74 protein-coding genes and 2 tRNA genes are annotated in these 93,536 nt (G+C 55.6%); 17 read left to right on the forward strand and 59 right to left on the reverse strand.

Annotated features, from left to right (window positions below; translation table 11 throughout):
• Positions 1-855: 855 nt before the first annotated feature.
• From cysH to cysJ, 3 genes are read right to left on the reverse strand one after another with little or no spacing between them, the layout of a single operon-like run.
• Positions 856-1,587 carry a phosphoadenosine phosphosulfate reductase gene (gene cysH, locus GS12_RS10550; protein ID WP_034946663.1) on the reverse strand — a complete coding sequence of 244 codons (732 nt, stop codon included), beginning with the start codon at positions 1,585-1,587 and terminating at the stop codon, positions 856-858.
• Between the two features lie 12 nt (positions 1,588-1,599).
• Positions 1,600-3,312: an assimilatory sulfite reductase (NADPH) hemoprotein subunit gene (gene cysI, locus GS12_RS10555; RefSeq protein WP_034946667.1), complete on the reverse strand. Its 1,713-nt coding sequence runs from the start codon at positions 3,310-3,312 to the stop codon at positions 1,600-1,602.
• Positions 3,312-5,117, reverse strand: a complete 1,806-nt coding sequence (cysJ, locus tag GS12_RS10560; protein ID WP_034946669.1) for an NADPH-dependent assimilatory sulfite reductase flavoprotein subunit — start codon at positions 5,115-5,117, stop codon at positions 3,312-3,314. Before cysJ ends, cysI begins: the two co-directional genes overlap by 1 nt.
• 301 nt (positions 5,118-5,418) lie before the next feature.
• Between cysJ and queD the strand changes: the two genes are divergently transcribed.
• A complete protein-coding gene (gene queD / locus GS12_RS10565) occupies positions 5,419-5,778 on the forward strand; it encodes a 6-carboxytetrahydropterin synthase QueD (protein ID WP_034946672.1) in 360 nt (119 codons plus the stop codon).
• 30 nt (positions 5,779-5,808) lie between these two features.
• On the opposite strand, the gene GS12_RS10570 is transcribed toward queD, so the two are convergent.
• From GS12_RS10570 to GS12_RS10635, 13 genes are all read right to left on the reverse strand, one after another.
• A complete protein-coding gene (locus tag GS12_RS10570) occupies positions 5,809-7,320 on the reverse strand; it encodes a hypothetical protein (RefSeq protein WP_235421129.1) in 1,512 nt (503 codons plus the stop codon).
• A gap of 505 nt (positions 7,321-7,825) precedes the next feature.
• Positions 7,826-8,395, reverse strand: coding sequence for a tight adherence pilus pseudopilin TadF (gene tadF, locus GS12_RS10580; RefSeq protein ID WP_034946680.1), 570 nt, complete (start codon positions 8,393-8,395; stop codon positions 7,826-7,828).
• Positions 8,379-8,912 carry a TadE/TadG family type IV pilus assembly protein gene (locus GS12_RS10585; RefSeq protein WP_084089663.1) on the reverse strand — a complete coding sequence of 178 codons (534 nt, stop codon included), beginning with the start codon at positions 8,910-8,912 and terminating at the stop codon, positions 8,379-8,381. The genes tadF and GS12_RS10585 overlap by 17 nt, the downstream gene beginning before the upstream one ends.
• A gap of 26 nt (positions 8,913-8,938) precedes the next feature.
• Entirely contained in the window at positions 8,939-9,694 is a 756-nt protein-coding gene (locus GS12_RS10590) for a tetratricopeptide repeat protein (RefSeq protein ID WP_034946686.1), read from the reverse strand.
• Positions 9,687-10,532 carry a type II secretion system F family protein gene (locus GS12_RS10595; protein ID WP_052118425.1) on the reverse strand — a complete coding sequence of 282 codons (846 nt, stop codon included), beginning with the start codon at positions 10,530-10,532 and terminating at the stop codon, positions 9,687-9,689. The genes GS12_RS10590 and GS12_RS10595 overlap by 8 nt, the downstream gene beginning before the upstream one ends.
• A gap of 3 nt (positions 10,533-10,535) precedes the next feature.
• Positions 10,536-11,465, reverse strand: a complete 930-nt coding sequence (locus GS12_RS22995; RefSeq protein WP_052118426.1) for a type II secretion system F family protein — start codon at positions 11,463-11,465, stop codon at positions 10,536-10,538.
• 6 nt (positions 11,466-11,471) lie between these two features.
• Positions 11,472-12,749, reverse strand: a complete 1,278-nt coding sequence (locus GS12_RS10605) for a CpaF family protein (protein ID WP_034946689.1) — start codon at positions 12,747-12,749, stop codon at positions 11,472-11,474.
• Positions 12,750-12,752: 3 nt separating this feature from the next.
• Positions 12,753-13,877, reverse strand: a complete 1,125-nt coding sequence (locus GS12_RS10610) for a hypothetical protein (protein WP_034946692.1) — start codon at positions 13,875-13,877, stop codon at positions 12,753-12,755.
• Positions 13,878-13,895: 18 nt separating this feature from the next.
• Positions 13,896-14,342, reverse strand: a complete 447-nt coding sequence (locus tag GS12_RS10615; protein WP_034946695.1) for a hypothetical protein — start codon at positions 14,340-14,342, stop codon at positions 13,896-13,898.
• A 12-nt stretch (positions 14,343-14,354) separates the two neighbouring features.
• Positions 14,355-15,686 carry a type II and III secretion system protein family protein gene (locus GS12_RS10620; RefSeq protein WP_034946698.1) on the reverse strand — a complete coding sequence of 444 codons (1,332 nt, stop codon included), beginning with the start codon at positions 15,684-15,686 and terminating at the stop codon, positions 14,355-14,357.
• Positions 15,683-16,435, reverse strand: a complete 753-nt coding sequence (locus tag GS12_RS10625) for an SAF domain-containing protein (RefSeq protein ID WP_152601395.1) — start codon at positions 16,433-16,435, stop codon at positions 15,683-15,685. The genes GS12_RS10620 and GS12_RS10625 overlap by 4 nt, the downstream gene beginning before the upstream one ends.
• Complete coding sequence (locus tag GS12_RS10630) at positions 16,432-16,878, reverse strand: A24 family peptidase (protein ID WP_034946704.1); 447 nt, start codon at positions 16,876-16,878, stop codon at positions 16,432-16,434. Before GS12_RS10630 ends, GS12_RS10625 begins: the two co-directional genes overlap by 4 nt.
• A gap of 35 nt (positions 16,879-16,913) precedes the next feature.
• On the reverse strand, positions 16,914-17,159 hold the full coding sequence (locus GS12_RS10635; RefSeq protein WP_052118428.1) for a Flp family type IVb pilin: 246 nt from the start codon (positions 17,157-17,159) through the stop codon (positions 16,914-16,916).
• Positions 17,160-17,466: 307 nt separating this feature from the next.
• Here GS12_RS10635 and GS12_RS10640 point away from each other — a divergent pair, with 307 nt between their 5' ends.
• Positions 17,467-18,837 (forward strand): GntR family transcriptional regulator, encoded by a 1,371-nt coding sequence (locus tag GS12_RS10640; protein ID WP_034946706.1) that lies wholly within the window; start codon positions 17,467-17,469, stop codon positions 18,835-18,837.
• Here the strand turns inward: GS12_RS10640 and queE are convergent.
• From queE to rlmD, 6 genes are all read right to left on the reverse strand, one after another.
• A complete protein-coding gene (gene queE / locus GS12_RS10645; RefSeq protein ID WP_034946709.1) occupies positions 18,824-19,495 on the reverse strand; it encodes a 7-carboxy-7-deazaguanine synthase QueE in 672 nt (223 codons plus the stop codon). The two genes, GS12_RS10640 and queE, sit on opposite strands and share 14 nt — an antisense overlap.
• Before the next feature lie 178 nt (positions 19,496-19,673).
• Complete coding sequence (eno, locus tag GS12_RS10650; protein WP_034946712.1) at positions 19,674-20,969, reverse strand: phosphopyruvate hydratase; 1,296 nt, start codon at positions 20,967-20,969, stop codon at positions 19,674-19,676.
• Positions 20,970-21,050: 81 nt separating this feature from the next.
• The gene (gene pyrG, locus GS12_RS10655) at positions 21,051-22,688 is read right to left on the reverse strand and encodes a glutamine hydrolyzing CTP synthase (RefSeq protein ID WP_034946715.1); all 1,638 of its coding nucleotides are present in this window, start codon (positions 22,686-22,688) and stop codon (positions 21,051-21,053) included.
• A gap of 195 nt (positions 22,689-22,883) precedes the next feature.
• Positions 22,884-23,666, reverse strand: coding sequence for a nucleoside triphosphate pyrophosphohydrolase (gene mazG / locus GS12_RS10660; protein WP_034946718.1), 783 nt, complete (start codon positions 23,664-23,666; stop codon positions 22,884-22,886).
• 20 nt (positions 23,667-23,686) lie between these two features.
• A complete protein-coding gene (gene relA / locus GS12_RS10665; protein WP_034946721.1) occupies positions 23,687-25,915 on the reverse strand; it encodes a GTP diphosphokinase in 2,229 nt (742 codons plus the stop codon).
• A 31-nt stretch (positions 25,916-25,946) separates the two neighbouring features.
• Positions 25,947-27,245 carry a 23S rRNA (uracil(1939)-C(5))-methyltransferase RlmD gene (gene rlmD, locus GS12_RS10670; protein ID WP_034946724.1) on the reverse strand — a complete coding sequence of 433 codons (1,299 nt, stop codon included), beginning with the start codon at positions 27,243-27,245 and terminating at the stop codon, positions 25,947-25,949.
• Positions 27,246-27,352: 107 nt separating this feature from the next.
• Between rlmD and barA the strand changes: the two genes are divergently transcribed.
• Positions 27,353-30,079: a two-component sensor histidine kinase BarA gene (gene barA, locus GS12_RS10675; RefSeq protein ID WP_034946727.1), complete on the forward strand. Its 2,727-nt coding sequence runs from the start codon at positions 27,353-27,355 to the stop codon at positions 30,077-30,079.
• Between the two features lie 24 nt (positions 30,080-30,103).
• Here barA and GS12_RS10680 read toward each other — a convergent pair whose 3' ends face one another.
• From GS12_RS10680 to GS12_RS10705, 6 genes are all read right to left on the reverse strand, one after another.
• The gene (locus GS12_RS10680) at positions 30,104-31,246 is read right to left on the reverse strand and encodes a glycerate kinase (protein ID WP_034946730.1); all 1,143 of its coding nucleotides are present in this window, start codon (positions 31,244-31,246) and stop codon (positions 30,104-30,106) included.
• 73 nt (positions 31,247-31,319) lie between these two features.
• Positions 31,320-32,204 (reverse strand): 2-hydroxy-3-oxopropionate reductase, encoded by an 885-nt coding sequence (gene garR / locus GS12_RS10685; RefSeq protein ID WP_034946733.1) that lies wholly within the window; start codon positions 32,202-32,204, stop codon positions 31,320-31,322.
• 26 nt (positions 32,205-32,230) lie between these two features.
• Complete coding sequence (gene garL / locus GS12_RS10690; RefSeq protein ID WP_034916641.1) at positions 32,231-33,001, reverse strand: 2-dehydro-3-deoxyglucarate aldolase; 771 nt, start codon at positions 32,999-33,001, stop codon at positions 32,231-32,233.
• Between the two features lie 17 nt (positions 33,002-33,018).
• On the reverse strand, positions 33,019-34,365 hold the full coding sequence (gene gudD / locus GS12_RS10695; RefSeq protein ID WP_034946736.1) for a glucarate dehydratase: 1,347 nt from the start codon (positions 34,363-34,365) through the stop codon (positions 33,019-33,021).
• Between the two features lie 24 nt (positions 34,366-34,389).
• Positions 34,390-35,727, reverse strand: a complete 1,338-nt coding sequence (locus tag GS12_RS10700) for an enolase C-terminal domain-like protein (protein ID WP_034946739.1) — start codon at positions 35,725-35,727, stop codon at positions 34,390-34,392.
• Between the two features lie 9 nt (positions 35,728-35,736).
• Positions 35,737-37,083, reverse strand: coding sequence for an MFS transporter (locus GS12_RS10705; protein WP_034946742.1), 1,347 nt, complete (start codon positions 37,081-37,083; stop codon positions 35,737-35,739).
• Positions 37,084-37,603: 520 nt separating this feature from the next.
• Between GS12_RS10705 and garD the strand changes: the two genes are divergently transcribed.
• Positions 37,604-39,163, forward strand: a complete 1,560-nt coding sequence (gene garD / locus GS12_RS10710; protein ID WP_034946745.1) for a galactarate dehydratase — start codon at positions 37,604-37,606, stop codon at positions 39,161-39,163.
• A gap of 39 nt (positions 39,164-39,202) precedes the next feature.
• On the opposite strand, the gene GS12_RS10715 is transcribed toward garD, so the two are convergent.
• The 4 genes from GS12_RS10715 to syd all read right to left on the reverse strand — a co-directional run bounded on the left by GS12_RS10715 (position 39,203) and on the right by syd (position 41,913).
• On the reverse strand, positions 39,203-39,652 hold the full coding sequence (locus GS12_RS10715; RefSeq protein ID WP_034946748.1) for a flavodoxin: 450 nt from the start codon (positions 39,650-39,652) through the stop codon (positions 39,203-39,205).
• Entirely contained in the window at positions 39,652-40,455 is an 804-nt protein-coding gene (gene truC, locus GS12_RS10720) for a tRNA pseudouridine(65) synthase TruC (RefSeq protein WP_034946751.1), read from the reverse strand. The genes GS12_RS10715 and truC overlap by 1 nt, the downstream gene beginning before the upstream one ends.
• Complete coding sequence (locus GS12_RS10725; RefSeq protein WP_034916651.1) at positions 40,455-40,781, reverse strand: YqcC family protein; 327 nt, start codon at positions 40,779-40,781, stop codon at positions 40,455-40,457. Before GS12_RS10725 ends, truC begins: the two co-directional genes overlap by 1 nt.
• Positions 40,782-41,352: 571 nt before the next feature.
• A complete protein-coding gene (syd, locus tag GS12_RS10730; protein WP_034946754.1) occupies positions 41,353-41,913 on the reverse strand; it encodes a SecY-interacting protein in 561 nt (186 codons plus the stop codon).
• 111 nt (positions 41,914-42,024) lie between these two features.
• Between syd and queF the strand changes: the two genes are divergently transcribed.
• The 3 genes from queF (at position 42,025) to xni (ending at position 45,232) form a co-directional block, all read left to right on the forward strand.
• Positions 42,025-42,870, forward strand: coding sequence for an NADPH-dependent 7-cyano-7-deazaguanine reductase QueF (queF, locus tag GS12_RS10735; protein ID WP_034916655.1), 846 nt, complete (start codon positions 42,025-42,027; stop codon positions 42,868-42,870).
• 170 nt (positions 42,871-43,040) lie between these two features.
• Positions 43,041-44,405 (forward strand): nucleotide 5'-monophosphate nucleosidase PpnN, encoded by a 1,365-nt coding sequence (gene ppnN / locus GS12_RS10740; protein ID WP_034916656.1) that lies wholly within the window; start codon positions 43,041-43,043, stop codon positions 44,403-44,405.
• Positions 44,406-44,446: 41 nt separating this feature from the next.
• Complete coding sequence (xni, locus tag GS12_RS10745; RefSeq protein WP_034946757.1) at positions 44,447-45,232, forward strand: flap endonuclease Xni; 786 nt, start codon at positions 44,447-44,449, stop codon at positions 45,230-45,232.
• Here the strand turns inward: xni and rlmM are convergent.
• The 4 genes from rlmM to GS12_RS10765 all read right to left on the reverse strand — a co-directional run bounded on the left by rlmM (position 45,229) and on the right by GS12_RS10765 (position 48,252).
• Entirely contained in the window at positions 45,229-46,323 is a 1,095-nt protein-coding gene (rlmM, locus tag GS12_RS10750) for a 23S rRNA (cytidine(2498)-2'-O)-methyltransferase RlmM (RefSeq protein ID WP_034946760.1), read from the reverse strand. The genes xni and rlmM overlap by 4 nt on opposite strands.
• Complete coding sequence (locus tag GS12_RS10755) at positions 46,316-46,711, reverse strand: DUF423 domain-containing protein (protein ID WP_034916662.1); 396 nt, start codon at positions 46,709-46,711, stop codon at positions 46,316-46,318. The genes rlmM and GS12_RS10755 overlap by 8 nt, the downstream gene beginning before the upstream one ends.
• A gap of 58 nt (positions 46,712-46,769) precedes the next feature.
• The gene (locus tag GS12_RS10760; protein ID WP_034916664.1) at positions 46,770-47,687 is read right to left on the reverse strand and encodes a transcriptional regulator GcvA; all 918 of its coding nucleotides are present in this window, start codon (positions 47,685-47,687) and stop codon (positions 46,770-46,772) included.
• A 340-nt stretch (positions 47,688-48,027) separates the two neighbouring features.
• Entirely contained in the window at positions 48,028-48,252 is a 225-nt protein-coding gene (locus GS12_RS10765; protein WP_034916665.1) for a YgdI/YgdR family lipoprotein, read from the reverse strand.
• 219 nt (positions 48,253-48,471) lie between these two features.
• On the opposite strand from GS12_RS10765, the gene csdA reads away from it, so the two are divergent.
• Both csdA and csdE read left to right on the forward strand, forming a co-directional pair.
• Positions 48,472-49,680 (forward strand): cysteine desulfurase CsdA, encoded by a 1,209-nt coding sequence (csdA, locus tag GS12_RS10770; protein WP_034946763.1) that lies wholly within the window; start codon positions 48,472-48,474, stop codon positions 49,678-49,680.
• Entirely contained in the window at positions 49,680-50,120 is a 441-nt protein-coding gene (csdE, locus tag GS12_RS10775) for a cysteine desulfurase sulfur acceptor subunit CsdE (RefSeq protein ID WP_034946837.1), read from the forward strand. The genes csdA and csdE overlap by 1 nt, the downstream gene beginning before the upstream one ends.
• Here csdE and tcdA read toward each other — a convergent pair.
• Both tcdA and mltA read right to left on the reverse strand, forming a co-directional pair.
• On the reverse strand, positions 50,115-50,915 hold the full coding sequence (gene tcdA / locus GS12_RS10780; protein WP_034946766.1) for a tRNA cyclic N6-threonylcarbamoyladenosine(37) synthase TcdA: 801 nt from the start codon (positions 50,913-50,915) through the stop codon (positions 50,115-50,117). The two genes, csdE and tcdA, sit on opposite strands and share 6 nt — an antisense overlap.
• A 46-nt stretch (positions 50,916-50,961) precedes the next feature.
• Complete coding sequence (gene mltA / locus GS12_RS10785; RefSeq protein ID WP_034946767.1) at positions 50,962-52,095, reverse strand: murein transglycosylase A; 1,134 nt, start codon at positions 52,093-52,095, stop codon at positions 50,962-50,964.
• Between the two features lie 205 nt (positions 52,096-52,300).
• Between mltA and GS12_RS10790 the strand changes: the two genes are divergently transcribed.
• Together GS12_RS10790 and GS12_RS10795 are read left to right on the forward strand one after the other, a co-directional pair.
• Positions 52,301-52,377 (forward strand) — tRNA-Met (locus GS12_RS10790).
• A 66-nt stretch (positions 52,378-52,443) separates the two neighbouring features.
• Positions 52,444-52,520 (forward strand) — tRNA-Met (locus tag GS12_RS10795).
• Between the two features lie 73 nt (positions 52,521-52,593).
• Here the strand turns inward: GS12_RS10795 and amiC are convergent.
• The gene (gene amiC / locus GS12_RS10800; RefSeq protein ID WP_034946769.1) at positions 52,594-53,844 is read right to left on the reverse strand and encodes an N-acetylmuramoyl-L-alanine amidase AmiC; all 1,251 of its coding nucleotides are present in this window, start codon (positions 53,842-53,844) and stop codon (positions 52,594-52,596) included.
• A 220-nt stretch (positions 53,845-54,064) separates the two neighbouring features.
• Between amiC and argA the strand changes: the two genes are divergently transcribed.
• Positions 54,065-55,408: an amino-acid N-acetyltransferase gene (gene argA, locus GS12_RS10805; RefSeq protein ID WP_034916674.1), complete on the forward strand. Its 1,344-nt coding sequence runs from the start codon at positions 54,065-54,067 to the stop codon at positions 55,406-55,408.
• Here argA and recD read toward each other — a convergent pair.
• The 12 genes from recD to rppH all read right to left on the reverse strand — a co-directional run bounded on the left by recD (position 55,385) and on the right by rppH (position 73,893).
• Positions 55,385-57,244, reverse strand: coding sequence for an exodeoxyribonuclease V subunit alpha (recD, locus tag GS12_RS10810; protein ID WP_034946771.1), 1,860 nt, complete (start codon positions 57,242-57,244; stop codon positions 55,385-55,387). The genes argA and recD overlap by 24 nt on opposite strands.
• Positions 57,241-60,756: an exodeoxyribonuclease V subunit beta gene (gene recB, locus GS12_RS10815; protein ID WP_034946774.1), complete on the reverse strand. Its 3,516-nt coding sequence runs from the start codon at positions 60,754-60,756 to the stop codon at positions 57,241-57,243. The genes recD and recB overlap by 4 nt, the downstream gene beginning before the upstream one ends.
• Positions 60,753-63,641: a pitrilysin gene (gene ptrA / locus GS12_RS10820; protein ID WP_034946777.1), complete on the reverse strand. Its 2,889-nt coding sequence runs from the start codon at positions 63,639-63,641 to the stop codon at positions 60,753-60,755. Before ptrA ends, recB begins: the two co-directional genes overlap by 4 nt.
• 193 nt (positions 63,642-63,834) lie before the next feature.
• Positions 63,835-67,212: an exodeoxyribonuclease V subunit gamma gene (gene recC, locus GS12_RS10825; protein WP_034946780.1), complete on the reverse strand. Its 3,378-nt coding sequence runs from the start codon at positions 67,210-67,212 to the stop codon at positions 63,835-63,837.
• A 93-nt stretch (positions 67,213-67,305) separates the two neighbouring features.
• Positions 67,306-67,602 (reverse strand): prepilin-type N-terminal cleavage/methylation domain-containing protein, encoded by a 297-nt coding sequence (locus tag GS12_RS10830; protein ID WP_034946783.1) that lies wholly within the window; start codon positions 67,600-67,602, stop codon positions 67,306-67,308.
• On the reverse strand, positions 67,595-68,020 hold the full coding sequence (locus GS12_RS10835; RefSeq protein ID WP_034946786.1) for a DUF2509 family protein: 426 nt from the start codon (positions 68,018-68,020) through the stop codon (positions 67,595-67,597). Before GS12_RS10835 ends, GS12_RS10830 begins: the two co-directional genes overlap by 8 nt.
• Positions 68,017-68,568, reverse strand: coding sequence for a prepilin peptidase-dependent protein (locus GS12_RS10840; protein ID WP_034946788.1), 552 nt, complete (start codon positions 68,566-68,568; stop codon positions 68,017-68,019). The genes GS12_RS10835 and GS12_RS10840 overlap by 4 nt, the downstream gene beginning before the upstream one ends.
• On the reverse strand, positions 68,559-69,020 hold the full coding sequence (locus GS12_RS10845) for a prepilin-type N-terminal cleavage/methylation domain-containing protein (protein ID WP_034946790.1): 462 nt from the start codon (positions 69,018-69,020) through the stop codon (positions 68,559-68,561). The genes GS12_RS10840 and GS12_RS10845 overlap by 10 nt, the downstream gene beginning before the upstream one ends.
• Before the next feature lie 276 nt (positions 69,021-69,296).
• A complete protein-coding gene (gene thyA / locus GS12_RS10850) occupies positions 69,297-70,091 on the reverse strand; it encodes a thymidylate synthase (protein WP_034946792.1) in 795 nt (264 codons plus the stop codon).
• Positions 70,088-70,969 (reverse strand): prolipoprotein diacylglyceryl transferase, encoded by an 882-nt coding sequence (gene lgt, locus GS12_RS10855; RefSeq protein WP_034946795.1) that lies wholly within the window; start codon positions 70,967-70,969, stop codon positions 70,088-70,090. Before lgt ends, thyA begins: the two co-directional genes overlap by 4 nt.
• A gap of 140 nt (positions 70,970-71,109) precedes the next feature.
• The gene (gene ptsP / locus GS12_RS10860; protein WP_034916691.1) at positions 71,110-73,356 is read right to left on the reverse strand and encodes a phosphoenolpyruvate--protein phosphotransferase; all 2,247 of its coding nucleotides are present in this window, start codon (positions 73,354-73,356) and stop codon (positions 71,110-71,112) included.
• Positions 73,357-73,368: 12 nt separating this feature from the next.
• Complete coding sequence (rppH, locus tag GS12_RS10865; RefSeq protein ID WP_034916693.1) at positions 73,369-73,893, reverse strand: RNA pyrophosphohydrolase; 525 nt, start codon at positions 73,891-73,893, stop codon at positions 73,369-73,371.
• Between the two features lie 686 nt (positions 73,894-74,579).
• On the opposite strand from rppH, the gene mutH reads away from it, so the two are divergent.
• The 5 genes from mutH (at position 74,580) to GS12_RS10890 (ending at position 78,769) form a co-directional block, all read left to right on the forward strand.
• Positions 74,580-75,266 (forward strand): DNA mismatch repair endonuclease MutH, encoded by a 687-nt coding sequence (gene mutH, locus GS12_RS10870; protein ID WP_034916695.1) that lies wholly within the window; start codon positions 74,580-74,582, stop codon positions 75,264-75,266.
• Positions 75,267-75,324: 58 nt separating this feature from the next.
• Positions 75,325-76,035 (forward strand): TerC family protein, encoded by a 711-nt coding sequence (locus tag GS12_RS10875; protein ID WP_034946798.1) that lies wholly within the window; start codon positions 75,325-75,327, stop codon positions 76,033-76,035.
• 166 nt (positions 76,036-76,201) lie between these two features.
• Complete coding sequence (locus GS12_RS10880; protein WP_034916698.1) at positions 76,202-76,417, forward strand: YgdI/YgdR family lipoprotein; 216 nt, start codon at positions 76,202-76,204, stop codon at positions 76,415-76,417.
• Between the two features lie 147 nt (positions 76,418-76,564).
• Positions 76,565-77,605, forward strand: a complete 1,041-nt coding sequence (locus GS12_RS10885) for an NADP(H)-dependent aldo-keto reductase (protein ID WP_034946800.1) — start codon at positions 76,565-76,567, stop codon at positions 77,603-77,605.
• A 282-nt stretch (positions 77,606-77,887) separates the two neighbouring features.
• Positions 77,888-78,769, forward strand: a complete 882-nt coding sequence (locus GS12_RS10890) for an ROK family protein (RefSeq protein WP_034946803.1) — start codon at positions 77,888-77,890, stop codon at positions 78,767-78,769.
• An 81-nt stretch (positions 78,770-78,850) separates the two neighbouring features.
• On the opposite strand, the gene lplT is transcribed toward GS12_RS10890, so the two are convergent.
• The 8 genes from lplT to GS12_RS10930 form a co-directional block, all read right to left on the reverse strand.
• Complete coding sequence (gene lplT, locus GS12_RS10895; RefSeq protein ID WP_034946806.1) at positions 78,851-80,056, reverse strand: lysophospholipid transporter LplT; 1,206 nt, start codon at positions 80,054-80,056, stop codon at positions 78,851-78,853.
• Complete coding sequence (gene aas, locus GS12_RS10900) at positions 80,049-82,208, reverse strand: bifunctional acyl-ACP--phospholipid O-acyltransferase/long-chain-fatty-acid--ACP ligase (protein WP_034946809.1); 2,160 nt, start codon at positions 82,206-82,208, stop codon at positions 80,049-80,051. The genes lplT and aas overlap by 8 nt, the downstream gene beginning before the upstream one ends.
• 148 nt (positions 82,209-82,356) lie before the next feature.
• Positions 82,357-83,736 carry an efflux transporter outer membrane subunit gene (locus tag GS12_RS10905; RefSeq protein ID WP_034946811.1) on the reverse strand — a complete coding sequence of 460 codons (1,380 nt, stop codon included), beginning with the start codon at positions 83,734-83,736 and terminating at the stop codon, positions 82,357-82,359.
• Between the two features lie 3 nt (positions 83,737-83,739).
• The gene (locus GS12_RS10910) at positions 83,740-86,835 is read right to left on the reverse strand and encodes a multidrug efflux RND transporter permease subunit (protein ID WP_034946814.1); all 3,096 of its coding nucleotides are present in this window, start codon (positions 86,833-86,835) and stop codon (positions 83,740-83,742) included.
• A complete protein-coding gene (locus GS12_RS10915; RefSeq protein WP_034946817.1) occupies positions 86,832-89,951 on the reverse strand; it encodes a multidrug efflux RND transporter permease subunit in 3,120 nt (1,039 codons plus the stop codon). Before GS12_RS10915 ends, GS12_RS10910 begins: the two co-directional genes overlap by 4 nt.
• Entirely contained in the window at positions 89,948-91,120 is a 1,173-nt protein-coding gene (locus GS12_RS10920) for an MdtA/MuxA family multidrug efflux RND transporter periplasmic adaptor subunit (protein ID WP_052118430.1), read from the reverse strand. The genes GS12_RS10915 and GS12_RS10920 overlap by 4 nt, the downstream gene beginning before the upstream one ends.
• Before the next feature lie 186 nt (positions 91,121-91,306).
• Positions 91,307-93,025: a penicillin-binding transpeptidase domain-containing protein gene (locus GS12_RS10925; protein ID WP_034946822.1), complete on the reverse strand. Its 1,719-nt coding sequence runs from the start codon at positions 93,023-93,025 to the stop codon at positions 91,307-91,309.
• Between the two features lie 231 nt (positions 93,026-93,256).
• On the reverse strand, positions 93,257-93,536 hold a 280-nt coding region (locus GS12_RS10930), incomplete at its 5' end, for a molybdopterin dinucleotide binding domain-containing protein (RefSeq protein ID WP_034946825.1).

Below are 93,536 nucleotides of genomic sequence, written 5' to 3' on the forward strand. Positions count from 1 at the left end.
GCCCGGAAGCCACCGTACCCAGCGCGCCCGTTACGGCGCCGCCGACCGCGCCGGCGATCGCGCCGTCAGTTGCGCCATTAGTGACGGCAGAACTACATCCGCCTTCATAACCAGAATTGGCGTTACCGCCGGAAACGAATTCAATTTCTGATGCCGTTAATTCTCGCATTTTACCCTCTCAGGTTGATTAATGATGAGTCTGTCGAACTAAAATACGGGATATAAGTAATCTGTCGGTCAAAACAATAAAAATGACGATGCCGATGACGATATGATCGAACGATAAAGACAGGTGAAAATAATCGGACAGTTTACCCACGATTACCCCCAATGCGGCTCCGGCAATAAGGGCAAATAGCGCGCGCAATAAAAAGTTCCTGATCATAGATAATCTCCTCAGGGTGCCGCTGGGGCGCTTAATTTTCCAACTGCAATTTAAGTTTTGTTTTTTTGATAAATTTAATAAACCCATCAAATGTAATTTTTTGTAAGTTGCGGGTAAAAAATATTAAAGGTAAAAAATAATATTGACTAAAATCAATAATTTAAGAGGAATACGACGCGAACTTATTTTTACTAACGTATTATCTCTTCCCACGTGATTAATTTATATTCCTAACCTTTTTTTAAGAACATTCTTCTTCACTTCGCCTGTATATATTTACTACCTGCATTAAAAACAAGGAAATTGCACCGGTTTATCTGACAGGCAAGCTGGCGTAATAGTGTCTGACTTAAGAGATAGTCGAGGAGGGGCGAGGTGAAAATGCAGAGAGAATTATATTACATAACAACCAGCATCTGCCGCCTTAGACAGTGGCGGCAAATGCCTGATAGCGACAGTGCAGCGAATACCTACTCGTGCAGGCCGCACTCGCGCTTGAGTCCGAAGAAACGCGTCTCCTCTTCGGCCATACCCGGCTCCCATTTGCGGGTCGTATGGGTGTCGCCCACTGACAGATAGCCCTGATCCCACAGAGGATGGTAACCGAGGTCATTGTCCTTCAGGTATTGATAGACCTGACGGTTGTCCCAGTCGATAATCGGCAGGATCTTGAAGACGCCGCGCTGGATAGCCAGTACAGGAAGGCTCGCACGGCTGCCGGACTGCTCGCGGCGTAAACCAGCGAACCAGCTCTGCACGTTCAGCTCTTGCAGCGCGCGATTCATTGGCTCAACTTTGTTGATGTCGTTGTAGCGCTCAATGCCTTCCACACCCTGCTCCCACAGCTTGCCGTAGCGCGCCTCCTGCCAGGCAGGGCTTTGCGCGGCGCGGTAGACCTGCAAATTGAGATCCAGTTTTTCCGTCAGCGTATCGATAAACTGGTAGGTTTCAGGAAACAGATAGCCTGTGTCGGTGAGGATCACCGGGATGCCCGGCTTCGCCTGATTCACCAGATGCAGGCTCACCGCCGCCTGGATACCAAAACTGGAGGAGAGCGCCGCCTCGCCGGGCAGGTTTTCCAGCGCCCACAGCACCCGCTCCTGGGCCGACAACTTCTCCAGTTTTGTGTTGATCTCAGCCAGCGCCATGATGCGCTCAACTTTAGGCAGGCCGTTCAGAGCAGAGAGATCGAGTACAGACATATCACGCCTCCGTTATTCCCAAAAATCGCGGGCCGGGTCAAGCACCGGTTTGATAATGCCGGCGCGAATAGTAAAGTCGCCGAAGCCTTCATCTGCCTCGCGCTCTTTCGCCCAGCGGCCCGTCAGTTCATCAAGGGTAGACAAAATTTCGTCTTCGGTAATGTTCTCCCGGTACATGCGGGGAATACGCGTACCGATACGGTTACCGCCCAGGTGCAGGTTGTAACGCCCCGGCGCCTTGCCCACCAGGCCTATCTCGGCCAGCAGCGCCCGTCCGCAGCCGTTCGGACAGCCGGTGACGCGCAGCACGATGTGCTCATCACCGACGCCGTTGCGGGTCATGATCTCCTCAACGCGCGTAACAAACTGCGGCAGGAAACGTTCGGCTTCCGCCATCGCCAATGGGCAGGTGGGAAATGACACGCAGGCCATTGAGTTCTCACGCTGCACGGTGACGCTTTCCATCAGGCCGTGCTCGCGCGCCAGCGCCTCAATGGCCGGTTTTTCGGCTTCGGACACGCCCGCCACGATCAGGTTCTGATTGGCGGTAAGGCGGAAATCACCCTGATGCACTTTCGCAATTTCGGCGATGCCGGTTTTCAGCGGGCGCCCCGGATAGTCAAGCAGGCGGCCATTTTCAATAAACAGCGTCAGATGCCATTTATTATCAATGCCTTTCACCCAGCCGATACGGTCGCCGCGCGTGGTAAATTCATAAGGGCGAATCGGCTCAAAGGTCAGCCCGGCGCGGCGTTCCACTTCCGCTTTAAAGGTTTCCACGCCCACCCGTTCCAGGGTGTATTTGGTTTTGGCGTTTTTACGATCGGTACGATTACCCCAGTCGCGCTGCGTGGTGACCACCGCCTCCGCCACGGCCAGCGTTTTATCCAGCGGCAGATAGCCAAACTCGCTGGCGGCGCGTGCATAGGTGGCTTTGTTGCCGTGATCGATGGACAGCCCGCCGCCGACCAGCAGGTTAAAGCCCACTAATTTGCCGTTTTCGGCAATGGCAACAAAGTTGAGATCGTTAGCATGCAGATCGACATCGTTATGCGGCGGCACCACCACGGTGGTTTTGAATTTACGCGGCAGATAGGTTTCACCGAGGATCGGTTCTTTATCCGTGGTCGCGACTATTTCTTTATCCAGCCAGATCTCCGCATAGGCGCGGGTCTGCGGCAGCAGATGCTCGGAGAGTTTTTTTGCCCACTCATACGCTTCCTGATGCAGTTCAGACTCCACCGGATTGGACGAACAGAGCACGTTACGGTTTACGTCGTTGGCGGTCGCCAGCGAATCAAGCCCCACTTCATGCAGCATCTGATGCGCAGGCTTCACGTTTCCTTTCAGAATGCCGTGAAACTGAAAGGTCTGGCGATTGGTCAGGCGAATACTGCCGTAAATCGTATTGTCAGCGGCAAACTTATCGATGCCAAGCCACTGTTTCGGCGTGATGATGCCGCCAGGCAACCGACAGCGCAGCATCATCGCATGACGCGGCTCCAGCTTCTGCTCGGCGCGCTCGGCGCGAATATCGCGGTCGTCCTGCTGATACATGCCGTGAAAGCGGATCAGCAGGAAGTTGTCGCCGGTAAAGCCGCCGGTCAGGCCGTCCTGCAAATCGTCAGCAATGGTGCCGCGCAGAAAGTTGCTCTCTTTCTTCAGGCGTTCAGCATCGGTCAGCTTGCCTTCAACCACCCGCGGTCCAGGATGTTTTTCAGTCATTAGTACACGTCTCGCTGATAACGGCGCTCAATGCGCAGCTCACTTAAAAATTCGTCGGCGGTTTCAAGGTCCATGCCGCCGTGCCCGGCCACGATCTCAAGCAGCGCCTGCTCAACATCTCTAGCCATTCGGTTTGCATCGCCGCAGACATAAATATGCGCGCCCTGCTCAATCCAGCGCCACACCTCTTCGCCGCGCTCGCGAAGCTTATCCTGCACGTAGACCTTATGTTGCTGGTCGCGTGACCAGGCCAGATCGATGTTGGTCAGCAGGCCATCTTTCACATAGCGTTGCCACTCGACCTGATAGAGAAAATCTTCCGTGAAGTGCGGATTGCCGAAGAACAGCCAGTTCTTACCGGATGCGCCGTCGTTGTCGCGCTGCTGCATAAAGGCACGGAATGGTGCAATGCCGGTGCCCGGCCCGATCATAATCACCGGCGCATCAGGATTAGCAGGCAGGCGGAAATTATCGTTGTGCTCGATAAAGATGCGCAGTTCGCCGTCTTCTTCAAGCCGGTCGGCGAGATAGCTGGAAGCGCCGCCCGCGCGCTGGCGTCCGTCAATCTCATAGCGCACCGCGCCGACGGTAATGTGCACTTCGCTTTCGCTTTCCGCCTGCGAAGTGGCAATGGAATAGAGACGCGGCGTCAGCGGACGCAGCAGCGCGACCAGCTGTTCTGCATTCAGTTCAACCGGCGCCTGCCGCACCATATCCACAATCGGCGTGGTCTGCGCATAGTGCTGCAACGTCGCCTTTTCACCAATCAGCGACAGCAGTGTTTCATCGCGGCACAGCTTGCCATACGCTTCAACAATCTGCGGGGTATTGACCGTCAGCTCAAAGTGCTGTTGCAGCGCAGCGGCGAGCGGCAGCGTTTGGCCATTAACCTCTACGCTCTCGTCGCCCTTCAGCCACAGCAGCTCAAGCAGTTCGGCCACCAGTACAGGATCGTTTTCATACCACACGCCCAGCGCGTCGCCGGGCTGGTAGCGCAGGCCGGACTCGCCGAGGTCAATTTCGATGTGGCGTACGTCTTTGTCTGAGTTGCGGCCGGTTATTTTCTGGTTCAGCGCAAAGCTGGCGGTCAGCGGCTCCTCTTTCGTGTAAGGACTGCTGAAGACTTCGTTCACGCTTCCCGCCGCCGTTACCACCGCCTGCACCGGCGCTTCAGCAGGCACGCGCGCCTTCAGAATATCGGTTATCTGCTTGCGCCAGCGTTCGGCGTCGGCGGCATACTCCACGTCGGCATCCACCCTGGCGAGCAGGCGCTCGCCGCCCAGCTCGCCCAGCCTGCCGTCAAAATCTTTTCCGGCCTTGCTGAAGAATTCGTAAGAGGTGTCACCCAGACCGAAAACCGCAAACGCCGTGCTGTCCAGCTTCGGCGCTTTTTTCGACAACAGAAATTTGTGCAGCGCAACGGCCTCTTCCGGCGGATCGCCTTCGCCCTGCGTCGAGGCGACCACGATCAGCAGCTTTTCCTGGGCGATCTGCTTGAACTTGTAGTCTCCGGCATTCACCAGGTTGACGTTCAGCTTCGCCGCCAGCAGGTCATCGCGTAGCTGTTCAGCCAGGCGGCGTGCGTTGCCGGTCTGAGAAGCAGAAAGTACGGTGATAGTAGAAACGGCTGCCGGTGCGGGCGTGCTTGCCGCCGCCGTGCCAGGGTGCTGATTAACCACGCCCCAAAAGTAGCCGGAAAGCCAGGCCAGTTGGGTGGTTGAAAAATCGCCGGTCGCCGCCTGTAACCGGGCGAGCTGTTCCGGACTGAGCGGAAGCAGTGAGCCTGAAGGTGCCTGAGTTGTCATTATGTCGGAAGTTCCATTATCGGGCCGGGCCGTAAAAACAGCATGTTGAGCACAGGGTAACGACAACGATAATAACCATTAAATAAGGGTTGGTAATAATAAATAACTAAAATGACTTAACGATTTTATGGATAATATCTAGTGACAAAAACGGTTAATTAAATCTTCAACTTTCAACAGGTTATAAAAATCGCTTTGTCGACAGCTTCCTGAAAGCACCCGCAGCGGAGAAAACCGTGTGTGTGAAAGGATTTTCCTGTAAACTTCGCCGGTTTTTTTGTGATGAAATTGAGACTGTTTTATGGCCACCACGCTGTTTAAAGATTTCCAGTTCGAAGCGGCTCACCATCTGCCAAACGTCCCTGCTGGCCACAAGTGTGGCCGTCTGCACGGCCACTCGTTTCTGGTGCGGCTTGAGATTACCGGCGAAGTGGATGCGCACACCGGCTGGATTATAGATTTTGCTGAGCTGAAAGCGGCATTCAGGCCGATTTATGACCGACTGGATCACTACTATCTGAATGAGATCCCAGGGCTTGAAAACCCCACCAGCGAAGTGCTGGCGAAGTGGATTTGGGATCGGGTGAAACCTGCGCTGCCGCTGCTCAGTGCGGTGATGGTGAAAGAGACCTGCACGGCAGGATGCGTTTATAAAGGCTAAGTCAGCAAGGTCGCTCTGGCGACCACGCTGTTAGCTCGCAAAGTGCCCCGTTTCATCTGAAATAATACCTCTCAGGATATCGATCAACGCCTTTTCTGACGTTGCCGTCGTGGCGCGCTCTTTCCCCACACACTGCCTTCCCCATATCGCCACATTTTCTCCGCTAAAACTGGTGGAAATGTAGTACATATCAACCGTAGTATCTTTTGTTTGCGCGCGTGCGATCAGCCCTTCTTTAATTTTCCCACAAACGTTCTTCTCCTTCAGTAACTCCTGAGTGACGCCATCCCAGCCGCCATGCTGCCCGTCATGCAGAAGAATAAAAACTTTCCGTCTGTTTTTACCTTTTGCCATCACCGGCACCGAGCGGAGCAGGCCGCTGGAAATTTGCGCTTTACCCGCCTGCGTCATCGTCTGTAAGCTTTCAAGGCGCTGCAAATCATTGGTCAATTCAATCATCCATGATTTTGGCTGTGCATGGGCCATATCGCCTGAATTCATACTCCAGCCGCCGCTTTGACACATATTGTCAAAGGTACGGTAATAATAACGAAGTGGCGTCCATGGAAGGGGGAGATTGATTATCGCTTCATCGGTAAACATCTTTTCAAGCATTGCGTCAAGGTCGGCAGATGCCTGATGCATGATCGTCATAAGGGCATTGTGTCGGGACCATGCATGAAACGCTTTTTGATACTCCTCTTTGATAATTTTCGATGAATCCTCAGAAAAGATATCGCTGTAAGGTTCGTTGGCTGTTTTACAGGAATGATGATATTGGCCAACCGCTCTGCCGCTTTCGCTATTAGCTTTACACCAACGCTGCTGCATTTGCGTTTCCGGTATAACCGGCGTGGCCATTCTGACAACCTCATTGTAATACTGATAACGATAACGGTCCATTTCATACATTCTGGCATTCCAGTCAGGGCTGGTGATCAGGTTTTTATCAGCCCAGAATGCATAATTAATGGCGTATTCAGGGGTCGGGACAAACAAAATTGAACAGGCAATTTTTCTCCCGCCCCGCTCATTGGTTTCTTTCAACAGCACAGGTACACCTACGCTGAAGGGAATATAGGCTATTCTGGAGTCGGTATTATTTTCGATAACTTCATGGCTAATTTGCTTTACCACTCGTTTCAGCCCATCCATTTGTAAACCGCTTTGTTTGTCAGAAAAGTCCATAACAAACACATAATCCGTGGCGATTGAACTGAATTTTCTGACTTTAAGTTCGCTGATACCCAACGTAACCTCCCGATTTAAACCGGGAATAGCGCGAAACAGTAACGGGACATTAACCTGTACAGCGAAATGGTAATTCAGCGCGCTCAAATCATACTCATTTTCCGCATCGCTACTCGTCACTATTTTTATTTCTGGCTTACCGATCATCGCCGGTATGTAATAGCGCAGATAGTGGTCGATCAGCGCGTTGGTTTCCCGACTCTCCTCTGCCGTCATTGCCGTTTTACCGGCGGCGGCAACCCCCATCGACGCTTCCGCCATCGCAGTGGAAAGGCGTGCGCGCTGCGACATCGCGTTGGAACCGTCAATGCCTAACGACAGCATGCCGAGCAGCACCGGTAGTAAAACCGCAAAAGCGGGTGCCAGTGCGCCCGTGGTGCCGTAAATAACGTTGCGTAAGTGCCGTTTGCTCACAAACACGATCTTATCTCCCTGGCCGAGGCCATTTTTATATAAACCGCTTTTTTCCCCTTCAGACAAAAAAGAGAGGGGGTCTCTGCCGGGCGATATTTCTCTGCCCAGATCCCCTGTCTGTCTTTTATATATCCAGCCGGGCCTGACAGGTTTTCTCCCTGCGTGTTGATATCGATTATGGTTACGCTTAACCTGCGCTGAAGCTGCTGACTGAAATAGAGCTGATGCTGGATTTCCCGCACCAGTTTATTATGCTCCGGCTGGATTGAGTTAATAAAAACAAGAATGCTCACCGGTGTCGTCGCCTGCGCCTGGGTAATAAATAACGCACTAAGAAATATAAGAACAGAACTGAGTGGATAACCCATAACAATCCTTGAAGTTAACGGCGTATAACGATACTGGCAGCCTTAATGTCATCAGGGAGCAGACTAAGCGTTTGCAGGCTACTTTTTCGGGTCGGTACAATAAGGGTGAGTTGATAGATCGGAATCCAACGCTGCCGGTTACTCCAGACTGACAGGTCGGTTAAATCGGAAAGCAGGGCTGCCGGACGCGTGTTGTTGCACTGTGCCATGCCACCATTATAACGACGATAATTCTCCACAACTTTGTCTTCACCAGGCCGAAACGTCACTGATTCCACGCTGAGACAGAAGTTTGCCGCTTCCGGATGATCCAGAAGCGTTGCCGTCAGGGCCGCCAGCCGATCGACATCTTCCTGGATAATCATTTCCCGATCGTCAAAGAGATGTTTACGTTCGCGTAAGACCGAGGCCAGGGAGTAGCTAACGCTTTCTATACGCCCCCTTTGCGCGATAAAACCGCCATAATCAATGGCGCCGACACAGAGCGATACCAGTACCGTGAATATAAAAGCCGCTTCAGTAAGAATCGATCCCGCTACTGCGTCTGAAAAGTCGCGAACTGCCGTTTTAAGATTGATCATCATCCCTGAAAATCTCCTCTCTTTCGTACTCCTGAACGAATACCAACCGCCGGGTTAATGATTTTTTTAATGCGCTAATTAATTTTTCCGAACCCGGTACAGCGCCGTTAAAAAGCAGCGGTTGATAATCGTATTGAACCTCATAAATTGCCAGGGCCTTACCGGCAGCCTCGTTTTGATTACATTGTCCATTGATTGCCTGGCCGATTGAGTGGCAATACAAAATAGTAACGTGATAATTTCCTCCATCAATAAACGTTGACCAGAGACGGCTTTGTTCTGCAACGGTATCGTGAAAAATGGCCGCATAGTCCGTTTTTTTCTGTAACCGCGATGACGTTATTCTGGCCGATTCAGCCAGCGTCAAATCTATCGCCGAAGAGACAAACATATAACGGCTGATTTCAAAAATAAAAAAGGCGAAAAATATAAAAACGATAATAACCATTGAAAACTCTATTGCGGCTATACCCTTTTTATCACGATAAAAATGCGTTAATCGTTGACAAATTGATCTCATTTGCGCTTCTCACTTCAGATGTCGCGCTACAGCGGCGCCATATTACTTTCCACTTCAAACAGTGCGGACACCAGCGTATCGGGATAGCGTGAAAGATTTTCCCGCTTAATGATCTCCTTCGCATAGCGCAGGTCGCCATCCTTAACCAGCGCAAAAATCAGGTTATGGGTAAAGTGGCTATCACGATAGCCGCGCAGGTAAACGGGCAGTAGCATCTGAATAGCCTGCGAATAGCGACGTTCGACTATATGCACCAGTGCCATGTTATTCATGACCTTTTCTTCTGGATAGAAAGCATTACGCGCCTGCTCAAACGCGCCCATGGCCGTTTTCAACTCTCCTTTATTTGCCAGAATAACGCCGCGCAGATTCAGTGCTTCCGCATTACCCGGCTCGCGCTGAGCAGCCATATTGATAAACTTCAGCGCGCTGTCATAATTTCGCTGCGCGATCAGGTTTTTTCCCTGAAGAAGATAGACCCGCGCGGCGGGCGATTTAAGTAGCGACTCTTTTAAATAATGCAGCGAGGAATTGTAATTACCGGCCAGATAGTAGTATTCCGCCAGGCGGAAGCGGACGTCAGGATCTTCTTTCTTTTTAAGCAGTTCGCGATTCTGTTGAATGAGCGCTTCGTAATTCTGCGTTTTAAGCAAAATTCGCTCTTTTTCGGCAATTTTTCTTGCCTCCCCACCGCTACTGCCGTCGGTGCGATAATGTGTTTGCGAACAGCCCGTAAGCATTAATAACAGCACAGCGAGAACAGGCAGCACTTTTTTATCCATTTGACAGTACCCTCATAACGCCCGGAACGGCGACAACCACCACCACCGGAAACATAAAAAACAGAATAAGCGGCACGCTCATTTTTGCGCCCAGCTTGCCAATCTTTTCCTCGACGGCGAGGAGCTGAACTTCACGGATATCGCGCGACAGCGTGATCAACTGTTCATAGAGCGATGAGCCGTATTGCAGGCTTTGTTCAAGCGTGGCGCACAGCATGCGGTTTTCCTGTGAGGGCAGCTCCAGGTAGAAACGCTTCAAAGCATCACTCATGCCGCTGACCTCGGTTCTTTTGACCAGACGCTCAAGAAACGGCGTGAAGTCCGGGTTGATCCCGGCCATTTTTTCACTGAGAAAACGGAAAGACGCCTCCGGACTCATGCCGCACTGCACGCAGACTGCCAGCAGATCCACCAGCCAGGGTATTTCACTGCTCATTTTTTTCACCCGGCGATTCACAATCATGCCGCGTATTTTGCCCGGCAGAACAATGGCAATGACCATCACGATAACGGCGCTTAATACCAGGCTGGAATCATCCAGTTCAAGCGACAGCAGTAAATTGGCAAGACAGATAACCGTAATGCAGACCGCAGTTAATCCGGCTTTCCAGGACATATTACTGTCGAATCTACGCGCAATGCCGAGCAAAATATTCTTTTTCTCCAGAATCATTTCGGCTTCATGATTATTTTTTAGCTGCTGTATTTTTTTCTCTTTGTTCTCTTCGGCAACAAAATTGATCAGGGCGGAAAGTCGCTTTATTCTTTGTTGCCGATAAAACATGACCGCCAGCAGCACGGTGCTGATGAATATCAACAGAGCCAGTACAATTTTCATTGCTCAAATCCCCCTCATCAGGAATTTAAGGATGGCTGCGCCGGTCAGTACGCTACCGAGCAGATAATAGAGAATCACTTTGCCGTCTTCGTGATAAATAACGTACTCGAAGTCCTGCGGGTTGATAAATTTCAGTATTAACAGAAAAATAAACGGGATTGCCCCGGTGATTTTCGACGCCATGCGCATTTCTGAAGTCATCGACAGCATCTTTTTCTCCATTGCCACGCCGGTGGCAACGGATCGCTGTAGTTTGAGCAGCACCTCTTTTAAGCGTCCGCCGCCGCGCACGTTGAGCAGAATGGCCACAATGAAAAAGTAATATTCGCGATAGGGATAGTTCTGCCAGGAGTCGTGAAACACCTGATCGGCATTTTCCCCCATATTCAGCCGTCGGCTGATCACGCCAAACTCATGGGCAAGCTTGCTGTCGCTGACCAGTGCGTAATCCGCCATCGCCTGGAGAAACGTTCGGCCCGACGAGATCGCGCCGTTGAGCGTGGTTAACGCCTCGGAAAAATTGACGTTGAACTCTTTACGCCTGCGTTTGCTGAGAATAGCGAAGAACACCATATAAGCCGTGACGGCGCCCGCCGGTGCCACCCACATAAGCGGTAAGCCGACAAATTTGCTGTTAACCATGGTCACGCCGACCGCGCCAGCCGCAGGAATAAGGAGGTTGCGAACAAACAACTTTTTATCTTTGAAGTCCAGCACGTTAAGTAGCGTGTAGAGCCGGTCGGCCATCGCACGGCGCAGCCTGTCCAGCGCCACGTCAGACCGTTCCTGCTGCTGGTGGCTGAGCATCATATTTAACGATCTGACGCGCCTGCCCTGCCATGACGTTGCCTTCTGCGTCAGGTGGCGACGCTGAAAAAGCACAAAAATGCAGAGAAAACCAAAAATGAGGATAAGAACAAAGAGGTTTCTCATAATGGCTCAGCCAAATATCGTTTTAAGATAACCTTCACAACCATGCTCTACCGCCTTGCGGTAGACGGCCGATCGGCTTGAAAGGCCGGGCGTCACGAACTTACCGGACACCTTGCCGCCGGACCCGGTGCTGTGATCCACCTCATAAGTGAAAATGTCCTGAAGCACGATGGTTTCTCCTTCCTGGCCCATAATTTCACTGATATGGGTAATTTTTCGTGAGCCGTCATGCAGGCGCGACGCCTGCACAATCAGGTTCACCGCCGAACTGATATTGCGGCGGATCGCTTCTATCGGCAGGCTGAGATTCGCCATCATCACCATGTTTTCCATACGCGACAGCGCGTCACGCGGCGTATTGGCATGCAGCGTGGTCATTGAGCCGTCGTGACCGGTGTTCATCGCCTGAAGCATTTCAAAAGTCTCGCCGCCGCGGCACTCACCAACGATGATCCTGTCGGGGCGCATACGCAGGGTGTTGATCATCAGCTCGCGCATGCTCACCATGCCGCTGTTTTCCACCCCCGCCATGCGCGTTTCCAGTCGTACCACGTGCGGCTGCTGTAGCTTGAGTTCTGCCGCATCTTCCAGAGTGATAATGCGTTCGTCGTTGCCGATATGCTGGGAAAGCGCGTTAAGCAGCGTGGTTTTGCCCGAACCGGTGCCGCCAGAGATAACAATATTCACCTGACAGCGCGCCGCAACGGAGAGGAAGTTGGCCATCCGCTCATCCATTGAGCCCCACGCCACCAGGTCATGAAAGGTGCGCGACACTTTGCTGAATTTACGAATTGAAATTGAGGTGCCATCCAGTGCGATAGGACCGATCACCACGTTCAGACGGCTGCCGTCGGTCATACGTGCATCAACCAGCGGCTGGGATTCGTCAATGCGCCGCCCGACGCGCGCTACCAGCCGTTTGGCGATCTCAGTAAGCTGATCGTTGTCGATAAAACGTTTGTTGGTTTTTACCAGCTTGCCGCCGGTTTCCACAAAAATATTGTCCGGCCCGTTAACCAGCACGTCGCTGATGCTGCTGTCTTCCATCAGTTCACGCAGCGGCCCCACGCCAGTGATTTCATCAGCGATAGCCGTTGCGAGTATCTGCATCTCTTCTGACGGCAGATAGCGGTTGGTTTCCAGACCGACCTGTTGGATTACGCCAGCCACCTCTTTTACCAGCGCGGTACGATCCGTAAGCAGACGATCGATCATATCCAAATCGAGGCGCGGCAGTACCGAAGCGCGCATTCCGCGCATTAACTCATCATACTGACTTTTCATCGATTATCGCTTCCTGCGAATCAGACTGAATAAACTGCGGGCGCTGCCCGCCTGAGGACTATTTTCCCGGCGCCCCAGGGCGAGATGGGTTAACTGCGCGATCAGCTCGTTGTTTTTGCCGCTGAATTCCAGCGGACTGGCCGGATCGCCGGTTTTTTTAATCCACGGGATGGCGATATCCACCGGTTGTCCAATCAGGCTGCCGGCTTCCTGAGAGGTGATCGCGCCTGCAATACGCGGTTGCGCTTCGTTAAAGCAGACAAAAATTTTCTTCACGCCGCTCCCGCTGTTCTGCAAATGCTGGTTGTAATCGACAACCTTTTTCGCGTTACGGACAGAGGCCAGATCGTGATTGCAGACCAGGATCACGCAGTGCGTGTGGTTCAGCGCGTGCTCTATTTCATTCACTTCCGCATTGTGAACTGGGTGGTCAAAAAGTACGAAATCATAGGTTTCGTACAAAGGCAGCGTGAAATCCCAGCGATGCTCGCGCTGCTCGTAAAGCGCAAAGAGATTCTCCTGAAGCTTGATGACGTCGCTGGTGATGTCGCCGCGGGCGATAAGGTCGAGATTGCGCGTGCCGCCCGCGCCCTGCACCAACAGCAGCGAACTTTGTCGTACCTGCACCAGCTTTTTTGCCAGATGGTAGCTCAGCGTCGAATTACCCACGCCGCCTTTACAGCCCAGCATGCTGATTTTCAACGACGAACGGTTCATCTGTATGCGATCGATTTGCCTGTCGAGAATTTGTCCCAGCTTCGGCATCTGATCGGGATGGTAAAAAATGTAGTAAATGCCTTTCGCCTGTAGCGTGGACGCCAGCAGCAGCGAATCGATATTGCCTATCGCAATGCAGCTGGTCTCTTTGGATAACAGCAGCTCAATTCTGTCGAGAAACCGCTCGCACTCCTCTACACTCTGCACATCAAAAATAAAATAGCTGATTTCACCGCTGAGCTTTTTCGTATCAAATGCGTCAGGGCTGACCTGATGCTTATCCAGTCGGCCCGCGCCACGCATCTCAAACTGCGTAGTTACGCTGTTGATCACCTCGGTACGGGGAGAGATCAGAACAGAGATCGGCTCTTCCTTTTCGCTCTTATCTTTTGCCGTTTGAAAAAGCAGCATGGCGTCGTTCCCTCAACGTTAAAAAACAACTTTCTGCCTGTCGCGAAGTGACATAAAAAGATTATTTTCACTGGCGCAGCCCACTGTTTCATCCGTATTAAAGGCGTAATACTGACGGTGATAGTCACAGGTATAAGGAAATCTGGCCCGCTCCAGTGAGACAACGAGCAATGCGCCAGCCTCTTTTTTTCCGCCCGGATACTGTTTATCCATAATAATATCGCTGGCCGCGACGCCTGCTTTAATCAACGCTTGTTTAAGCTGACTGGCTAAACTATCCGCCTCGTTACGCAGCCATGAAACGCGTACGGTTCCACTGAGAAACTGATACTGGCTCACCACCTCGGCGGAAAGTATTTCCCGATCGATATCGTTGCGGCTGTAGAGCGTAAACTCGCTGACATTACTGGCGCTCGCCATAACCGTCCACAGCAGCGTGGTAATAAAAATAAGTATTTTTTGCATGGTGGTTATTCCTTAATAAATGAACCCACTCTCTTCCATGAACTGAACCACCTCACGGTGCCCTTTATTTTTAACCAGTGCGTTAATATTAAAGAAGCGCTCAAGCATGGTGCTGCGCACATAGCCCGGCAGCATCACGTTGCGCGGAGAAACCGGCCTGACCAGATTTACCGTAGCAATCATCACCAGTTCAGTGCGCTCGCGCTGCGATTCGGTGTGGCGAAAGAGTGCGCCGAGAATTGGCACATCGCCAATAAAAGGTATTTTCGACAACGACTCTCTTTCCGATTCGCTGAGCAGTCCGCCCAAAACAAAGCTTTCGCCATCGGCCAGTTCAATTGTGGTGCGCGCCTTGCGCGATCTGAGCGTCGGTACACTTAAGATTTGCCCGTCAACAGAGCTGACTTCCTGTGCCAGCGTAAGCTTCACCTTTTGGCTGCTCTCAACCTTTGCGGCGACAAACATTTTCACACCGAACTCTTTATAGGTGACTTCGGTGCCGTTATCGGTGCGCGTAATAATTGGCAGCTCGCCGCCTACCAGAAAATCTGCCGTTTCGCCGGATAAAACCGAGAGATTAGGTTCTGCCAGTACGCGCGCCAGCGATTCATTGCCGATAGCATGAATAACGCTTACCAGGCTGTTGGCATCAAACTTAAATCTGCTGAGCAAAAACTCCCCCACCTGCGAGGTCGCTTTCCAGTCAATACCGAGGTTGTCCGCATAGGATTTATTTATTTCAACCAGGGTGATTTTGACATTAACCTGATTCGCAACCGGCAGCCTCATGCGATTTTGCAGCTTCTTAAAGCTGATATAGTCGACGTATTTCAAATCGACATCGATATTAAAACCAGAAGGATCGTTGTTTTTAAGCTGTGTCTTCAGCGCTTCACGTTCCAGGTCGAGCGCTTCGCCCACCATCAGATGAATGGCATCACGGATCTCTTCGTCGGCTGCCGTCCCGCCCAAGATATAGTTATTGCCCACCTTTTTTAATTCAATCTGGCTGCCGGGAAATTCATCCTGTACCTGTTGAGCAAGGCGGCCGATTAATGGATCAACCAGAATCGTGATGCTACGGCTTTTACCCGACTGAATGAGCAACAGTTCTCCGCGTCCGTTGGACACGCCGTAAACCACCACTTCGCGATCGCCAATCACCTGATAATCGACCACGTCCGGGTTAGAGGTAAATACGGTATCAATACTCTCGCTGACCTTAACCGTTCTCGCCCCGCCCTTTTCAAGATAAATGGTTTCGGCATGAACCAACCCGCTGGAAACGATTATCAGCAGCCCGGTCAGGAACAATAATCCATTGAGCTTAAAGCACCTTCTCATCCTGCATTTCTCCCGCGGATTTCCGTAATCGTTTCAGGAATAGAGACGCGGCCGCTTACGGCCGTGACCGGCGCGTTTGCCGGATAAGCCAGCAGTTCGCCCATATGGCTGAGCGTTTGTAAGGTGGATTTGTCTTCACTGTTCAGCTCGATAGAAATCTGGGCACGGGCGCCGCCTTTGCCGTTGAGCACGTCGCCAATGTCGCTTTGTGTGAGGGCGTTAAAGCGCTTATTGCTTAACAGCTTAATGACTTTTACCACGGATTTTGCGATGGGCTTCCCTTCGCGATCGACAAGGCTTTTACTCTGTCCCCGGCCGTCTTTGAGAATGTAATAGCGCAAATAGATATCAATCAGCTCACCCTTTTTCAGTTCGGCTACCGGCAGGCTGTCTTCCTGATTGAGGACGATCTGATAAAGAAAATGATCCTGCTTTTTTTCAAATTTAACCGGCATCGGAAGCGTAATAGCGTTCAGCGTTATCACTGCACCCTGAGCAATATCCTCAGCGGCAACGTAGCCCTCCAGGCTTTCCGGCATTTTTTCCGACGTTTCATTACTGTCTGGCGTTTTAGTGGTGCGCGTCCAGTTTTCCGTGGTCAGCGCCTCGCCTTTTTTCAGCGCCTTGCTGGCGGTATAAACGGTCACGGTTTGCGCTTCCTGTATCTCATCGCCCGAAAAGAGCAGCAGTCCGCATACGCCCACAACCAGCAGCAAAACGGCGATAATCATTAATAATCTCTGGTTCATGCTGGTACCCTGAGCAGAAGAGACGTTGCCAGGTATCCGCTTACGATAGCGATCCCATATGGGAGGTTTTTCTTATTTTTTCTGCCGTAAAAGCGTGATGAAAAAAAGTTGAGGATAAAAATAATAAAAATAAGCGGCAGTCCGGCCAGCGCTGTGGAAAACAAAAAAGCCAGCGTGGTTTCAGCATCGAAAGAGAGCGCAAGCGCAGCCATCAGCTTAATATCTCCGGCTCCGATAATATTAAACAAACTCAGAAAAAACCCTCCCAATAATATGCACAGTGCGGGTAGCCAGAAACAACCGGCGGGAGAAAAAAAACTGCCTCCGGCACAGAGAAATGCAACAAGCAGCGTGGTGTGATTTCTGATTATTCTGTAACGCGCATCGGTATAACAGACATCAATAAATAACGGAACCAGTAAGATGAACAGCCATCCTGCCATACAAAACCCACCACGCTTATAGAATTAATTACTGATTATTTTTGCGAGCCAGTACCGTTCAGAGCGTCAGTCAGAGAATCAAACTTAGACTTAAGCGCGGAGGTAAAATTGCCCTCATCACCAAAGATTGACATCAGCGCAGCGGTAACCGCAACGGCGATAACAGCATATTCAATTGCCGTCACGCCATCCTGCTTATTAATAAATTTCACTATGCTCTGGCGCGCGTCGGAGACGATATTTGACGTTTTCATACATGACAGAAGGATCATGTCTTTCATAATAATTTCCTTATCAGATTGTTATAAATAAATGCTACCTGTTCAATGAGGAACAAACCCTGTTCGCAGCTTTGTCGTGTCAGATAGTACCCAGGAACAGAGGCAGGGCAAAGATACAGTACAGAAAAATATTTCAGACACAATAAAACGCCAGACGTGACAGCGATAACATCTCTGCCGATTGCAGCAGAGAGTTCATTGCATAATTACGTTACGTGCAACCCTAATTAAAAAAACGAGGAAATAAGAATGTATTGCCATTGGTAATTTTAAAAGACAAAATCCATAAAAACGGGAGGAATAATAAATGATTATTGAAACAACTAATACGACCGGCGTCAGGAACAGCATCGTCGAAAATATTACCAGCATGATCATTAACGGGCAATTAAGTAAACAAGACATTCTTCCGTCAATTCGTATTATGAGCCAGCGTTACGGCGTTTCTCGCAGCACGGTGGTATTGGCCTATAAAGAATTGGAAAGTCTCGGTTATATCGAAGGCAGAGAGCGAAGCTGCTATGTTGTGCTGCGTAGCGGGATGACGGGGCACAGCAGCAACGCTCCAGCACAACTTACCGTTGACTTACCCTTATCAGCCGACGATGCCAACCTGCTCACGATTGCCGGGCGACTTTCCCGACACGATAACGCCATGCTGCCTCCGCACTTCATCAGAAAATGGTGCAAAGATCTCAGCTACGTGAAAGACACTTACTGGAGCGGAAGAGAGGAACATAAGAACGCCGCCGCGTTGAAACATAATTTTGTTCGCTACCTTAAAATTACCCGCGGCATCGACGCCCGGCACGAAAATATGCTGTTCATGCAGGGGCCGCAGGAGGCGCTGGCCGCTATCGCCTGGTACGGTAAAATGCGTAATCCCTGCCCAACCGTCGTTCTGGAAGATCCCTGTTCACCCCAGATTTACCAGCTTTTTAGCGCCCTGAATTATGAGATTATTTTTGTCAGGAGCGGTAAGGATGGCCTTGAGGCAGGCTCTTTGCCGACGCATCCTGTTGATTTTGTCTGTGTCTCACCGACAAACCATTTCCCCTCGGGCGCGCGTATGAGCATGAGCAATCGTGCGGCCTTGCTGGCGTGGAGCCGTCGCTATAATGCTCTGATTATTGAGAGCGATGCCAGCTTTACCTTTGGTTTTACGCAAGAGGCGATCCCGCCGCTCTGCACCCACTACCCCGCTGAAAATGTAATTTACCTCCACAGCCTCACCGAACTGACGGGTTACAGCACCAGCCTGAGTCTGGTGCTTGCACCAACGCATTTACTGCATCCGCTTGAGGAGGTAAAGGCGCTGCTGAGCAGCGATGCGCCCTGGCTGGGCATCAATATGATTGGCGCGTTCTCAGGTTCGCCCCATCTGATGAAGTACCTGGCCTCAACGCTTCAGTTAAGAAAGGAAAAGTATACGTTGGCGCTGGATGGGCTGACGCAGTTGATACCGCGCCCCGATCCCTGGGGCTTGATACACGCAGGCTACTTCAGTTTCACGGCAGAAAGTGGCACAGAACCGCTGCTGAACACGTTTTGCTACCCGCTGGCGCTGTTTTGTCGGCAGCAACCACAGCCGGGTGAACCGCTGCGCTACGTCTATCCGGTCGGCACGCTCACGGTGCAGGAAATTGAAAAAATGAATACGCGACTCAGGCAATATTGAGATACTTGTGCGTCTGCATGGAGAGACGCCAGTTGCGCGCGATACAGGTTTCAATGCACAGCCGCGTCGCATCATCTTTCTGGCTGATCGGCTGTAGCGCGATAATGCGTTTTTTAGCATCCTGGAGCGTTGCCAGCAGCGCATCAAGCGCCTCCACGTCACGCTGTCGGGCCACAGGATGTTTGACCTCATCGGCCCGCACCAGCGCCTGATTAAGAACGTCGTAGCCGCCGCGCATGTTTACCTTCGGCGAGACCGTCACCCAGGTGCTATCGCTGCAAAGTACGTCGTGCGTGCCGCTGGTTTCAATCTGGCAGCCGTAGCCGTTCTGTTCAAGCTTCTGCGTTAATGCCGTCAGATCGTGAATGCACGGTTCGCCACCGGTAATCACCACATGCTTTGCCGTCCAGCCCTGCTGCACAATAATCGTCAGCAGCGCTTCTGCATCCGCCGCGCCCCAGAAATCACTCTCTGCGGTCTTGACTAAAATATCCCCCAGCGAGGTTTCCCGATCGGCCAGCTTATCCCAGGTGTGTTTGGTATCACACCAGCTACAGCCTACCGGACAGCCTTGCAGGCGGATAAAGATTGCCGGTACGCCGGTGTAAAAACCTTCGCCCTGCAACGTCTGGAACATTTCATTTATCGGGTACTGCATCACTTCTCTCTGGGTGGTTGAATTTAAGGGCGCAGATTATCGCAGATCGGCGACGCTTCGCCTAATCGCATTGTGCTGGAAATCTGTCATCATTGGGACAAAAAAAATCAGGCCCGGACTGGCCGGGCCTGATCGTATTTATCGCTTACCGGACGCAGTCGTCCGGCAAAAAGCCAGATTACTGACCTTTAACTTCTTTCAGACCATTGAATGGTGCACGGCTGCCCAGCGCTTCTTCGATACGGATCAGCTGGTTATATTTCGCCACGCGGTCAGAACGGCTCATTGAACCGGTTTTGATCTGACCCGCTGCCGTACCAACCGCCAGGTCAGCGATGGTCGCGTCTTCGGTTTCGCCTGAACGGTGAGAGATCACGGCAGTGTAGCCCGCGTCTTTCGCCATTTTGATTGCAGCCAGCGTTTCGGTCAGAGAACCGATCTGGTTGAATTTAATCAGAATGGAGTTAGCGATACCTTTATCGATGCCTTCCTTCAGGATTTTGGTATTGGTGACAAACAGATCGTCGCCAACCAGCTGAATTTTATCGCCCAGCACTTTAGTCTGGTAAGCAAAGCCTTCCCAGTCAGATTCGTCCAGACCATCTTCGATGGAAACGATTGGATACTGTTTGGTCAGGTCTTCCAGGAAATGGGTGAACTCTTCAGAGGTGAACGCTTTGTTGCCTTCGCCGGCCAGAACGTATTTACCGTCTTTGTAGAATTCAGACGCCGCGCAGTCCATCGCCAGGGTGATGTCTTTGCCCAGCTCATAGCCTGCTGCTTTTACCGCTTCAGCGATAACTGCCAGCGCTTCGGCGTTGGAGCCGAGGTTAGGCGCGTAGCCGCCTTCGTCACCAACGGCGGTACCCATGCCTTTAGACTTCAGCACTTTCGCCAGGGTGTGAAACACTTCAGAACCCATACGAATGGCTTCTTTCAGGGTTTTCGCGCCAACCGGCTGGATCATGAATTCCTGAATGTCGACGTTGTTGTCGGCGTGCTCACCACCGTTAATGATATTCATCATAGGCAGTGGCATAGAGAATTTGCCTGGGGTACCGTTCAGTTCAGCGATGTGCTCATACAGCGGCATGCCTTTCGCAGCGGCGGCAGCTTTAGCCGCTGCCAGAGAAACGGCCAGAATAGCATTTGCGCCGAATTTAGATTTGTTCTCAGTACCGTCAAGATCGATCATGATCTTGTCGATGTTTGCCTGATCTTTGGCGTCTTTACCGGTTACTGCGTCGGCAATTGGGCCATTAACAGCCGCAACGGCTTTAGTAACGCCTTTGCCAAGGAAACGTGATTTGTCACCGTCACGCAGTTCCAGTGCTTCGCGAGAACCGGTAGATGCGCCTGATGGTGCCGCAGCCATACCAACGAAACCGCCTTCCAGATGCACTTCTGCTTCAACGGTCGGGTTTCCGCGTGAGTCGATGATTTCACGACCGATGACTTTAACGATTTTAGACATTAGTTTTTCCTCAGTACAAGTTATCAAAACTATAAACTCAGACAAACAACGCGCGAAAAGTTCGCGCGTTGTTATAAAACACTATTTTGCCAAACGCTTTTGATACTCGCTGGCCGCTTTCACAAATCCGGCGAACAGCGGATGACCATCACGCGGCGTCGAGGTGAATTCCGGGTGGAACTGACACGCGACAAACCATGGATGCTCCGGGTTTTCGATAATTTCTACCAGCTGATCGTCGCCGGAACGACCCGCTACGCGCAGGCCCGCGGCTTCAATCTGCTTAAGCAGCATATTGTTCACTTCATAGCGGTGGCGATGACGCTCAACAATGGTATCTGAAGCGTACATCTGCTGAACCAGGCTGTTATTGGTCAGCTGGCACTGCTGGCTGCCGAGGCGCATGGTGCCGCCAAGATCGCTATGCGCTGAGCGAACTTCTACGTTGCCTTCTTCATCGCGCCATTCGGTGATTAACGCCACCACCGGATATTTACAGTCTGGCACAAATTCGGTGGAGTTGGCGTCCTGCATTCCGGCCGCGTTGCGGGCAAACTCAATCAGCGCGACCTGCATTCCCAGGCAGATGCCGAGGTAAGGAATATGATTTTCACGCGCATAGCGGGCGGTCATGATCATCCCTTCCACGCCACGGTAGCCGAAGCCGCCGGGCACCAGGATCGCATCCAGGTTTTTCAGCACGTCGACGCCGCGACTTTCCACGTCCTGCGAATCGATCAGCTTAATGTTTACCGTGACGCGTTTCTTCAGGCCGCCATGCTTCAACGCTTCAATCACCGATTTATAAGCGTCCGGGAGCTCAATGTACTTGCCCACCATGCCAATGGTGACTTCACCGCCGGGATTGGCCTCTTCATAGATAACCTGTTCCCATTCGGCAAGATCGGCTTCCGGCGCGTTAAGGTTGAAGCGCTTGCAAATATAGTCGTCCAGCCCCTGGGATTTCAACATGCCAGGGATTTTATAAATGGAATCAACGTCTTTCAGGGAGATAACCGCTTTTTCCGGCACGTTACAGAACAGCGCGATTTTTGCGCGTTCGTTGGCCGGTACGGCGCGATCGGAGCGGCAGATTAGCACGTCAGGCTGGATACCGATTGAAAGCAGTTCTTTCACTGAGTGCTGAGTAGGTTTGGTTTTGACTTCGCCGGCCGCGGCCATGTAGGGCACCAGCGTCAGATGCATATACATGGTGTGCTCGCGGCCAACGTCAACGGCCATCTGGCGAATTGCCTCAAGGAACGGCAGCGATTCGATATCGCCGACGGTGCCGCCGATTTCAACCAGCACCACGTCGTGGCCTTCGCCGCCTGCAATAATGCGCTCTTTAATCGCATTGGTGATGTGCGGGATAACCTGAATGGTGGCGCCAAGATAGTCGCCGCGACGCTCTTTGCGCAGCACGTCTGAATAGATACGGCCGGTGGTGAAGTTGTTTCGACGACTCATCCGCGTGCGGATGAAACGCTCGTAGTGGCCTAAATCAAGATCGGTTTCTGCGCCGTCATCGGTCACAAAAACTTCACCGTGCTGAGTGGGACTCATGGTGCCCGGATCGACGTTGATGTACGGGTCCAGCTTCATGATAGTCACGTTGAGGCCACGCGCTTCAAGAATAGCGGCCAGGGAGGCTGCGGCAATGCCTTTACCCAGAGAGGAGACGACCCCGCCGGTCACAAAAATATAGTTCGTTGTCATGCTGAACCTGAGAAAGTAGGTTTAAAGACGATGGAATAACCAGGACGGGAAAACAGTATACGGTATTCCCCCGCGCGCCACAATTGCTCGTTTCGGGTTATGTGCCTGCCATCGCATTGACCACGCAGAGCGTACCGGACAACGCTCAGGCGTGGATTGACGCAAATCACACTTTTGTTGAATCGAGTCAGCGGTTTATTCCTGCGACTTAACCTGCTGCCACGCGGCTTCCATCTGCGCCAGCGAGGCGTTCTGCATCTCAAGCCCCTGCCCGGCAATAATGATCTCGACCTGACGAAAACGTCGTTCGAATTTGTCATTGGCTTTTTGCAGCGCGGTTTCCGCTTTGCTGCCGAGATGACGCGAGAAATTAACGGTAGCAAACAGCAAATCGCCAATCTCCTCTTCCAGTTTCTGCTCGTCAATGACGGCCTGCTGCGCCTCATGCATCACTTCGTCGATCTCTTCGTGTACTTTATCCAGCACCGGCCCAAGCGTATGCCAGTCAAAACCAACGGCGCTGCATCGCTTCTGAATTTTATGCGCACGCATCAGCGCGGGCAGCGCTCGGGGAATATCATCAAGCGCAGAGTGCTGGGCTTTTTCCGCCCGCTCGCTGCGCTTGATTCGCTCCCAGTTAGCCAGCACCGTTGCGCTGTCGTGCGCCTCAACATTGCCGAAAATATGTGGATGACGTCGCTCAAGCTTATCGCTGATGGCGTTACAGATATCATTAAAGTTAAAGCGCCCTTCTTCACTCGCCATCTGCGCATAAAACACCACCTGAAACAGCAGATCGCCGAGCTCGCCACGCAGATCGTCGAAGTCTTCCCGGCTGATAGCGTCCAGTACTTCATAGGTTTCTTCCAGCGTGTAGGGCGCGATGCTGGCGAAGGTCTGTTCACGATCCCACGGGCAGCCCTGCTGCGGATCGCGCAGCGTTTTCATGATGCCCAGCAGGCGATCGAGTGCGTTCATAGTCAATTTCCGAGCCTTAATTAATGCAATCTTTTCGCGTCGATAATGTCCGGCAGCTGGTTAAGTCGTGCCAGTACCCTGCCCAGCACCTGCTGGTTATAAATTTCGATATCCATATCAATGGTGGCAAGCTGCTTTTTGGTATCGCTGCGGCTGGATACACCCAGCACGTTAACCTTTTCATTCGCCAGAATGGTGGTGATATCACGCAACAGACCGCTGCGATCGTTGGCCGTCACCCGCACCACCAGCGAATAGCCGCTTGAGTAGCTCTCGCCCCATACGGCATCCACGATGCGCTCCGGCGCATGCGAAATCAGCTCGCTCAGCTGATCGCAGTCGGCGCGGTGGATGGAGATACCGCGCCCCTGGGTGATAAATCCAACAATATCGTCACCGGGGATCGGCTGGCAGCAGCGCGCGATGTGGTGCATCAGGTTGCCAACGCCTTCGACGACAACTTCACCACTCTCTTTGCTGCGCGGCGTATAAGATTTCTGCGTAAGCTGACGCAGCGCTTCGCGATCTTCCTCTTCCGCGCTGGGCTTGTTCAGTTTTGCCTGAAGGAAGTTACTCATCTGGTTGAGGCGAATATCGCCGCCGCCAATGGCCGCCAGCAGTTCATCCAGCGAGTTGACGTTATAGCGCGGCAGCAGCAGCTTTTCCGCCTCTTTCAGGTTGATATCGAGGTGATCCAACTCGCTGTCGAGGATCTGACGTCCGGCGGCGATGTTTTTATCGCGATCCTGCTTGCGGAACCAGGCGTGAATTTTTGAGCGCCCGCGACTGGTGGTGACGTAACCGAGGCTTGGATTCAGCCAGTCGCGGCTTGGGTTCGGCTGTTTCTGGGTGATGATATCGATCTGATCGCCCATCTGGAGCTGATAGGTAAAGGGCACAATGCGCCCGCCGATCTTCGCGCCGATGCAGCGATGACCGATATCACTGTGAATATGATAGGCAAAGTCGAGCGGCGTCGATCCGGCAGGCAGATCGACCACGTCGCCTTTTGGCGTAAACACATAAACCCTGTCGTCAAAGACCTGGCTGCGCACTTCGTCCAGCATTTCGCCGGAGTCGGCCATCTCTTCCTGCCACGCGATAAGCTTACGCAGCCAGGCGATGCGTTCTTCATGGCCGGACGCGCCACGCGCGCTGCCGGTGGTGGTGCCCTCTTTGTACTTCCAGTGCGCGGCAACCCCCAGCTCGGCGTCTTCATGCATCTGCCGGGTGCGGATCTGAATTTCAACGGTTTGACCTTTCGGCCCCAGTACCACGGTGTGAATCGACTGATAGCCGTTAGGCTTGGGATTGGCGACGTAGTCGTCAAATTCGCTCGGCAGATGGCGGTAGAGCGTATGCACAATTCCCAGCGCGCCATAACAGTCCTGGAGGCGCTCGGCAACGATGCGCACCGCGCGCACGTCGAACAGCTCGTCAAAGGTCAGCGATTTTTTCTGCATCTTGCGCCAGATGCTGTAGATGTGTTTCGGACGGCCGTACACCTCCGCCTTGACGCCCTCTTTCACCATCTCCGTGCGCAGGGAGGTGACAAAGGTTTCAATATACTGTTCGCGATCGATGCGGCGCTCATGCAGCAGTTTGGCGATGCGCTTATATTCGTCTGGGTGCAGGTAGCGGAAGCAGAAATCTTCCAGCTCCCACTTCAGCTGACCAATTCCCAGGCGGTTCGCCAACGGCGCGTAGATGTTGGTACACTCTTTCGCTGCCAGAACCCGCTCGTCTTCCGGCGCGTCTTTGACTTCGCGGAGGTGGGCAATGCGTTCGGCCAGCTTGATCACCACGCAGCGAAAGTCTTCAACCATCGCCAGCAACATCCGGCGAACGTTATCAACCTGCTCGGAAGCCATGGAATCGTTGTGGGTGGCCTTTAACTGACGAATGGCGTCCATATCGCGCACGCCGTGAACCAGCGAGACAATTGGCTTGCCAAACTTCTCTTCCAGTACCGTTTCGGAAACGACATCGCTGTTCGCCAGCGGAAAAAGCAGCGCCGCGCGCAGGCTTTCGCTGTCCATACTGAGCATGGAGAGGATCTCCACCATCTCCACGCCGCGCCACAGCAGCAGCGGCGCATCAGAATGATGGCGCGTGGCCTCTTCACAATAGCGCCAGGTATCGGCCAGTTGCTCACATGACTGCGGGCTTGATATGCCCAAACGGGCAATCCATTGGTCGAGCGCAAACTCGCCAGCCGTATTCAGATGTGCACTTCTTACCGCAACCATATTTTCTCCTGCGTCGTTCCCGGCGGGAAACTTATTGTCGGCTGAACAACACCATTGATTCGACATGCCCGGTGTGGGGGAACATATCAAGCAGCGCGACCCGCTCCAGCCGATAGCCCTCTGCCAGCAGCGTCTGGCAGTCACGGGCAAGTGTAGTCGGATTACAGGAAACATAGACCACGCGTTCGGGAGCAAGTTTAATAATATGCTGCATAACGCCTGCCGCGCCGGCGCGAGCCGGATCCAGTAATACCTTGTTGAAACCCTCCGCCGCCCACGGCTGAAGGGTGACATCTTCTTCCAGATTATGCTGATAAAAGAAGAGATTATTCATATTATTTAACGCTGCATTGTACGCACCCTTTGCAACTAATGCTGCAACCCCTTCGACACCCGTGACGTTTTCTGCAAGCGCTGCCGCTGGAAGCGAAAAATTTCCCATGCCGCAAAACAGATCCAGCAGCCGGTCATGAGGTTGTAAATCCAGCCACTGCAACGCCTGATGCACCATGCGCTGATTTAAAGCACCATTAACCTGAATAAAATCACGCGGGCTGAAGGTCAGTTTTATGTCATCCAGCATATAAAATGGCATATCGCCACTGACCTGCTCAAGCGTATCACTGTCCGGCGCCAGCCAAAGCGCAACGTGATGATTATGCGAAAAACGTTCCAGTTTTTGTCGATCTGGCTGGCTTAACGGAGCAAGATGGCGCAGCACCAGCAGCGGCCCGTTTTCTGCCTGTACCAGCTCGATGTGGCCCAGCCGCCGCACCGCCTCTAATTCGCTCAGCACCTGATGCAATGCGGGGATCAGCGCATTAAGTTCGGGCATCAAAACGGGGCACTGGGTAACAGAAACCAGATCGTTTGAGGCCGCCTGGCGAAAGCCCATTTGTAGCGTCTGGTGACGATAGTTCAACCCCAGCCGCGCACGGCGGCGGTAACCGTAAGGTTCGCCAGAAATAACGTCCGTCACCTTAGCTGCTCCGCCGAGCAGTCGCTCCAGCGCGTTAACCTTACTCTGCCGCTGAAGCGCGGGCGCTATGTGCTGCTGCTGACAGCCGCCGCACAGGGAAAAATGCGGGCAAACGGGCGTGACGCGCTGGTGGCTCACCGAAAGCAGCCGTTTAACGTTGCCGCGGGCAAAGCCGCGTTTCTCTTCTGTCAGTTCAATCTCTGCCCGCTCGCCTGGCAGCGCGCCGCTGATAAATATCACTTTTCCATTGTGCCGTGCGACCCCCTGACCCGCGCCGTCAAGGTCATTAACCGTCACAGTCATGATCTGGCGCGTCGTCACGCGCTTTTTTGCAGAGTAGAATTGCGCCATTATTCCGTTTGAACCCGTTCATTAAGAAAAACGCGCGTAGCCTACACCAGCGCTGGCATTAATTCGATACGAATAAGCGTGCAGGCTACGCATGCTTCAGGACGACTATGACCAAATATAGCCTGCGGGCACGAATGATGGTGTCGATTGTGGCGCCGACATTGATGATAGGGCTGCTGCTGAGTACTTTCTTTGTGGTACATCGCTATACCGAGCTACGCCATCAGTTGGTGGATGCGGGAGCAAATATTATCGAACCGCTGGCCGTTTCCAGCGAATATGGCATGACCTTTCACAATCGAACATCGATTCGTCAGCTTGTCAGCCTGCTGCATCGCCGCCATTCTGACATCGTACGGACCATTACCGTTTTTGATCTACAGAATCAGCTGTTCGTCACCTCAAACTATCATATCAGTCAGCAACGGTTGAGCCTGCATAAAGGTGAGGCAATACCCACCGCACTGACGGTTGAGCGGAAAGGCAATGCGATCATCCTGCGCACGCCTGTCATCCCGGAGAGCTATTTACCGGATGAGTCGCCGGGCGAAGATGCCAAACCAGGCGGTAATCCGCTGGGTTACGTGGCGATTGAGCTGGATTTACAGTCGATGCGCCTGCAACAGTATAAAGAAGTGTTTATCGCCACGATGCTGCTGCTGTTATGCCTGTGTATTGCCATTCTGTTCGCTTACCGACTGATGCGCGATGTGATCGGGCCGGTGCGGGATATGGTCAGCACCGTTGATCGTATCCGACGCGGCCAGCTTGACAGCCGCGTGGCGGGCCAGATGCCGGGCGAGCTGAATATGCTGAAAAACGGCATTAACTCGATGGCGATGTCGCTCACCGCCTATCACGAAGAGATGCAGCAGAATATCGATCAGGCGACGTCGGATCTGCGCGAAACCCTGGAGCAGATGGAGATCCAGAACGTCGAGCTGGATTTGGCGAAAAAACGCGCGCAGGAGGCGGCGCGCATTAAATCTGAGTTCCTGGCCAACATGTCTCACGAGCTGCGTACGCCGCTCAACGGCGTTATCGGCTTTACCCGTCAGACGCTGAAAACGTCGCTGAATGTGACCCAGCAGGATTACCTGCGCACCATAGAGCGTTCGGCGAATAATCTGTTAAGCATCATCAACGACGTACTCGACTTCTCTAAACTGGAAGCCGGAAAGCTGGTGCTGGAGAGTATTCCTTTCCCCTTACGCGCAACGCTGGATGAAGTTGTGGTGCTGCTGGCGCAGTCGGCGCATGAAAAAGGGCTGGAGCTGACCATCAGCTTTGCGCAGGGCGTGCCCGATAACGTGATTGGCGATCCGCTGCGCATGCAGCAGATTGTCGTCAACCTGCTGGGCAACGCGATCAAATTTACCGAGCAGGGCAATATTGATATTCGTGTTGAAAAACGCTCGCTGAGCAATAATCACGTAGAGCTTGAGGTGCAGATCCACGATACCGGCATTGGCATCTCGGAAAAACAACAGTCGCAGCTGTTTCAGGCGTTCCGCCAGGCCGACGCCAGCATCTCACGCCGCCACGGCGGCACCGGCCTCGGGCTGGTGATCACTCAGAAGCTGGTGAATGAGATGGGCGGTGAAATCTCGTTCCACAGCCGCCAGAACCACGGCTCGACCTTCTGGTTCACCATCAATCTTTCGCTGAACCCGAACGCGGCCCACGATCCGCGCGCAATGGCCTGTCTGCATGGCAAACGGCTGGCCTACGTTGAAACCAACGAGGCCGCCGCGAAGGCCACGCTGGAAATTCTCAGCGCGACGCCGATGGTTGTCAGCTACAGCACCACGCTCGCTGACCTGCCGGAAGAGAACTACGATGCGCTGCTGGTAGGCCTGCCGGTGGTCAATGCCTCAGAACGGGAGATCACCGCAGAGGAGCTGCTTCCTGCCCTGCAACGCGCTGACAACGTCATTCTGGCGCTACCGTGCCAGATGCAGGTTCATGCGGAAGCGCTCAAGGCGCGCGGCGTCAGCGCCTGCCTGATCAAACCGGTTTCACTGACCCGTCTGCTGCCGGTACTGATTGAGAATCATACGCGGGAAGCGGACGGCGCTCCGCTCCGGCAGCGTCTGCCGCTGACGGTGATGGCGGTGGACGATAATCCGGCGAACCTCAAGCTGATCGGCGCGCTGCTGGAGGAGCAGGTAGAAAATATTGTGCTGTGCGACAGCGGCAAAGCGGCTATTGAGCAGGCGAAAGCGCGGGATCTGGATATTATTTTGATGGATATTCAGATGCCGGAAATTGATGGTATCCGCGCCAGCGAAATGATTCGTGCGTTTTCACATCACGTCACCACGCCGATTGTCGCCGTGACGGCGCACGCGCTGGACGGGGAGAAAGAGAAACTGATTAAAGCCGGGATGAATGACTATCTGGCGAAGCCGATTGATGAAGCAAAACTGGGCCATCTGCTGGCGCGTTATCTGCCCGGCGTCAGGCCCATCACGGTAAAAACACCCGATCTTTCCGCCTCGCTGGACTGGGATTTGGCGCTGCGCCAGGCCGCCAATAAACCTGATCTGGCGCGGGATCTGTTACAAATGCTGGTCGATTTCCTGCCTGAAGTCCATGCCCTTGTTGAGCGCTATATTGCGGAAGACGACGCCATCGGCCTGCGTGACATCATTCACAAACTTCACGGCAGCGCCAGCTACAGCGGCGTACCGCGCATGAAGCAACTGTGTCAGCAGTTGGATCAAAGCCTGCGAATGAATGCGCAGATTGCGGACAGCGAACCGGAGCTTTTCGAGCTGCTTGATGAGATAGAAAATGTCGCCAGGCTGGCGAAGGAGAGGCTGCGTTGCTAGCGGGCATTGCGCCCGCCGTTTTCATTATTTCAGCGACCGGCCGATGGACAGCGACGCGGCGATATTCCGTGCGGTCATGCGGACGTTTTCGCCGGCATTTTCCAGCGCCTCTTCCAGCGTACAGATGCTGTAGATCACGCTGAACACCGCGTCAAGCCCGTGCTGATGCACCACCGCCACATCGTCAGTCAGGCTGCCGGCAATACCGATAACCGGCACGCCGTAACGCTTCGCCACCTTCGCCACGCCGATAGGCACCTTGCCGTGAATGGTCTGGCTGTCGATGCGCCCTTCGCCAGTGATCACCAGCGAGGCGTCTTTCACCAGCTCATCCAGCCCCAGCGCTTCGGTGACGATCTCAATGCCGCGTCGCAGTTCAGCATGGCAAAATGCATGCAGCGCCACGCCCATTCCGCCGGCCGCGCCGCCGCCAGGAACCGACAGCACGTCGATATCCAGATCGCGACGGATCACTGCGGCATAATGTGCAAGCGCATCGTCAAGCTGCTTCACCCGCTCCGGCGACGCCCCTTTTTGCGGGCCGAAAACGGCGGAAGCGCCCTCTTTACCCAACAGCGGGTTGGTAACATCGCAGGCCACCTCAAACCGGCAGTGTGGGATGCGTGGATCAAACTCGCTGAGATCGATACTCTCCAGCTGCGGCAGCGCGCCGCCGCCGTAGCCAATCTGGCTGCCCTGCTTGTCCAGCAGCTTTGCGCCGAGCGCCTGCACCATGCCCGCGCCGCCGTCGTTAGTGGCGCTGCCGCCAATGCCGATAATAAAGTGCTCCACGCCCTTATCCAGCGCGTCGCGGATCAGTTCGCCGGTGCCCCAGGAGGTGGTGATTTGTGGATCGCGGCGCGAAGCAGGAACCAGCTCCAGCCCGCTTGCCGCCGCCATCTCAATAAACGCGCAGCTTTTATCACCGGACAGACCGTAAAAAGCGTCCACCGGTTCGCCCAGCGGGCCGGTCACGCTGAGTCGCACCTGCGTGCCGCCAGTCGCGGCCACCATCGCTTCCACCGTTCCCTCGCCGCCGTCCGCCACCGGAAGCCGGACGTACTGTGCATCGGGAAAGATCTCACGAAAACCCTGTTCAATCTGTGCGGCGACCTGCTGCGCAGACAAACTTTCTTTATATGAATCCGGGGCGATCACTATTTTCATACATTATCCGGGCGCTGTTGACCGGTCTGGGCCGGTGATGCAGAGTCCGGCCCGGACGGGCCGGAACACGGAACTATCTGGTGATATCGATTTTGGCTAATTTTTCATAATAGCAAGCCAGCGCACTGTGATCCGCCGACCCTAATCCATCAGCCCGCAGCGCCTGCATCATCTCCATTACCGCCGCCGTCAACGGCAGCTGCGCGCCGACGCCGTGCGAGGTATCCAGCGCGTTAGCCAGATCTTTAATATGCAGATCGATACGGAAACCGGGTTTGAAGTTACGATCCATCACCATCGGCGCTTTGGCATCCAGTACGGTACTGCCGGCCAGGCCGCCGCGAATGGCCTGATAAACCAGATCCGGGTTAACGCCCGCTTTCGTCGCCATCGTCAGCGCTTCGGACATGGCGGCAATGTTCAACGCCACGATCACCTGATTAGCCAGCTTGGTGACGTTACCCGCACCGATATCACCAGTGTGAACGACCGATCCCGCCATCGATTTCATGATGTCATAACACTTATCGAACAGTTCTTTGTCGCCGCCCACCATCACCGACAGCGTACCGTCAACGGCCTTGGGTTCGCCGCCGCTCACTGGCGCATCCAGCAAACCCACATTCTTTTTCGCCAGTTCCGCATGAATTTCGCGGCTGGCCAGCGGCGCAATAGAACTCATATCAATGACAATAGTACCCGGCTTCGCGCCGTCGATAACACCGTTTTCACCCAGCACCACCTCTTTCACCTGCGGCGAATTGGGCAGCATGGTGATGATAATATCGCTCTGCTCTGCCACGGCTTTAGCGCTGTCGGCAGCAATCGCGCCAGCGCTGACCAGTTCTGCCACGCTCTCCGGATTGTGGTCGCGCACCACTAATGAGTAGCCCGCTTTAATCAGATTTTTACTCATGGGTTTGCCCATGATGCCAAGGCCAATAAAACCAATTTTCATCCTGTCTCTCCTGTCATAGTTGCGGATTATTTTTTGAATCGATCGCACAGCGTTTGGGTGGCGTTGCGGAAAACGCCCAGATCGCTGCCGACGGCGACAAAACCCGCGCCCCATTCAAGGTAACGGCGGGCATCGGCTTCAACCGGTGCGAGGATGCCGCTCGGCTTACCGGCGGCTTTCGCGCGTTCAAAAATGTACTGGATCACCTTCAGTACTTCAGGATGCGCCGGCTGGCCCAGGTAGCCCAGTGCGGCAGAAAGATCGCCAGGGCCGACAAAAATGCCGTCCACGCCCTCAACCGCGGCGATAGCGTCAATGTTATCGACGGCTTGCTGCGTTTCGATCTGCACCAGCACGGTGATGTTGTCGTTAACGGTGCCGTTATAGTCAGGCACGGTGCCGTACATGTTGCTGCGGTGCGACACGGAAACGCCGCGAATGCCCAATGGCGGATAGCGGGTTGATGCGACGGCGCGTACGGCTTCCTCTTCCGTTTCAACGAACGGGATCAGGAAGTTTGAAAAACCGATATCCAGCAGACGCTTGATGATCACCGGTTCATTGGTCGGCGGACGCACTACCGGCGCGCTGACGCTGCCCTTCAGCGCCATCAGCTGCGGCAAAAAGGTGGTGATATCGTTCGGCGCGTGCTCGCCGTCGAGAACAAGCCAGTCAAATCCGGCCAGCCCCAGGACTTCAGTAGTGATCGGATTTGCCAGCGCACACCAGCTCCCGATCAGCGTTTCTCCGGCCAGCAGGCGCTGGCGAAAGCTGTTTGGATTACTTACATAGCTCATCAGTGACTCCTAAAAAATTAGCGCACCAGACATGGGCGTTTATTGTCGAAGGTCCAGTTTGGCACCAGAAACTGCATGGCCTGCGCGTCATCGCGCGCGCCAAGCCCGTGTTGTTGATAGAGCTGGTTGGCTTTCATCACCTGATCCATATCCAGCTCAACGCCCAGCCCGGGTTTCTGCGGCACCTGTACCATGCCGCCTTTAATTTGCAGCGGCTCGCGGGTCAGGCGCTGATTACCCTCCTGCCAGATCCAGTGCGTATCGATAGCGGTGATATCGCCTGGCGCAGCGGCGGCAACGTGGGTAAACATCGCCAGTGAAATATCGAAATGGTTATTGGAGTGCGAGCCCCAGGTGAGACCGAACGCGTGACACATCTGCGCCACGCGAACGGAGCCCTGCATGGTCCAGAAATGCGGGTCCGCCAGCGGAATGTCGACGGACTGTAGAGATAAAGTATGGCCCATCTGCCGCCAGTCGGTGGCAATCATATTGGTGGCGGTTGGCAGGCCGGTTGCCCGGCGGAACTCGGCCATCACCTCGCGGCCGGAGTAGCCCTGCTCGGCGCCGCACGGATCTTCTGCGTAGGCCAGCACGCCTTTCAGCTGTTTGCCCAGTCCGATCGCCTCTTCCAGCGACCACGCGCCGTTAGGATCGAGCGTCACGCGCGCCTGTGGGAAACGCTTCGCCAGCGCGGTCACGGCTTCCGCCTCTTCGCTGCCGGCCAGCACGCCACCTTTCAGTTTGAAATCGTTGAAGCCGTATTTTTCGTAAGCCGCTTCCGCCAGCCGCACCACCGCCTCCGGCGTCAGCGCTTCTTCATGGCGCAGGCGATACCAGTCGCAGGCCTCGTCCAGCTGGCTTTGGTACTCAAGCGACGTTTTGCGACGGTCGCCCACATAGAAGAGATAACCGAGCATTTCCACGCGATCGCGATCGCGCTGTTGCCCCTCGCCCAGCAGCGAGGCCACGTTGACGCCAAGATGCTGCCCGAGCAGATCCAGCAGCGCCGCTTCGATGCCGGTCACCACGTGAATAGTGGTGCGTAAGTCGAATGTCTGGTTACCGCGGCCACCTGAATCGCGGTCGGCGAAGGTGGCCCGCACGTGGTTGAGCAGGTTCTTATATTCACCCAGCGAATGGCCGACAATCAGCAAGGCCGCCTCCTCAAGCGTTTTGCGGATCTTCTCGCCGCCGGGTATCTCACCAACGCCGGTGTGGCCTGAGTTGTCTTTAATCATTACGATATTGCGGGTGAAGAATGGCGCATGCGCGCCGCTGAGGTTGAGCAACATACTGTCGCGGCCCGCAACGGGAATGACCTGCATTTCTGTGACCTTCGGGGTGGAACTTGTCTGACTCATGATTTTTTCCTTATATCCTGTGGGTCAGCGTCCGAAAGCTGGCCGTCTGCGATCGAATGTCCAGCCGGGAACGAGGTACTGCATCGCCGTCGCGTCGTTCCGCGAGCCGCCGGGCAACGTTTTGTAAAGCGCATGCGCCTGTTCAATCCGCTCCCAGTCCAGCTCCACGCCCAGCCCCGGCGTGTCGGGCACGGCGATCTTGCCGTTGCGGATTTGCAGCGGTTCGCGGGTCAGGCGCTGATCGCCCTCCTGCCAGATCCAGTGCGTATCAATCGCCGTTGGCTTGCCCGGTGCGGCGGCGCCAACGTAGGTAAACATCGCCAGCGAGATATCGAAATGGTTATTGGAGTGGCATCCCCAGGTCAGCCCCCAGTCATCACACAGCTGTGCCACGCGCACCGCGCCGCTCAGCGTCCAGAAGTGCGGGTCAGCCAGCGGAATATCGACGGCGTTGAGCATCACCGCATGGTTCATTTCCCGCCAGTTGGTGGCGATCATATTGGTGGCGACCGGCAGGCCGGTTGCGCGGCGAAATTCGGCCATGACTTCGCGTCCCGAATAGCCCTGCTCGGCACCGCACGGATCTTCGGCGTAGGTCAATACGCCATGCAGGTCTTTGCAGAGGGCGATCGCTTCATCCAGATGCCAGGCGCCGTTAGGATCGACGGTGATGCGCGCGTCCGGGAAGCGTTTCTTCAGCGCCTTCGCCGCATCAATCTCCTGCTCGCCCGGCAGCACGCCGCCTTTAAGTTTAAAGTCTTTGAAGCCGTATTTATCCTGCGCCGCCTCGGCCAGACGAACCACCGCCGCGCTGTCCATCGCCTTTTGATGGCGCAGGTGGTACCAGTCGTGCGTCGCCGCTTCGCCCGTCAGATAGGGCAGATCGGTTTTTTCGCGATCGCCGATGTAGAACAGGTAGCCGAGCACCGTCACCTCATCGCGCTGCTTGCCGGGGCCGAGCAGTTCAGCCACCGGCACATTCAGGCACTGGCCCAGCAGGTCAAGCAGCGCCGCTTCCAGCGCGGCCACGGCGTTCACCCGCAGTTCGAAAGTCCAGGCGCCTTTGCCGAAGGTATCGAAATCGGCAGACTGATTTCCCTTATGCACCGTCTGCACCAGCCGGTTCATGCGGGCAATCTCCTGCCCCTTCACTTGCGGAACAGCCTCCGTCAGCGTGCGGTAGATGGTTTCGCCACCCGGCGCTTCGCCCACCCCGGTATGCCCGGCGCTGTCCGTCAGCACCACGATATTGCGGGTGAAATACGCGCCGTGTGCACCGCCGATATTCAGCAGCATGCTATCGTGCCCGGCTACCGGAATGACCTTCATATCAGTGATAACCGGACTGCTTTGCGTCGTCATAACTCGTCCTTACAGAGATTTCAGTTCGATACGTTTGATGTCACGCACCAGCACCAGGTAGCTCAGTACGGCAACGAACGCGTGAATACCCACGTAGATCAACGCCCCGTTATAAGAACCTGTTGTCGCAATGATGTAGCCGATAGCGATGGGCGTGATGATGCCGGAAGCATTACCAAACATGTTGAACAGACCGCCGCTGAGGCCGCTGATCTCTTTGGGCGCCGTATCGGCCATCACCGCCCAGCCCAGCGCGCCGATGCCCTTACCGAAGAAGGCCAGCGCCATAAAGAACACCACCACCCATTCGGTATCAACGTAGTTACATACCACCATGGAGATGGAGAGCAGCATACCCAGCACAATCGGCGTTTTACGGGCGATATTCAGCGAGCCGGTTTTACGCATCAGCCAGTCGGAGATAACGCCGCCCAACACACCGCCGAGGAAACCGCAGACGGCCGGGATCGACGCAACAAATCCCGCTTTCAGGATCGACATGCCGCGCGCCTGCACCAGGTAAACCGGAAACCAGGTGATAAAGAAGTACGTCAACGCATTAATGCAGTACTGACCCAAATAGATGCCCAGCATCATGCGTGAACTGACCAGCTGTTTGATCTGATGAATCCTTTCGCCCCAGCCTGTTTTGCGCTCTTCCGCCTTGCGCTGGTCCATATTGATCAGGGCGCCGCCTTGCTCCATGTACTCCAGCTCGGCCTGATTGACACCGGGATGGTCGTTTGGATCGTGAATGGCCTTCAGCCAGATAAAACTGATGATGATGCCCAGACCGCCCATGAACCAGAAGACGTGCGCCCAGCCCACGGCGGAGGTCAGCCAGCCCATGATGGGCGCGAAAATAACCGTGGCGAAGTATTGTGCGGAGTTGAAGATTGCCACAGCGGTGCCGCGCTCCTGCGCCGGAAACCAGGCGGCAACAATGCGGCTGTTACCGGGGAAGGAAGGCGCTTCGGCCAGGCCGACGAGGAATCGCAGCATAAAAAGCACGGCAACGATGGTGAAACCTTCGAAAAGGTCGACAAATCCCTGTAACAGCGTAAACAGCGACCAGAGGAAGATGCTCCAGAAATAGACGCGTTTGGAGCCGAAGCGGTCGAGCAGCCAGCCTCCGGGGATCTGCCCTATCACGTAGGCCCATGAGAATGCAGAAAAGATATAGCCAAGCCCTACCGGGTCAAGACCTATCTCTTTGGACATCGCGGAGCCGGCAATAGCGATGGTCGCGCGATCGCCGTAGTTGAAAGAGGTGACGATAAATAACATCACCACTATCCAGTAGCGAGCATTAGTTTTTTTTTGCACGACGCTCGCGGTACTGCTGGTTGAATTCATGATGCACTCCTGAAATATAGCGGTCAGCTATTTTCACTCTGAACTGCATACACATCGCGTTGGGTATCAGAATGACATAGGGTTAAACACAGCGATTATTTTGCAGAATAGTCGTTACGCCACGTGGAATAACTTATCGTTCCGTTCGTTAAAAAGTATAAAAACCGCCGCATGCAATGGCATCGGAAAATAGCCCTATATATCCGCTCACTTAGCCGCAATTTTATGGCATATGCACATGACATTGCGTACTGGCTCACGCTTCGCCAGTGTTCTGTGGCAAGGGTCACACTCTTTTCGCTTATCCCTCTTCTTTGTGAGCACTCTCACTAATAACTGGTCGTATGCCACAAAAGATACTTTCTCAGCCAGTTGATATCAGACAATTGCATAATGTGTTTGCCCCTGCCGCCTTCTATACTGATCCCAGCAGAACACGTCATTACATCACAATAATTAAAATGCTTTCGTTATTCAGAAAAACGTCCCTTTCTATCATTCAGTCAGGACATAGTGAGCAATGAACACTCCCGGAAACGATTCACCTCTGTATATAAAGGTGCATGAAAACGATAACGTCGCCATTGTCGTAAATAACAATGGGCTGACGGCGGGCACAGCATTTTCATGTGGTCTGGTATTAAAAGAGCATATTCCCCAGGGGCACAAAGTTGCCTTATCTGATATAGCTAAAGGCGCCGATATTATTCGCTACGGCGAAGTTATTGGTTACGCGCTGCGCGATATTGCGCGTGGTTGCTGGATTGATGAATCTCTGGTTATTTTGCCGGAAGCGCCCGATTTGGCCAGCCTGCCGCTGGCAACTGCCGTTCCGCCCGCGCTTGAGCCGCTGAAAGGCTATACCTTTGAGGGCTATCGCAACGCCGACGGCAGCGTCGGCACGCGAAATCTGCTGGCGATCACCACCAGCGTGCACTGTGTGGCGGGCGTGGTCGATCACGTGGTGAAAATCATTGAACGCCAACTGCTGCCCAACTATCCCAACGTGGACGGCGTAGTGGCGCTGAACCATCTCTACGGCTGTGGCGTGGCGATCAACGCGCCTGCCGCCGTGGTGCCTATCCGCACCATTCATAATCTTGCGCTGAACCCCAATTTTGGCGGTGAAGTAATGGTGGTCGGTTTGGGCTGTGAAAAACTCCAGCCGGAACGGCTGCTGGAGGGCACGCCTGACGTGCAGGCTATTTCGCTGGACGACAGCGATATCGTCCGTCTTCAGGATGAAAAACACGTTGGTTTTGAGTCAATGATCGACGATATTCTTCAGGTCGCCGAACGTCATCTTCAGCGTCTTAATCAGCGTAAACGCGAAACGGTGCCTGCCTCGGAACTCGTTGTCGGTATGCAGTGCGGCGGCAGCGACGCATTCTCCGGCGTGACCGCCAATCCTGCCGTTGGCTTCGCCTCGGATCTGCTGGTGCGCTGCGGCGCCACGGTGATGTTTTCAGAGGTAACGGAGGTGCGCGATGCGGTGCACCTGCTGACGCCGCGCGTGGTGGACGAAGCAACCGGCAAACGGCTGCTGGAAGAGATGGCCTGGTATGACGACTATCTGAACATGGGTAAAACCGACCGCAGCGCCAATCCGTCGCCGGGAAACAAGAAAGGCGGACTGGCGAACGTGGTGGAGAAAGCGCTGGGTTCAATTGCCAAGTCCGGCCGCAGCGCCATTGCGGAAGTGCTTTCGCCCGGTCAACGCCCGACAAAACGTGGGCTGATATACGCAGCCACCCCCGCCAGCGATTTTGTCTGCGGTACGCAGCAGATGGCCTCTGGCATTACGCTCCAGGTATTCACTACCGGGCGCGGAACGCCTTATGGCCTGGCGGCCATTCCGGTAATTAAAATGGCGACGCGCAGCGCGCTGGCCGATCGCTGGCACGATCTGATGGATATCAATGCGGGCACCATCGCCACCGGCGAGGAGACGATTGAGCAGGTTGGCTGGCGGTTGTTTGAGCTGATTCTGGATATTGCCAGCGCCCGTAAGGAGACCTGGTCCGATCGCTGGGGGATTCATAACGCGCTGGCGGTGTTCAATCCGGCGCCCGTCACCTGATAAACCGCCGCCCCGACGACAACCTCGGGGCGGCCTGTTTCACTCTAACAGCGTCGCCCACGCTTCTATCCAGGGTGAGGTGACCTCTTCCGGCTCCGGGTTTTCCGCCGCATCCACCGTTAATACGTCGCCCAGGCGCGTGGCGCCGTGTTCCTGAAGCAGCGCATCGAATTTTTTACCGCCGCCGCAAAAGTGATCGTAGCTGCTGTCGCCAAGCGCGATGATGCCGTAGCGCAGCGTCGGCTGATGACCCAGTTTGTCATGAATATCGCGAAACAGCGGCGCAATGCTGTCCGGCAGCTCGCCCTGCCCGGTGGTTGATGTGACCACCAGCGCAACGTGTTCGGCATAGCGTTGCCAGTCATCAAGCGTTGGATCTTCAAAAATTTTTACCTGATGTCCCCGATCTGCCAGCAGCGGCTCCGCTTCTTCTGCAACCAGCAGCGCGTTGCCGTACATTGTGCCAACAAATATGCCTACCTGAGCCATTACCTTTCCTCTTCAACCTGCGCGTTTACCGATGCACTATCCTGAATGCTGTCTGACGCAAACTCAACCCCGGCAACATCAGGGAGAACGTGCCGCCAGCCAAACTGCGCGATCGCATTCTGCCATACGGCGTCCATTCCGGCGCGAAGGACCAGCGGCTCGCCGGTGACCGGATGGTTCAGCCGCAGCTCGCTGGCATGCAGCATCAGTCGATCCATGCCAAAATTTGCCGCCGCGCTGCGGTTCTGGCGCAGATCGCCGTGCGCACTGTCGCCGATAATCGGGTGGCGGAGATGCGACATATGACGGCGCAGCTGGTGCTTGCGGCCCGTTTCCGGCTCAAGCGCCATCAGCGTAAAGCGTGATGTGTCGTAACGGCTCACCGCAACGGGAAGCTCCGCCGTCGCCAGCGAACGCCAGCGCGTGACCGCTGGCTGCGGTGCTTTTTCCGGCTGGCTGAATTTGTCTGCGATTTTATCCAGCTCTTCGGTCAGATCGTATGAGAGCCGCTCCTCGCCGTTGAGCCAGCCTCTGACCACCGCGTGGTAGGTTTTTTGCAGCTGATGCTGCTCAAACTGCGTGGAGAGCAGGCGCGCGACTTCGCCCGACAAGCCCATCAGCAGCACGCCGGAGGTGGGACGATCGAGCCGGTGAACGGTGAAAACGTGTTGACCTATCTGGTCGCGTACCGTCTGCATTACAAAGACTTTTTCGTGGCGATCCAGCCAGCTACGATGCACCAGCCACCCAGAGGGCTTATTCACCGCTACCAGCCAGCGATCCTGATAAATGATTTCCAGCATCAGCCGTTCGACTCAAAAAGTTGGTCGAGCTGATTCAGCGCGTGCAGCAGCTTTGCGCGTCCGGGCACGGCGCCTTCCAGCGCCATTTCATAGTAGGGGGCGATGGCGAGTTTTTCAGGCAGGGGCGAACCCGCATCCAGCAGCGCCTGCATTCGTGGCAGAAAAACCCATTGCAGCCACTGCTCTGGCATCATGGTATCCACGCAAAAAGGCTCCTGACTTTCAAAGGCCGTGCTGCCAGGTGCGCAGGATTGCCAGAGGCCCGTGTCGTGCAGCACCTCTGCAATCGCCAGTAAGCGCGTCTGTACCTCTTCTGTGCGGATCATCAGATGTCTCCTGTTTCAGGTGTAGTAACGGTCACAAGCATAACATTCGCGGATGGCGCTGAGAAAAGTATGCACGAAAAAAGGGAGCACTGTGAAAACAGTGCTCCCGGTTCGTTTGCAGCTATCCGGCTACGTTAGTGCTCCCTGCTCGTCCTTGATAACTTTGTCCCTTGCGTCTTCCTTACAATTTCGCCATCCTGGCGAAGTCCCTGGCGTCCTGGCTCGCTGCCTATACTGGCAACTCTCATTCTCCATCCTGGAGGTGTCCCTGATCTCTTCCTGAGATATCCTTGCTTCTTCCTGAAGCCTGTCCCTGTATCATCTTCCCGATGTGTCCTGACTCATTCCATAAGTCACAGCATCCTTTCCGATGTCGCCTATTTTGACGGAAACGCATAACGAAACAATATAGCCGGGCAACGTAAAATGCGTAGTCGCAGGTTTAGTGCGCTGACCAGAAATATAATTTTTTGATTCATATCACATTTATCATTTTGGCTTACGCTATGTCCGATCGTTTAAAAGCGATCTCTTACAGACCATGTAAGAGATGTCTCACAAAAAGCGCAGGTTAAAATCTTACATCGCCCGCTGATGGCGTGAGCTCACGCAGGAAAACGTCGATCGTCGCCGCCAGAACGCTTCTTCTGTTGGTTCCCAGCGTTTCCTTAATCACCTCTCCGCTCAGATTACATACTGAGACAACATCCAGTTCAGACGTCAGCGTGCCGATAAAAAGCGTCGGTGAGTGTTTGAGCCGGCGCTTCATCAGCAGGTGCCCAATCAGATTTTCCTGCACGCGGACAAAGTCCTCTTCACTCCAGGTTTGCAGCAGCGTCACTCTCTCTCCGGCCAACTCAGCATGCATGTCACCGGCAAACTGCGTTGTGTACCAGGCCACAACCGAAGGCTGAAGGCGTATATCAAGCGCGCGCTCAACCGCATCCAGATTTTTTGCCAGCGTAAAAGGCTGCGGAAGCCAGTAAATCTCATCGGTCGTGGTGCTTTCAATACAGGGCGAAGGCACGCCAAAAAGTTCGCTGCTGGCAGGCGGATGCGCGCGCTCATGCTGCCATGCATCACAGTAGCGGCGGGTAAAATCGCTAAGGGCCTGAGCCGTTTCATCAATCATTATTTTTTCACTCTCTGCTGCCTGAGTTACACTAGGTTTACGCCAGCCCGGGACAGCACCGCCGGTCTGCCCTTTTTTTTGCCAGGCCCAGGCTGGCCATAAGAGAATACGATGTCTTCACAGAATTCGCATCAGGCGTTAAGCGGCCTGACGTTGGGAAAACCCACCGAATATCACGATACCTACCAACCCTCTTTACTCCAGGCGGTGCCGCGCAGCATGAATCGCGAGCCGCTTGGGCTTTTCCCGGAGAGCCTGCCGTTCCACGGCGCCGATATCTGGACCCTGTATGAACTCTCCTGGCTGAATGCCAACGGCCTGCCACAGGTCGCCCTGGGCGAAGTGACTCTGGACGCCAGCAGCCAGAATTTGATCGAATCAAAAAGCTTCAAGCTCTATCTTAACAGCTTTAACCAGACTCGTTTTGCCCATTGGGACGAGGTGCGCGCCACGCTGGAGCGTGACCTCCGCGCTTGTGCGCAGGGCGACATTAACGTTGAGCTGTTCTCTTTGCAGACGATCGAGGGGCAGCCCGTGGGCCATTTCGCCGGTCACTGTATTGACGCGCAGGATATCGCGATTGATAACTATCACTTCACCACCGACTATCTGGTTAACGCCACCCACCCGGAAAAGGTGGAAGAGCAACTGGTGAGCCACCTGCTAAAATCCAATTGCCTGATCACCAACCAGCCGGACTGGGGTTCGGTGCAGATTAGCTACAGCGGGCCGCGTATCGACCGCGAAGCGCTGCTGCGCTATCTGGTGTCGTTTCGGCATCACAATGAGTTTCATGAGCAGTGCGTGGAGCGGATTTTTAATGATATCCAGCGTTTCTGCCAGCCGGAGAGCCTCAGCGTTTATGCACGTTACACGCGTCGCGGCGGCCTGGATATCAACCCCTGGCGCAGCAACGGCGAGTTCAGCCCTGCGCGCTCGCGCCTGGCGCGTCAGTAAACGGGGCGTTTTTGCGTAGCGCTACGCATTGTTTATCACATCTGATATCTAATCTCGCTAAACACAACTATTCTGAGGACGGTTTATCCCGTCTCAGGGACATTTTATCTTCACGGCCTTTGCATCCGCCAGCCGTGAAGCGCCGCCCGGAGGGGCGTAAAGGAGTAGATTTGATTACACATATCAGCCCGCTGGGCTCAATGGATCTGCTTTCGCAGCTTGAAGTGGACATGCTTAAGCAAACGGCCAGCAGCGATCTGTACCAGCTTTTCCGTAACTGTTCTCTTGCCGTACTCAACTCCGGCAGCCAGACCGACAGCAGCCACGAGCTGCTTGCGCGCTACAAAAATTTTGACATCAACGTGCTGCGCCGCGAGCGCGGCGTTAAGCTTGAGCTGATCAATCCACCGGAAGAGGCCTTCGTTGACGGGCGCATTATCCGCTCGCTTCAGGCGAACCTGTTCGCAGTGCTGCGCGATATTCTGTTCGTGAATGGAAAGCTGAACGGCGCCAGCCAGGCGACGCACCTGAGCAGCGATGATTCAGTGCATATCACCAATCAGGTATTTTCCATTTTGCGTAACGCGCGCGCGCTTCACGTTGGTGAAGAGCCCAACACCGTGGTGTGCTGGGGCGGTCACTCCATCAACCCCGTGGAGTATCAGTACTGTCGTAACGTGGGTTCGCAGCTTGGCCTGCGCGAGCTGAATATCTGCACCGGCTGCGGGCCGGGCGTGATGGAAGCCCCCATGAAAGGCGCCGCCGTAGGTCATGCGCAGCAGCGCTATAAAGAAGGCCGCTTTATCGGTCTGACTGAGCCATCAATCATCGCGGCAGAACCACCGAATCCGCTGGTGAATGAGCTGATTATCATGCCGGATATTGAAAAGCGACTGGAAGCCTTTGTGCGCATCGCTCACGGCATTCTCATTTTCCCTGGCGGCGTCGGCACGGCGGAGGAACTGCTCTACCTGCTCGGCATTCTGATGAATCCACACAATAAGAATCAGGTGCTGCCGCTGATCCTTACCGGCCCGAAAGAGAGCGCTGACTACTTCCGCGTGATGGACGAGTTTATTGTGAGTACGCTGGGCGAAGCGGCGCGCAAGCATTACACCATCATCATTGACGACGCGGCAGAAGTGGCGCGGCTGATGAAAGACGCGATGCCGCGCGTAAAAGAGCATCGGCGGCAAACCGAGGACGCCTACAGCTTCAACTGGTCTATACGTATTTCGCCCGATCTCCAGATGCCATTTGTGCCAACGCATGAAAATATGGCTGACCTGAACCTTTATCCAAACCAGCCAGCGGAACGGCTTGCCGCCTCGCTGCGCAGGGCTTTTTCAGGCATCGTGGCCGGAAACGTGAAGGATGTCGGCATCAAAGCCATCAAAGAAAAAGGCCCTTACCAGCTGCACGGCGACTCTGACATGATGCGCCGCATGGACGATTTGCTACAGGGATTTGTCGCTCAGCATCGTATGAAGCTGCCGGGCACCGCGTATATTCCCTGCTACAAAATCATCAAGTAACCCTAACGGAGCGGCCAGCCGCTCCTTATCAGACGCTGCTTATGACTCTTCACCTGCTGATTGTTGATGCTCTTAATCTTATTCGCCGCATTCATGCGGTTCAGGGATCGCCCTGCCAACAGGCATGCGTGCATGCGCTACAGCAGTTGCTGATGCACAGCCAGCCCACCCACGCTGTGGCGGTATTTGACGACGAAGAGCGTCGCGAAGGCTGGCGGCATCGGCTGCTGCCTGACTACAAGGCCGGGCGAACGCCAATGCCCGATTCGCTGCAACAGGAGATGCCCGCGCTGCGCGCTGCGTTTGAAAGCGCGGGCGTGCGCTGCTGGCACAATGCCGGCGAAGAAGCGGACGATCTAGCCGCTACGCTGGCGACGAAGGTGGCGGAAAGCGGCCATCAGGCCACTATCGTTTCTACGGATAAGGGATATTGTCAGCTTCTGGCGCCGCAAATTCTGATCCGCGACTACTTTCAGAAACGCTGGCTGGACGTGCCTTTTATCGCCAGCGAATTTGGCGTGACGCCAGCACAGCTGCCGGACTTTTGGGGACTGACGGGCATCAGCAGCAGTAAAATTCCCGGCGTGCCGGGCATCGGCGCAAAAAGTGCTGCTGAGCTGCTGCAATCCTTTGGGTCGATTGAGGGTATTTACAAAAATATCCAGTCCGTACCAGAGAAATGGCGTAAGAAGCTGGAGCAGCATCGCGATGCGGCGCAGATCTGTCGGCAGGTCGCCACCCTAAAAACCGACCTGGCGCTGGAAGGAAACCTGAAGGATTTAAGATTGCCGCCCCCGCCCGCCGATCGAACGGGTTTACCGGACTAGTCGCGACGACCCGGCGAGGCGCTCCAGATGCGGCGGATATGCACCGTCACCTCTTCACGATCGTGATAGAGCTGCCGCGCCTGGATCTGCGCGTTGATGCCGTTGGCTTTCAGCTTCTCATCGATCATCGCCAGGTTCTGTGAAACCTCTTCATAGCGTTTTTTCATCGGCAGCTTAAGATTGAAAATGGTTTCGCGGCACCAGCCGTTTACCAGCCAGTCCGCCATCAGATTAGCCACGCGAACCGGTTTTTCCACCATATCGCACACCAGCCAGTAGATGTTGCTGCGCGTCGGACGGTATCTGAAACCATCTTCACGGTGATGGAAAACCTGCCCGGTATCCATCAGGCTCGGCGCCATCGGGCCGTTATCCACCGCGTGAACCATCATGCTGCGCTTCACTAACTGATAGGTCCAGCCGCCGGGGCAGGCGCCCAGATCCACCGCATACAGACCGCTGCCGAGGCGCTCTTCCCACTCATCGGCAGGCACGAAAACGTGAAAGGCCTCTTCCAGCTTCAGCGTGGATCGGCTTGGCGCATCGGCCGGGAATTTTAATCGCGGTATGCCCATAAAGAATGGCGAATTGTTTTGCGGCAGCGAGTAGCCCACATAGCAGTGGCCAGGGGCGATGAAAAAGACATGCACCACCGGGCGCTTATTGCTCTCATAGTTGAGCAGAACGCCCGCCGAACGCAGGCTGGCTCGTAGCGGAACGGTGAATTTACGGCAGAACTTCAGCAGCTCTTTGCTTTCATTGGTGTCCGGCACCTCAACGCGCAGTTCACCGCCTTTCTCTACCGCCCCGGTAAGCATCGCCACCACCGGCGTAATGCGATCCTCAGAAGGAAGATCGCGCAGCAGTTCGCCTACCACCAGCATCTGACGAGAAAAAATAAGCTGGCTGAACGGCAGCGTGGCAATCAGCTTTTCCGCCTCGCCGGGCTGATAACACTCAAAAAGCACATAGCCGGAATCGTCTTTAACACGCGCAAAACCGAAGATTTCCAGGGCGGCGGCACGGGCGGTAATTTCCGCCGCGCACTCTTTCTCAAAACCCTGGCGGCAATAGAGTAAAACCTTATTCATGACGTTCTGCCTTCTTTTTCAGACGCAGCGCGCCAACTAACATTAACAGCCAGCCCACCAGGAAACAGGTGCCGCCGACGGGTGTTACGTACACCCACAATTTAAGATGAGACAGCGCCAGACAATAAAGGCTGCCGCTAAAAAGCACCGTTCCCAGCGCGAGCAGCGCGCTGCTCCAGTAAAACCAGATATTGGCGCGCCGCAGCATGGCGGCAGCCAGCCCGATAATCGCCAGCGTATGGAAGCCCTGATAGTCCAGACCGGTTTTCAACCAGGCCATCTCAGTTGGCCCCAGAGACTTACTCAATACATGAGCGCCAAACGCGCCCAGCATGACAAACACCAGCCCGCTAATCGCTGAAAAAACCAGCATTGCACGACTCGACATCACCGTCATCCTCTATGGTGGTACGCGCCGCCTCGGCCACGCGTAATAAATTCATTACTCAGCTTTCATAACGAAAGCGAAACTTTTCCTGCTCGCTGGCCGCTTTTGCCAGAATCCACTGCCGGAAGGCGGCTATTTTACCCAGTTCTGCCTGGCTGTCATGACAAACCAGATAAAAAGCATGTTTGCTGACTAAAACGTCGTTAAACGGGCAGACCAGACGCCCCGCTTCGATCTCCGTTTGCGCCATCACGTTATTGGCTAATGCAATGCCCTGACCGTGGATCGCCGCCTGCAACACCATCGCGCTGTGGCTGAAAATCGGCCCCTGCTGCACGTTAATATGCGCCACGCCCAGCTGGCGGGTATAGGACTGCCAGTCGCGCCGTGACGCGTCATGCAACAGCGTGTGGTTAGCCAGATCTGCCGGCGTTTTTAGTGGGCGATCGCCGGTCAGCAGCAGCGGCGAGCAGACGGGCAAGAGATACTCGGCATAGAGTTTTTCCACCCGAAGGCCAGGCCAGTTGCCGCGCCCGTAAAAAATCGCCACATCGACATCGTCGGCCAGTTTCTCTTCATCGCGGTCAACGGCCTGAATGCGTACGTCGATCCCCGGATAAGCTGTATTAAAGCTGGAAAGGCGAGGCACCAGCCACTGGATCGCAAAGCTCGGCAGCAGGCTGACGGTCAGCGCGCCCTTGGCGCTGCGTGCCTGAAGCCTGCGCGTGGCGTCATTGAGCGCGGTAAAAATGTCTTTGATATCGAGAGAGTAACTTTGCCCCTCTTCCGTGAGCAGCAGTGAACGATTACGGCGTCGGAACAGCTTCAGGCCAAGGAAATCTTCCAGAGATTTAATCTGATGACTGACCGCGGCCTGGGTCACGAACAGCTCCTCAGCGGCTTTGGTAAAGCTGAGATGACGCGCGGCAGCATCGAAAACGCGTAGCGCATTGAGTGGAGGAAGACGTTTGGACATGTTTACCGGATACGTGAGTCAGCGAGTCAGACGCAAGGCGCCTTGTGGCACATTACGTATTAGTTTTTTTTATCCGAAGCATTATAAATTGTCCGTTGAGGATGCGCCAGCAAATACCTATAGTTGCCGCACTTCCAGAGCCGGAACGAAAAACGGTTTAAAGTTTGAGTTGTTACGCAGATTTTAGCGGTTTTTGGCTTGTGGTCGTGATGTTGTGTTTGCAATTGATCTGACGATTTTCAGATCCGGTAGCGTCGCTACCTTTTAACGTAAGATTTACCTGTCTGTCCAAAACGATTTAACAGCACCGCAAATTGCGGTGCTTTTTTTTATCTGGAACTTACTGGCCCATCTCTACCATCTCTTTAACATCAGAGCGGTTAATTTGCTGTTTGTTACCATTGGCATCCTTATAGCTAATCATACCGGTATCATCATCAACGACAGGTTTGCCGTCGGCAACGATAGTGCGACCATCATTGGTATGCATAACATAGTTGCTGGAACACGCAGCCAGGGTAAAGGTCATGGCGCAGGCGGCCATAATAGCAGCTAATTTTTTCATCTTTATATCTCCTTGCAGATAGAAGTGCGATAAACCACCCTAAGAGCGTAGCCTGAAAGTAAAACACAGCCAGCCGGAAGGTCTCTTATTTGCGGGTAATAGTCTAAACCTTGCATAATCCAGCATAACGCGCTTTGGCAACATTGCCAGAAAATGGCCTTTAATTCAGTCTGGTCCTGAACAATACCGCACTTATTCATTAATGATGCAGAGAAGAAAATGACTCTATTTAACGTCACCGACTTTCGTCAGCAGTTCCCCGCGCTGAACGATGCAGGCGTTTACCTCGACAGCGCCGCCACCACGCTGAAGCCGCTGGCGGTGATTGACGCAACGCGCCAGTTTTATAGTCTCAGCGCCGGCACGGTGCACCGCAGTCAGTTCGCTGAAGCACAGGCGCTGACAGAACGCTACGAGCACGCCAGAAGCCAGGTCGCTGGTCTGTTGAACGCGCCTGACGCAAAAAATATTGTCTGGACTAAAGGCACCACCGAAGCCATCAATCTGGTGGCGCAGGGCTACTTTCGTCCCCGCTTACGGCCGGGCGACGAGATTGTGGTCAGCGAGGCCGAGCACCACGCAAACCTGGTGCCATGGCTGATGGTCGCGGCGCAGACCGGCGCGAAGGTAATAAAGTGGCCGCTTGGCGACGATCGCCTTCCTGCTATCAACCAGCTCCCGGCGCTGCTCTCAGTGCGAACAAAAGTGCTGGCGCTGGGGCAGATGTCGAACGTTACCGGCGGTTGTCCGGATATTGCACGCGCCATTTCGCTGGCGCATCAGGCTGGCGCAAAGGTGATGATCGACGGCGCGCAGGGCGTGGTTCACGCGCCGCCGGATGTGACGGCGCTGGATATCGACTTCTACGCTTTTTCCGCCCACAAGCTCTATGGCCCGATGGGAACTGGCGTGCTGTATGGCAAAACGGCGCTGCTGGAAGAGATGCAGCCCTGGCAGGGCGGCGGCAAGATGCTAAGCGTCGTGAGCTTTGACGGCTTTACGCCGCAGCCGGTTCCATGGCGCTTTGAAGCGGGCACGCCAAACGTGGCGGGCGTAATCGGCCTGAGCGCCGCGCTCTCCTGGCTTGAAACGTGCGATATGACGGCGGCAGAGAACTGGAGCCGCGAACTGACCGACCGGGCAGAAGAACGCCTCGCCGCCCTGCCTGGTTTCCGCAGCTTTCGCACCAGCGGCGCCAGCCTGCTCTCCTTCGATATTAAAGGTCTGCATCACAGCGATGTGGTCACGCTACTGGCGGAAAGCGGCATTTGTTTGCGTGCGGGGCAGCACTGTGCGCAGCCGCTGATCCAGGCGCTGGGCGTCAGCGGCACGCTACGCGCCTCTTTTGCCCCATATAATACGCATGCGGACGTCGAGGCGCTGGTTAGCGGCCTGGCCACCGCCGTTGATCTTCTGGGAGAGTCATGATGAGTAACGAACTGCTCGCTCCGCATCCTTTTGGCGATCTGATTACCATCGATAGCCTGAAGCTGGAATTTTCTGCCTTTACGCAATGGGAAGAGCGCTATCGTCAGCTTATTCTGTTGGGTAAGCAATTACCGCCGCTGCCGGAAGCGCTGAAGGTGGCTGAGATTGAGCTAAGCGGCTGTGAAAATCGCGTCTGGCTGGGGCATCAGTCGCTGGCGGACGGCAGGCTGCATTTCTATGGCGACAGCGAAGGCCGTATCGTTCGCGGGCTGCTGGCGGTGCTGCTCACCGCCATAGAGGGCCAGCACGCGGAAACATTGAAGCACAACGATCCGCTGGCGTTGTTTGAAGCGCTGGGATTACGCAATCAGCTCAGCGCTTCGCGCAGCGCCGGACTGAACGCGCTGGCCGCCGCCGTTACCCGCGCAGCGAATTCATGATCGCGCGGCTTTCGCCAGCATTTTTTTCAGGACGTGAGAAACGGCGACAAAACCAAAAGTTGCCGTCACCATCGTCGCCGCACCGAAGCCAGAGGCGCAGTCCATTCTCTTGGGCCCTTCCGCCGTGCTGCGCGACGCGCACACCGAACCGTCCGGCTGCGGGTAAACCAGCGCTTCGGTAGAGAACACGCAGTCGATACCCAGCTTGCCTTTACTATTCTTCACGATGGCAAAATCGTGCTTCAACCGCTCGCGCAGTTTTGCCGCCAGCGGGTCCTGAATGGTTTTCGCCAGGTCAGCAACCGTGATCTGCGTTGGATCGATCTGCCCGCCCGCGCCGCCGGTGGTCACCAGCGGGATCTTATTGCGTCGGCACCAGGCCAGCAGCGCCGCCTTTGGCCGCATGCTATCAATCGCGTCGATCACCCAGGTGAAATCTTTCGTGATCAGCCCGGCCACATTATCAGCGGTGATAAAATCATCGACGCAGGTCACGCGACATTCGGGATTGATTGCCAGAATCCGCGCCGCCATGATCTCCGTTTTCGCCTGTCCCACCGTCTCTTTCATGGCATGGATTTGGCGGTTGGTGTTGGTGACGCAGACATCATCCATATCAATCAGCGTGATGGCGCCGATGCCGGTGCGTGCCAGCGCTTCGGCGGCCCAGGAGCCCACGCCGCCGATGCCGACAACGCAGATATGCGCATCGGCGAACAGGCGCAGCGCGTCCTGCCCGTATAGCCGCGCCGTACCGCCAAAGCGCTGAAGCCAGGCGTCAGAAAGAGAAGTCATTTTTACCTCAGAAATAGTGCGGGCCGCGCTTGCAGCCCACAAAGGGCTACTGGCTGAACGGCGAACTGTTTTGCGCGGTCGAGAACAGCGGCGTTCCGGCGCCGGGCGCGGCGTTCAGCACCCAAACGCGGCCATAGTGGTTAAACCAGCCGGCCATATGCCCGGCCTGATCGCCGATGCCCTGATAAATATCGAAGTGCTGTCCTTTAATGGCGCCGCCCACGTCGAGAGACACCATCATGCGCATCTCATATTTTCCGGTAAATTTACCGTTGTTGTCCAGCAGCGGAACTTCCGCCAGCAGCGCCGTACCCGGCGGGATCAGCGCGCGATCGGATGCAACAGAAGCTTTGGCGATCAGCGGAACGGCGCTGGCGCCGCGCACCGGCGCGAAATCCTCTGGCTTGAAGAAAACAAAGGACGGATTCTGTTCCAGCAGTTCGCGCACTTCGGCCGGGCTGTGCTCCTCGCCCCATTTGCGGATAGCCTGCATCGACATATCTTCCCGCTTCACTTCGCCCCGGTCGATCAATACTTTGCCGATGCTGCGATAAGCATGGCCGTTTTTGCCGCCATAGCCGAAGAACATCAGCGGACGACCATCGCCGTAGTCAACGTAGCCGCTGCCCTGCACGTCCATAATAAAGTTGTCCATCAGCGAATTGCTGTAGCCGATGACGTAACGCTCGCTCAGCGCGCCGCTGTAAATCTCTGCGCGGCTGGGCAGGCGTCCGCCACGGCTGCGCGGCGGCATACGATAAAGCGGATACTGGAACTCGCCCTGACGGGTGTAGCGTGCCTGAATAACGGGCGTGTAGTAGCCGGTAAACTGGACGTTGCCATAGTTATCAGTACCTTCCATCTGGTAAGCATTCAGACCAAACTGGCGAAGCTGTCGCGTGTCGCCGCCGGCCATCAGCCAGCTTTGCAGCGCGTTGTAGGTGCTGGTATGACGTGAATAGAGCGCGGAGGAGGCATATCGCACCTCCATCACCTGATCGACAAAATCTTTTCCGTTTACCGGTCGGCCTTTCGCATTAGGCTGGTTCACCAGGCCCAGCGGCGCTTCCAGCTTGCCGTCTTTATATTGCTGCCCACGATCGGTCGGTTTTGATGAACACCCGGCCAGCACGGCGATAACCAGCCCGGTGACCGCATACTTTGCCCAATTTCCTTTCATTCTTCTTTTTACCTTTTTACGCCATTCGCGACCGAAGATAGCAAAGCGTCTGACAGAATTAAACGTGCTCGCTGAAATGTTGTCCAAACAAGGATAACAATGCGGCAACATGCGGAGAAATTAGGCAATTAGCGCTATTTTATCCACTTTATTGCAAAAGGGGGTTGCATCAAAAACGAGGCAGCGTATAGTGCGCATCCACGGACGCGGGATGGAGCAGCCTGGTAGCTCGTCGGGCTCATAACCCGAAGGTCGTCGGTTCAAATCCGGCTCCCGCAACCAATCTCTCGTTGAGAGAAGCAGTAGAAATCGTTGTCGTGATGGAAGCGGCAACCAGTAGTAGACGGACGCGGGATGGAGCAGCCTGGTAGCTCGTCGGGCTCATAACCCGAAGGTCGTCGGTTCAAATCCGGCTCCCGCAACCACTTAAACACCTTAACGGGTGTTTTTTTGTTTCTGAATTTCCCCGATTGCCACCTCCCTGTGACAACGCTTCTGCTATTTTCGCGGCGCCAGCGGCGCGCCGTTGGCGAAATAGGCTTTAATACCTGCCAGAATGGAATCCGCCACCTGATGCTGAAAGCGCGTGGTACGCAACTTGCGCTCCTCATCCAGATTACTGATAAACGCCGTTTCCACCAGAATCGAAGGGATATCCGGCGCCTTCAGTACGGCAAAACCGGCCTGATCGACCGTTTTTTTATGCAGATGATTTACCTTGCCCAGCCTTGAGAGCACTTCCCGGCCAAATTTCAGGCTGTCGTTAATGGTCAGGCTCTGCACCATATCGAACATGGTGTGATCGAGGTAGCGATCGCCGCTGCGGCTGACGCCGCCGATCAGGTCAGATTCGTTTTGCGTCTGCGCCAGATAGCGCGCGGCGGTGCTGGTTGCGCCGCTGGTCGACAGTGCGAAAACGGACGAACCACGCGCGGCGCGGCTGGTAAAGGCGTCGGCGTGAATAGAAACAAACAGATCTGCGCGCTGCTTACGCGCTTTCGCCACCCGCACTTTTAAAGGAATAAACACGTCTTCGTTGCGCGTCATCCAGGCGCGCATATTGGGCTCTTTATCAATCAACGTTTTCAGACGGCGGGCAATTTTCAGCACGATGTCCTTTTCTCGCGTCTTGTTTTTACCCACAGCGCCAGAGTCCTCGCCACCGTGACCGGGATCGAGCATGATCACAATTGGTCTGTCCCGTCCGGCCTTGCCTGGCAGCGCCGCCTCCGCTGGCTGGCTGCTCTCCAGATCGCCCTTGTTATACTCCTCCAACAGCGCCAGCAGCGGATCGTCCTGATGATTGCTGCTGCGGTTGCTGGCCGGATAGAGATCCAGCACCAGGCGATGACGGATCCCGGCCACGGGTTCAAGCGTAAAGACTTTTGGCGTGACGTTTTGTTTCAGCTCAATCACCAGCCGTACCGTATCGCGATCGAACTGCCCGACGCGCGCGTTCTTTATATAGGGATCGTCGCTGCGCACCAGGTTGCCCACGTTCCTGAGCACATGATTAAGGTTTATGTTTTTAATATCCACCACGATCCGCTGAGGATTGCTTAATGCAAACTGCTTATAACGGAGTGATGTGCCGGATTCGAGGGTAAGTCGCGAGTAGGTCGATGAGGGCCAGATGCGTATCGCAACAATATTTTGCGCAGCCAGGCCAACTTTACTGACGCTGAGCAACAGCACAGCGCCCGCGCTCTTTAGCCATCGCCTTCTGCCCGGAGAAGATAAATCGGTCATACTGTCCCAGTCTGCTGTGGTATGTACAAAAAAAAGCCAAATGATGACAATGGTGAAAAACTTTAGCGAATCAGGCGGACGGTGTCATCAATAAACCGGCTGATAAAGAGAAACTTTACGCGCTATTGGTTGAAAACAAATAATAATTGTTACTTGCATCAAACGGATAAAAAGAATAAAAATACAGTTTTGACGAATAAAAATTCACAGAGGAGTTGACGTGAAGGAACGGAGTACCGAGCTGGTTCAGGGGTTTCGCCATACGGTTCCCTATATCAATGCCCACCGTGGTAAAACGTTTGTCATTATGCTGGGTGGCGAGGCCATTGAGCATGATAACTTTTCCGGCATCGTCAACGATATTGGCTTGCTACACAGTCTCGGCATTCGCCTGGTGGTGGTGTACGGCGCGCGTCCGCAAATTGATGCTAACCTCGCCGGACACCAGCTCGAACCGCTTTATCATAAGCATATCCGCGTGACCGATGCGCACGCCCTTGAGCTGATCAAGCAGGCGGCCGGGCGTCTCCAGTTGGATATTACCGCCCGTCTGTCGATGAGCCTGAGCAACACGCCGTTGCAGGGTGCGCATATCAACGTGGTGAGCGGCAACTTTATTATTGCGCAGCCGCTGGGCGTTGATGACGGCGTGGACTACTGCCACAGCGGCCGCATCCGTCGTATTGATGAAGAGGCGATCCACCGTCAGCTCGACAGCGGCGCCATCGTGCTGCTTGGCCCGGTGGCGGTTTCCGTTACCGGTGAAAGCTTTAACCTCACCTCCGAAGAAGTTGCCACGCAGTTGGCGATCAAGCTGAAGGCCGAAAAAATGATTGGCTTCTGCTCTGAACAAGGCGCGATCGACAGCGAAGGCAATATCGTCTCCGAACTCTTCCCCAATGAGGCGCAGCAGCGCATTGACCAGATGGAAAATGAAGGCGATTTCCTTTCGGGCACCGTGCGTTTCCTGCGCGGTGCGGTCAAAGCCTGCCGCAGCGGCGTGCGCCGCAGCCACCTGATCAGCTACCGTGAAGACGGCGCGCTGCTCCAGGAGCTGTTTTCCCGCGACGGTATCGGTACGCAAATTGTTATGGAGAGCGCTGAGCAGATCCGCCGCGCCACGATCAATGATATCGGCGGCATTCTGGAACTGATCCGTCCGCTTGAGCAGCAGGGGATTCTGGTTCGCCGCTCGCGCGAGCAGTTAGAAATGGAGATTGATAAGTTCACCATTATTGAACGCGATAACCTGACTATTGCCTGTGCGGCGCTTTATACCTTCCCGGAAGAGGAGATCGGCGAGATGGCCTGCGTGGCTGTGCATCCCGACTACCGCAGTTCGTCCAGAGGCGAAGCGCTGCTGGAACGCGTGGCGCTTCAGGCGCGTCAGATGGGGCTGAAAAAACTATTTGTGCTCACCACGCGCAGTATTCACTGGTTTCAGGAGCGCGGCTTCACGCCGGTTGATGTGGATATGCTGCCTGAAAGCAAAAAGCAGATGTACAACTATCAGCGCCGCTCCAAGGTGTTGATGGCTGATTTACGCCACGCCAGGCAGGCTTGACGCGTCGGCCAGTCGCTCCACCAGACCGCTGCGACGCCGCGTGCGTAGTTTTACCGCCTCATGGAGAACGCCGCTATCAGCATAAAGCGTCAGGCGATTTCTGGCGCGCGTGATAGCGGTATAGACCAGTTCGCGCGTCAGTATCGGCGTAAACGGGTTGGGTAAAACCAACAGCGTATGGTTAAATTCCGAGCCCTGCGATTTATGCACCGTCATGGCGAAAGCGGTGTCATAGGGCGGCAGTCGGCTGGGCTGCACCGCGCGAAGGGTGCCGTCAGATAAGGGGAAAAACACCTTCAGCACGCCCTCATCATCATTCATGGCAATGCCAACATCACCATTAAAAAGCCCCAGCGCGCTGTCGTTACGGGCGATCATTATCGGCCGTCCAACGTACCACTTGCTGCTGGCACCGGGCGGCCGCCTGATCAACCCTTTTTGCCCCAGTGAAGCCTCTATCCGCTCGTTCAGCCCTGACACGCCAAACGGCCCTTCCCTCAACGCACAAAGAAGCTGAAAGCGGCCAAAAGCATCGATGACCTCGCGCGCGCTTGCGCCGCTGGCCAGTCGCTCAAGGTAGTGACGATAACCCTCCACGCAGGCATGAAGCAGATGCTGATACTCTTCGCGGTTACGCAGCGGGAAACGTTCAAGATCGGGAAAACCGGCGGTAAAAACCTTTTCCACACGTCGCGTATCTCCGGCATTGACGGCCAGCGCCAGTTGACCAATGCCGGATGAGGCGTCAAAACGGTAGCTTTTACGCAGCAGGCAGATGCTGTCGCGCACCTGCGGCGCGGATGCATTATCCACCCCGTCAATGTCGCAGCCGGTCAGGCGTACTAACTGCGCGGCGCGCGCCAGACTGTAGCCCGATTCAGCGCAGCGACAGATGTCGCCAAGCACCGCACCCGCCTCGACGGAAGCAAGCTGATCGCGGTCGCCCAGGAAAATAACTTTTGCCTGTTGCGGCAGCGCAGCGATCAGATTCGCCATCATCGGCAGATCAACCATTGATGCCTCATCCACTACCAGCACGTCAAGATGCAGCGGGTTACCCGCGTGATAGCGCATGCGCTGGCTACCGGGCATCGCACCGAGCAGGCGATGCAGCGTGGTGGCCTCTGCGGGAAAGCGCTGTTTTTCTTCTTCACTTATTGCCAGTTGCGCAAGCGCCTTGCCCAGCGACTCGGTCAAACGCGCGGCGGCCTTGCCGGTCGGCGCCGCAAGCCGTACGCGCAGCGTGCCGCCCGACAGTTCCAACAGCGTCGCCAGCAAGCGGGCGACAGTGGTGGTCTTACCGGTGCCCGGCCCACCTGAAATCACCGACACCTGGCGGGTAAGGGCCACTGCGGCGGCAATCTTCTGCCAGTCATCGGGTTGCTGGCCGAAGTGACGATCGAGCGCCGTGCGCAGGCGCGTTTCGTCAAAGATGTCCTGCGGCGTCTGACGCAGAATAAAGCGCGCGACATGGCCTTCGGCTTGCCACATACGATGCAGATAGAGACGTTGCTGATGCAGTACCAGCGGCGTTGCCGTGCTGCCGTCTCCCACCGCCGCCTCCGAGGCCAGCAGCGTCTGCCAGTCGGGTGTGTCAGCTGCCTGCCAAAGCTGCCGGGCCAGTTCCGGATGACGCCCCTCAAACAGCGCCTCCTCGGTAAACGACGCCAGCGGCAGGCAGACATGCCCCTCTCCCGCCTCAGCGCTGACACAGGCCGCCGCCAGCATCAGCGCTGGCTGCGCCTCGCTGGCCACCATCTGCGCAAACTGCACGTCCAGCGAGCGCAGCAGTTTCTGCCGGCAGGCCTCCAGCAGCAGTTGGACGATATTACTCATGACGGTTTCTCTCCGGCGAACAGCGCGTCCAGCGCAGCAATAAATTCCGCGTCAGGCCGTGTGCGAAACAACCCGCTATCGTCGGATGCGCCATCAACGCCGCGCAAGAAAAGATAGATAACGCCGCCAAAATGTTGCTCATAATCATAATCAGCCAGCCGGTGCCGCAGGTAACGATGCAGCGCCAGTGTATAGAGTTGATACTGCAAATCGTAACGGTGTGCCTGCATGGCCAGCGCCATCGCCTGCGGCGTATAGGCTTCGCCTGAGTCACCCAGCCAGTTGGACTTGTAGTCCAGCAGGTAGTACTTACCCTGCCAGACAAAAACCAGATCGATAAAGCCTTTCAGCATACCCTGTACCTGCTGAAAGTTGAGCGGCGGGCAGCCGGCGGAGAGCGGATCGTAATGACGCATCAGGCGATCGAGGCGATCGGCGCGCAGCATCTGCTGCACCGGCAGCCAGAACTGTAATTCAACCTGTCGTTTATCAGGTGCCAGCTGGCTCAGGCTGACGCCGGTATCATTGAGCGGCGTATGCAAAACGCGAGTCAGCCACTGCTGCATAACCGGCAGCCAGGCTTCATCGTGGCCCTGCCCGGCCAGACGCGCCGCCATCCACGCTTCATCCGGCGGTTGAGTGAAATCGATATTTTCAAACAGCCCGTGCAAAAATGTGCCCGGCGCGGCACCGCGCGGAAAGGTGTGCGGCGTCCGCTGCGACGCCGTCTGCGGGCTCGCCTCACCCGCGGCATCAACGTCCAGCCTGGGCAGCAGTTCAAATGTTACCGGGTGACCGTGCTGCTGCAACCCGGAGTAGCTGGTTACCCGCCAGTCATCATTTAGCTGACGGGCAATACGCAGGCTACGCAGTTCACCGGGCGCATCCTGCTGTGGCTGCCAGGGGATTTCGGACGGAACCTCTGCGTTCACAATCTCAATCGCATCGCTTTGTAATTCGGCAAGCCGCGTGCGCAGCATCGCAGCATCGCCTTCTTCCCCTTTTTGCAGCAAAAAACCAATGGCGCTGCGGTGAACGTCGCTGGTGCCCTCCTTTTTACGGCTGCCCTTTACCAGCGGCGCGATGCCCACGCTACAGTGCCAGACCGAACGGGTCAGAGCGACGTAAAGTAAACGCAGGTCTTCTGCCAGCCGCTCCTCTTCCGCCAGCTCGATGCTCTCGGCGTCTTCGCGCAGATCCAGCAGCGCCTGCCACGTCTGACGATCGTGATACACTCCGGCGCGCGCTTCGCGATAGTTGGCGGCAAACGGTAGCCACACGAGCGGATACTCCAGTCCTTTCGATTTATGAACGGTGACGATCTGCACCAGATGGCGATCGCTCTCCAGCCGCAGCTGCTGGCTGGCAGACTGCCCGTTTGGCCGGGCGATCTCCTGCGCCAGCCAGCGCACCAGCGCATGCGGGCTGTCCAACTGCGCGGAGGCTTCCTGTAACAGCTCGCCCAGATGCAGCAGATCGGTCAATCTGCGCTCGCCGCTTTCGGAGACCAGCAGGTTTTCGGCGATCTGCCGGTTTGTCATCATTTCACGCAGCATCGGCAGGACGCCGCGCGTCAGCCAGCGCTGACGGTAGCGATCGAACTCATCCACCAGCGCATCCCAGGCGCGCTCGTCCTGGCTCAACGCATCCAGCACAGGCGCGTCCAGCCCGAAAATACTGGTAGCTAACGCGCTGCGCAACATACGCTCCTGCTCCGGCGCCAGCACGGCCTGAAGCAGCCACAGCATTTCACGCGCTTCCGGCGTGGTGAACACGCTGTCGCGATTGGAAAGGTATACGGAAGGAATATTTAAACCGTTAAGCGCTTCACGTACGATAGCCGCTTCGCTGCGGCTTCGTACCAGTACGGTGATATCTGACGCCGCCACCGGACGCTGGTCTTCGCCGTGGCCAATCAGCGCAAGTCCCTGCTGTCCGGCCGCCAGCCAGCGACAGATATCCGCCGCGCAATGGCGAGCCATAAACTGTTGGTAATCGCTTACTCCAACCCCATCGCCGGGCTGTAGCCACAGCCGTAATGCAGGCTGGACTTCTCCCTCAACCGTAAAGCTGAGCGCGCTATTTTTGGCAGCGGGCTTCACTGTTAGAAAAGGAATGTCGCTGAAGAGAAACGGATTATTTAACTGTGAGAAGAGCCGGTTCACGCTGTTGACCATGGCAGGTGAAGAGCGCCAGTTTGTATCAAGCGTATAGTGAGCGCTGACTTCGTTTCGCGCTTTCATATAGGTGAAGATATCCGCACCGCGAAAAGCATAAATCGCCTGCTTTGGATCGCCAATTAATAGCAGCGTCCCCTGCTGCTGACCATAAAGACGGTGGAAAATACGGTACTGCTGCGGATCGGTATCCTGGAACTCATCAATCAGCGCTACCGGATAGCGGTTATAAATAGCCTGCGCCAGTGCTTCACCCGACGGCTGTTGAAGCGCGCTGTCGAGTCGTCCCAGTAAATCGTCAAATCCCAGTTGCGCATGCAGCCGCTTCTCTTTTTGCGTGGCAAAGCGGATTTCACTGAGCGCGCGGGCAATCACCAACTCGCGAAGCGAAAGCGGTTCGGCAAGGAAGCGATCAATTTCGTCAAAAAGTGGATGGCGTGGCGCTTCGCCTTTTTTCGTCTTATCAAAAAGAATACGCTGCCCAAACCGCTCAAGATCTTTCGGAATGGCGTAGTCTTCGGTAGGTTCAGCCGCCCACAAAGTAATTTTTTCCAGCCAATTTGGTAAGTGCTTACTACTGTAACTACGCTTGTCCACGCCAGACTGTGCAATAAGATCATGCAAACTGCCTGCCGCCAGCCAGGCCGATTTCATTGCTTCAATTCTGGCGATGATTTTTTCATGACGGTCAGTAAGGGTTTCCTGCACATCAGCCGGATATTTGAAAGCGGGTGCTTCGCCGTTCAGCCAGGGATATAACGTGGCCAGCAGCTGTTCCGGCCCCTGCCAGAGCTGCGTCATCACTTTCGCTATGGGCAGCGGTAAAGGGTAGCAGTTGCGTCGCCAGAAGTCGGCCGTGGCCTGGCGACGCAAAGGATATTCGTCTTCAATGAGCTGTTGCTCAAACAGCATGCCAGACTCAAACGCATTAAGATTTAGCATGCGCTGACAGAAGCTGTGAATGGTGAAGATACCCGCATCATCCATCTGCCGCTCAGCAGCAAGCAACGCGGCAGCAGCCTGAGCAGGATCGGCGATCTGTGCCATCAGCGCCGCCAGCATGGCATCCGACGTGTAGCCACGCAGGCAGGCAATACGTAACTGGTGAATATTGGCGCGAATACGGCCCCGCAGCTCGGCCGTTGCCGCCTCGGTAAAGGTCACAACCAGGATCTCTTCAACCGAAAGCGGCCTGCTTCTGCCCAGCCCTAGCAGCAGGCGCAGATAGAGCAGCCCGATAGTAAACGTTTTGCCCGTTCCCGCCGAGGCTTCAATGAGCCTTACGCCATCCAGCGGCAGCGTAAGGGGGTCAAGACGTTGGGCTTCTGGCTTCATGGCTTATCGCTTTTAACCGGAAACGACTGTTGCAGCGTTGAGACCTCCTGCCAGGTAGTGAAGCCGGAAGGTTTTGCATAGTCCGCGCTGCCGTGGCGATCGCCGGAAACCTGTGAAAGCAGGGTCAACCCCTGCGGTTCGATTACTGCCCTATGGAAGAAATCCGCCAGCGAGGTCGGCGTCAGCGCCGCAATACGCTCAATAACTTTCTCCCGCGTATCAAACTGATAGTTGCCGCGGTCAAAATCTTTACTGAAGCGCCCCGCCTCCTCATCCAGCGTCTGCGGTCGCTGTTTCAGTTCGTTAATCATGGCTTTCTGATACTGGGCAAAATCCTCGTTGCTCAATGCGCGCAGTCGTTTTTCAGCCGTGGGATAAAACGCCTGAAAGCGCGAAAGCAGGTAAGCGGGTTGCTTCGTGTTGCTTTGCAGCAGGAAGCCGATACCCCACTGGCGACCAATCGGCATCTGGAAAGAGAAAACCGCATAACCCAGTTGTTCTTCCGTACGAAGCTGATTATAGAACCAGGGCTGAACGATCTGGCTGAGCATCGAACTGCTGGCGATACTGTCATACTCGTTAATACCGAGCGGAACATACAGCGCCGCCAGCGCGGAGTCAGTGCTGCTGCCTTTGCGCTGAAGGTTTGCGGACGTTTTCTTATCTATCGCCAGATACTGACTGTGCCACCACTCTTGACCCGCGCACGCCAGTTGTGTTTTAAGCTCTGTTCCCAGGGTTTTAACGCTTTCGGCGCTCATATTACCGATGACCACCAGTTCAGGCGTGGCATTCTCAAGCAGCATTTTGCGATAGGTTTTAAGGTCGTCAAGCGTGACCTGTGGCACTAGCTTTCGCCGCTCGTTGCGCTGCGTGTAGGGGATCTGCGACAGCATTTGCGCGGGCTGGATCGCCAGCTCATAGGCTTTGCCTTTATCAGCCGCGTCCAGTCTTTCAAGATACCAGGACTTCGCCTGTTCAAGCTGCTGCGCGTCGGGCTGGAAGGTGGCATAGCGCGACAGCAGCGTTTTCATCAAATCAGGCAGGCGCTGCGTGAAACCGCTGGCGTTGAATGAGGCGCCGCCGTTTTCGCTGGTTGAGAAGCTGATGCCGCCAACTGAGGCCTGAGAGTTCAGCTCGTCCAGCGCAAGCCCGGCAAGATAATCATTGAGCGCAAACAGCACCTGATTTTTTGCCGTACCGACAGCGGCCTTGTTACGCAGGGTCAGCGTAATATTCGCTTTGGGATCGTCGGCGTGGAACTGGCTTGGCATATAAAACACTCTCAGCCCCGGCTGGTTTACTAACTCTTCAGGATGGGCATACTTTTTACCGGGTTTAATCAGCGTGAAATCATCAGGGATATAGGGATTCAGCACCGGCAGCGAAAGCGCAATTTTGGCGCTGGCGGCCTGCCAGTCGGAAAACTGCTTCGCGCTGATTTTGTCGACCTGATAAGGCGCATTAACAAAATAGGCCGTTTTGTTATGTGGCTCATTCGGGCTGATATACCAGATGCGCGCTGACTGCGGCGTCATACCGTCAAGTCGTGCCTGAATAGCTTGCGGATCGTAGCGATCGGCGCGATATGGCGCATCAAGCGTATCGGCAACCGGAACACGTAGCATCATGTCGGCGAGCCACTCAATATAGTCCATGTCGCGGGTAATAGAGGGATAGCGGAAATCCAGCGCCAGTACGTTAGCCACTTCGTCGAAATAGCGTTTATCGATACCGTCGCTCCGCAGCTTATTCAGATAGCTGAAAATGGCAGCGATAATCCGATCGCGTTCGGCAAGCCCTTTGTCGGTAAGCGAAACGGAAATAGAAAAGACGCCGCCGTTGCGGTCAACGACCGGATCGGCGCCCGCATCGATTGAATCCGCCAGGCCATTGCTTTGCAGCCAGTCGGACAAGGTGTTTTTGCTTCGGTTGCCAATCAGGTAGGCAATGAGCGTATCGGTTTTACTACGGAATTTGTCACTGTTGTTTTCAATACGAAACTCCACTTTAAGCTGCTTGCGCGGCTGGGCGGGCACATAATGAATAATGATGCCTTTTTGCTTATCGGTAACCACTGGCACGGAAATATCAGGCACCGTGGCATCGTGATTTTCAACACGCCCAAACGTCGATGTGGCAATCTTTTGCAGTTCATCCATTGGTTTGCTGCTGTAGATAACCGCTTTCATCAGGTTGGCGGAGTAGTAGCGCTGATAAAAAGCCGTCAGGGCGTCATGCAGCTTACCGTCCGGTTTATCCTTCAGCGTCTCCAGATTACCACCGGAAAATAGCGATGAAGGATGTGCCGGGTTCAGCGTTTCTGCGCCGACCTGCGCCATACGCAGCCCGTCACGTGAGCGTGCCATGGTCAGTTCCGCATTGACCGCATGACGTTCGCGATCCGCATTAACCGGATCGAGCAGGGGCTCAGCGATGGCATCAGCCAGCCGGTCAACCGCAGGCTGGAGGGCATCATTTTCCACTTCGAGATAAAAGGCAGTGCGGTAAGAGGCGGTGCTGGCGTTATGACTGCCGCCGTGCTTTTTCAGGAACTCAGCGAGGTTATCCGGTTCAGGATAGCGTTTCGAACCCATCAGCACCATATGTTCAAGATAGTGGGCCAGCCCCTGCTGATTGCGCGGATTCTCCAACGAGCCAACAGGAATAGCCAGCGCGGAGAGCGATTTGGTCGCCTGCGGGTCGGATACCAACAGCACCGTCATGCCGTTGTCTAGGCGAATTGCCTGATACTGACGCGGATCTTTCTCACTTTTGCCGATTGTATCAGGAGTCGGCTGCCACCCTGACTGTGCCTGAGTGGGCGAACACCAAAAAGCAAAAAGCAGAACAAAACTGCTTAACCACACTGCATTGCGAAACATCGAAACTCCTTGAAGGTCTTTTCTTTTCTCTGTCCGGTATCAGGGATCGCGCGCCAGGCGCGATGACTCTGAAAATTTATTTTCCGGCTGTGTACAGAAAGTAAATTTTAAGCGTGAAATAGTTATAAAGTAACACTACAGCAACTTTTGCGGAATGTCGTCAAAAGTTGGCCTGCCGTCTCATACGAAGCCATTATGTCCTGGCGCCTTTATCATTCATTTGTAGCAGCGGCAGCAGCCAGGTTTCCGCGTTGCGTGCGATCTCTTCCATCCTGTCGTCGTCAAGATTACGGAACAGGCGCGAAAGATAAGGATCGGTGCCTTCGCCTTCAAACTGAAAACTCCCTTGCCAGGCTTGTAAAAGCTTGATGCGCGCTTTTGCACGGGCGCTGTCATCACGCACAATTACTGAATTTTTTTCGTCATAGCTGGCTTCAAGCCAGGCGCTTCCCGCTTTTGGCAGAAGCAGAAGTGGCGCGCTCATCCCCGAAAGATAACCTTCAACATATCGCGCCAGCCATTCCGCGGCCTGCTCCGCTGTCAGCGCGTGAAAGCAAAACTGGCTCTCTTTACGACCAAACATGCGGCTTGTTCCCTTACCGCCCAGCGTGCAGTAAACCAGATGTTCAAGCCAGAGAGCCAGCCCATCGGTAAGGTTCAGATGGCCCGGTCGCCAGCGCAGCAGACCATCATCCTGCACCTGTTGTAGCCACCCGTTCACCTGTACGCCGCCCGACTTCAGGTTTATTTCCCAGCTAACGGCCTCTTTACGTTGCGCACTCACCCGGCTGGCCAGCTCCGACATCTCGTCTGATTGCTCCTGCCAGAACAGTTCTCCCCACGCTCCGTAAGGAAGCTGTCCCGCTGCGCGCTGGCGTGCATAGAGGAGTTCGCCAGGACGGTCCTCAATAAGGGTGTTAAGCAACTGCATATTGAGCTGATAGCGGCTTAAATTATCGAGAGTAAAAGGCTCTGCATCCGGCAAATCCGTCTCTTCTAAATGAAAACTGACGCCAAGCCGCTGATTGAAAAAGGCACGTACCGGATGACGCCAGAACCGCAGCAGCTGCTCAAAACCTACCTCGCTGATTTCAGGCGCTGGCAACGTCTGCATAAAGGGCGGATGCGCGGTGCCACTGGCGCTCGCCGCAGGTAACCACTCAGCCGCATAGCTCTGAAAACGCGAATGCGAAGAGAAGTTTTCGGCAGCGAAAGGCATGCGGCTGTGCAGATGCTGAATATGGTCCGCAACTTTTTTTGCGCTGCTGTCCACGTCGAGTTCCACATCCTCTGCCAGGCAAAAACTCTGGCTGATATAGTCCACCAGTTCACTGACCAGCACCGAGGGAAAACGCTTCGCATTATCCTGGATGGTGCGGCCGATATAGCTGATATAGAGCTGCTGCTGCGCCGAGTTAATCGCTTCAAGAAACAGATAGCGATCGTCCTCACGGCGGCTGCGGTCGCCTTTTTGCGGCTGCTGGCTTATCAGATCAAAACCCAGCGGCGGCTGCACTCGTGGGTAAGCACCATCGTTCATACCCAGCAGGCAAACGACCTTGAAAGGTATCGAGCGCATCGGCATCAGGGTACAAAAATTTACCGGCCCGGCGAGAAAGCGCTGGCTTACCCGCTCCTTATCCAACCGGGCCGAAAGCTCGTCACGCAGCAACGAAAGCGGGATCGCCTGCCGACAACCGGCCTGGATGCCATCGCCGATGGTTGTTTTCCACTGTTCTTCAATCAGAGCCAGCGCCGCTTCGGTATCGGCATCGCCGCTGAAAAAGTCATCCGTCAGTTCACGGCACAACGGCAGCCAGCTTTCCAGATCGCGTGCCGCTAACATTGTTTCACGCCAGTGACGCAGGCGCATCAGCAGCTCGGCCAGATAACCCGCCAGTTCGGCAATTAAGCCGCTGCTTTCGTCATAGGGCAAAATGCCCTGCCAGTCTCCGGCTTCGCTGTTCATCGCGTAACCCAGCAGCATTCGCGACAGGCCAAATTGCCACGTGTGCTGCCCGGTCGGAGTAAGATCCAGGTCGCGTACCGTCTCATCATCCAGCCCCCAGCGAATACCTGACTCATTAACCCAGTTCCGCAGGCGTTTAAGGCCCTCTTCATCAATCGAGAAGCGGCTTGCAATGGCAGGAACTTCCAGCAGCGCCAGCACTTCACCGGAGGTAAAACGGCTTTCAGGCAGGGTAAGAAGCGTGATAAAGGCCTGTAGCGCCGGATGCGCCTGGCTGGCCCGACGGTCAGATATGGCAAAGGGCAGGTAACGCTCCGCAGGAGCATTACCAAAAACCGCCTGGATAAAAGGCGCATAGGTATCAATGTCCGCAACCATCACGATGATATCGCGCGGCAGCAGCGCGGGTTGCTGCGCCATCATCTCCAACAGCCTGTCCTGGAGCACTTCGATCTCACGCTGCGGGCTATGGCAGAGGTGAATACTCACGGAGCGATCCTCATGAGCAAGCAGACGCTTACGCCGGCTGTTCTCCCACTCCTCGGCTTTCAACCCGATAACGGCATGATCCTCAAGTTCAAGCATGTCCCGCTGAAGAGACTGCAACAGCGTGGCGGGTTCAATATCGACAAAGGCGTCGATTTCCCGGCACTCCATCTGCGCAAGTAAAAAAAGGTTATCTCTTCCCAACTTGCCCCATGAGGCCAGCAACGGGTTGCTTAACTGCTGTTCACCCTGTTCGTTAAACAGCCCGGATGCATCGTCCTGACGAAACAGCGCGCTTTCATGCTGCTGCTGATAGTGCTGGCGTCGGCGGCTTTGCAGTTTCGCCAGAAAAGCATAGTCCTGGATATCGCCCCAGTAGTGGCGGCAGGGATTCGTAAACAGCAGATGAACATCAATGTGCCTGCCCAACGCCTGGAGCGCCTGGAGATAGACCGGCGGTAGCGCAGAGATGCCGCAGATAAAGACGCGATCCGGCAAGCCGGCAGGGCGAACGCGACTTTTTTCAAGGGCCGATATAAAGCGAGCGTAGAGATTTGCGCGATGCCAGCCAGGCTGCCCAAGCTGTCGGGTATAATCAACCAGCGCTCTCCAGAGCGGAGCCTGCCAGCGCTGAGCCTCATCAAGCCCTTCAATAAGCTGGCCCTTCTCCCAGCTGTTCAGCCATTCAGCACGATAAACCAGATACTGATCGAAGAGATCGGCAACGCGCGAGGCGAGTTGGAACAGCTTGCGCTTGTCATCATCGTCGATGAGATAATGCTGAAGCGCAGCAAACTCAGGCTGCGTCAGCATCTCTGGCAGAATAGCCATCAGCTTCCAGCTCATGCCGGATTGAGTAAAAGCGCTCTCTTCCGGGATGTCGGGAAGAACACGCATAAACATTTCCCATATAAAGCTGGCAGGCAGGGGAAAGGTGATATTTGCGGCGATACCAAACTCAGTAGCCAGCGACATCTGTAGCCACTGCGCCATACCGTGACTCTGAACCAGAATCACCTCCTGCCGGAACGGGTCGCGTAGCGGCTGATTTTCAATCTGCCATGCCGCCAGCGTTTTCAATAAATCCAGCTGATTTGAGTGGTAAACCGTAAACATCACTGCTCCTGAATGCGCTATTTCGCTTTGCGCGAATACTGTAACCCTTCCGAAGCCGCTTGCAAATTAAAGGGGCTAACAATGCGATGAAGACTACGGGCAGACTAATAACGTCAGCTCCGCTTCACGCCCGGCAGGGCTTGTTACGTTCGCCGTTTGTAGCTGGCACCCATGCGGACCGGGCCGGGAGGAGAGTTCACTCCGCCATTCCGGGGCCTGATAGCCTTCGAAGCGCTGCCAGGCCAGACGCAGGGCATTTCGCTGTTGAGTCTGCAATTCGAATCCTTTCGCCAGCGCTAACTGATACTGCATAAGCGCCGTGGTGCTCAGCGAGAAAAGCAGTAGCGCAAACAGCGTTTCAGGCAGGCTGAAACCATGCTGATTATTCATCTGGCTCACACATCTTTTCCTGAGCAAGCGGGCAATAATCTATCCAGCCATGCGGTACCGGCATCATTTTTGCGGGTTCGCTGCCCGGTATCATCCACTGAAAATGCGCCACGCTGCCGGGCCCGCTATCGCCGCGCATAAGATAACTCTCTGCTGTTAAACCTCTCAGGCAGGCCCGCCAGCGGTATATATTCTCTGTTTGACAATACCAGCTGTCATCCTTCGCAGACCATTGCCGTTTTGAACCCCACGCCAGCGCTGAAGCGGCAAGGCTGTATTGACGTATATAGCGACTCTCTTTTACCACCACGCTCAAAGAATCATCAAGCTGTCTGCGCGTTGCGTGTAGCAAAGTTGCTGACATCATTAACAGCAGGATCACCGCTATCAGCAAGCCACCTCCTTGTTGTTCCTTCACAGGTTCACCGCCGTTATCCAGCGTTCCGTTACAACAGGCTGCTGCGGGAAAGCCTTCGCATAGCCGCTCAGCGTCAAACGAACTTGTCTTCCATGCCGGACGATGCGGAAATCGCTTATTACCATTACTGCCGGATCGTTAAGTTTTTCCCAGCCTGCGCCATCGCAGCGGTCAACGCCTCGCTGCACTTCCAGATTTCCTCCGCGAAGACGATAGCCATAGAAGTCGCTGTCGTCCCGCTCCACCGCGTCCCATTTGCCGTTGCTGTTTTCATCCCATCGAACCAGCAGACACGTGCCTGAAATGCCCTCTGCTTTCAGTGCGTCGCCCTGACACTCTCCGCGACAATATCCCGCGCGGCGCACCGCTTTCTCCAGCGTATTAGTCATTTGCTGCATCTCTTCCTTTAGCTGAAACATCGTCAGGCTGCGAAGGTTGTACATCTGTAACAGAGGCAACATGCGTGCCGCGCCTATCATCAACGTGCTGCCAATGGCAAGCGCTATCAGCATCTCAGGCAGCGTGAACCCTGATGTTTTCACGGACACCCTTCCCCTTCCGGCTGGCAAACGCGTACCCGCCCACGGGAGGAGATAATAATGTGGCGCTCGCCCGCCGCACCGGCGATAACCACTCTGCCCGGCTTCGCCACGTTTCGCCGTCCGTAAAATCCCACGTCGTCAGTTAGCGAGAGCAGCGTAATCCCCTGCCAGGCCGCATTAACCCATCGCGAGCTTTTGCCCGAGCAGTCTGCCAAAGGTTTCCCGCTGCCCAGGCACCATTTATCGCCTTTTTTTGCCCAGAGCAGCCGCGATTCATTAAGCCAGTTTGCCTCGCTGCGTTGACGCAGCAAAAAAAGCTGTATCTGTCGGGCTGCGTCATTCAGGCGCTGCCGTTGCTGCCATCCTTGCCAGCCCGCAACGCTGGCAATGCCCAGCACGCTGGCGATGATCATGACGATAAGCACTTCCATCAGGGTAAATCCGTAAGCGTTTTTCATGCTGCCACTTTTCCAGTTTGCTGGCGGCGTCGCCAGTCAAAATAGCGCTTCATGCGAGCCTTCTTCAGCGAAAATTTTACGTTTTCATTAACGCAGCAATGGTTTTGCGAAGCCTCTCGCAATGAGACGAATAACCGAAAAAAAACTTAGTAATCCGCTGAGTGGAGATATAGGGTGAAGCCCCATGCAAGGCATGCAGAATAAAGGACGAGAAAGATGATGGGCGCAGGAAGGCACAAAACGGCAGAGGCGGAGCGGCGCCGCCTCTGCGCGGGATCAGATGGCAACGGGCGCTTTAATTGCCGGATGCGGATCGTAGCCGCTTATTTCAAAGTCTTCAAAGCGGTAGTCAAACAGCGAGGCAGGTTTGCGCTTAATGGTCAGGGTCGGAAGCGGACGTGGTTCGCGTGTCAGTTGCAGCCGCGTTTGTTCCATATGGTTGCTGTAAAGGTGCGTGTCGCCGCCTGTCCAGACAAAATCGCCGGGCTGGAGGTCGCACTGCTGCGCCACCATATGCAGCAGCAGCGCATAGCTGGCGATATTAAACGGCAGCCCAAGAAAGACGTCGCAGGAGCGCTGATAGAGCTGGCAGGAGAGCCTGCCGTCAGCAACGTAGAACTGGAAAAAAGCGTGGCAAGGTGCCAGCGCCATCTGGTCAAGCTCACCGACGTTCCATGCCGAAACGATAATACGCCGCGAATCGGGATCGCTTTTGAGCTGTTTAAGCACGTTCTTAAGCTGATCGATCTCACGGCCGTCCGGCGCATGCCAGCTGCGCCACTGTTTGCCATAAACCGGGCCGAGGTCGCCATTTTCATCGGCCCATTCATCCCAGATGGAGACGTTGTTTTCGTGCAAATACGCCACATTGGTATCGCCGTTAAGAAACCACAGCAGCTCGTGAATGATCGAGCGCAAATGGCATTTTTTCGTTGTCACCAGCGGAAAGCCATCCTGCAAATTGAAACGCATCTGGTGACCAAAAATCGACAGCGTCCCGGTACCGGTACGGTCATTTTTAGGGGTGCCGTCATTAAGCACTTTTTTCATAAGATCCAGATACTGTTTCATTTTTCCTCACGAAGGGTTTGCGGAGTGCGGCGACGCCAGGCCCAAATCATCATGATTACACCCACCAGAATCATCGGCAGGGAGAGAATTTGCCCCATGCTGATAACGTTGCTAAACAGGCCCAACTGGGCATCGGGCTGACGGAAGAACTCGATGATAAAGCGGAAGGTACCATAGCCAATCAGAAACAGGCCTGATACCGCACCCATCGGGCGACTTTTACGAATAAAAAGATTGAGGATAATAAACAGAACAACGCCTTCAAGCAGCAGTTCATAAAGCTGAGAGGGGTGACGCGGCAATACGCCATAGGTCGCCAGTAACGATTGCCACTCGGGATGCGTGGCGGCCAGCGCCACGTCTTCGCCACGGGAACCGGGAAAGAGCATTGCCCACGGCAGCTCCGGCGATACGCGGCCCCATAGCTCGCCGTTGATAAAATTGCCGAGACGGCCGGCACCAAGCCCGAATGGGATCAGCGGCGCTATAAAGTCCGCGACCTGGAAGAAATTACGTTTGGTACGACGTGCAAACCATAACATGACACAGATAACGCCAATCAGGCCGCCGTGGAACGACATGCCGCCGTCCCAGACTTTGAACAGGTAGAGCGGGTTATCGAGAAACAGGGGAAAATTATAGAACAGCACATAGCCGATACGACCGCCCAGAAAAACGCCTAGAAATCCGGCGTAGAGCAGGTTTTCAACCTCCTCTTTTTTCCAGCCGCTGCCGGGTTTGTTAGCGCGACGAACCGCCAGCCACATGGCAAAAATAAAACCTACCAGGTACATCAGACCGTACCAGTGGAGTGAAATCGGCCCGATGGAGAAAATTACCGGGTCAAATTGCGGAAAAGCCAGATAGCCGTTAGTCATCTTTCACCATTTTTAGCATTTGCCCTGATCAGCAGGCGACAAAATACGTTAGTTGACGCGCGCTGCGCCTTTTTCAGGCGCGCATGATAGCACACAGCCTGAATCCGTGCGGTTTGGAACCGTAAACTTTGTTAAGCGCGCTAGCGGCCACCGCGGCTGAGCCCGCCGAGCCCGCGCTGCTCCATAAATGCGGCGACAAGATGGCGAACGTCCGCCGTCAGCGTTACGTTCAGACTCTCGTCAGCCAGCTTTTGCGCTTCTTCGTGATCGATACGATTGAGCAGATATTTTACCCGGGCAACGTTACGGCCATTCATGCTGAGATGATGAAAGCCCAGCCCTATCAGCAGAATGACGCACATCGGATCGCCTGCCATTTCGCCACAGAGGCAGAGTTCAATGTCCGCTTTCGCGGCTTCCTGCGCGATAGTTTTTAACGCACGCAGTACCGCCGGATGCAGGCTGTCGTAAAGATTCGCGACTCGCGTGTTATTGCGATCGACCGCCAGCAGATACTGCGTCAGGTCGTTGGTGCCAACCGACACAAAATCTACCCGAGAGGCCAGGTGCGGGATCATAAAGATCATCGACGGCACCTCAATCATTACCCCCACGCGCGGCACAGGAATACGGTAGCCCAGCATCTCTTCAACTTCCTGCGCGGCGCGGTTGATCAGGCTTCTCGCCTCATCGATCTCATCAATGCTGGTGATCATCGGCAGCAGAATGCTCAGGTTATCGCTGGCGACGTTGGCCCGCAGCATTGCTCTCACCTGAACAAGAAAAATTTCTGGCTGATCCAGCGTGAGACGAATACCGCGCCAGCCGAGGCAGGGGTTTTCCTCGCTGATGGGCATGTAAGGGAGCTGTTTGTCGGCACCGACGTCCAGCGTACGCAGCGTCACGGGTTTTTCCAGAAAAAGCTGGAGCATTCCCTGATACTGCGCGACCTGTTCCTCTTCCGACGGGAAGCCATTTTGCAGCATAAACGGAATTTCGGTGCGGTAAAGCCCGACGCCATCCACCCGGCTGCCCATCGCTTTTTCATGTTCTGCGCTGAGTCCCGCGTTGAGCATCACCTTTACCGGTTCGCCGCTTTTTAAAAAAGCGGGACGCTCAACGACATCCTCAGCCAGCTTGCTGAGTTCGTTCTCCTCGCTGATTAACTGCTGATATTCCTGCACCAGTACGGGTTCAGGATCGACCAGCAGCTCGCCGCGGTAGCCGTCAATAATCAGCAGCCTGCCGTTAAGCATTTCAGGCTGAATATCCGCTCCCATGACGGTCGGAATACCCATTGCACGCACCATGATGGCCGCGTGAGAGTTAGATGCGCCGTCACGAACCACCACGCCAGCGAGACGATCCGGCGGAAGCTCAGCCAGCATCGTGGCGGTCAGCTCGTCGGCCACCAGCACAAAGCGCGGCGGCCAGGCATTGGTGCCCTGCATGCTGTCGTCAAGATGAAAGACCAGCCGCTGGCCTAATACGCGCAAATCACCAGCGCGCTCACGCAGATAGCTGTCCTGAAGGCTTGCGAACTGTGCGGCGAAGCGCTCAATAACTTTTTTCACCGCCCATTCGGCGACCGATCCGGCATCTATTTCGGCATAGAGATCTTTCTTCAGGCGAGCATCGCTGAGCAGGTGGGAATAGAGATCGAAGATGGCCGCGCTGTCTTTATGCACGCTGGCGGTGAAGCGTTTGCTGTAGCGACGAAATTCAGTAGCAGCTTCGTTCATCGCCAGCGACAGGCGCTCTCTTTCGCGCTGCGTATCCAGCGTTGAGGCAGCAAAAACGTTATCGAGCAAAGGCTGCGTGCTGTCGACCCAACCGGGCGCCACCGCGACGCCGGGCGAGGCCGCCAGCGCTTTTACCCGCGTCTGGCGATACTGCCCGAACAGCGTGTTAAGCTGCGACTGCGAAAGGATCGTTGCCATCTGGGTCGCCAGGGTGACCAGAAACGACTCTTCGCTTTCATCAAACTGCCGCAGTTCTCGCTGCTGCACCACCAGCACGCCCAAAAGCTGACGGCGGCTGATAATGGGCACGCCAAGAAATGAGCGGAATCGCTCTTCTTTAACAGACGGGACATATTTGAAGCTCGGATGGCTTTGCGCGTCGGCCAGGTTAATTGGCTCTGCAAGCCGCCCGACCAGGCCGACAATGCCTTCGTCAAACGCCAGCGCGACGGTGCGACCGCGTGGCTTTTTCAGGCCACGCGTTGCCATAAGGTAATAGCAGCGGCGATCGTGATCGGCGAGGTAAACCGAACAGACTTCGGTGTCCATCGCCAGACCGATTTCATTAACAAGAATATCAAGCGCTTCGGTAAGACGTGGAGCACCTGCAACTTTTTCAACTATTTCGCGCAGCTGTATGAGCATAATTTGCGTGGCTCACCCTCTTTTGCGTCGGTAAAGCGCGTTCCGCTGTACGGTATTCTCCTGTAGCGGCATGACGATGCTGGCAAATTCTTTCATCACGCGCCGGTAAACGTCACGTTTGAAAGAAACCACCTGGCGAACCGGATACCAGAAGCTTACCCAGCGCCAGCCGTCAAACTCCGGCGTGCTGCTGGTTTGCATATTAATGTCCGCGTCATTGCACATAAGTTGTAGAAGAAACCACTTCTGTTTCTGGCCGATACACACCGGCTTTGTGTCCCAACGCACCAAACGTTTTGGCAATTTATATCGTAACCAGTTTCGGGTCGAAGCAAGAATACGCACGTCTTTTCGATGCAGCCCGACCTCCTCAAACAGCTCGCGGTACATCGCCTGTTCAGGCGTCTCGCCAGCGTTGATCCCTCCCTGAGGAAACTGCCAGGAGTGTTGGCCAAACCGTCTGGCCCACAGCACCTGTCCCTGCCTGTTACAAATTACGATACCAACATTCGGGCGGTAGCCATCATCATCGATCACTGGACTACCTCAAACTAAAACTCGGATGTTCTGATTGTTTCATACTCCTTACAGGCGGTAAACCACTGCTTATCGTACGTTTGCACCCCGTCGTGTTGGGATAACTTATCCTTTATAGCAAAGTTATAAACAATCCGCGGGCTGATTCAGCGATCTTATGCACCTTTTCTGTGGATAGCTTTGTGCAGAAGTGGCATAACAGGTGGGGAAAACTTTACGAACCTTTAAAGTGCGCGCGGCAACAACAAAATATAACTTATTGTTATATCTACATTTTATTTAATTATACCGTTCAAATAAACACGGTGCATAACGCTGAAGGTGGGGCACAGATAATTCCTGGTGAAAGATCGAGCAGAGATGCATTTATCCACAGGATATGTTGGATAGTTGGTCAAAAGCAGGTGACTTTAGGGGAAAAACGCCGCCGTCAAGGCTGTAAATGGAAACAGTAGTGGGTAAAAATATGAGTTATCCCATTATTCTGTGGATAACAGGGTGTAAGATCCTGTTCATTGTCGGTGACTAAACGGCATAAGCCGGAGGGTATTATCCTACGAGCGATAACTCACAGGTAAAAATGTGCGATTTATCATGCTATTATTCGTTTTTACCCTTCTTTCAACGATATTATTTATGACGCCTGACTTGAGTGTCGTTTTTTTGAGCGACCGCAGCGAGTGATTATGCCTTCCGATTTCAGTCCGGTGCCGCCACCGGAAAGCGAAGCCGTTCTGCTGGCGCGAGCCCATCAGCTGGCTGGCTATACGCTCGGCGAACTGGCGCAAAAAATGGCCTTTCCCATTCCGCCCGACCTGAAAAGAGATAAAGGCTGGGTGGGCATGCTGCTGGAAATCAGCCTGGGCGCCAGCGCAGGCAGCAAAGCGGAGCGCGACTTCGCCCATATTGGCGTTGAGCTGAAAACTATCCCGATTGACGCGCTTGGACGTCCGCTGGAAACCACTTTCGTCTGTGTGGCGCCATTGACCGGCAACAGTGGTGTGACCTGGCAGACCAGCCACGTCCGCCACAAGCTTGCACGCGTGCTGTGGATACCGGTTGAAGGCGACAGGGCGATCCCGCTGGCGGCACGTCGCATCGGCGCACCGTTGCTGTGGAGCCCCGACAGTGAAGAAGAGGCGCTGTTGCAGCGCGACTGGGAAGAGCTGATGGATATGATTGTGCTGGGCCAGGTTGAGCGCATCACTGCCCGTCATGGCGAGGTATTACAGATCCGTCCAAAAGCCGCCAACAGTAAAGCGCTGACGGAAGGCATTGGCGAGAATGGGGAACCGATAATGACCCTGCCGCGCGGCTTTTATTTAAAGAAAACCTTTACCGCTCCCCTGCTTGCCCGCCATTTTTTACTGTAGGCCGTCGCTGCGACAGGTATACTCCTCGTTTACCTTTCGTTGAGGATGTCGTGTTCGTATGTTTGACTGGATTGCAGATCCAAATGCCTGGCTGGCGCTGGGCACGCTGACGATTCTGGAAATCGTCCTTGGAATCGATAATATTATTTTCCTCTCGCTGGTGGTGGCAAAGCTGCCGAAGTCGCAGCAAAATGCGGCGCGACGCCTTGGCTTAGGAGGCGCGATGCTGATGCGACTTGGGCTGCTGGCCTCTATCGCATGGGTAATTCGCCTGACCAACCCGCTGTTCACGCTAATGGATCACAGTTTTTCCGCCCGCGATCTGATCCTGCTGTTTGGTGGTCTGTTCCTGCTGTGGAAATCCAGCATCGAAATTCATGAAACCATTGAGGGCGGTGATGAAGAGCATAAAACCAATGTGCACTCCTTCATCGGCGCAATTGTGCAGATCATGCTGCTGGATATCATCTTCAGCCTTGACTCGGTGATTACCGCAGTAGGCCTTTCCGATCACCTGATCATCATGATGGCTGCGGTCGTTATCGCCGTTGGCGTGATGATGTTTGCTGCGCGAGGAATTGGTGAATTCGTCGAACGGCATCCTTCCGTGAAGATGCTGGCGCTGGCCTTTTTGATCCTGGTCGGCTTTACGCTCATCCTTGAAAGCTTCAACGTACACGTGCCTAAAGGCTACATCTACTTTGCCATGTTTTTCTCAATGGCAGTGGAGTGCCTGAATTTGCTACGCAGCAAAAAGCACGCTGCCTGATCTTATGTCGGTCGTTTCACGGCCGACGCTCGCCAGACATATCGATTTACCAAAAATGTCAATAACGCAACGTGCTCGCGGCACATTTTCAGACCGTGACGGTTACGTCAGATAGCGAAATGCGTTATTAATTAAGCTTCTGATTACAAGCTTCAGGAAGCGGCGAATGAAAAAGATGGTTGGCGCGGCGGCGCTGATGCTGACAGTACTGCTCAGCGGGTGCAGCAGCGATTACGTAATGGCAACAAAAGATGGCAAAATGATCATGACTCAGGGCAAACCTGAAATAGACAAAGAGACCGGGCTGGTGAAATACAGCGACCGGAACGGTCATGAGTTGCAGATAAATGGTGATGAGGTGTCATCCATCGTTGAGCGCTAGAGGGAGTGGTGCACGGCGCACTTCCCGATAAATCCCCTCTTCCCCCTGTTGCATACGGCGGTTATAGTCGGAAGTCGGATTCGACTTCCGATCGCCTTTGCGGTCGCTCGGCGGTCAGCCATTTCATCATAAAAAGGAAGCCGGCAAATGCATTATCATCGTATCCCTCACAGCACGCTTGAAGTGAGCAGCCTCGGGCTTGGCACCATGACCTTTGGCGAGCAGAACAGCGAAGCAGATGCCCACGCCCAGCTTGATTTGGCGCTGCGTGCCGGTATCAACCTGATTGATACCGCCGAAATGTACCCGGTTCCTCCGCGCCCTGAAACACAGGGGCTGACCGAAAAATACATCGGCAGCTGGCTGAAGGCGCGCGGCAATCGCGATAAGGTGATCCTGGCATCAAAGATCGCCGGCCCCTCGCGCGGCAATGACTCCTCAATTCGTCCTCAGCAGGCGCTGGATCGTAAAAATATCCGTGAAGCGCTGGATGCCAGCCTGAAACGTCTTAATACCGATTATCTGGATCTCTATCAGCTTCACTGGCCTCAGCGCGAAACCAACTGTTTTGGCAAGCTCAGCTATCAATACAGTGAAAACACCGCGTCAGTTACGCTGCTGGAGACGCTGGAAGCGCTCAACGAACAGGTGCGGGCGGGCAAAATTCGCTATATCGGCGTATCAAATGAAACGCCGTGGGGCGTGATGCGCTATCTGCAACTGGCGGAGAAACATGAACTGCCGCGCATCGTCAGCATCCAAAACCCGTACAGCCTGCTTAATCGCAGTTTTGAAGTGGGCCTGGCGGAAATCAGCCAGCATGAAGGTGTCGAACTGTTAGCCTACTCAAGCCTGGCGTTTGGTACGCTGAGCGGAAAATATCTGAATGGTGCGAAACCGGCAGGCGCACGCAATACGCTGTTCAGCCGTTTCACCCGCTACAGTGGTGAACAGGCACAGCTGGCGATTGCCGAATATGTCGCGCTGGCGAACAAGCATGGGCTTGATCCGTCGCAGATGGCACTGGCTTTCGTTCGCCAGCAGCCCTTTGTTGCCAGCACGCTGCTGGGCGCCACCACGCCTGAACAGCTGCAAACAAATATCGACAGTTATCACCTGACGCTGAATGAAGAAGTGTTGCAGGCGCTGGAAACCATTCACCGCCGTTATACTTTTCCTTCTCCGTAATGTTTCTCGCAGAGGGCGACATCATTCGCCCTCTTCTTTTTTTCCGGCATGCTCGCTCAGTCTCAATTAAGTTTTCTCATCGCCCCTTTGTTGTTAAACAACCAAAAAACGCGTTCAGTTATGCGCTGTGTCGATTCAATAAGAGCATGTTGTTTACATTGCTTTAAGTAAGTAATGCGTAATACAGCTTTATTGACAATAACATATAATTATAGCCGTACAAAAAAAATAAAACTTTCTTTTAACGCTATAATGAAAACATTGTAACTACCGGAAAATAAAATGAATATTGCAGCGTTCGATATCGGCGGAACCTCGTTAAAAATGGGCGTAATTAACGAACAGGGGGAAATACTTAACGATGAGAGTGTGGATATTTCTCATAACTCGCGCGATAAAATCCTGCAAGAAATCATCAACTGGTTAAAGAAAAATCCTTCCTGTAGCGGTATCGCGGTCAGCACACCGGGGCACGTCGACCCTGACAGCGGCTTTATTGCCATGGGGGGAACCATCAGCGAATTTGACCAGTTTCATCTGCGGGAGTGGCTGGAAGAAGAAACCGCATTGCCAGCCACTGTCGAGAACGATGCACACTGTGCATTGCTGGCCGAACGATGGTCAGGTAAAGCGCAGGAAACCAGTGATTTCATTATGTTAACGATTGGTACTGGCCTGGGCGGTGCGGCATTCTGTAATGGCGCGCTGGTACGGGGCGGCCGAAATCGCGCCGGCGAATTTGGTTGTTTGCTAACCTCGCGGCCCACAGACAGCGATATCGAATCGCATACCCTAAGTAAAAGCTGCACGATGACCGCGCTGCGGGAGAACTACTGCCAACTGACGAAGCGATCGGCTGATGATATTACCGGCAAAGACGTATTCGATGCGTATGATACCGGCGATGAGAACGCTGAAAAAGTGGTGAAGGGTTTTTATGAAGATCTTGCAGCCTGTTTATATAACCTTTCCAGCGTGTTTGACCCACAGAAAATATTTATTGGTGGCGGTATTACGGAACGGGAACCCTTTCTGAAAGAGCTCGCCCGCTATCTGGAAAAGTATGGCATTGATATTCAGATTGAAACCGCGACGTACGGCAACGATTCCGGCATGCTGGGCGCGTCTTATCATTTTCTTCAAAGCCAGAAGATGAGCCAGTAATAATATTATGCGTGGAGAGCATGAATATTGATTCACTCCGCCGCCGACGTGTTCTCCAGCCGATCCTGACGGCGGCGGCTATTATTTACCAGATGGCTGCTTAGCTAAATGCCAGCCCCATAAAACCGCAATCGCCAGCGCAAACAGTGCGCCAAAGCCGACGCCAATGGCAACCGGTCGCGCGCCCAGGCTGACGGCCAGCGAGTAAAGCCCCAGCATCAGCAGCATCGCCCCGTTTTCACCCAGGTTCTGTACCGCGATAGCATTGCCCGCACCCACGCTCTCTTTGCCGCGCATTTGCAGCAACGCATTCAGCGGCACCACAAAAAAGCCGCCGAGCATGCCGATAACGATCAGTAATCCGTAAGCGCCCACGGGCGAATGCTGTAGCGCAAAAAACGCGACGGCGATACCGATAAGCACCCCGGCTGGCATACAGCGTCCAACCGTTTTCAGCGTGACCAGCTTTGACGCCGCCGCCGCGCCAAAAACAATGCCAATCGCCACCATGGCATTCAGCAGCGTCGGCGTTTTGTTATCGGTAATGCCAAGCGCAACCGGCACCCACAGCACCAGCAGAAAGCGCAGCGTTACGCCTGCGCCCCAGAACAGGCTGGTGCCCACCAGCGAAAAGCGGGTGTCGCCATCACGCCATAGCGTGCGGCAGGCGGAAAAGAACGTGCCGGTCATTCTTTTTGGATGCCACGGCTGCCCCGGCCGCGCCGCTTTCAGTTTCGGGATCAGCAGGTTCGCCGCCACCGCCAGCCCATAGGCCAGTACGCAGACGATCAGCGCGGCGAGCAGGTTCCAGTCCGCCAGCAGGCCACCAGCGATTGAGCCGAGCAGGATCGCCGCAATGGTGGACGACTCAATCAGCCCGTTCGCCTTCACCAGCGTTTCGCCGCCGGTGAGCTCACCGAGAATGCCGTACTTGGCCGGAGAATAGGCCGCCGCGCCAACGCCAACCAGGCTGTAGCCGAGAAACGGATTGAGGCCAAAACAGATGACCAGCGCGCCCAGCAGTTTCAGGCCGTTAGCGAACATCATCACCCGTCCTTTCGCGAAGCTGTCGGCAAACTGACCGACAAACGGCGCCAGAATAATGTAGGTTGCGACAAATACCATTTGCAGCACCGGCTGGCTCCAGTCCGGGTAGACCTGCTGTTTCAACACGGCAAGCGTAACGAACAGCAACGCGTTATCGCCAAACGCTGAGAGAAACTGCGCAGCCATCACCGCCATCATTCCTTTTGACAACAGCCCTCCCTGTTGAGCAACGTTACGCATCTTCTCTCTCCGGCTCTTCGGCCATTTGACGCAGCGTGACAAAATCCGGCTTACCGCTGCCCAGCACCGGCAGCTGCTTCATAAATCGAATATCGCGCGGCACCGCCAGGTCGGCGCTGCCCAGCTCGCGCGCGGCGCGCTGGAGCTGCTCGCGGTTCAGTTCGCCGTCGGTGGTGAAGAGAACCAGCGCTTCGCCGCGATTGCCGTCCGGTTTCATCGTTGCCGCATGCTGTTTCTCTGGCGAGGCCTTCAGAGCAATTTGCTCCACCGTTTCCAGCGACACCATCTCGCCGGCGATTTTGGCAAAACGCTTTACGCGCCCCTGAATCTGGCAGAAACCGCGCTCGTCAAAGCTGACGATATCGCCGGTGTCGTACCAGCCCGCCTCCTTCTGCCCTTCGCCGTTGTCCGCCTCTGGCGCTTCAAGCACGCCAGGATCCCCGACGCGCAGATAGCCCTTCATGATATTTGGCCCGCGCAGTTGGAGCTGACCGCCCTGCTCAATGCCGGGAACCGCAATCAGCCGCGAATCCATGCCTGGCAGGATACGTCCAACGGTATGATTTTTTGCCGCCATCGGCACGTTGATGGCCACCACCGGCGCGCACTCGGTGACGCCATAGCCTTCAAGAATGCGAATGCCAAATTTGTCCTGCCAGGCCAGGCGCGTGGTTTCCTGAAGCTTTTCGGCACCGGCCACCACATAGCGCAGGCGCGCGAAATCATATGGATTGGCAAAACGCGCATAGTTGCCAAGGAAAGTGGAGGTGCCAAACAGCACCGTACAGTTACGGTCGTAAACCAGTTCCGGGACGATGCGGTAATGCAGCGGGCTGGGATAGAGAAACACCTGCGCGCCGGTCATCAGCGGCGTAAACAGCCCCACGGTGAGGCCAAAAGCGTGAAACAGCGGCAGCGCGGACATGAAGCGGTCACGCGGCGTAAAGTCCGCGACGGTGCGGATCTGCTCCACGTTCGCCAGCAGGCTTTTATGCGAATGCACCACGCCTTTCGGATTGCCTTCCGAACCGGAGGTGAACAGCACCATCGCGGCGTCCTCCGGCTGCTGGCTCACCGCCGCCAGCCGTGGCATCAGCAGATGCGCCAGAACCCACAGCTTGTCCTGCACAGTAACCGTTTCACGCAGATCTTCCAGATAAACCCACTTCGCTTCGGTGACCTGCTCTGGCAGGTGCCACAGCTTGCCCTTATCCATAAACTGCCGCGAGGTGAAGATAGTTTTCACCTGCGCGGCACTCAACGCGCTGCGCAGCCCCTGCGCGCCTGCGGTGTAGTTAAGCATGGCGGGAATGCGGCCACGCATTGAGGCGCCCAGAATCGCCGCCGCCGATACCGTCGCATTGGGCAGCAGCAGGCCGATATACTCGCCCGGCGCGGTGTTGCGCTCAAGGATCCGCCCGACGCCAAGCGCCTTCTTCAACAGCCCGGTATAGCTGTCGGGCGTAAAGTTGACGTCTTCAATACACGGCTTGAACAGGCCGTAGCGTCTGCGGGCCGCCAGAAAGGCTTCGTAGAGGGTTTCACGTGGGCGCACCGCCATCCGCGCTTCCATCATGATGTGATGCAGATGTTCGCCGGCCAGCTTACGGCGGTCGCGCGCGCGCGGTGCCTCCGGCATCGGGATGGTAGTGGCAGGCAGAACGGTCAGGCTGATACGCGGGAAGAGGCGGCGTTTAAAGACGCCCGCCAGGCGACCAAACGGGGTGAACTCTGCGCCTTCAATGCGCAGCGGCACTACCGTCGCCTGCGATTTCGCCGCGACAAAGCCCGCGCCGTCATAGATTTTCATCAGCGAACCGGTCACGGTAATGCGCCCTTCCGGGAAAATTACCACCGGTCGCCCCTGCCCAATCAGCTTCACCAGATGCTTCACCGACATCGGTTTGGTCGGGTCCATCGGCACAAAATCGATAAATTTGCTGAGCCAGCGCATATACCACTGCTGACTGATGGATGAGTAGACGGCAAAAACTGGTTTGATCGGCAGAAACAGCGCCAACAGTGCCCCATCCAGAAAAGACATATGATTAGGGACGATCAGCACTTTGTCTTTATACAGACCGGAAAGATCGCCGCCCAGACGCGTGCGGAAACACAGCTTGCATAGCAGCCTGAAAAAGGAAAACAGCATGCCAACTCCTTAGCAGAAGAAACTGGCTATCACCATGCAGGATATGGCGTGGCAACTCAATGCAATGTGAGAAAATTTCTGCTTACCGGCTCGCAATGTCAGAAATAACCGCGCCGCCTCGCAGCAGGCGGGCGGCGCGGCCCCTCGGTTATTTCTCCGCGCGCCAGCCGCCGCCCAGCGCGGCAATCAGCGCAACGCTGGTGGCCCACTGCGTGCTTTGTAGCGACAGCAGGCTCTGCTGCTGCGTGAGGCTGGTGTTTTCCGTGGTGGCCACGTCGAGATAGTCGATCATCCCTGCCTGATACTGATTTTGCGTCACGCGCGCCGACTCTTTCGCCGCATCGGTAGCGCGCTGCTGCGCCAGCATCTCCTCCTGAAGCGTGTTAAGTTCAACCAGGTTGTCCTCTACTTCCGCCAGCGCTTCCAGCACCGTCTGACGATAGCTGGCGACATCGGCGTCATAGGCGGCGCGCGCCTGCTCAACGCTTGCAGAGGTAGCGCCGAAGTCCAACAGCGTGCCGCTCAGCGATGGCCCCAGCGACCAGACGCGATTCGGCAACGAGATCAGGTTACGGATCGCAGAACTGGCATAGCCGCCGCTGGCGCTGAGCGTCAGGTCGGGAAAGTAGCCCGCAACGGCAACGCCGACCGCCGCGTTAGCCGCCGCCATCGTTCGCTCGGCGGCGGCGATGTCCGGCCGCCGCTGTAGCAGTTCGGCTGGCAGGCTGTTGGGGATGGCGGGCAGCGTTGCGGTCAGCGGCGCGACGGCAAGGCTGAAATCAGCAGGCGCCCTGCCGATCAGAACGGCGATGGCATGTTCCGTTTGCGCGCGCTGCCAGCTCAGATCCAGCGCCGACGCGCGGGCGCTTTCAAGCTGCGCCTGTGCCTGCGCCAGCGTGGCGCGCGACTCGCTCCCCGCCTGATATTTATTCTCTATTATCTTCAGGTAGCGCTGATACTGCGCAACGCTCTGCTGATAAAGCGCGATTTGCTGATCCATTATCCGCAACTGGAAATAGTCCTGCGCCAGTGCCGAGCGGGCGCTGAGGGTGATATTTGCCAGATCGGCGGCGCTGGCCTGCGCGCTGGCGCGGTTCTCTTCCAGCGTACGCCGGAGCTTGCCCCAAATATCCGGCTCCCAACTGGCGCCGGCCTCCAGTGAATGGCTGTTACTTACGCCAGACGTCGCCGTTGCGCCGCGCGTAGAGGAGGCGGTGCCGGTAACGGTCGGAAACAGGCTGGCGCGCGATCCGGCCACCAGCGCCGTCGCCTGCCGGTACTGTGCCTCATACTGCGCGACGTTTTGGTTAGAGACAGCCACCTGGCGCAGCAGGCCGGACAGCGTATCGTCATGATAAACCCGCCACCATTCGCCTTTGTTTTGCTGGTCCTGCGGCGCGGCCTCTTTCCAGCCTTTTGCTTCTTTAAAATGAACCGGTACGCTGGCCGACGGGCGCTGATAGTCCGGCCCCACGCTACAGCCGCTCAGCAGCAGCGCAAGGGTAAGAGCAGTCAATAATGTTTTCATCGCTTATTCAACATGGCGCAGCCGCCGCCACTGACGCCGGGTGGCGCGGCTGACGCGATCAAGGTAAAGGTACACCACCGGCGTGGTGAAAAGAGTCAGTAGCTGGCTCAGCGCCAGGCCGCCGACGATCGCCAGCCCAAGCGGGCTGCGCAGATCGGCATCGCCTCCGCTGCCCAGCGCCAACGGCAGCGCGCCGAAAAACGCCGCCAGCGTGGTCATCATAATCGGCCGAAAACGCATCAGGCAGGCCTGAACGATGGCCTGCTGCGGCGACAGCCCCTGCTTACGCTCGGCGGCCAGCGCAAAATCGATCATCATAATGGCGTTCTTTTTCACGATGCCGATTAACAGTAAAATGCCGATCAGCGCGATGACCGTGAGCTGCGTGTTGGTTAACAGCAGCAGCAGCAATGCACCGACGCCCGCTGAAGGCAGCGTTGAGAGAATGGTTAACGGGTGAATATAGCTCTCATAGAGCACGCCAAGCACGATATAGACCGCAGCCAGCGCGGCCAGGATCAGCCATGGCATCGACGAGGAGAGATCGGCAAACGCCTTCGCCGTGCCCTGGAAACCTGACTGAATGGTATCCGGCAGCGCGATTTTCGCCATGGCGTTTTTAATCAGCTTTTGCGCCTGTTCCAGCGAAACGCCGTCCGCCAGATTGAAGGCGATGGTGCTGGTGGCCGACTGCCCCTGATGCGTCACCGAAAGCGGCGCGTTGCCGCCGCGAAAGCGGGCAAAGGCCGACACCGGAATGCTATTGCCTTCGTCATTAATGACATAAAGCTTATTCAGCATATCGGGATCGCGCGTGTACGCATCCTGTAGCGACATCACCACGTGATACTGATTCAGCGTTTTATAAAGCGTGGCTACCTGCCGCTGCGCGAAGGAGTTATTCAGCAGCGTATCCAGCATCGAGACGTTCACGCCCAGCCGCGTCGCGCGGTCACGGTCAATGTCGATCACCACTTCCTGACCGCCGGTTTGCGCGTCGGAATCCACGCTGGTCAGTTGCGGGATCGCCTCCAGCGCCGCTTTCACTTTTGGCGTCCAGACGCGTAGCGTATCGAGATCGTCCGCCTGAAGGCTGTACTGATAGGCGGCATTGGCGCTGCGTCCGCCAATGTGAATATCCTGCGCCGCCATCAGAAACAGTTCAACGCCGGGGATATTACGCGTTTTACCACTCAGGCGGTTTGCCACCTCCGTGGCGGTGGCATCACGCCGATCGCTATTCTTCAGGTGAACAAAAAAGTTGGCGGTATTGCGCGAACCAAATGCGCCGCTGCCCATTGACGACATCACGCCATCGACCGCCGGATCCTGCTGGATCATTTTTGCGAATGCCTGAAGCTTCGGCTGCATGGCCTGAAAAGAGACGTTCTGATCGGCTCTGAGCATCCCCATCAGCAGTCCGGTGTCCTGATTGGGGAAGAACCCTTTCTGAACCACGGTATAGAGAAAAACGTTAAGAAGCACCGTCAGCAACAGACTGAACAGCGTCAGGCGCTGATGGCGCATCACCAGGTTCAGCGCGGCCGCGTAGGCGGAGAGCATCCGGCCGAGCCCGCGCTCAATGGCCTGATAAAACCGACGCGGACGATGCGATACCGCCTTTTTTTTCAGCAGGCGGGAACAGAGCATCGGCGTCAGCGTCAGCGAAACCAGCATCGAAATGACCAGCGAAACGGTCAGCGTCACGGCAAATTCACGAAACAGGCGCCCCACGATGCTGCCCATCAGCAGGATCGGAATGAATACCGCCACCAGCGACAGCGTCATCGACAGCACGGTAAAACTTACCTCCTGCGCACCTTTCAGCGACGCGCGCACCGGGCTCAGCCCCGCCTCGATATAACGCGTAATGTTTTCCAGCACCACGATGGCGTCGTCGACGACAAACCCCGTGGCGATGATCAGCGCCATTAGCGACAGATTGTCGAGGCTGTAGCCCAGCACGTACATCACCGCGCAGGTGCCAATCAGCGAAACCGGCAGCGCCAGCGCCGGAATGGTCACCGCCCGCAGATCGCGCAGGAAAACAAATACCACGCCAATCACCAGCAGCACCGCCACCAGCAGCGTCTCTTCGGTATCGTAGAGCGAGGCGCGAACGTTGGGCGCGCGATCGACAACGATCTTCAGAGAAACATCGGCAGGCAGATCCTTTTGCAGCGCCGGCAGTTGCGCTTTGATGGCGTCGATCGTTTCCAGCATGTTGGCGCCCGCCTGACGGGTGACGCCGATCATCACCGAAGGCGACTGGTTATAGAAGCCGACGTTGTATTTGTCTTGCACCGAGTCATAGACCGTGGCGACGTCGCTGAGCCGCACCGCGCGTCCGTTTTGATAGCTCACCACCAGGCTGGCGTACTGCCGGGCCTGATCGAGCTGCCCGTTGCCATCCACCACCCACGACTGCTTGCTGCCCTGAAGCATCCCCTTCGGCAGGTTAGTGGTGGCATTGGCAATCGCCGCGCGCACCGTATCAAGCGAAAGGCCGAAATGGCTGAGCATGTTGGGTTGCAGATCGATACGGACGGCGGGGAGCGCGCTGCCCATCAGCGATACGTCGCCGACGCCTTTGACCTGGGCGATCTTCTGGTCGATTTTGCTGTCGGCGATGTCATACAACTCACCGTTCGAGCGGCTGGTCGAGGTGAGCGCCAGCATCACTATCGGCGCATCGGATGGATTGGCTTTACGCCAGGTCGGCAGCGAAGCCATGCTGCTGGGCAGCAGGCTGCGCGCGGCGTTGATCGCCGCCTGAACGTCACGCGCGGCACCGTTAATATCGCGCGACAGTTCAAACTGAAGAATGATATTGCTGGAGCCCTGTGAGCTGTTGGAGGTCATCTCGGTGATGCCCGCAATCTGCCCCAGCGAGCGCTCCAGCGGCGTGGCAACCGTGGCGGCCATGGTTTCCGGGCTGGCACCCGCCAGTTGCGCCGTCACCATGATGGTGGGGAAATCCACCTGGGGCAGCGGCGCAACCGGCAGCAGGCGATAGCCAAGCGCGCCCAGCAGCAGCAGCGCCATGGTCAGCAGCAGCGTGGCGACGGGCCGAAAAATAAACAGGCGGCTGATACTCATGAGCGATCCAGCGCCTTACGCATTTTGCGGCGCCCGCGCCCGGCCAGGCGATCGAACCACAGATAGATAACCGGCGTGGAGAACAGCGTCAGCAGCTGGCTGAACAGCAGCCCCAGCGGCTGACGAAGTTCGGAACCGGAGCCCGACGCCAGCATCAGCGGCAGCGCGCCCAGCAGCGCGGCCATTGTGGTCATCAAAATCGGCCGGAAGCGCAGCAGGCAGGCCTGGTGAATCGCCTCGCGCGGGCTGAGATGCTGCTTTTTCTCCGCCTCCAGCGCAAAGTCGATCATCATAATGGCGTTTTTCTTCACGATGCCAATCAGCAGGATCACGCCAATCAGCGCGATCAGGCTGAACTCAGTCCCGGCGAGCAGCAGCGTCAGCAGTGCGCCCACCGCCGCAGAGGGCAGCGTGGAGAGAATGGTCACCGGATGAATAAAGCTTTCGTATAACACGCCCAGCACTACGTACATGGTGACCAGCGCCGCCAGGATCAGCCACAGCGTGTTGCCGGTCGCGTTTTGAAACGCCTCCGTTTCGCCCTGATAACGCAGGGTGATGCTGTTCGGGAGCGCCAGATTTTTTGTCGTTTCCGCTATCGCTTTCTGAGCTTCTTCCAGCGAGTAGCCGTCGTTGAGGTTGAAGGAGACGGTTACCGCCGGAAACTGATCCAGCCGCATATGCACCAGCGATCCGATGCGCTGATGAATGGTGGCAATGGAGGTCAGCCGAACCATGCTCTTGCCGCTGGTCGTTTCGCTGCTGCTGTCATTGCTGCTACTGGTGGTTGACGCCGCCAGCCAGATATCATCGAACGACGCTGGCGACTGCTGGAACTGCGGCGCCACTTCCAGCACCACGCGATACTGGTTCGACTGGGTAAAAATGGTGGAAACCAGCCGCTGGCCGAAAGCATTGTAAAGCGCGGTGTCCACATCTGCGGCGGTGATGCCATAGCGTGCCGCGGCCTCGCGATTCAGCTCCACCCAGGCCACCTGCCCTTGCTCCTGCTGGTTACTGACCACGGAACTGAACTCCGGGCGTTTTTGCAGTGCCGCCACCAGTTTGGGCGACCAGGCAACCAGATTTTCACTGTCGGCGTCATCCAGCGAGAACTGGTATCTGTCCGGCGTCACGCTGTCGTTGACCGTCAGATCCTGCAAAGGCTGCATATAGAGTTGGATGCCCGGTACGCCTTGCGTGGCCTGCTTCAGTTCAGCAATGACTTCGTCGGCGCGCGCGTCGCGCTGGTCAAACGCCTTCAGGTTGATTTGCAGACGACCACTGTTCAGACTGGTGTTGGTACCATCAATGCCAATGGTGGACGAGAGGCTTTCTACCGCCGGATTTTGCAGCACAATGGCCGCCAGCGCCTGCTGCCGCTTCGCCATCTCACTGAAGGAGACATCCTGCGAGGCGACCGTGACGCCCTGAATCAGCCCGGTATCCTGCGACGGGAAAAAACCTTTCGGGATAACGATATAGAGCAGCGCGGTAAACAACAGCGTCGCCAGCGCCACCAGCAGCGTCAGGCGCTGATGGTTGAGCACCACGGTCAGCAGGCGATCGTAACCGGCCACCAGTCGATCAAAAAACTGTCCGCCTTTGCGATAAAAGCGGCCCTGACGCTCCTCGGGAATATGGCGCAGCAGGTAAGCGCACAGCATCGGCGTCAGCGTCAGGGAAACCAGCATGGAAACCAGGATCGACACCGCCAGGGTGATGGCGAACTCGCGGAACAGCCGCCCGACCACATCGCCCATGAACAGAAGCGGGATCAGCACCGCAATCAGCGAAAAGGTCAGTGAGATAATGGTAAATCCAATCTGCGCCGACCCTTTCAGCGCCGCTTCCATCGGCGTTTCGCCCTGCTCCAGCCGCCGTGAAATGTTCTCCACCACCACAATCGCATCATCAATCACAAAGCCGGTGGCGATGGTCAGCGCCATCAGCGACAGGTTATTCAGGCTGAAGCCCGCCAGATACATCACGCCAAAGGTGCCCACCAGCGAAAGCGGCACGGCGACACTGGGGATCAGCGTGGCGGCGAAGTTGCGCAGAAACAGGAAGGTCACCATCACCACCAGCGCAATGGATAACAGCAGCTCAAACTGCACGTCATGGATCGACGCGCGAATGGTTTGCGTGCGATCGGTCAGCACCTGGATTTTCACGCCGTCCGGCAGCGCCGCCTGCAACGTGGGCAACTGTGCCTTAATGGCATTGACTACCGCAATCACGTTCGCGCCCGGCTGGCGCTGAATGCCGATCACAATCGCCGGGGTGTTGTTGGCCCAGGCGGATTGATAGGTGTTTTCCGCCGCTTCCTCAATGTGCGCAATGTCGCGCAGGCGCAGCGCCGCGCCGTTTTGATAGCTGATAATCAGGTTGCCATACTCGTCGGCGGTGCGCAGCTGATCGTTGGCATCAATGGTGACCGAGTGGTAGGGGCCGTCGAAGCCGCCTTTCGATCCGTTAACGTTGCTGTTGCCAATCAGCGTGTTGACGTCCTCGAGCGTCAGGCCATGCGCCGCCAGCGCTTTGGGATCCATTTGCACGCGAATGGCGGGCTGGTGTCCGCCCGCCAGCGTCACCATGCCGACGCCGGAAATCTGCGACAGCTTGAGCGCAATGCGTGTGTTGACCAGATCCTGCACCTTAACCAGCGGCAGCGTGGATGAACTGGCCGCCAGCGTGATAACCGCGGTATCGGCCGGATTGACCTTTTTGTAGGTCGGTGGGTTGGGCAGATCGGTCGGCAGCAGGCTGTCCGCTCCGTTGATCGCCGCCTGCACTTCCTGCTCCGCCACGTCCAGCGAGAGATCCAGCGAGAACTTCAACGTGATCACCGAGGAGCCGCCGGAACTGCTGGAAGCCATCTGGCTCAGGCCGGACATCTCGCCAAGCTGGCGCTCCAGCGGCGCGGTCACCGACGACGCCATCACGTCCGGGCTGGCGCCGGGATAGAGCGTGGTGACCTGAATCGTCGGGTAATCCACCTGCGGCAGCGCCGAGGTGGAGAGAAAACGATAGCCAAACAGGCCAGCGATCAGCACGCCCACGGTCAGCAGCAGCGTGGCGACCGGTCGGGCGATAAACAGGCGGGATGGATTCATTGCGCCTTCGCGCTCCCTGGCTGAGGCTCACCGGCGATCGCAACCCTGCTGCCGCTGCTGAGGCGATCGATACCCTGCGTCACCACCCGTTCACCCGCCGTCACACCACTCAGGATCGCCTGCTGCGTTTCGCCGAAGGTCGGGCCGGTTTTCACCTCTCTGCGCGTTACCGTATTGTCTTTATTGATCACCCAGACAAAACTGCCGTCGCTGCTCAGCTGGAGCGCCTGCGCCGGGATCACCAGCGCCTGTTTCAGCAGCCCGGTTTGCAGACGCAGGTTGACGAACTGGTTGGCATAGAGCACCTCGTCGTCGTTAGCGAACAACGCTTTCAGGCCAATGGTGCCGGTAGTGGTGTCGATCTGGTTGCTGATAAACTTCACGCTGCCCTGCGCCAGCGCGCGGCTGCCGTCCTGATCGAAAGCGGTGGCGGGCAGGCTTTCGCCGTTATGAAGCCCTTTCAGCAGCGTGGAAATGTTGCTCTGCGGCACGCTGAAGGTGACGGCGGCGGGCTGCATTTGCGTGATAGTGACAATGCCGGTGGTGTCCGAACTGTGCACCATATTGCCCGCATCCACCAGCCGCAAACCGGCTCTGCCGTCGATTGGCGAGGTAATGCGCGCGTACTCAACGTTGAGTTTTGCCGAGGCGATCTGCGCTTCGTCGGCCTTGACCGCGCCGCTGTACTGCCCGACGGTCGCCTGCTGGCTGTCCAAATCCTGGCGAGCCAGCGAGTCCTGCGCGTACAGTTTGCGGTAGCGCGCCAGCGTCAGCTCCGCGCTTTTCAGCAGCGCCTGATTTTGGCTCAGATCCGCCTGATACTGCGCCAGGGTGGCGGCAAAGCTGCGCGGATCGATCTGCGCCAGAAGCTGGCCTGCCGTCACCTTTTGCCCTTCGGTGAAAAAGACCTTCGTCAGCTGTCCGTCAACGCGGCTGGTGACCGTCACCGTCGCGTTCGGTACAACCGTACCCAACGCGGTAAGGTAAACCGGCACGTCGGCGGTCGTCACCTCGCCCGCCTGCACGGCGGTGGTCATATCCGGGCCGCCGGGGCCGCCATTCGGGCCGCCCGGCGCACTGCCAGGCCAGAAACGCCAGACAAGCAGTATGATAACAAGGGCGAGCAGCGCCAGGAGGAGAAGTCGGGGAGTCTTTTTCTTAGCGGTCATCGGATTCAATCAGGTCAAATGAAGCAAAAATCAGGAATGGCGAGCAGAACCAGCCGATTAAAAATCAGCCGCTATTATGCGCGGACGCGCTAAGGGATTCCATGCGCAGAGCGTAAGGATTTCGAAAGTAAAAACGGAGAGTTGTGACGCGCCGACGCCAGCGTAAAGCGGCGGCGGCGCGTGGTATTAACCGCTATGTGTGGTGTAAATGGCGTCCGGCACGATGTTCATATGCTTCAGCACCGGACCAATAATATTGCCAAAAACCGGCGCGGCCACCGAGCCGCCGAAGTGGTCACCGGCGGTCGGATGGTTGATCATAATCACCAGCGCCACCTGCGGATCGCTGGCGGGCGCCACGCCAGCGGTGTAGTTGATATAACCGCCGTCGTATTTGCCGCTGGCGCCCATTTTTTCCGCCGTGCCGGTTTTGATCGCCAACCGATAACCCGGCACCGCGGCGCGCACGCCGCTGCCGCCCGGCAGCGCGTCGCTCTCCATCATATGCACCACCGCGCGTACCGTATCCGCATTGGCGACCCGCGTGCCCAGCACCGGCGGCGTGACGCGAGTGATCGACAGCGGCCGGTAAAGCCCGTAAGCGCCCAGCGTGGCATATTCACGGGCGATTTGCAGCGGCGTGACGCGCAGCCCGTAACCGAACGAAAAGGTGGCGCGCTCGATATCCGCCCAGCGCTGACGATGCAGCGGAAAGTAGCCGACGCTTTCGCCCGTCAGTCCCAGGCCGGTTGGCTTGCCGAGGCCGAAGGCGCGATAGGTGTTCACCAGCACTTCGGCGGGCATCGCCAGCGCGATATGGGAGACGCCGATGTCACTCGATTTTTGCAGAATGCCGGTCATGGTTAGGCGCGACCAGTGGCCTACGTCGCGGATCAGATGGCCATTCACGCGATAGGGCGTGGTATCCAGCACCGAATCGGGCCGCACCAGGCCGCGCGCCATCCCTTCCATTACTACCAGCGGTTTTACCGTCGATCCCGGCTCATAACTGTCGTTGATCGCCGCGTTGCGCATCTGATTCGGCGCGACGTTAACGAAGTTGTTCGGGTTAAACGAGGGATAGGAGGCCATGCCTAAGATTTCGCCGGTATCCACTTTGATCAACACCGCCGCGCCGGAGTCCGCTTTGTTCAGCAGTACGCCATCGCGCAGTTTAGTGTAGAGCGTGTACTGATCGAATTTATCGATGCTGAGCTGCACCGTCGGCGGCTGGCGCGGCGGCTCATAGCTGAGCATCGACACAATATTGCCGTTGGCATCCTGCCGGTATTTCTCTTCGCCCGGCGTGCCCTGCAATACTTTATCAAAGCCCTTTTCCAGCCCGTTCAGCCCGTCATTGTCCGCACCAACGATGCCCAGCAGCGGCGCGGTGGCTTCGCCCATCGGGTAGAAACGGCTGTCGTTATAAACCGTTGAGATCCCCGCGAGGTGCAGTTTGGCAATATCTTTCGCCATGCCTAACTCGATTTTCCGTCCCAGATAGAGAAAACGGCGGTGCGGGTTGGCGCTGATTTGGCTGGCGATTTGTTCAGGGCGCTGATCCAGCACGTTGGCCAGATACTGCCACTTTGCGCTGGTAAAATCCGGGTGCGCTTCCAGCACGCGTAGCGGATCGGCAATGATATCGCGCGACGGCACGCTGAGCGCCAGCGCCTCGCCGTTGCGATCCAGCAGCGTACCGCGGTTGGTGGGAATGGAAACGGTACGCAGAGAGCGCTGATCGGCCTGTTTTTCCAGCATCGGGCGATCGATCAATTGCAGATCCGCCACGCGCGCCAGCAGCAGTACCAGACAACTTAATACGCCTAAGCAGATCAGGCGGAAGCGAACGGGTTGAAACGGCGCTTTCGCCGCATCCCTTGATGTTTTTTGTGTGCGGGACATGCTGCTTGTGCCTGAAGTGATCAAAATTGCCGGAGAACAGGAAATAGTAACCAGCACGGTATTGAGATAAAAAAAACCTGCGCATCTGCGCAGGTCGGTGAAACAAAGTGAAGACTATTTGATGTTCACCCATCAATACCTCTGGGACGTAAACTGTAGCAATCTGACGGGCCGACTCGCCAGCGCCGATTCGCAACAGTTACCCGCAAAATGTAACCAGGCATGTGATTTTTAAACTTTTTTGCAATCTTTCGCCTTTTTAATCTCCACCAGGCAGCTCATGGCGTTTGGCCCCTGAGTCAGGGATGACGTGCCGATGTCCAGCGTTAATACGTTGGGATTACCGGCACGATCCCACGGCAGCCACGCCTTGCCAAAGCCGGGATCGAACCAGGCGCCGGTGGAGATCAGCACCACGCTGCGGCTGACGCCGTCACTGAGTCGCGCGCCCGCCAGCATGCGGCCACGATCGTTGCTCACCTCAATCTCATCGCCCTCGTTGATACCGCGC

It is taken from the genome of Erwinia oleae (genome assembly GCF_000770305.1).
Classification (GTDB): Bacteria; Pseudomonadota; Gammaproteobacteria; order Enterobacterales; family Enterobacteriaceae; genus Erwinia; species Erwinia oleae.

Bases quoted from the DNA above. Each gene is read 5' to 3' on its own strand.
- cysH (WP_034946663.1), bottom strand. From the start codon at position 1,587: ATGTCTGTACTCGATCTCTCTGCTCTGAACGGCCTGCCTAAAGTTGAG.
- cysI (WP_034946667.1), bottom strand. From the start codon at position 3,312: ATGACTGAAAAACATCCTGGACCGCGGGTGGTTGAAGGCAAGCTGACC.
- cysJ (WP_034946669.1), bottom strand. From the start codon at position 5,117: ATGACAACTCAGGCACCTTCAGGCTCACTGCTTCCGCTCAGTCCGGAA.
- queD (WP_034946672.1), top strand. From the start codon at position 5,419: ATGGCCACCACGCTGTTTAAAGATTTCCAGTTCGAAGCGGCTCACCAT.
- GS12_RS10570 (WP_235421129.1), bottom strand. From the start codon at position 7,320: ATGTCGCAGCGCGCACGCCTTTCCACTGCGATGGCGGAAGCGTCGATG.
- tadF (WP_034946680.1), bottom strand. From the start codon at position 8,395: ATGATGATCAATCTTAAAACGGCAGTTCGCGACTTTTCAGACGCAGTA.
- GS12_RS10585 (WP_084089663.1), bottom strand. From the start codon at position 8,912: ATGAGATCAATTTGTCAACGATTAACGCATTTTTATCGTGATAAAAAG.
- GS12_RS10590 (WP_034946686.1), bottom strand. From the start codon at position 9,694: ATGGATAAAAAAGTGCTGCCTGTTCTCGCTGTGCTGTTATTAATGCTT.
- GS12_RS10595 (WP_052118425.1), bottom strand. From the start codon at position 10,532: ATGAAAATTGTACTGGCTCTGTTGATATTCATCAGCACCGTGCTGCTG.
- GS12_RS22995 (WP_052118426.1), bottom strand. From the start codon at position 11,465: ATGAGAAACCTCTTTGTTCTTATCCTCATTTTTGGTTTTCTCTGCATT.
- GS12_RS10605 (WP_034946689.1), bottom strand. From the start codon at position 12,749: ATGAAAAGTCAGTATGATGAGTTAATGCGCGGAATGCGCGCTTCGGTA.
- GS12_RS10610 (WP_034946692.1), bottom strand. From the start codon at position 13,877: ATGCTGCTTTTTCAAACGGCAAAAGATAAGAGCGAAAAGGAAGAGCCG.
- GS12_RS10615 (WP_034946695.1), bottom strand. From the start codon at position 14,342: ATGCAAAAAATACTTATTTTTATTACCACGCTGCTGTGGACGGTTATG.
- GS12_RS10620 (WP_034946698.1), bottom strand. From the start codon at position 15,686: ATGAGAAGGTGCTTTAAGCTCAATGGATTATTGTTCCTGACCGGGCTG.
- GS12_RS10625 (WP_152601395.1), bottom strand. From the start codon at position 16,435: ATGAACCAGAGATTATTAATGATTATCGCCGTTTTGCTGCTGGTTGTG.
- GS12_RS10630 (WP_034946704.1), bottom strand. From the start codon at position 16,878: ATGGCAGGATGGCTGTTCATCTTACTGGTTCCGTTATTTATTGATGTC.
- GS12_RS10635 (WP_052118428.1), bottom strand. From the start codon at position 17,159: ATGAAAGACATGATCCTTCTGTCATGTATGAAAACGTCAAATATCGTC.
- GS12_RS10640 (WP_034946706.1), top strand. From the start codon at position 17,467: ATGATTATTGAAACAACTAATACGACCGGCGTCAGGAACAGCATCGTC.
- queE (WP_034946709.1), bottom strand. From the start codon at position 19,495: ATGCAGTACCCGATAAATGAAATGTTCCAGACGTTGCAGGGCGAAGGT.
- eno (WP_034946712.1), bottom strand. From the start codon at position 20,969: ATGTCTAAAATCGTTAAAGTCATCGGTCGTGAAATCATCGACTCACGC.
- pyrG (WP_034946715.1), bottom strand. From the start codon at position 22,688: ATGACAACGAACTATATTTTTGTGACCGGCGGGGTCGTCTCCTCTCTG.
- mazG (WP_034946718.1), bottom strand. From the start codon at position 23,666: ATGAACGCACTCGATCGCCTGCTGGGCATCATGAAAACGCTGCGCGAT.
- relA (WP_034946721.1), bottom strand. From the start codon at position 25,915: ATGGTTGCGGTAAGAAGTGCACATCTGAATACGGCTGGCGAGTTTGCG.
- rlmD (WP_034946724.1), bottom strand. From the start codon at position 27,245: ATGGCGCAATTCTACTCTGCAAAAAAGCGCGTGACGACGCGCCAGATC.
- barA (WP_034946727.1), top strand. From the start codon at position 27,353: ATGACCAAATATAGCCTGCGGGCACGAATGATGGTGTCGATTGTGGCG.
- GS12_RS10680 (WP_034946730.1), bottom strand. From the start codon at position 31,246: ATGAAAATAGTGATCGCCCCGGATTCATATAAAGAAAGTTTGTCTGCG.
- garR (WP_034946733.1), bottom strand. From the start codon at position 32,204: ATGAAAATTGGTTTTATTGGCCTTGGCATCATGGGCAAACCCATGAGT.
- garL (WP_034916641.1), bottom strand. From the start codon at position 33,001: ATGAGCTATGTAAGTAATCCAAACAGCTTTCGCCAGCGCCTGCTGGCC.
- gudD (WP_034946736.1), bottom strand. From the start codon at position 34,365: ATGAGTCAGACAAGTTCCACCCCGAAGGTCACAGAAATGCAGGTCATT.
- GS12_RS10700 (WP_034946739.1), bottom strand. From the start codon at position 35,727: ATGACGACGCAAAGCAGTCCGGTTATCACTGATATGAAGGTCATTCCG.
- GS12_RS10705 (WP_034946742.1), bottom strand. From the start codon at position 37,083: ATGAATTCAACCAGCAGTACCGCGAGCGTCGTGCAAAAAAAAACTAAT.
- garD (WP_034946745.1), top strand. From the start codon at position 37,604: ATGAACACTCCCGGAAACGATTCACCTCTGTATATAAAGGTGCATGAA.
- GS12_RS10715 (WP_034946748.1), bottom strand. From the start codon at position 39,652: ATGGCTCAGGTAGGCATATTTGTTGGCACAATGTACGGCAACGCGCTG.
- truC (WP_034946751.1), bottom strand. From the start codon at position 40,455: ATGCTGGAAATCATTTATCAGGATCGCTGGCTGGTAGCGGTGAATAAG.
- GS12_RS10725 (WP_034916651.1), bottom strand. From the start codon at position 40,781: ATGATCCGCACAGAAGAGGTACAGACGCGCTTACTGGCGATTGCAGAG.
- syd (WP_034946754.1), bottom strand. From the start codon at position 41,913: ATGATTGATGAAACGGCTCAGGCCCTTAGCGATTTTACCCGCCGCTAC.
- queF (WP_034916655.1), top strand. From the start codon at position 42,025: ATGTCTTCACAGAATTCGCATCAGGCGTTAAGCGGCCTGACGTTGGGA.
- xni (WP_034946757.1), top strand. From the start codon at position 44,447: ATGACTCTTCACCTGCTGATTGTTGATGCTCTTAATCTTATTCGCCGC.
- rlmM (WP_034946760.1), bottom strand. From the start codon at position 46,323: ATGAATAAGGTTTTACTCTATTGCCGCCAGGGTTTTGAGAAAGAGTGC.
- GS12_RS10755 (WP_034916662.1), bottom strand. From the start codon at position 46,711: ATGTCGAGTCGTGCAATGCTGGTTTTTTCAGCGATTAGCGGGCTGGTG.
- GS12_RS10760 (WP_034916664.1), bottom strand. From the start codon at position 47,687: ATGTCCAAACGTCTTCCTCCACTCAATGCGCTACGCGTTTTCGATGCT.
- GS12_RS10765 (WP_034916665.1), bottom strand. From the start codon at position 48,252: ATGAAAAAATTAGCTGCTATTATGGCCGCCTGCGCCATGACCTTTACC.
- csdA (WP_034946763.1), top strand. From the start codon at position 48,472: ATGACTCTATTTAACGTCACCGACTTTCGTCAGCAGTTCCCCGCGCTG.
- csdE (WP_034946837.1), top strand. From the start codon at position 49,680: ATGAGTAACGAACTGCTCGCTCCGCATCCTTTTGGCGATCTGATTACC.
- tcdA (WP_034946766.1), bottom strand. From the start codon at position 50,915: ATGACTTCTCTTTCTGACGCCTGGCTTCAGCGCTTTGGCGGTACGGCG.
- mltA (WP_034946767.1), bottom strand. From the start codon at position 52,095: ATGAAAGGAAATTGGGCAAAGTATGCGGTCACCGGGCTGGTTATCGCC.
- amiC (WP_034946769.1), bottom strand. From the start codon at position 53,844: ATGACCGATTTATCTTCTCCGGGCAGAAGGCGATGGCTAAAGAGCGCG.
- recD (WP_034946771.1), bottom strand. From the start codon at position 57,244: ATGAGTAATATCGTCCAACTGCTGCTGGAGGCCTGCCGGCAGAAACTG.
- recB (WP_034946774.1), bottom strand. From the start codon at position 60,756: ATGAAGCCAGAAGCCCAACGTCTTGACCCCCTTACGCTGCCGCTGGAT.
- ptrA (WP_034946777.1), bottom strand. From the start codon at position 63,641: ATGTTTCGCAATGCAGTGTGGTTAAGCAGTTTTGTTCTGCTTTTTGCT.
- recC (WP_034946780.1), bottom strand. From the start codon at position 67,212: ATGTTTACGGTTTACCACTCAAATCAGCTGGATTTATTGAAAACGCTG.
- GS12_RS10830 (WP_034946783.1), bottom strand. From the start codon at position 67,602: ATGAATAATCAGCATGGTTTCAGCCTGCCTGAAACGCTGTTTGCGCTA.
- GS12_RS10845 (WP_034946790.1), bottom strand. From the start codon at position 69,020: ATGAAAAACGCTTACGGATTTACCCTGATGGAAGTGCTTATCGTCATG.
- thyA (WP_034946792.1), bottom strand. From the start codon at position 70,091: ATGAAACAGTATCTGGATCTTATGAAAAAAGTGCTTAATGACGGCACC.
- lgt (WP_034946795.1), bottom strand. From the start codon at position 70,969: ATGACTAACGGCTATCTGGCTTTTCCGCAATTTGACCCGGTAATTTTC.
- ptsP (WP_034916691.1), bottom strand. From the start codon at position 73,356: ATGCTCATACAGCTGCGCGAAATAGTTGAAAAAGTTGCAGGTGCTCCA.
- mutH (WP_034916695.1), top strand. From the start codon at position 74,580: ATGCCTTCCGATTTCAGTCCGGTGCCGCCACCGGAAAGCGAAGCCGTT.
- GS12_RS10875 (WP_034946798.1), top strand. From the start codon at position 75,325: ATGTTTGACTGGATTGCAGATCCAAATGCCTGGCTGGCGCTGGGCACG.
- GS12_RS10880 (WP_034916698.1), top strand. From the start codon at position 76,202: ATGAAAAAGATGGTTGGCGCGGCGGCGCTGATGCTGACAGTACTGCTC.
- GS12_RS10885 (WP_034946800.1), top strand. From the start codon at position 76,565: ATGCATTATCATCGTATCCCTCACAGCACGCTTGAAGTGAGCAGCCTC.
- GS12_RS10890 (WP_034946803.1), top strand. From the start codon at position 77,888: ATGAATATTGCAGCGTTCGATATCGGCGGAACCTCGTTAAAAATGGGC.
- lplT (WP_034946806.1), bottom strand. From the start codon at position 80,056: ATGCGTAACGTTGCTCAACAGGGAGGGCTGTTGTCAAAAGGAATGATG.
- aas (WP_034946809.1), bottom strand. From the start codon at position 82,208: ATGCTGTTTTCCTTTTTCAGGCTGCTATGCAAGCTGTGTTTCCGCACG.
- GS12_RS10905 (WP_034946811.1), bottom strand. From the start codon at position 83,736: ATGAAAACATTATTGACTGCTCTTACCCTTGCGCTGCTGCTGAGCGGC.
- GS12_RS10910 (WP_034946814.1), bottom strand. From the start codon at position 86,835: ATGAGTATCAGCCGCCTGTTTATTTTTCGGCCCGTCGCCACGCTGCTG.
- GS12_RS10915 (WP_034946817.1), bottom strand. From the start codon at position 89,951: ATGAATCCATCCCGCCTGTTTATCGCCCGACCGGTCGCCACGCTGCTG.
- GS12_RS10920 (WP_052118430.1), bottom strand. From the start codon at position 91,120: ATGACCGCTAAGAAAAAGACTCCCCGACTTCTCCTCCTGGCGCTGCTC.
- GS12_RS10925 (WP_034946822.1), bottom strand. From the start codon at position 93,025: ATGTCCCGCACACAAAAAACATCAAGGGATGCGGCGAAAGCGCCGTTT.